Raw genomic sequence first — 115,086 nt, forward strand, 5'->3', positions numbered from 1 at the left:
ATGGTGGGCGATGACGGGCTCGAACCGCCGACCCCCTCCGTGTAAAGGAGATGCTCTACCAACTGAGCTAATCGCCCATCTGTCACTGCTGTTTACTTTTTACTGCGCTTCATCACAACAAGGCCACCGATAAGATGGTGGGCGATGACGGGCTCGAACCGCCGACCCCCTCCGTGTAAAGGAGATGCTCTACCAACTGAGCTAATCGCCCCCGTCGTGATGGAGTCGCATTATAGGGATAGTTCAAAGTGAGTCAACGCTTTTTCCGGAGAAAATAATCGTTCGCCGCAAAAGTAATCAGGATGAAACATTTATCGCCAGCGGCGCTGCTTCTTTATGCATATCTTTGATGAATGAGCGAAAGGCGGGGGCGGAGAGCGTTGAGGAATCGACATGGAGTGGTAGAATGTTGCCCACTTTTTGGTTCTTTCCGAGCAAGCGGCGGCCCGCGTCGGCTGCATTGCGTAATAAGGCTGTGTTTCCCATGAAAATCAAAACCCGTTTTGCCCCCAGCCCGACCGGCTACCTGCATGTCGGCGGCGCCCGTACCGCCCTCTACTCCTGGCTGTTTACCCGCCACCTGGGCGGCGAGTTCGTGCTGCGTATTGAAGACACTGACCTGGAGCGCTCTACCCAGGAGGCGATTGACGCAATCATGGACGGCATGAACTGGCTGAACCTGGATTGGGATGAAGGCCCGTACTTCCAGACCAAGCGCTTCGACCGTTACAACGCGGTGATTGACGAGATGCTGGAGCAGGGCACTGCCTATAAATGTTACTGCTCGAAAGAGCGCCTGGAGGCGTTGCGTGAAACGCAGATGGCCAACGGCGAAAAACCGCGTTATGACGGCCGTTGCCGCGGCAGCCACGACCACCATGCGGCAGATGAGCCTTGCGTGGTGCGTTTTGCCAACCCGCAGGATGGTTCCGTGGTGTTTGATGACAAGATCCGTGGGCCGATTGAGTTCAGCAACCTGGAGCTGGATGACCTGATCATCCGCCGCACCGACGGCTCGCCGACCTACAACTTCTGCGTGGTGGTAGACGACTGGGACATGGAGATCACCCATGTTATCCGCGGTGAAGACCACATCAACAACACCCCGCGCCAGATTAACATCCTGAAAGCGCTGGGCGCGCCGGTACCGGAATACGCCCACGTGTCGATGATCCTGGGCGATGACGGCAAAAAACTCTCTAAACGCCACGGTGCGGTAGGGGTGATGCAATACCGTGATGACGGCTACCTGCCGGAAGCGCTGCTGAACTACCTGGTGCGCCTCGGCTGGTCCCACGGCGATCAGGAGATCTTCTCTATCGAGGAGATGAAATCCCTGTTTACCCTGGAAGCGATCAACAAATCCGCCAGTGCGTTCAACACGGAAAAACTGCAGTGGCTGAACCACCACTACATTAACCATATGCCGCCGGAGTATGTCGCAACCCACCTGCTGTGGCATGTGGAGCAGCTGGGCATCGACACCCGCAACGGCCCGCAGCTGTTTGAGATCGTGACCCTGCTGGGCGAGCGCTGCAAGACGCTGAAAGAGATGGCAGAAGCGTGCCGCTACTTCTATGAGGATTTCAGCGAGTTTGATGCCGACGCCGCGAAGAAACACCTGCGTCCGGTGGCGCGCCAGCCGCTGGAAGCGGTGAAAGCCAAACTCGCCGCGCTGACCGAGTGGACGCCGGCTACGGTGCATGACGCCATTCAGGGCACCGCAGATGAGCTGGGCGTGGGCATGGGCAAAGTCGGGATGCCGCTGCGTGTGGCCGTGACCGGGGCCGGCCAGTCGCCGGGCATGGATGTCACCGTCCATGCGATTGGTCAGCGCCGAGCGCTGGCGCGTATCGACCAGGCTCTGGCCTACATTGCGGAGCGCGAAGCGCAGCAATAAGGCACCCTCAGAAACAGCAAGGCCGGTAAGGAGACTTACCGGCCTTTTTTATGGGCGCGCGTCAGCGGTGGCCTGCGTCAGCACTTATTCTTCCGGCGGCGTGTCGTCAGGAAGATCGTCCAGCCCCAGCTTTTTCATCATCCCGGTGATGCCTTCACGCAGGATAAATTGCGTAATCAAATACTTTTCACGGCGGTTGAGGCGGCTGAAGGTCGCGATCCAGATTTCACGCGGCTGCGCAGAGGAGGTCAGGTAAGTGGCCGGTTCTTCCTGTGCGGAGCGGCTCTGGGCAAGAAAAGAGGCCACACTGGCCAATGCAAACTCATGGGCCCGGCCACCTTGTACGCCGGGGCGACGGCGTTTTTGCCAGTTCTCTTTGGCCGCCCGCTGGTTGATGCTCTGCTCGGTGTAGCCGGTCTTCTGTGCCAGCTCTTTTGGGGTGATCCATTCGTCGTTCATCATACTTCCCTGATGAGGTGAAATTAACGGTTATCGTAAGTAGATCATTTTACATGATTCACTAACGGGATTAGGGGAAGTGAAAAAAGGCGCGATCTGGATCACAAGAAAACTGCCCGCAGGCGCGGGCAGCAGAAAGGCAGGGCAGGTAATGCGGAAGGATTAACGCTGAACTTGTGGGGCTTCAGTACCCGGGCGGTAAGCCAGGAAGTAGATCAGGCCAACAAAGCCCGCGCCGCCCACGGCATTACCCAGGAACACGGCCACAAAGTTCGGCAGGTAATCTGCCCAGGTCAGCGCGCCGGCAAAAATAGCGGCCGGGATGATGAACATGTTTGCTACCACGTGCTGGAAGCCGATAGCCACGAACGCCATCACCGGGAACCACATGCCGATCACTTTGCCGCCCATCTCTTTACTGGCAAACGCCAGCCATACCGCGAGGCAGACCAGCCAGTTACAGCCGATGCCGGAGATAAAGGCGTGCAGGAAGTCTGCGTTGACCTTGGCCTGGGCGATAGAAACCGTTTTCGCCAGGAACGCGCCTTCGGTCATGCCGAGCATGTGGCCGAAGAAGAAGGCCACGGCCAGGCTGCCGAGCAGGTTGGCAATCGTCACCCAGAACCAGTTACGCAGGATAGCCAGCGCGCGGATCTGGCGGGAGAACCAGGCAATCGGCAGCGTCATCATGTTGCCGGTCAGCAGTTCGCCACCGGCAAGCACCGTCAGGATAAGCCCGACCGGGAACACCGCAGCGCCCAGCAGGCCGCCAAAGGAGCCCCATTGCGGCGGCAGCGTACCGATCACGTGCAGGTCCAGCAGGAAGCCGGTTGCAATAAAGGCGCCGGCCATAAAGCCCAGAATAAGCAGATTCAGGATGGAGGCGTGGCTTTTCGCTACACCGGCCTGAACGGCAAGTGAGGCAATTTCTTTTGGTGTGTGCAATGACATGTGTAACCCGGATGTAAAAGTTATGATAAAGGCGGGGGGCAGTCTAGTATGAGAATTATCTCAAAACAAGCCTGATTACTATACGTTCTAACATTATTTTAAACTGCCTCTAACTTCATGATCTTAATATGTTGCAATATGTGCGGTTGCCTTTTGCGCAGGTGCGAAAGGGGGGCGAACCGGCCGCGGTTACGCATCAGGGCATGAGTAAGGGAGAAGAAGGTGCCGTTGCGCGTAAGAAATCACCACCCCGGCAGGGTGTTGCCTGCTTTTTCGACGCTTGAATTAATTATGGTATTTAGCCGTTGACAGGATCTGGTGGGTTTCATATTATGCGCCCCGTCCACACGACAAGTTGTGTTGATACGGGGCTATAGCTCAGCTGGGAGAGCGCTTGCATGGCATGCAAGAGGTCGACGGTTCGATCCCGTCTAGCTCCACCAACTTTCTTCCCAGAAAGGTTGGTACAGGACGTTCACACCCGTCCTCAAAATCCTGTGTGGCCACATCTGTGGGGCTATAGCTCAGCTGGGAGAGCGCTTGCATGGCATGCAAGAGGTCGACGGTTCGATCCCGTCTAGCTCCACCAAAATTAGAAAAACCGGCTCAGGCCGGTTTTTTGCTATCTGCACTATACCAATTCTGACACCGCTTTTCCCATCAAGCGTCGTATTCATCCCCCGCGGATGGATACGCGTCTCTTTGCGCCTCTGTCACCCCGCCGGTTTGCCTTTTTGCAGGCATAAAAAAAGGCGCCGCAGCGCCTTTTAACGTGAATTACCTGCGCCTTAACCCAGCACCAGACCGGCGATAGAAGCGGAAAGCACACTCACCAGAGTAGAGCCGTAAAGCAGCTTCAGGCCGAAGCGGGAGACCACATTGCCCTGATGCTCGTTCAGGCCTTTGATCGCACCGGCCACAATCCCGATTGAGGAGAAGTTGGCAAAGGAGACCAGGAACACCGACAGGATGCCCTCAGAGCGCGGGGAGAGGGTGGCTGCAATCTTCTGCAGATCCATCATTGCCACAAACTCATTGGAAACCATCTTCGTCGCCATGATGCTGCCCACCTGCAACGCTTCGCTGGACGGCACGCCCATCACCCACGCAAACGGGTAGAAGACGTAACCCAGCAGCTCCTGGAAGCTGTGACCGAACAGGGTGCTGAACAGGGCGTTGATGGCAGAGATCAGCGCGATAAAGCCGATCAGCATCGCCGCGACAATAATTGCCACTTTAAAGCCGGCCAGAATATATTCGCCCAGCATCTCAAAGAAGCTCTGGCCTTTATGCAGCTCACCGAGCTGCAGATCCTGCTCGCCTTCTACTTTGTATGGGTTAATCAGCGAAAGCACAATAAAGGTACTGAACATGTTCAGTACCAGTGCCGCCACCACATACTTCGGCTCCAGCATGGTCATGTATGCGCCGACGATCGACATAGAAACCGTGGACATCGCCGTAGCAGCCATGGTGTACATGCGTTTTTCGGACATCTTGCCGAGAATATCTTTATAGGCAATAAAGTTCTCAGACTGGCCGAGGATCAGGGAGCTGACGGCGTTGAACGACTCCAGCTTGCCCATACCGTTGATTTTAGACAGCACGGTACCGATCCAGCGGATCACCACCGGCAACACGCGGATGTGCTGCAGGATACCGATCAGGGCAGAAATGAAGACGATAGGGCAGAGCACTTTCAGGAAGAAGAAGGCGAGGCCTTTATCCCCCATGCCACCGAAGACGAAATCGGTGCCTTGTGCGGCAAAGCCAAGCAATTTATCAAAGAAGTTAGCGAAACCCTGAATGAACCCTAAACCAATTTCTGAATTCAGGAAGAAGTAGGCGAGCAGGACTTCAAGAACGAGTAACTGTGCGATAAAACGTAAGCGGATGTTCTTGCGATCGTGGCTGACTAACATAGCCAGGATAGCGACCACAGCCAACGCTAACGCAAAGTGCAATATTCGGGACATGTGTGCTCCAAATTTGAGGCAGGCGATAATTCGGGGGACATTTTATGTAACGGCGACATTAAAAACGAGACATCCATTGCAAATATAAAAATTCATGGGCATGAAATCAATGAGTTCGCACGTTTCGTTGTGAAATATCAAGATGTTAAGAAATCCATGTGTCAGATGAATATCTATGCTAGTTTTATTAACAGCGGTAATACGCACTGAATTTTGCCGGATTGGCTGATTTTGCAACGGTAAAACCCTCAAAAAGCAGGGGACTCTGTGGCGACATACCTCCTCAGCGAGCTTTCATTTATCACTGCGGCCTATCAGAGAGATAAGCACAAGCAATAGGGATGCGCTTGATAACGATTCTCATTTACTCGATGATACCGGGTAAGCACACCATGATTAAGGGTTATACGTTATGCTGAACAGTCGCGCTGATGCTACCAGCCGCACGTCCAGAAAAATTAAACTTTCCTTAATGGGGCCGGCTTTTATCGCCGCCATCGGCTATATCGATCCGGGCAACTTTGCGACCAATATTCAGGCCGGGGCGTCGTTTGGCTATAAATTGCTCTGGGTGGTGGTGTGGGCCAACCTGATGGCGATGCTGATCCAACTGCTCTCAGCCAAACTCGGCATTGCCACCGGCAAAAACCTGGCTGAGCACATCCGCGACCGTTTCCCGCGCCCGGCCGTATGGGCTTACTGGGTGCAGGCTGAAATCATCGCCATGGCTACCGATCTGGCGGAGTTTATCGGGGCGGCGATCGGCTTCAAGCTGTTGCTGGGGGTATCGCTGTTACAGGGTGCCGTGCTTACCGGCATCGCGACCTTTATTATCCTGGCGATCCAGCGCCGCGGCCAGAAGCCGCTGGAGTGGGTGATCGGCGGGTTGCTGCTGTTTGTGGCGGCGGCTTACATTGTGGAGCTGTTCTTCTCGCAACCAAAAATGGGCGAGCTGGTAAAAGGCATGGCGCTGCCTTCTCTGCCGGGGGCGGATGCGGTCTATCTGGCGGCCGGGGTACTGGGCGCGACCATTATGCCGCACGTCATTTACCTGCACTCTTCGCTGACCCAGCGCTCCGGTTCCAGCACCAAGGCTGACCGTTACTCCTCCACCAAACTGGATGTGGCGATTGCCATGACCATTGCCGGTTTTGTCAATCTGGCGATGATGGCGACCGCTGCCGCGGCGTTCCACTTCAGCGGGCACAGCGGCATCAGTGAACTCGACCAGGCCTACCTGACGCTGGAGCCGCTGCTCGGCCATGCGGCCGCGACCATCTTCGGCCTGAGCCTGGTGGCGGCCGGCCTCTCCTCGACGGTCGTCGGCACGCTGGCAGGGCAGGTGGTCATGCAGGGCTTCGTGCGCTTCTATATTCCTTTATGGGTGCGCCGGGTGGTCACCATGCTTCCTTCCTTTATTGTGATCATGCTCGGGATGGATGCCACCAAAATTCTGGTGATGAGCCAGGTGCTGCTGAGTTTCGGTATTGCGCTGGCGCTGCTGCCGCTGCTCTCCTTTACCGGCAACCGGGAGTTGATGGGTGAGATGACCAACACCCCGCTGATGCAAAACCTGGGGCGGATCATTGTGCTGGTGGTGATTGGCCTGAACGGCTACCTGCTGGTCAGTATGATTATGTAGGGTGTCGCTGAAAAAAGAGAGGCAGGCCAATGGCCTGCCTTTTTTATTGCTGTGTGTTCTTATTATTTACCGGCTGTCAGTGGCGTCCGCCGTGGTGGTTATCACGGCCGCGCTCATAACCACGTTCGTAACCCCGCTCAAACCCGCGCTCATAACCCCGGCGGCGGTCATGCCCATAGGCATGGCCATGCGGTGGGCCATAAAAACGCGGGCCGCCGTGGAAGCGGTGCGGCGGGCGGTGGTGGCGTTCCCACCAGCCGCGGTCACGCCAGCGGCCGCCATCCCAGTAGTTACCGTGACGGTCGCGGTCGCCGATGGACAGCGAAAAGCCCGGCATCCGCAGACTCAGGTTATCCGCCTTGGCAGGCAGTACCGCGGGTAACAAGGTAACGAAAAGTGCGCTCAGCAAAAGTGTTTTTAGTTTAACCATTCTTATTATCCTCCAGACCACCTCGGTGGGTGCCATAGATATACGACCAATTAACGTCAGGCACTATCGGATAACAGGTCGTTTTAAATCATTTACCCGTCTTAACAGTTTACTGACAAAGGGCGTCAAAATGGAGTAATTGTGGAGAAAAAGCAACACCAGAAGGCAGGAGGGGGAGCGCCCGCCGGTCAGGAAACACGGCGGGCAGGGTAAGCGGTTACATCAAAATTTTTTCAATATCATCCAGTTCCTGCTGGGTGAAGCTGCGGTTCTGCAACATGCCGACTGCATCATCAATCTGGCTGGTTTTACTGGCACCAATCAATACCGAGGTCACGCGGTCGCCGCGCAGCACCCAGGCCAGCGCCATCTGCGAGAGTTTCTGCCCACGTTGCTGGGCCAGCGCATTCAGTGCCCGCACCCGTGCCAGTTTCTCTTCTGTGAGCTGTTCCGGGTTAAGGAAACGGCTGCCGCTGGCGGCCCGCGAATCCTCCGGGATGCCGTTGAGGTAGCGGTCGGTCAGCTGGCCGCCGGCCAGCGGCGAAAACGCAATCGATCCCACCCCATGCTCGGCCAGCGTATCCAGCAGCTGGTCTTCAATGCCGCGTTCATACATCGAGTATTTCGGCTGGTGGATCAGGCAGGGCGTGCCGAGCTGTTTCAGGATCTCAAACGCCTGGCGCGCGCGTTCCGCCGGGTAGTTTGACAGGCCGATATAGAGCGCCTTGCCCTGACGGACCAGCAGATCCAGCGCGGCCATGGTCTCTTCCAGCGGCGTATCAGGATCGGGCCGGTGGTGGTAGAAGATGTCCACATACTCCAGCCCCATGCGGCGCAGGCTCTGGTCAAGGCTGGAGACCAGGTACTTTTTCGATCCCCAGTCACCATAAGGCCCCCCCCACATGGTGTAGCCAGCTTTGGAAGAGATGATCAGCTCATCGCGGTAGGGCAGGAAATCCTCTTTCAGGATGCGGCCGAAATTCAGCTCGGCGGAGCCGGGCGGTGGGCCGTAATTATTGGCGAGATCAAAGTGCGTGATGCCGAGGTCAAAGGCGCGGCGCAGCAGCTGGCGGCTATTTTCCAGCAGCGTGGTGTCGCCGAAATTGTGCCACAGGCCGAGGGAGACGGCGGGCAGCTTCAGGCCGCTGCGGCCGCAACGGCGGTACTCCATGCTTTCATAACGTGCCGGGCTGGCGTGGTACACCATAGAAAATTCCCTTATCAGTGAGCGAAAAGTTGCACTGTAGTGTAGACGGTTACACACCCCCCTGCCGTTGGCAGGATCACAACTTCCCGAGCCTTATCAATTCCTCCGGCAATACGCAGACCCGCTTCTGTCACAGTCAGCATTTTTATGGCAGCGGGGCGCGCAGTGTGCAGCGCTGTAACGCCCGCTTGCCAATCCCCACAGCAGAGAAGATTCGCCGCATGCAGTGCGTCAGCAATACTTAATGCTGGATACCTATCAAAAGGCAGGGGGAGTGATGAGCGAAAAGGTTACCGTTGGTGATTATCTTCTGGACCGGCTGGCAGAGGCAGGCATTGAGCACCTGTTTGGCGTGCCGGGCGACTATAACCTGCAATTTCTCGATCATGTGATCGATCACCCGCAAATCGCCTGGGTCGGCTGCGCCAATGAACTGAATGCGGCCTATGCGGCGGACGGTTACGCACGCTGCCGCCGCGCCGGGGCGCTGCTGACCACCTTTGGCGTAGGGGAACTCAGTGCCATCAACGGGACTGCCGGCAGTTACGCCGAGTACGTGCCGGTGATCCATGTGGTCGGTGCGCCGCCGCTCAGCTCACAACAACGCGGCGAATGGCTGCACCACTCCCTGGGCGACGGCGATTTCGGCCACTTTGCCCGCATGGCGCAGGAGGTCACGGTCGCACAGGCGCACCTGACGGTGGAAAACGCCCCGGCGGAGATTGACCGGGTCATCAGCACCGTATTGCATGAGCGCCGCCCCGGCTACCTGCTGCTGCCCAGTGATGTGGCCGCCGCCCCGCTGGCGGCCCGGCCATTGCCGCTGGCACCGCGTCAGGCTGCGTGTTCGCCGCAGGCGGTGGCGGCCTTTGCGGCCGCCGCAGATGCGCTGCTGAGCCGGGCGGGCAGCGTCGCGGTGCTGGCGGATTTCCTCGCCGATCGTTTTGGCGTGGGCGAGGCGCTGAATCAGTGGCTGGCCGGGTGCGGGCTGCCACACAGCACGCTGCTGCTCGGCAAAAGCGTGCTGAATGAGCAGAACCCCGGCTTTATCGGCACCTATGCCGGGGCCGCCAGTGATGAGCAGGTACGCCGTACGCTGGAGGGCGCAGACGTGGTCATTACCATCGGGGTAAAATTTACCGACACCATTACTGCCGGTTTCAGCCACCAGCTGCCGCCGGAAAAGACCCTCGCGCTGCACCCGTTCGACGCGCAAGCCGGCACACAGCGTTTCAGCCAGGTGCCGATGGCCGGGGCGCTGGCCGCCTTGCAGCAGGTGGTGGCAGCGCATCTGCCGCGCTGGCGTTGCGGCCCGGTAACCCCACCCTTGCTGCCGCCTTCTGATTCCGGCAGGCTCGATCAACCGGCCTTCTGGCAGGCGATGCAGGCTTTCCTGCGGCCGGGCGACATCCTGCTGGCGGAGCAGGGCACCGCCTGCTTCGGCGCGGCGGCACTTACCCTGCCGGAAGGGTGCCGCATGCTGGTGCAGCCGCTGTGGGGGTCGATAGGCTATACCCTGCCGGCCGCATTTGGCGCGCAGATTGCGCAACAGGATCGCCGGGTGGTGTTACTGATCGGTGACGGATCGGCGCAGCTGACCATTCAGGAGTTGGGATCGATGATCCGCGATGGGCTTAAGCCGCTGATCTTCATCCTTAATAATCAGGGGTACACCGTCGAGCGGGCGATTCACGGCCCGCGCCAGCGCTATAACGACATCGCCCAATGGTACTGGACGCAGCTGCCTCAGGCGCTGGGCTGCGGTGACGATCAGGTGCTGGCGCTGCGGGCCGCCGATCCGGTGCAACTGCACGCCGCGCTGGATCAGGTCGCCGATGCCGGAAAGCTGGCGCTGGTGGAGGTCATGTTGCCGAAAATGGATCTCCCTGACCTGTTGCAGGCCGTAACGCAGGCAATTGAGCAGCGCAACGCCGGCAAAAGCGCGTCGTCAGCATAACAGGGTATACGGCCCGGCGGTGACGGTGGTTTGCACGCCGCCGGGCCAACAACGGCTGATGATTCCTTACCACGTAGTTACAACATACTTTTAAGGCCAGCTCTCCGGCGGCCACATCAGCATTGCCGGGCTATCCGCACCAGGCGCATATGGCCGGGCAGAAAAGGCCTGTGTTCAGCAGAAGGCTCCCCCGCCGGCAGCAACACATTGGCGGGGGTTAAGACACCGCCGCCGTCTTCTATGGAATGCATTACGCAAAACCGGGGAATGCGGCTCGTCGCCTCCCTCAATCTGCGTTAAGGTCATGGCAGACCACCCGCAGAGGAAATGCTGATGAAAACATTGGGCCTGATTGGCGGCATGAGCTGGGAATCCACCGTGCCTTATTACCGCATGATCAATGAAGAGGTGAAGCAGCAACTGGGGGGCCTGCACTCCGCCCGGTTACTGCTCTACAGCGTGGATTTTGCGCAGGTTGAGCAGCTTCAGAGGCAGGGCGAATGGCAACAGGCGGGGCAGATGCTGGGGGAGGCCGCGGCGGCACTGCGGCGCGCCGGGGCGGAGGTCATCGTGCTCTGTACCAATACCATGCACAAGGTCGCGGCTGACATTGAGCGCATCGGCGGCCTGCCGCTGCTGCATATCGCCGATGCCACCGCCCAGGCGGTGCAGCAGCAGGGCATCCGCCGGGTGGCGCTGCTCGGCACCCGCTTTACCATGGAGCAGGATTTCTACAAAGGGCGGCTGGCAACGCAGTTTGGCCTGGAGGTGATCGTGCCGGACGACGCTGACCGCGACACCGTGCACCGCATCATCTATGACGAACTCTGCCTCGGCATTCTGCGCGAGCCGTCACGCGCCGCCTACCGCCGCATTATCCGCACGCTGGAAGCGCAGGGGGCGGGCGGTATCATCCTTGGCTGTACCGAAATCGCGCTGCTGGTGGGTGCGCAGGATGCGCAGGTACCGATGTTCGACACTGCCGCCCTGCACGCCGTGGCCGCTGCCCGCTTCGCGCTGGCGTAAACGCCGGGGCCTGCTGACGCAGATGCCGGGCCGGAAAAGGATGTCGTAAATTCCTAATTATCGCTGCAATCGCCACAAGCCTGATCCATTGTCACCGAAGCAGTATAGGATAGGCGGTCAACGGGCTGGGGCTGCCCCTGCGTGAGTGGATTACCCGGAAAAAAACCGGGCAGTGAACCGGTGACGTGGTGAGATTTTCACCGGTAAACGAAAGTAGAAACTTATTTATGTGATCAAGATCACTAAAAAGCCGGAGGCTGACCGCCCGGCATTGTTGTTTTGCAGGGGTAAATTTACAGTGTGCGCAGCTAATAACATTCCTTTTCGTGGAGAAGCATCCTCAATGAACAAATATTCCCTGGTGGGCGATGTGGGAGGCACCAATGCCCGCCTTGCGCTATGCGCACTGGACACGGGCGAGATCTCACAGGCCAAGACCTTCTCCGGCCTGGAGTTTGAGAGCCTGGAGGCAGTGGTCCGCCACTATCTGGCGGAACACCCAGAAGCCGTGGTAGAGGATGGCTGCATCGCCATCGCCTGCCCGATTACCGGCGACTGGGTCGCGATGACCAACCACACCTGGGCATTCTCCATTGCTGAGATGAAACAGAACCTGGGGTTCAGCCACCTTGAGATCATCAACGACTTCACCGCGGTGTCGATGGCAATCCCGATGCTGGGCGAGCAGGATGTGTTGCAGTTCGGCGGCAAAAAAGCGCAGCCGGGCAAACCGATCGCCATCTACGGTGCCGGCACCGGGCTGGGCGTGGCCCATCTGGTGCATGCCGGTAACCGCTGGCTGAGCCTGCCGGGCGAAGGCGGCCATGTCGATTTCGCGCCGAACAGCGTTGAAGAGGACATCATCCTCGAGCAGCTGCGCACCGAGCTGGGCCACGTCTCCGCCGAGCGCGTGCTTTCCGGGCCGGGGCTGGTGAACCTCTACCGGGCGATTGTCAAAGCGGATGAGCGCCTGCCGGAGAACCTGCAACCCAAAGACGTCACCGAGCGCGCGCTGGAAGACAGCTGCATCGACTGCCGCCGCGCCCTGTCGCTGTTCTGCGTGATCATGGGCCGGTTCGGCGGCAACCTGGCGCTGAACCTCGGCACCTTTGGCGGCGTCTACATCGCGGGCGGCATTGTGCCGCGCTTCCTGGAGTTCTTTAAGGCGTCCGGCTTCCGCGCGGCGTTTGAAGACAAAGGCCGCTTCAAAGACTACCTGGTGGACATCCCGGTTTATATGATCACCCATGAGCAGCCGGGCCTGCTGGGTGCCGGTGCCCACCTGCGCCAGTCGCTGGGCGTGACCTTATAAGCCCACGCCGCCCATAAAAAAAGCAGAGCCACCGGCTCTGCTTTTTTTTGCCCTGCGTTTCTTGTCTGATCAGGCGTGCTGGCGGGCGGGGAGGGCAGCCGCGCGGGTTGCCGTCTCGCTCTTCGGCGGTTTAATCATCAGCGTAATCAGCAAAGAGAGCACAGACATCACACCAATCACCAGGAAGGTGGTGTGGAAGCCGCCGAAGTGCGCCGCCACAAACGACCCGGCCAGCGCGCCGACGCCGAAGCCCTGATAGATCAGCCCATAGTTTTTGCTGTGGTTACGCAAGCCGAAGAAGTCGCCGACAATCGCCGGGAACACCGTGATATTGCCGCCGAAGCAGAAGGCGATGGCTCCGACGCAGATAAAGAACAGCGCAGAGGTAAGCGGGATAAAGCTCAGCGTTGCCACCGCCAGGGTGGTGATCAGCAGGGTGAAGCTGATCACCCGCATGCGGCCGACCTTGTCCGACAATGCCCCGAGGATAATCCGCCCGGCGGTGTTGAAAATGGCGATGGCGGAAACGGTATTGGCGGCCGTCGCCAGATCCATCCCGGCCAGCTGCACGCCGATGTCTTTCACAATCCCGATCAGGTAGAGACCGCTCATGCAGGCAGTAAAGAAGATAAGGAACAGCAGGTAGGCTTCCTTGGTTTTCAGCATCTCCGCCACGGTGAAATCGGGCTTGCCACTCTCAGCCTGCACCGTACCGGCAGCCGGGACGGCCTTCTCCTTCAGCAGCAGCGAACCGGCCGCGACCAGCGCCATCACAATCAGCCCCCAGTAGAGGAACGCCTGCGACACGCCCGCCTCTGCAATCAGCGCCGCGTTGACATACTTAAACAGCAGGCTGCCGGTGCCGAAGGCGCCGACCGAGATCCCGGCAATCAGCCCTTTGCGCTCCGGGAACCATTTAATCAGGTTGGAAAGGGTGGTGATGTAGGCAGTGCCGTCCGCGAAGCCGACCACAAACCCGGCCAGCAGATAGAACTGGGTCAGGGAGGTGGCGTAGGCGCTGGCGACAAGCCCGCAGCCGAGCAGCAGCCCGGCCAGCAGCGTCAGGCGGCGGATGCCGAGGCGCTCCTGTAACCGCCCGGCGAACAGGGTGGCGATGGCAAGGGAGAAACTGGTGATGGAAAAGGTGGTGGCGACATCGCCCAATGCCCAGTGGAATTTCTCCACCAGCGGCTGGTTAAACAGGCTCCAGGTGTAAATAGTGCCCAGCCCCATCTGCACAATGATGGTGCCCATGACGATCAACCCGCGATTTACCGGTTTACTGCTGGTCATTCCGGCCTCCTGATACAACAAACATGGCCCGCCGGGCCAAAATTAACAGGCCGGAAGCACTCAGGTGAGGGAACCCGGCCCGCCCACTGAAGCCAGTATACGGGCGGGTTTCAAGCCTGAGATCGAATCAGGAATGAGATGCCGCCAGGGCGGAATGAAATGCACTCAGATGCGCATCAGCTGCCGGAACGCCTTGACCTTGCTGCGGCTGACCGGCACCTCAAAAGGTAAATCGCTTAACCGCAGGATGTAAGTGTTGTTAAACCAGGGCACAATTTCGCGGATTTTCGACAGGTTTACGCAGTAGGAGCGGTGGCAGCGGAAAAAGAACTCCTCCGGCAGCCGGTTGAAAAACTCAGTGATGTTCATCGGCATGATGAACTCCTCGCGCCGGGTATAGACCAGCGTCACCTTCTCCTGCGCTGCGGCGTAGTAGATGTCATTGATGTCGGTGACGATGATCCGCTCATCCTTGATCAGGTTGATGCTGTGGCTGTGGCGGGCCGTGACCGGCTGGTCGCCGCCTGCCTGCCGGTCACGGCGGTAGTGCGCCTCCAGCTTTTGCAGCATGGTGACGATGCGCGCCTCATGGTAGGGCTTGAGGATGTAGTCAAACGCCTCGAGCTCGAACGCCTCGGCAGCGTGCTCTTTATAGGCAGTGATAAAAATAATGTAAGGCTTATGGGCGAATTTGCTGATGTTCTGCGCCAGCAGCACGCCATCCAGTGACGGGATATTGATGTCGAGGAAAATCGCGTCAACCTGATGGTGCTGCAGGTATTTCAGCACATCCAGCCCGTCATCAAAGCTGCCCTCCAGCTGAATGCTGCTGTGGGCATTGATCAGGTATTTCAGCTCCTCCTGAGCCAGGAACTCATCCTCAACAATAATCGCTTTCACGGTCTCTCCCCGGTAAAGGTGCCCGGCGTCAGGCGGGGGCGGCGGCTGTTTTACCGCCCTGTTTGGTAATAAAGAAGGCGATCTCGGTGCCCGGCTCCAGCCGGCGGATCTGTAACCCTTCGCCATACAGCAGCGACACGCGGTGGTGCACATTCAACAACCCGATCTTATTGCCCGGCATCTCATTGCGCGCCACGCGGTCGATGGTTTCCTGATTGATGCCGTGGCCGGTGTCCTGCACCGCCACGCGGATGCGATCGCCCTGGTGTTTGACGCTGATCGACACCACCCCTTTGCCGCGGCAGGGCTGAATGCCGTGCACAATCGCGTTCTCCACCAGCGGCTGGATCAGCAGGCTCGGGATCGGCACCGCGATCTCTTCATCCACGTCATACAGCACCGTGAGTTTGCTGCCGAAGCGCGCCTGCTCAATGGCGATGTAGTCCTGCACCTGATGCAGCTCTTTGCGCAGGTCAATCAGCTCGTCGTTCAGCTCCAGGTTGTAGCGCAGGTAGCGCGACAGGTTGATGATCAGCTGGCGGGCGGTGTCCGGATTGATACGGATAGAGGAGGAGATGGCGTTCAGCGCGTTGAACAGGAAGTGCGGGTTAATTTTGCTTTGTAACGCCCGCATCTCCGCTTTGTTGGCCATCTCGCGCAGCTGCTCGGTGCGCGACACCTCCATCTGCGTCGAGATCATCTGCGACAGCCCGACCGCCATCACTTTCAGGGAATAGGTGATCTTGTGGGCGCGGCAGTAGTAGATCTTCAGCGAGCCGGTGACTTCCCCTTTTTCCCACAGCGGGATGATGATCAGCGAGTGGATTTGCGGCGTGCGGTCCATCTCATCGTTGTTCTTGATGGTGATCTTGCCGCGCCGCAGCGTCTCTTTGGTCATCTCGCCGATGATTTCGTGGCCGATGTTGTACTGCTCAGCGCCGGTACCGACATAGGCGAGGATGGTTTTGGTGTCGGTGATCGCCACCGCATCGGCTTTGATGTCGCTGCGGATGATGTCGCAGATGGTGGTCAGCGAGGCGTGGTTGATGTCGCGGAAATAGGGCAGCGTCTTGTTGGCGATGTCCAGCGCCAGCCGCGCCTGGCGGGCGGCGATCACCTCTTTTTCATCCTCTACGCTCTGCACCAGCAACACAATCAGGCCGATGCAGGTCGCGCCGAGGATCATCGGCACGGCGATCTTGGAGACGATCTCCAGCCCCAGCGACAGCGGCTCCGCCCACACCACCACCAGCAGCATGGTCAGGGATTCACACGCCATCCCGGCGGCGATCCCCACCGACCAGCGCTTCTCCTTCAGCACCCGCTGATGGATGACGCCCGACAACACCCCGGCGACCACGCTGGTGATCAGACAGGGAATGGCGGTGATGCCATGCATATCAATGGCGTAGCGGTGTACCCCGGCGATCAGCCCGGTAATAATGCCGACCCACGGCCCGAACAGAATCCCGCCGGACATCACGGCGATCACCCGCACGTTGACCAGCGAGCCTTCGACGTGGATGCCGGAGTAGGTGCTGAACAGCGCAAACAGGGAGAAAATGGCGGTCACCGCGGCCAGCTCGCGCGGGGTGTGCTGCTCTTTCTGCAACAGCTGGCGGAAGGGGCGGGTGCGGGTCAGGAAGAACAGGCAGATCAACATCAGCGCGGCGCGGTCAAACACCGCCAGCAGCATTTCAAAGACTGAATTTTCGTACATCACATGCACAACAGGCATCCTGTGCCGGTTCACGGGCGTCCACTATAAAGAAAAGCCACCGGGGGTGCCAGCACCGGTGGCCTTGCTGTTTACAGGGGCATAACAGAAACGTTACGCGTCGAGGCCCATCTGCGCCCGCCCGGCCGGGGTGAGATCGTCAGCCGTGGCGCGGCCGGTGAAATCGACCTCAAAATCATCAGCGGCGAAATCGGGCGGTGAGCGGCCGTCAAGGAAACTCGCCGCCTGCTGCGGCAGGTAGGCCGCATTTTTCTCACACCAGGGCGCGGCGGCGATGTACATCACGTTGCTGTCAAACTCGCCGTTGTGCTCATTTTCCACCGCGTGGATCACGTCGCAGTGCCAGAACACCGTGTCGCCCGGCTCCAGATCAGGGATCGGGGAGACCGCCTCCAGCAGCAGCGGGTGCCACTTCTCCGAAATGGAGAGCGCACGGCCCGGCGCGGCGTCGCAGAGATCATCCTCCGGCACATCATCCTGCAACGCCCGCAGCAGCACATAGGCCATGGCGTTGGCGATCGGGATCAGGTTCAGCGTCCCGGCGTGGGTGCGCTGCGGTGTCAGGGCCGTCCAGCCCTGGAAGGTACGGAACATCGAGCAGACCGCCGGGGAGGGGAACTCCCGCACCTCCGGCCGCCCCTCGGCGGCAAACGGGTTATAGTCGCGCCAGTTCCCGGCGAACACCTCACGGTAAACGTGGCGGAAGTTCTCATCCAGCCAGCGCTCCAGCGAGCCGCCGTCCACGTGCGGCGACAGCCCCAGCGAGGAGGAGCGCGGCGGGCGGCGGCGGGTGCGGTCAGCGTAGCTCACCACCCGTTCCGGGTCGAAATGCTGTTTACCGTGGCTTTCCGCGTCCCACAACCGGTTAAGGAACACCTGCACCGCTTTCATGCGCGCATCCTGGCGCGCCTCCACCTGCGGCTGTGACCAGTAGATGCCGTAAATCTGCGGCTTGCTGGCGGCCAGCGTGCCGAAGTAGTTATCTTCTGCCGCGTTTTTCAGCCGCTCCACAAAATTATTGGTCTCCAGATAGTCGCCGATCATCCGGTTCCAGCGCTGCGCCTTTTCACGCGGGAAGACCCCGCGGATGGCACAGGCACCGCGCTCACGGATCAGCGCCTTCTGCTGCTCACTGACGCGGCCCTGCAAAATATCTTCCGCATCCAGTTGCGGAACAGGGTTTTCCCCGCGCGCCAGCTCCGCGCGGATCGTCTCCACCTGTTGGCGCATGGCCTGCTCTACTTCCCGGAAAACCTGCGCATAATCAGGCAGATCGCGGCGAAGCTGCTGTTTGACTTTTCGGATGGCGTCGGGAATGTTATCAAGGGTCAGTGCGGCCATAATGCAACTCTCCAGGGTAGGGGGTGTTGTGGTTATGAGGTGACGATGAAGCGCCACTATGTAATACAACTGTTAAGCATTATGTGCTTTGCTGTGACGAAAGAAAAGGGATCACCTTTCAAATGAAGCATCATCTTTTTCATATGAAGAATAAACAACACCCTGAGGAGATGACTATGCACCTGACAACCCCGCGGCTCAGCCTGCACACCATGACGGAAGCGGACTGGCCGCTGTTCCTGCAACTGCAGCAGGACCCGCGTGTGATGGCCTTTGTGGCTGACCCGCGCAGTGAAGAGACCATCCGTGCGCATTTTGAGGCGCGGCTGCCCGCCTGGGACAAAACCAGCCACCACTGGCTTTGCCTGGTGATCCGGGAAAAAACCACCGGCGCGGCGCTGGGCGTCACCGGCTTTCTGCCGGAGTGGGAACCTTTCCGGCAGGCGGAGATGGGCTACATGATGCTGCCGGAGGCGCAGGGGCAGGGCTATGCCAGCGAGGCGCTGGCCGCCGTGTGCGAGTTTGCGTTTGATACCTGCGGCTTCCACCGGCTGAAAGCGCTGGTGGTGGAAGGCAACCGGGCATCACGCCGGGTGCTGGAGAAGTGCGGGTTTGAGTGGGAAGGCACCCTGAAGGACAACTACCAGCTGGCCGGGGAGTGGGAGAGCGACTGGCTGCTGGCGCGCGTTAACCGTCCGGTGTGACCGCTTTTTCCCGCCAAAAAACGGGGCCAATGGCGCAATACATCAAAAAATTTCGATAAAAAATTTTTATAGATAAGTGACGTAAATGTAAGAAATAAGTTGCGATTTGCTCGACAGGCGATTTTTGTTGCGATAGGGTCAATTTCCGGCCGCCATGCGGCCGACGTCGCTCGGACGGTCCGGGCGCTAACGTAAAAGAGGACATCATGGCTGAACCCCGTGCATTACGCCGTTTTACCCGCATTGAACGCCTTCCCCCCTACGTATTCAACATCACGGCCGAGCTGAAAATGGCGGCCCGCCGCCGCGGTGAGGACATCATCGACTTCAGCATGGGCAACCCTGACGGCCCCACGCCGCCGCACATTGTGGAGAAGCTCTGCACCGTGGCCCAGCGTGAGGACACCCACGGCTACTCCACGTCCCGCGGCATCCCACGCCTGCGCCGCGCCATCTCCCGCTGGTACGCCGACCGCTACCAGGTGGAGATTGACCCGGAAAGCGAGGCGATCGTCACCATCGGCTCCAAAGAGGGGCTGGCGCACCTGATGCTGGCCACCCTTGACCACGGCGACACCGTGCTGGTGCCGAACCCCAGCTACCCGATCCATATCTACGGCGCGGTGATTGCCGGGGCGCAGGTGCGTTCCGTGCCGCTGGCCGAGGGCGTCGACTTCTTCGGCGAGCTGGAAAAGGCGATCCGCGAGTCGATCCCGCGGCCGAAGATGATGATCCTGGGCTTCCCCTCCAACCCCACCGCGCAGTGCGTGGAGCTTGATTTCTTTGAGCGGGTGGTCGCGCTGGCGAAGCAGTATGACGTGCTGGTGGTGCATGACCTCGCCTATGCCGACATCGTCTACGACGGCTGGAAAGCGCCGTCCATCATGCAGGTGCCGGGGGCGAAAGAGATCGCTGTGGAGTTTTTCACCCTCTCCAAAAGCTACAACATGGCGGGCTGGCGCATCGGCTTTATGGTCGGCAACCCGGAGCTGGTCAGCGCGCTGGCGCGCATCAAAAGCTACCACGACTACGGCACCTTCACGCCGTTGCAGGTAGCGGCGATCGCGGCGCTGGAAGGGGATCAGCAGTGCGTGCGTGACATCGCCGAACAGTACCGGCAGCGGCGCAATGTGCTGGTGAAGGGGCTGCATGAGGCGGGCTGGATGGTCGAGAACCCGAAAGCCTCGATGTATGTCTGGGCGAAAATCCCCGACGCCTATGCCCACCTGGGGTCACTGGAGTTTGCCAAAAAACTGCTGGCTGACGCGAAAGTCTGCGTCTCGCCCGGTATCGGCTTCGGCGACTACGGCGACACCCATGTGCGCTTTGCGCTGATCGAGAATCAGGACCGCATCCGCCAGGCGGTGCGCGGCATCAAAGGGATGTTCCGGGCCGACGGCCTGCTCAGCACGGCCAAAAGCAGCGACACCGCAAACTGACCGTACAGGCAATGAAAAAGGGCGCATCCGCGCCCTTTTTGTTGGGTGGCATCTGGGGCAGGGCGGCGGTGCTACGCCACCAGCAGGGCAAACACGCCCAGCCAGACCACCACCATCAATGACACACCCATCATTCCATATTTCATTGCGTGATACCTGAAAAGGCCTGCCTTCAGCCGTGCGCCGGGCCACGCCGGGGCGCGCATCCGGCTGCCGGGATTAAAACAGGGAGAAGACGACGACCCAGAACAGAATACAAAATGTAAAAACGCCAAGCCAGGTTATGCGGCGGCTCATCATAGTGGTTGCCTCGCTGAGAGCGGATAACCCCGATATCGGCCCCGGCGGGTAAAACTTTAGCCATCAGCGGGCAAAATTTACTGCCATTCCCTCTTTTCTGGTTAACCTGCCGCTTAAGCCCAGTTTTATATATAGAAAAAATATAATTGTAGTTGTGACTTATAAGATGATTTAATACTTTTAACATTTGAGTTAAGTATTGGCGCCTTGTAATGTAAACAATTGCCGGGTCAGGCAGGGTAGTGCTGTGTTAAAAGTATAATGAATTTTAATTAAAACTAACGCAGCGAGTCGGTATAAAATAGGGGAGTTAGTGGTGAGGCGCTGCCCGGGAGCACCATTTCCTGAGGGTTTATGGCAGAGTCAGTCGCATTTGCTGAAATCATGATGAAATTTTTTAATCCTTGTTCTGCTGATGGCGCACCCGTTGCGGTGCCGGCAGGCAAAATGTCCAGTTTCTGTTTACGCTTATAAGGTTACCGCTCCGGTTTCATTGATTGGCGGTATGTTTTGATAAGTGTTAACACTTCACCATGGAAAGGCATCAATCAGTGAGGCAGTACCGAATGAAGGCAGCATCACCGATAAAATCAATAGCCGGGCAGCAGCCCTGAAAAAATTGATAACGTGTGGTCGCTGATTAGGGTAGCAATGTCAACACTACAGTCACCGGGCAGGTTTACCTGAGGTTATTACCGCGTGGCACTTTTTTATGAGTGAGGTACATGAATAATTTTTACTTCATCTGTCAGCATTGTGGGGGTGAAGATTTTGAGTCTTTGGACCGATCTGAAGTTACCGTTACATCTCCGGTTTATAGGTGTTGTGACTGCGGTCACCGAGTGAATCAAGAGGATATCCATAGGTTTCATTATCTTATCAAAGATGAAAGTATTAGCTGGCTGGCTGAATAGCTGTGCCGATCGGTAAAAAGCCGGGTGTGTTATCCTATGTATTCACTATTCAAGGGCCCCATTTCTTTTCTCCGGTTATTTTCTGCTTTTTTCACGTCATTGTAATCTCCTTTACCTTATTGAGGGTTATCTGAAGGGTCTGCCTTCCCTGTATAGCCCTCAAAACATTCCTCCGCATTCCCGCTTACCGTCACCGTGATATGCATTTCCCTCAGGGCTAATAATAATCCTTAGTTATTTTAAGGATGATTAATGCCTGGGTAAAATTCTTATTTCCAACGCCGCGATTAACGGGGAAATAACAGTGTTTATTACCGGATTGATCGCTGGAATTAAAATAATCAATTAAAAAAAGCGGCAGGTAAACCGGTTGAAAATAACCGGCGTATTAAAAAAAGCGGAATAAAATTTAAATGGAACCGGTTCCTATGGCTGGCTTTCAGGCAAATAGCGTGCAATTAAGCAGGCAAAAGCGAAAAGGAATAGGGATAAGCCGGAGAATCAGGGGGGTAGCAACAGGCCGGCCCCAACAGGAACCGGCCTCTTTTTACCCTTTGCAGAGCAGACCGGTCAGCGGTGACCGGGGTTTGTAAACGTTTTCTACTCTGAAACCGGGTACCGGGGCGCTGCCCGGTACCCCGGCATACATCAGGCGGCCGACGTTTTGAATACTGAAACGGTCTTCGCCAGGTGGTCAGCCTGCTCCTCCAGAGAGACCGCAGCGGCCGCGGCCTGCTCAACCAGCGCGGCGTTTTGCTGGGTGACTTCATCCATCTGCGCCACCGCAATGCTGACATGCTCAATGCCATTGGCTTGTTCATCAGAAGCGGTGGAGATCTCGCCCATGATGTCCGAGACGCGGCGGATCGCGCTGACGATTTCCCCCATGGTGGTCCCGGCGTCTGCTACCAGCGCTGAGCCCTGGGTGACGCGGCTGTTTGAGGCACCGATCAGCTGTTTGATCTCTTTGGCGGCATTGGCGCTGCGTTGCGCCAGTGCCCGCACCTCGCTGGCGACCACGGCAAACCCGCGGCCCTGCTCACCGGCCCGCGCCGCTTCTACCGCCGCGTTCAGCGCCAGGATGTTGGTCTGGAAGGCGATGCTTTCAATGGTGCCGATAATATCCACCACATGCTTCGAGCTTTCCGCAATCGCGGACATGGTGCTCACCACCTGTTCCACCACCTCGCCGCCCCGCATCGCCACCTGGGAGGCATCCGTTGCCAGCGAGCTGGCGTGCTGGGCATTGGCGGTGTTCTGGCGCACTGTGGCCGTGAGCTGCTCCATGCTGGCGGAAGTCTCTTCAAGCGAGGCCGCCTGCTGCTCGGTACGGCTGGAGAGGTCAGTATTCCCGGACGACACCTCCTGGGCAGCGTTATCAATCAGCGATGCCGCTGACTGGATATCCGTGACCACCCGGATCAGTTGCGACTGCATGGTCGCCAGAGCATCCAGCAAGAGGCCGGTTTCATCTTTAGAATCGGTTACCAGCGTTGAGGTGAGGTCGCCTTTGGCGATCGCCTGCGCGGCGGCCACGGCCCGCTGCAACGGGGCGGTGATGGCACGGGCCAGCAGGTAACCCAGCGTAACGGCGATGCCCAGGCCGAACAGCGCCCCCAGCCACAGAGTCAGGGTGGTGTTGGTGCGGGTGGCCTGCACTGCCAGCCGGCGCCCCTCCAGCAGTGACTGCTCCTCACCAGAGACAGCGGCAATCACCGCGCGCATGGCGTCCATTTGCGCTTTACCGGTATTGGCCCGGAACGCGGCGAGAAACGCCTCCGGCGTCATGGCCCCGGTGGCCTGCGCGCGCCGGTTATCCAGCAATGCCTGAGCAAAGGTGGTGGTCCACTGCTGCTCCTGTTGCAGCAACTGGTTCAGGCGGGTCTGCTGGGCCGGGTTATCGGAGGTCAGCGCTTTCGCTTTATTGAGGTGTTCGGTAAAGGCGGCCTGGCCCGTGGTATAGGGCTCCAGCATCGCCTCATCCCCGCTGAGCGCAAAGCCCCGCAGGCCGGTTTCCATATTGACCAGGCTCTCCACCAGCGCCCGGCCTTCGTCGATCACCTGGTAGGTATGCACGTTCCAGTCATTGGCGCTGACAATCCGCGAGAAGTTCAGGTAAAACGAGGCGCAGATGATGATAAGCACCGCGACCACGGCACCAAAGGCGGCGATAAATTTTTGACGGATACTAAAATTCTTAAGCATGAGGCATTAATCCACGCGTTAACGTTTGTTGAGCGGAATGATGTGTAAAAAAGGCAGGAAACAAATCGGCCGCGGGCGGCAATCCTTTAGCGTCAGGAGAGGGTTTCATGGCGCAGTGGCCCTTTTTTCCGCGGAAATAGCGCGAAATGCTAAAGAAGGAGGGCAGGCACGGCCTGTACGCACCGGCAGAGCATAGGCAGGCTCCTGCCGCCAGTGAGGGGAAAAAATGGGGCTACAGGGCGCTCAGCCGCAACAGGGCAGGCAATCGGCAGCTGCAGCGGCGGGGTTGGCGTCACCCAGCTTAAGGTGCGCAATAGGTTATACGTTTTTCGTTGGGGCCAGAAACATGAAGCGGTCGGTGATACAGGAGATGATGCCGATAGAGCGGCGCTTTGCGGGAGGGAGGTGCTGGTGTCCCCTGCAGGAATCGAACCTGCAACTAGCCCTTAGGAGGGGCTCGTTATATCCATTTAACTAAGGGGACAACCGGACGGCGTGCTGCCGTCCGCCGGGCATTATACCCATTTTTGTTCTGAGAATAAGCGCTTTACTGACCGTTTGCCTATTCCGTCGCCAATCGGTGGCGACGGGGGCGGCTCAGCGGTCATCGCGCGCCTGTTTGCGTTCGCCTTCGGCGCGGGCTTTGGCTTCGTTGCTCATGTCATTGCGGATCTGCGCGTGGCTGATCAGCGCGAAGATAAAGGTGCCGCCGATGATGTTGCCCAGCAGTGTCGGGAAGGCGAACGGGTAGAAAAATTCCTGCCACGGGATCACGCCCGCAAACACCAGGTAGAGGATCTCCACCGAGCCGACCACGATGTGCGTCAGGTCGCCGATGCCCACCAGATAGGTCATGATCACAATGACCCACAGCTTGGCCGCCCCGGCCGAGGGGAACATCCAGACCATGGTCGCGATCAGCCAGCCGGAGATAATGCCGTTGGCGAACATCTCGGTCGGGGTGTTTTTCATGATCTCTTCGCTGATGCTGATAAAGGCCTGGCGCACCGGCTCATCAAAAATCGGCATCACTAAGAAGGCGAGGGCGGCACAGGCCGCGCCCAGCACGTTGCCGAGCAGCACCCAGCCCCAGAGCCGGAACAGCAGGCCGATATTTTTCAACGTGAGTTTATGCATCACCGGCAGCACGGCGGTGACGGTGTTCTCGGTGAAAAGCTGCTGGCGCGCCATGATGACGATGATAAACCCCACGGTGTAGCCGAGGTTCTCCAGAAAGAAGCGCGCCGGGGTGTCGGGCAGGTGGGCGTGCAGAATCCCTTTCGCCATCAGCGACGCGCCAATCGACAGCCCGGCGGCAATGGCGGACCAGAGCAGTGCCATGCCGTCACGCTCCAGCTCCTTCTCCCCCTCCATGCGGATCTGCTCATGCACCGCCGCCGCGCGGGAGGGGAGTTTCTCCTCATCCACTTCAATGTCGGTGCCCTGGTCGCTCTCTTTGCTGTCGACTTCGTGTTCGTCGTTGTCCTGTGGACGTTTTTTATCCGTTGGTTGCGTCATTGTTATTTCCCAGTGTGGTGAACCATCAGCCAGAACGGCTAATGAAAAAGCAGGTGAAAACCCGCCACACTAAGCATAGAAGATTTCACACTTTGCGCCGGGGTTGGCACAAACTGTTACGCCATATAAAAAGAAAAGTAACAGAATCTTAACGTTGAGGAAAAACGCACCATTATGCGGGTTAATGGCCGCGAAGCGGAATCAACGATAGGCAAACCCTGCCAAGGCATGCTGCGTGCGGCTTGCGGCTTATGTTATGATTCGCGCCCCCAAAGAAAAAGATGAGTTTCCCGATGCTGGAAGCCTTGCGGCTGAGCTGCGTCCGCGACGAGCGGGTGCTGTTCAGTGACTTAAATTTTAACATTACGCCAGGCGAAATTGTCCAGGTAGAAGGGCAGAATGGCGCGGGCAAAACCTCCCTGCTGCGTATCCTGGCCGGGCTGGCACAGCCGGAGAGCGGTCAAGTGCGCTGGCAAGGCGAGGCGATTGGCCGGGCGCGTGACGCCTTCCACCGCCAGTTACTGTTTCTGGGCCACCAGGCGGGCGTAAAAGCGCTGCTGACGCCGTTTGAGAACCTGGCCTTTTATCAGTCGGTAATGGGTAAACCGGATTACGACGCCATCTGGCAGGCGCTGGCGCAGGTCGGCCTGCTGGGGTATGAAGAGGTGCCGGTGGGGCAGCTCTCTGCCGGGCAGCAGCGGCGTGTGGCGCTGGCCCGCCTCTGGCTGAGCCGCGCCCTGCTCTGGGTGCTGGATGAACCGCTGACGGCGATTGACCAGCAGGGCGTGGAGTTACTGATGGCGCAGTTTGAGCAGCAGGCGGCGCGCGGCGGCATGGTGCTGCTGACCACCCATCAGCCGCTGCCTGCTGCCGGCCGTGCGGTGCGCCGCCTGCGCCTGACCCAGGGGGAGGCGGCCTGATGGTTGTGACCCTGATCCGCCGGGAGTTGAAAACCGCGTTCCGTAACCGGGCTGAGATCCTTAACCCGCTCTGGTTTTTCCTGATCGTGATTACGCTGTTCCCGCTGGGCATCGGCCCTGAGCCGCAGTTGCTGGCGCGCATCGCGCCCGGCGTGGTCTGGGTAGCGGCGCTGCTGGCGTCGCTGCTGTCGCTGGAGCGCCTGTTCCGGGATGACCTGCTGGACGGCTCGCTGGAACAGCTGTTGCTGCTGCCGTCCCCGCTGGCGGTCACGGTGGCGGGCAAAGTGTGCGCCCACTGGCTGGTGACCGGGCTGCCGCTGCTGCTGCTCTCGCCGCTGGTGGCGCTGCTGCTGTCGCTGGACTTCACCACCTGGCGGGCGGTGGCGCTGACGCTGCTGCTCGGCACGCCGACCCTGAGCTTTATCGGCGCGATTGGCGCGGCGCTCACCGTCGGGCTGCGCAAGGGCGGGGTGCTGCTCAGCCTGCTGGTGCTGCCGCTGTCGATCCCGGTGCTGATTTTCGCCAGCGGCGCGATCCAGGCGGCGGCCAACGGCATGGCGATTGACGGCTATCTGGCGATCCTCGGCGCGATGCTGGCGGGCAGCCTGACGCTGGCCCCGTTCGCAGCCGCCGCGGCGCTGCGCATAAGTGTGCACTGACTTACCGTCACAATTTACCCTGCTGCCTGCGGCCCTCAGGGCGCGCGGGCTGAACGTTGCCTGACAAGAGCGGCCCCTGCCGGAGGCCGCCGCCCCGCACCCCGGGCAGGCGTTAACACCGTCATTTTTTACAACGAGCACTGAACAATGTGGAAATGGTTACATCAACTCGGTAAGCCGGACCGGCTTTACCACCTGTGCGGCCGGTTTATCCCCTGGCTGGGGCTGGCGGGCGCGCTTACGCTGGCGCTGGGCTGGGTCTGGGGCTTCGGCTTCGCCCCGGCAGACTACCAGCAGGGCAACAGCTACCGGATTATGTATATCCACGTCCCGGCGGCCATGTGGTCGATGGGCATCTACAGTGCGATGGCGGTGGCCGCGTTTACGGCACTGGTCTGGCAGATGAAGATGGCAAACCTGGTGGTGGCCGCCATGGCCCCGGTGGGTGCGGTCTTTACCTTTATTGCGCTGGTCACCGGGGCCGCCTGGGGCAAGCCGATGTGGGGCACCTGGTGGATCTGGGACGCGCGCCTCACCTCTGAGCTGGTGCTGCTGTTCCTCTACCTCGGTGTGATTGCGCTCTACAACGCCTTTGAGGACCGCCGGCTGGCGGGCCGCGCCGCCGGTATCCTGGTGCTGGTGGGCATCGTCAATATCCCGATCATCCACTACTCGGTACAGTGGTGGAACACCCTGCACCAGGGCTCGACCAATATGCAGCAATCCATCGACCCGAGCATGCGCTACCCGCTGCGCTGGGCGATTGTGGGTTACCTCTTCTTCTTTATGACCCTGACGCTGATGCGTCTGCGCAACCTGATCCTGATGCAGGAGAGCCACCGCCCGTGGGTGCTCACCCTGTTCAGCCGGAGACCCCGCCCATGACCGCTGCTTTCCCCTCCTGGGCCGCTTTTTTTGCCATGGGCGGCTACGCCTTCTATGTCTGGCTGTCGGTGGCGGTGACGCTGCTGTCACTGGCCGGGCTGCTGCTGCACACCGTGCTGCAACGCCGCCGGCTGATCGCTGCCGTCCACCGCCGCGAGGCGCGTGAGGCGCGCATCCGTGCGTCCAAAACCGTTACGCCTGCCGCCGCCGCGTCAGCGCAGGAGAGTTCACTGTGAATCCACGTCGTAAAAGCCGCCTTTACGTGGCGGTGGCCGTGCTGGCCGGGCTGGGCCTGACCGCCGCGCTGGTGCTCTATGCCCTGCGTTCCAACATCGATCTGTTCTACACCCCGAGTGAAATTTTGCAGGGCAAAGGCGAAAACCATGAGAAGCCGGACGTGGGTGATCACCTGCGCATCGGCGGCATGGTGATGCCCGGCTCGGTAAAGCGGGATGAGAAAAGCCTTGAGGTGCACTTTAAGGTCTATGACGCGCGCGGCGCGATTGCGGTGACCTACACCGGCATCCTGCCCGATCTGTTCCGCGAAGGGCAGGGCGTTGTGGCGCAGGGCGTACTGGGGCCGGGCAACGTGGTGGACGCGAAGCAGGTACTGGCCAAGCATGATGAAAAATATGTGCCGCCGGAGGTGGCTGACGCAATGAAAGAGAACCATAACGGCCCGGCGGCGAAGTATGCCGCCAATGAGGGCGGGAAATCATGATCCCGGAAATCGGCAGTTTTCTGCTCTGCCTCGGGCTGGCGGTAGCCCTGCTGCTGAGCATCTACCCGCAGTGGGGCGCGGCGCGCCAGGACAGCCGGATGATGGCAGTGGCGCGGCCGCTGGCCTACGGCATGTTCGCCTGCATCGCCGGGGCGTTCGCCGTGCTGGTGCACGCCTTTGTGGTCAACGATTTTACCGTGGCCTATGTGGCCACCAACTCCAACAGCCAGTTGCCGGTCTACTACCGGGTGGCGGCGACCTGGGGCGCGCATGAAGGCTCTCTGCTGCTGTGGGTGCTGCTGCTGAGCTGCTGGACGCTGGCGGTGGCGCTGCTGAGCCGCCGGATGCCGCAGGACGCGGTGGCGCGGGTGCTGTCGGTGCTGGGGATGATCACCGGCGGTTTCCTGCTGTTCATCATACTGACGTCCAACCCCTTTACCCGCACCCTGCCGGACTTCCCGATTGACGGCAGTGACCTCAACCCGCTGTTGCAGGACATCGGTTTGATCTTCCACCCGCCGCTGCTCTATATGGGCTATGTCGGCTTCTCGGTGGCGTTCGCCTTTGCTATCGCCTCGCTGATGGCCGGGCGGCTCGACACCGCCTGGGCGCGCTGGTCCCGCCCCTGGACCACCGCGGCCTGGGTATTCCTCACCGTCGGCATCGTGCTCGGCTCCGCCTGGGCCTATTACGAGCTGGGCTGGGGCGGCTGGTGGTTCTGGGACCCGGTGGAAAACGCCTCCTTTATGCCGTGGCTGGCGGGCACTGCGCTTATCCACTCGCTGGCGGTGACCGAGAAACGCGGCACCTTCAAAGCCTGGACGGTGCTGCTGGCGATCACCGCCTTTTCGCTCTGCCTGCTCGGCACTTTCCTGGTGCGCTCCGGCGTGCTGGTGTCGGTGCACTCCTTTGCCTCCGACCCGCAGCGCGGCATGTTCATCCTGGCTTATCTGGTGATCGTCATCGGCAGCTCGCTGCTGCTCTATGCGGTGCGCGGCGCGCAGGTGCGCAGCCCAAGCCGCCATGAACTCTTCTCGCGCGAGACCTTCCTGCTCGGCAATAACGTGCTGCTGATCGCAGCGATGCTGGTGGTGCTGCTCGGCACCCTGCTGCCGCTGGTGCATAAACAGCTCGGCCTCGGCAGCATCTCGATTGGTGAGCCGTTCTTCAACACCATGTTCACCTTCCTGATGGCCCCGCTGGCGCTGCTGCTGGGCATCGGGCCGCTGGTGCGCTGGCGGCGGGACGACGCCGGGAAGTTCTGGAAACGGCTGGCCGCCTCACTGGCCGTCACGCTGCTGCTCTCCCTGCTGCTGCCGTGGCTGATGCAGGACCGCATCGCCGGGATGACGGTGCTGGGGCTGATAATGGCGCTCTGGGTCACAATCCTTACCCTGCTGGAGCTGCATGAGCGCGCCACTCACCGCCACAGTTTCTGGCGCGGGCTGACCACCCTGACGCGCAGCCACTGGGGCATGGTGCTCGGCCACCTCGGCGTGGCGGTGACGGTGATCGGCATCGCCTTCAGCCAGAACTACAGCATTGAGCGTGACGTGCGGATGAAAGCGGGCGACAGCGTGGAGATCCACGGCTACCGCTTTGTGTTCCGCGAGGTGCACAGCATCACCGGGCCGAACTACAGCGGCGGCGCGGGCATCATTGATGTGACGGAAAACGGCAAACCGGTGACCGAGCTGCGCGCCGAGAAGCGCTACTACAGCGTGGCGCGCAGCATGATGACCGAAGCGGCGATCGACGGCGGGCTGGTGCGTGACCTTTACGCCGCGCTGGGCGAGGAGCTGGAGGACGGCAGCTGGGCGGTGCGGCTCTACTACAAACCCTTTGTGCGCTGGATCTGGCTCGGCGGCCTGCTGATGGCGGCCGGTGGGGTGCTCTGCATCCTCGACCCGCGCTACCGCATGAGCAAAAAGCAGGCGCGCAAACCTGCTGAGGAGAACGCATGAACCGTAAGCTGCTGTTTATCCCGCTGGTGCTGTTCCTGCTGCTGGCGGCGGCCTTTGTGGTGCAGTTGCAACGCAACGCCCACGGCGACGACCCGACCCGGCTGGAGTCGGCGCTGATTGGCAAACCGGTGCCGGTGTTCCAGCTCGAATCGCTGGCGGAGCCGGGCAAAACCTACAGCCAGTCAGTGCTGCATGACGGCAAACCGCTGCTGCTGAATGTCTGGGCCACCTGGTGCCCGACCTGCCGCGCCGAACACCAGTACCTCAACAGCCTGGCGGCGCAGGGCGTGCGGGTGGTGGGGCTGAACTACAAAGATGACCGCGCCAAAGCGGTCAACTGGCTCAACACCCTCGGTAACCCCTATGCCCTGAGCCTGTATGACGGCGACGGTATGCTGGGGCTGGATCTCGGCGTCTACGGCGCACCGGAAACCTTCCTGATCGACGGGCAGGGGATCATCCGCTACCGCCATGCCGGTGACCTGAACGCTGACGTCTGGCAGCGCGAGGTCGCGCCGCTCTACCGCAAATATGGCGGGGGTGCGTGATGAGAAAACTGATTTGCCTGCTGGCCGGGCTGCTGCTGAGCACCAGCCTCTGGGCGGCGATCGACACCTATTCGTTTAAAAGCACGGAGCAGGAGCAGCAGTACCGCGAGCTGACAGAGCAGCTGCGCTGCCCGAAATGCCAGAACAACAGCATTGCGGACTCCAACTCGATGATCGCCGCGGACATGCGCGCCAAGGTCTACCAGCTGATGTCCCAGGGGCAGACGCGCCAGCAGATCATCGACTATATGGTGGCGCGCTACGGCCACTTCGTGACCTACGAGCCGCCGGTCACCGCCTCTACCCTGATCTTATGGGTCGGCCCGGCGCTGTTTGTGCTGGTGGGCGGGCTGGTGGTGGTGCTGCGCGCGCGCCGCCAGGCGCGGACGGCGGCGCTCTCCCCGCAGGCGCAGGCGCGCCTGGCGCAACTGCTGAATGATTCTGACAGGACACACGATTAATGGCTTTTTGGCTGATTGCATCTTTATTACTGGTGGTGGCCGCGGCGCTGCTGGTGGTGCCCACTTTCCGCCGGGCGGACCGCGTGCCGGGTACCACCCGGGACAGCCTGAACAAGGCGTTTTACCATGAGCGGCTGGCGGAGCTGGCCCAGGACGAACAGCAGGGCATCATTGCCGAGCGGCCGGTGCTGGTGCAGGAGTTGCAGGAGAACCTGCTGAGCGACATCCCCGGCCGGGCAGACGCGCCGGTGCGGCCGGTGGGCCGCTGGGTGCTGATCCCCGGCGTGCTGGTGCTGGTGCTGGTCACGGTGGGGTTCTACCTGAAAACCGGCGGGCTGGTGCAGGTGGCGGCGTGGCAGCAGGCAGTGCGTGACCTGCCTGCCTTGCGCGCCCGTGTGGCGGATGACCGCGCCGCGCCGCTGACGATGGAGGAGGTGGCACGCCTGGGGCTGGGGCTGCGCACCGCCTTGCGGGATGACCCGCAGAATGTGGAAAACTGGCTGATGTTGGGCCGGGTCGGCATGGCGCTCAATAACGCCGCCACTGCCACCCAGGCGTTTGGCCGCGCCTATGCGCTGCAACCGGAGAACCGCGAGGTACAGCTCGCCTATGCCGATGTGCTGACCCGCTCCGCTGACCCGGCCGACCAGCGCCAGGCGGAGACCCTGCTGAAAACGCTGGGCAGCGCCGACCCGGCCGACCTGCGGGTGCTGAACCTGCTGGCGTTCAACGCTTTCCAGCAGGGTAACTACCCGAAAGCGATTGAGGGCTGGGGCCTGATGCTGAAGGTGCTGCCCGCCAATGATCCGCGGGCGGAGATGCTGCGGCGCAGCATTCAGCAAGCGCGCAGCAAAGCGGGTATGGATAATACGCAGCTCGGGGTGGCGGTGACGCTCTCGCCGGAGGCGGCGCGCGGGCTGCCCGCACAGGGCATGGTGCTGATCTCCGTCACCGACGGCAGCAGCCCGGTGCCGGTGGCGGTGAAACGGCTGCCGCTCAGCCGCTTCCCGCTGGCGCTAACTATTGACGATACTAATGCAATGATGCCTGAAAGGTTGCTTTCTTCAATACATCAGGTCAAAGTCAAGGTACGCATTTCGCCGGACGGATCGGCTACCCCCCGCAGCGGGGAGTGGGCCGGTGAGAGCAGCCTCCAGCCATTTTCCGGGCAGAAACACATTAACGTCGAGATTAATCAGCAGGTGCCGTGACGCGCCTGCCGTAAAAATAGGGAGAGAAGAATGAACTACCGCCTGATGGGACTGGCTTTTGCCGGCGTACTGCTGGTGGGGTGCGCCAGTTCACCGGATAAGCAGCAGCAAGGGCGGTCTGATCCGCTTGAGGGCTTCAACCGGGCGATGTTCAGTTTTAACTACGATGTGCTGGACCCGTACATCGTGCGGCCTGCGGCGGTCGCCTGGCGCGACTACGTGCCGATGCCGGCCCGTAACGGCCTGAGTAACTTCACCGGCAACCTGGAAGAGCCGGCCACCATGGTTAACTACTTCCTGGAAGGCAAACCTTACGATGCGATGAAGCACTTTACCCGCTTCTTCCTCAATACCCTGCTGGGGATGGGCGGCCTGATTGATGTGGCCGGCATGGCAAACCCGCAACTGGCGCGCGAAGAGCCGCACCGGTTCGGCAGCACGCTGGGCTACTACGGCGTGGGCTACGGCCCGTATGTGGAGTTGCCGGGTTACGGCAGCTTTACCATCCGTGAGGATGGCGGCGAATGGGTAGACAAACTCTACCCGCCGCTGAGCTACCTGACCTTCTGGATGTCCGCCGGGAAATGGCTGGTGGAGGGGATCGAGACCCGCGCCCAGCTGCTCGACTCCGACGGCCTGCTGCGTAACGCCTCTGACCCGTACGTCATGGTACGTGAGGCCTACTTCCAGCGGCATGACTTCCTGGCGAGCGGCGGCAAACTCACCCCGGTCACCAACCCGAATGCCTCCGCGATTGAGGGCGATCTGGACGACATCGACGCGCAGTAAGCGGGTAAGCAGCCCGGTTTCTGACGAAAAAAAAGCGCCCTGCGGGGCGCTTTTTTATTGGGCAGATGGCATCAGAACAGGTAGTTGAAGTTAACCCCGTAGAGCCACGCTTTGCCTTCGGAATCAAACTCGTAGTTCGGCAGGCTGGCAGAAACAGACTCGCTGATATGCACCTTCTGGCCATGCATATAGGAGACGCCCACGTCCAGCGACGCATCCTCATTGAAGGCGTAGGTGGTACCGGCGCTGAGCCAGAAACGATCCTGATCCGGGATGGAGATGGTGCGGTTCTGGGCCGGGACCGGGCTGTCATCAAAGGCGATACCGGTGCGGAAGGTCCAGTTATCGTCGTAGTAATAGGTGGTACCGAGCGCCAGGCGGTAGGCGTCTTTAAAGCCTTCATGCTTTTCAAACAGCGTCTGGCCGCGGGTGCCGGTAGCTTTCAGCTCCTGGAACTGGCTCCAGCTGGTGTAGGTCAGGCTGTAGTGGATCGCCCATTTCGGCGCAACCCGGTTGTAACCGGAGACTTCCCACATTTCCGGCAGGTTGAGCGTCAGTGCACCGGGGATGGTGCTGCCGCCGGTGCCGCCGAGCTGCGCCGGCAGTTCATTGCGGTAGTCGCCGTCGAAGTCGATGTCGACTTTCGAGCGGTAGGTCAGGCTGTAGCGGTTATTGTCATCCACTTCATACAGCACCCCGGCGTTCCAGCCGTAACCCCATTCGTCACCTTTCAGGTGGGCGATCTGGGTGTCGGCGGCGATCAGGCCGCGGCTTGACAGCACGCCCGCCTCACCGGCGTTACGCTCAATCTTGGCGCGCGCGTAGACGGCATCAAACCCGACACCGACGCTGAAGTGCTGGTTCAGGCGGTAGGCGGTGCTGAGGTTGAAGTTCGCGGTTTTCAGGTCAGTTTTGCCGCCCATCGGGCCGGCGGTGTAGCCGCTGTTGAACTCGGTCGCCAGGCCGTAGTTGGAGGTCACAGACGCGCCTACCGACCACTGGTCATCCAGCGGCAGGATAAAGTGGATATTCGGCACCCACTCCGACGGCGCAATGTTGCTGGCGCTGGTGCTGGCCCCGGTCAGCGGGGAGCGGCCGGTGATGTCGACATCCGGGTCGATATAGATTGCGCCCACGGAGAACGCCGGGCGGTCAAACATGGTCATGGTGGCCGGGTTGCGGCTGCCGGAGGCGGCGCTGTCCGCAATCGCCCCTTCACCGGAAAATGAGCGCCCCAGCCCGGCGGCAGAATATTCATTCAATAAAAACCCCGCGGCAGAGGCCTGCGCGGAGATCAGAGCCATTGCTGCTGCCAGTGCAGTTCTTTTGAACAGGTTTTTCTGGTTCATGACCAAAACCTCATGTTATCTGTTTATTTTTAGCAATGTTACATAGCGTAACAAGGAGCGCGGATTGTAGGGTCCGAGGGGCTGCTGACAAATCAGACCAGTGAGCGAATTATAGGTCTGACCTCTGTTTAGGTTGCAATATTGTTTTCCAAATATTGCGGTTTTGATAACAAAAATTAGACGTTATTAACAAAATCGCGGGGCCGCACTCAGGCTGCGTGCCTTTCCTGCCGGTTTTTTGCCCGTTAGCGGTCATAACCCGCTGAAAAAGCCCTACAAACAGTAAGTGCTAGTGCATCCCCGGCCGCAGGCGTAAAATCTTACCTATCTTGTCATTCCCTTATTAATCCCTTACCAAGGAGCACACCATGTCCGATGCCATCAAAGCATGTCACGCCCAGGAAACCGCCGCCTGCTGCTGTGTCGATGTCGGCACCATTATGGATAACAGCGACTGCACCGCCGCGTACAGCCAGACTTTCGCTGACCGCGCCGCGGCAGAAGCGATGCTGGCGACCCTGACGGAAAAAGCGCGTCAGGTGGAATCTGACCCCTGTGAGATTGAAAGCCGCATCACACCGGAAGGCGAGGGCGTGCGGCTGGACGCCGGTTTTACGTTCGCCTGCCAGGCGGAAACCCTGATCTTCCAGCTCGGCCTGCGCTGATTTGCCTTGGGTTTTACGGTGTTTCACTCCCTCGCCCCGGCGGGGGATTTTTTTGCCCGTTATTACGCCTCCGCCTTGCCCGGCACCGCTTTTTTCTCTGCCGAAAAGGTGGGCAGGCTCCCACTTTCACGCTGTTGCGGTTTGCGGCATGTAAACATTTGGTTAAAAATAACCCCACGCAGGTCTGACCTGTTAACAGCAGACCTTTATCACCTCGGTTTCAGGAGCAGCTATGAGCAAGGGGTTACCGCTGGTTACACGCCACGGCGATCGCATCGCGATTGTGGATGGGTTGCGCACGCCGTTCGCCAAACAGGCCACGGCGTACCACGGCATCCCGGCCGTGGATCTCGGCAAAACGGTGGTCAGCGAACTGCTGGCGCGCAGCGGGCTGGATCCGCAGGTCATTGACCAGCTGGTGTTCGGCCAGGTGGTGCAGATGCCGGAAGCGCCGAACATCGCCCGTGAAATTGTGCTCGGCACCGGCATGGATGTGCAGACCGACGCCTACAGCGTGTCACGCGCCTGCGCCACCAGCTTCCAGGCGGTGGTGAATGTGGCGGAGAGCATCATGGCCGGCACGGTGCGGGCAGGCATCGCCGGGGGGGCAGACTCCTCCTCGGTGCTGCCGATTGGCGTCAGCAAAACGCTGGCGCGCACGCTGGTGGACGCCAACAAAGCGCGCACCCTGTCACAACGCCTGAAACTCTTCAGCCGCCTGCGCCCGCGCGATCTGCTGCCGGTGCCGCCCGCGGTGGCGGAGTACTCCACCGGCCTGCGCATGGGCGACACGGCGGAGCAGATGGCGAAAAGCCACCACATCAGCCGTGAAGATCAGGACGCACTGGCCCACCGCTCGCACCAGCGGGCCGCCGACGCCTGGAAAGCGGGGCACCTCCGGGAGCAGGTGATGGCCGCCCACTTCCCGCCGTACCGCACCCCGCTGGAGCAGGACAACAACATCCGCCAGGACTCCCAGCTGGCGCACTATGCGAAATTACGCCCGGCGTTTGACCGGCGGCACGGCAGCGTGACCGCCGCCAACAGCACGCCGCTCACCGACGGGGCCGCCGCCGTGTTGATGATGAGCGAATCGCGCGCCGCCGAGCTGGGCATGGCCCCGCTGGGCTACCTGCGCAGCTACGCCTTTACCGCCACTGACGTCTGGGAAGATATGCTGCTCGGCCCGGCCTACGCCACGCCGCTGGCGCTGGACCGCGCCGGGTTAACGCTGGAGGAACTGGACCTGATCGATATGCATGAGGCGTTCGCCGCCCAGACGCTGGCTAACCTGAAGCTGTTCGCCAGCCCCGCGTTTGCCCGCGACAAACTCCACCGCGACCGGCCCATCGGCGAGGTTGACCCGGAAAAATTCAACGTGCTGGGCGGCTCCATCGCCTATGGGCACCCGTTCGCCGCCACCGGTGCGCGGATGATCACCCAGATGTTGCACGAGTTGCGCCGCCGCGGCGGCCGTTTTGGCCTCACCACTGCCTGTGCCGCAGGCGGCCTGGGTGCGGCGATGATCCTGGAGGTGGCCTCATGAGCGTCGACAACACGCCGGTTTTAACGCCGGACGCGCCCGCCGCGGCTCCGCCGCCGGTCACCGCATTCCACTTCGCGCTGCGGCCCGACGGGGTCGGGGTGATCACCCTGGATGTGCCGGGCGAGAAGATGAACACCCTGAAGTCTGAATTTGCCGAACAACTGGCGCAGGTGCTGAAACAGGCGCAGGCGCAACCGGGGCTGGTGGGGCTGGTGATTTTCTCCGGCAAGCCGGACTCTTTTATTGCCGGGGCGGACATCAGCATGATCGCCGCCTGCCACAGCGCCGGTGAGGCGAGCCGGCTGGCGAAAAAGGGGCAGATGGCGATGGCGCAGATCGCCGGGTTCCCGGTGCCGGTGGCGGCGGCAATTAACGGCGCCTGCCTCGGCGGCGGGCTGGAGCTGGCGCTGGCGTGCCATTACCGCGTCTGCTCGCTGGAGGAGAAAACCGTGCTCGGCCTGCCGGAGGTGCAGCTTGGGCTGCTGCCCGGCTCCGGCGGCACCCAGCGGCTGCCGAGGCTGGTGGGCGTCGGCCAGGCGCTGGAGATGATCCTCACCGGCCGCCACCTGCGGGCGCGTCAGGCGCTGAAAATCGGGCTGGTGGATGAGGCGGTGCCGCGCGCGATCCTGCTGGAGAGCGCCGCCGCCCTGGTAAAACGCGGCTGGCGCTCATCGCGGCCGCTGCCGTGGCAGGCGCGGCTGATGGGCGGCCCGCTCGGCAAAACCCTGCTGTTCTCGTTGGTGCGCAAGAAAACCCTGGCGAAAACCCACGGCAACTACCCGGCACCGGAGCGGGTGCTGGAGGTGGTGCGCAAAGGGCTGGATGAGGGCAGCAGCAGCGGCTACGCGGCCGAGGCGCGGGCGTTTGGTGAGCTGGCGATGACGCCGGAATCCGCGGCGCTGCGCAGTCTGTTTTTCGCCTCGACGGCGCTGAAAAAAGCGCCCGGCAGTGCGGCAGAACCGGCCAACGTGGCGCGGGTCGGCGTACTGGGCGGCGGGCTGATGGGCGGCGGCATCGCCTGTGTCACCGCCACCCGCGCCGGGCTGCCGGTGCGGCTGAAAGACATCAGCCAGGCGGGGATCGGCCACGCGCTGAGAACCACCTGGGAGACGCTGGGCAAACAGGTGGCGCGCAAGCGGATCACCGCCGCCCGGCGCAGCCGCCAGATGCAACTCATCACCGGCACCACCACGTATCAGGGGTTTGGGCAGGTTGATCTGGTGATCGAGGCGGTGTTTGAGGATCTGGCGCTCAAGCAGCAGATGGTGGCGGAGGTGGAGCAGCACGCCGCGCCGCACACCATTTTCGCCTCCAACACCTCCTCTCTGCCTATCGCGCAGATTGCCGCGCAGGCGCAGCGGCCGCAGCAGGTGATTGGGCTGCACTACTTCAGCCCGGTAGACAAAATGCCGCTGGTGGAGGTGATCCCCCATGCCGGTACCGATGCGCGCACCCTCGCCACCACCGTGCGGCTGGCGCAGCAGCAGGGCAAAACGGCGATTGTGGTGGCGGATCGCGCCGGGTTTTACGTGAACCGCATCCTCGCCCCTTATATAAATGAAGCGGCGCGCTGCCTGCTGGAGGGGGAGCCGATCGACCATATCGATCGGGCGCTGGTGAAATTCGGGTTCCCGGTGGGGCCGATCCGGCTGCTGGATGAGGTCGGGATTGATGTCGGCACCAAAATTATCCCGGTGCTGGTGCGCGAGCTGGGGCCGCGTTTTGCTGCGCCGGAGGCGTTCGATGCAGTGCTGAAAGATGGCCGCAAAGGGCGCAAGAACCGCAGCGGCTTCTACCTTTACCCGGCGCGGGGAAAAGCCGACAAGCCCGACCCGTCGCTCTATGCGCTGTTGGGCGTTACGCCGCGCGCGGCGCTCACGGACGCGCAACTGGCGGAGCGCTGCGTGATGATGATGCTGAATGAGGCGGTGCGCTGCCTGGATGAACAGGTGATCCGCAGCGCGCGCGACGGTGACATCGGCGCGGTGTTCGGCATCGGCTTCCCGCCGTTCCTCGGCGGCCCGTTCCGCTACCTTGACCGGCTCGGCGCGGCGGAGGCGGTCAACCGCCTGCGGGCGCTGGAAGGGCGCTATGGCGAGCGGTTCGCCCCGTGCGGGCGGCTGGTGTCAATGGCGGAGGCGCAACAGCCTTTCTACCCCGCTGAACCCTGACAGCATGCGGGGAAACCGGGTAACACCACGGTTTCCCCGCTTTTTTGCAAAATTTAGTGACGGCGATCACTGACTCTGAGGGTAAGGCGGCCGCAGGCTGTACACGTTATACACAGCGGACTACCGTAAAAAGAGCGGTGCCGGAAGATAAACCGACATTTTACAAAACTTTTCGTGCGGTTACGGCCGTGAATAAGATATTGAATTGCTGGTTAAGTAACCAGTATTCCCAGGGGAAGGCCGGGGTTGCTCTAAAAAACAGCATTTTCTTTGTGAGAACTTTCAGGCAAAATGCCCGGCCGCCATAAGAGAGAGACGGCGCGTTATCGTTATCAGGTTGCCCCGGGGAGACTGGGGAAGTCAGCGATACAGCACGCGACGCGTTTCTGTATGGCGTTATTTTGTCAACAAAAACGGTGCAATATGCAAGTTTTGATTATGCGTCACGGTGAGGCTGCCCTTGAGGCCGCCAGCGATTCAGCCAGACCGCTTACCCAGTGTGGCCGTGATGAGTCCCACCAGATGGCGGTATGGCTGAATGCCAAACCGCTGGAGATTGACCGCGTACTGGTCAGCCCCTATCTGCGGGCCGAACAGACCCTGGCGACCCTGCGCACGGCGCTGGCCCTGCCGGCGGGTGAAGAGGTGCTGCCGGAGCTGACCCCGGGCGGGGATGCGGCGTTAGTGACCAGTTACTTACAGGCGCTGGCGAAAAAGGGCCTCTCCACGGTGCTGGTGGTCTCCCATCTGCCGCTGGTCGGCTACCTGGTGGCGGAGCTCTGCCCCGGTGAATGCCCGCCGATGTTCGCCACCTCTGCTGTCGCCGGCATCACGCTGGACGCCGACACCGGCCGCGGCACCTTCGACTGGCAGCTCAGCCCGGCACAGGTGCTGGCCCGCGCCTGATCTTCCGGCCGGGCGTCCCATGCCCGGCCGCCGTCACGGTTACTCCGCCAGCTCGACCAACACCAGCAGCGCCGCATCACCGCCGAACGCTTTCGGTGCCTGGTGGAAGGCCAGCACATCCGGGTGCTGCGCCAGCCACAGCGGCGTCTGCTGCTTCAGGATATGTTTGCCGTGCCCGTGCATCACGCAGGCGCAGTGAACGTGCTCCCGCCGGCAGGCGGCAATCAGCGCCCCCAGCTCCTGCTTCGCCTCATGCTGCGTCAGCCCGTGCAGGTCGAGGAACAGCTCCGGCGAATAGTCGCCGCGCCGCAGCTTCTTCACTTCAAAATGGTCGGTGCCGGGCCGCACGTAGCGCATCGGGCCGTCGCTCTCCAGCAAAGGCTGGAACACATCCGAGAAGTAGTAGGTCGCGTCGATCTGCTCCTGCATCAGCCGCTTCGGGGCGGGAGCCTTCACTTTCTGGCGCACTTTCGGGTGGACCCGGGTGTCGTTATGCAGTTGCCGGGTGCCCGCCAGGGACTCCCGGAACAGCTGTTGCTCCTCACTGCTGAGCGAAAATCGTTTTTTCATGCGTCGTCATCGCGAAAGGGGAGAGTAAAAAGTTAACCCCAGTTTACCTATTCCGGCATGAAAAGTCCGGCCCGCCGCACGGCGCGCCGCTGACTGTGACTATAGCTGCTGATTTGTCAGCGGCTTCATGGCACACTAGACGGCATTTTGTAAGGCGGCGGCACACGCCCGCCGCAGCGTGGGAGAACACCTTGGACAAGATTTTCGTCGACGAAGCCGTCAGTGAACTGCATACCATTCAGGATATGCTGCGCTGGGCCGTCAGCCGTTTCAATGCGGCTAACCTTTACTACGGCCACGGCACCGACAACGCCTGGGATGAGGCGGTGCAGCTGGTGCTGCCGAGCCTCTACCTGCCGATGGACATCCCGGCGGACATGCACACCGCGCGCCTGACCTCCAGCGAGCGCCAGCGCATCGTGGAGCGGGTGATCCGCCGCGTCAATGAGCGCGTGCCGGTGGCCTACCTCACCAACAAAGCGTGGTTCTGCGGCCTGGAGTTCTACGTCGATGAGCGGGTGCTGGTGCCGCGTTCGCCGATTGGCGAGCTGATCGACAACCGCTTCAGCGGCCTGATCGCCGACAACCCGCGCCATATCCTCGACATGTGCACCGGCAGCGGCTGTATCGCCATCGCCTGCGGTTACGCCTTCCCGGAAGCGGAAGTGGACGCGGTGGACATCTCCGAGGATGTACTGGCCGTGACCGAGCGCAACATCCAGGAGCACGGCGTGGAGAACCAGGTGACGCCGATCCGCTCTGACCTGTTCCGCGCGCTGCCGGCGCTGAAGTACGACCTGATCGTCACCAACCCGCCTTATGTGGATGAAGAGGACATGGCCGACCTGCCGGACGAGTTCCGCTTCGAGCCGGAGCTGGGGCTGGCCGCCGGCAGCGACGGCCTGAAACTGGTGCGCCGCATCCTGGCCTGCGCGCCGGACTACCTGAGCGAGCAGGGCGTGCTGATCTGCGAAGTCGGTAACAGCATGGTGCACCTGATGGATCAGTACCCGGAGATCCCGTTCACCTGGCTGGAGTTTGAGAACGGCGGTGACGGCGTCTTTATGCTGACCCGCCAGCAGCTGCTGGACTGCCACGCGCACTTCGCGATGTACCGCTCGTAACCACGGGCCTGCCGCGCCGGGCACGTTCACCCGGCGCGGCCTCTTTCAAGCATTCAGATAACCAAGACAACGGTAAGGAGCCGTGATGGCAGGGAACAGTATTGGTCAATTTTTCCGCGTCACCACCTTTGGTGAATCCCACGGCGTCGCCCTGGGCTGCATTATCGACGGGGTGCCGCCCGGCATTCCTATCACCGAGGCTGACCTCCAGCACGATCTGGACCGCCGCCGCCCCGGCACCTCCCGCTACACCACCCAGCGCCGCGAGCCGGATCAGGTCAAAATCCTCTCCGGCGTGTTTGAAGGCGTCACCACCGGCACCAGCATCGGCCTGCTGATCGAGAATACTGACCAGCGCTCGCAGGACTACAGCGCGATCAAGGATGTGTTCCGCCCCGGCCACGCCGACTACACCTATGAACAGAAATATGGCCTGCGCGACTACCGCGGCGGCGGCCGCTCCTCGGCCCGTGAAACCGCGATGCGCGTGGCCGCCGGGGCGATTGCCAAAAAATACCTGCAGATGAAGCACGGCGTGCAGGTGCGCGGTTACCTGGCGCAGATGGGCGACATCCGCTGTGAGCTGAAAGAATGGGATCAGGTCGAGCAGAACCCGTTCTTCTGCCCCGACCCGGCGAAGCTGGAAGCGCTGGACGAACTGATGCGCGCGCTGAAAAAAGAGGGCGACTCCATCGGGGCCAAAGTCACGGTGGTGGCGGAGAACGTCCCGGCCGGGCTGGGCGAACCGGTGTTTGACCGCATTGATGCCGATCTGGCCCATGCGCTGATGAGCATCAATGCCGTCAAGGGCGTGGAAATCGGCGACGGCTTTGAGGTGGTGACCAAGCGCGGCAGCGAAAACCGCGACGAAATCACCCCGGACGGCTTCCAGAGCAACCATGCGGGCGGCGTGCTGGGCGGCATCAGCAGCGGCCAGCCGGTGATTGCGCACCTGGCGCTGAAACCGACCTCCAGCATCATGGTGCCGGGCCGTACCATCAACCGGCAGGGTGACGCGGTAGAGATGGTGACCCGCGGCCGCCACGACCCGTGCGTCGGCATCCGCGCGGTGCCGATCGCCGAAGCGATGATGGCGATCGTGCTGATGGACCACCTGCTGCGCCAGCGTGCGCAGTGCGCCGATGTCTCCACCACGATCCCACGTTGGTAAGCCGATGAGCAAACCCCTTCTTGCCGCACTGTTAGGCGGCCTGGCGCTGCTCACGGCACTGCCCGCGGCAGCGCTGACGCCGTGGCAGCAGCTCACCCACCCGGTGGCCGGTGCGCCGCAGTCGATCGGCGGCTATGCCAACGGCTGTATCGTCGGCGCGCGGCCGCTGCCGTTGCAGTCGCCCGATTACCAGGTGATGCGCCCCGACCAGCGCCGCTATTTCGGCCACCCGCACCTGCTCGACTTTATCAACCGGTTGACCCGCCAGGCGCACCAGCGCGGGCTGGGCACGGTGCTGATTGGCGACATGGGCATGGCGGCCGGTGGCCGGTTCAGCAGCGGCCACGCCAGCCACCAGTCGGGGCTGGATGTGGACATCTGGCTGCAACTGCCAACGCAGCGCTGGACGCCGCAACAATTGCTGAAGCCGCAGCCGATCGATCTGGTCACGGCGGACGGCAAACAGGTGGTCAGCCGCCACTGGCAGCCGCAGATTGAGCAGCTGATCAAGATGGCCGCGCAAGATAACCAGGTGGCGCGCATTTTCGTCAATGCGGCGATCAAAAAGCGCCTCTGTGCCGATGCAGGCAGCGACCGCGCCTGGCTGAACAAGGTGCGGCCGTGGTTCGCCCACCGCGCCCATATGCATGTGCGCCTGACCTGCCCGGCAGACAGCCTGGAGTGCGAAGAGCAGGCCCCGCCGCCGCCGGGTGACGGCTGCGGCGCGGAGCTGGAGAGCTGGTTCCTGCCGCCGAAACCGTCCACCGGCAAGCCGGGCAAAGCGCTGCCGCCGCCGTTGCCGCCATCGTGTCAGGCCTTGCTGGATAACCACTTCGGAGAGTGATCATGGAAGGTATTCTTCTCGGGCCGGAGATGCTCGGCATTCTGTTCGCCGTGGCGCTGCTGGCCGGGTTTATCGACTCGATCGCCGGGGGGGGCGGGTTGCTCACCGTCCCTGCGCTGCTGGCGGTGGGCGTGCCGCCCGCGCAGGCGCTGGCGACCAATAAGTTGCAGTCGGTGGGCGGCTCCTTCTCCGCCAGCCTCTACTTTGTGCGCCGCGGCGCGGTAAAACTCAGCGAGCAGAAGCTCACCATCCTGCTGACCTTTATCGGCGCGATGACCGGGGCGATCATGGTGCAGCATATGCGCGCCGACCTGCTGCGGCAGATTTTGCCGCTGCTGGTGGTGGGCATCGGCCTCTACTTCCTGCTGACGCCGCGGCTCGGCGAGGAGGAGCGGGCGCAGCGCCTCACCGGGCTGGCGTTCGGGCTGGCGGCCGGGGGCTGCGTCGGCTTTTATGACGGCTTCTTCGGGCCGGGGGCCGGTTCCTTCTATGCGCTGGCCTACGTGACGCTCTCCGGCTTTACGCTGGCCAAAGCCACCGCCCACGCCAAGGTGCTGAACTTCACCTCCAACGCCGGTGGCCTGCTGCTGTTTATCCTCGGCGGCAAGGTGATCTGGGGCATCGGGCTGGTGATGCTGGTGGGGCAGGTGCTCGGCGCGCGGCTCGGCGCGCACATGGTGCTGACCCGCGGGCAGAAACTGATCCGCCCGATGATTGTGCTGGTGTCGCTGGTGATGAGCGGCAAACTGCTGTATGACAATCACGGCCCGGAAATCCAGCACTGGCTGGCGCTGCACCTGGCGTAACGGCAACGCAGCGATTCAGAAAAAGTGCGGCTTGCCTTTTTCCCCAGGGCCGGTAGGGTTATCGCCTTTCCGGCCCGTTACTTTTTACGACATGAACATGATGAACACGACCCAGGCAGAGACCACACACCACTATCCGCAGCTGATTGAGATCTTCAACGGCTGCTTCAGCGACGACTTCAACACCCGGCTGGTGCGCGGAGAGGGCGAACCGATCTACCTGCCCGCCGATGAGGAGACCCCTTACCACCGCATCGAATTCGCCCACGGCTACTACGCCAGCGCGCTGCATGAGATCTCCCACTGGTGCATCGCCGGGGAGGCACGCCGCCAGCAGGTCGATTTCGGCTACTGGTACTGCCCGGACGGGCGCGACGCCCAGACCCAGTCTGAATTTGAGCAGGTCGAGATCAAGCCGCAGGCGCTGGAGTGGATGTTCTGCGTGGCGGCGGGCTTTCCGTTTAACGTCAGTTGTGACAATCTGAGCGGCGATGTGGAGCCGGATCGCATCGCGTTCCAGCGCAAAGTGCGCGAACGGGTGCTTCACCTGCTGGCAGAGGGCATCCCGGCGCGTCCGGCACGCTTTATTAACGCGTTACATTCGTTTTACAATACGCCAACGCTGACCGCCGAGGATTTTCCCTACCCGGAAGATCTCTGAGCACAGCATTCGCCCCGATTGATGAATGAGGAAGAGTGATGATCGCTGAATTTGAAGCGCGTATTCTGGCGCTGATTGATGACATGGTGGACCGCGCCAGTGACGATGAACTGTTTGCGGGCGGTTACCTGCGCGGTCATCTGACCCTGGCGGTGGCGGAAGCTGAAGAGAACGGCGAACATACGCCGCAGGCGCTGAAGCAGCGTGTGGAGATCAGCCTGAATAAAGCGATTCACGCCGGGGAACTCGCGCCGCGCGATCAGGTGCTGGTGCAGGCGATGTGGGACAACCTCTACCATCAGGCGCAGATCGAATCCTGATTCAGGCTGAAACCGCGCTGACAAAAAGGGCCTCATGACGAGGCCCTTTTTCATGGCGTCAAGGTCAGCCTGCGTCGCTGACTGGGCGGCCCTTGAGGAGCTTCCTGACCCAGAAGCGGTTCGGGTTGAGCGCCGCCAGCACGTCGGTGGGGCAGGGCTGCGGCTCGCCGTGGATCTGGGCCGCCAGAATCTCCGCCACCAGCGGGGCAGTGGTCAGGCCGCGCGCGCCGAGTGCGCCGAGCAGGTAGAAGTTGGCATAGCCCGGCGCATCCGGGATTGCGGCCCCGGCGGCGCGCTGGCGCGGCAGGTCAGCGTAGGCGGCCAGCGTGGCCTCAAAATCCGGGGCCTGGCCCACCAGCGGCAGGTGGTCGCGGGTGGCACAGCGCACGCCGCTGCGGGCGTTTCCGGCGGAGACATCCACCTCCTGCGGCCAGCGGCTGTCCGGCAGGCAGTCGATCAGCCGCTGGCGGTTCTGCTGCTGCTCCTCAATGCGGTAGCCGGTGTCGGTGTCACCGCGCTGGTAGCTGGCGCCGATGCAGTGCTGCCCGCTGGCGTCGGCCGGGGCGAGGTAACCGTCATAGCAGAGCACCTGTTGCAGTTGGCTCAGTGCCGGGGTGGTCGGGATATGGGAGACCTGGCCGCGCACCGGGTAGGCAGGCAGGGCGATAAAGTCCGTCAGGCGGTGGCCGTTCGCCAGCACCAGCGTGGCGTGGTGCGCCGTGGCACCTTCCGCAAACGCCAGTTGCCAGCCGTTCTCTTGCGGTGTCAGGCTTGTTAAGGTGTGGTTAAACGCCAGCGTCACGCCGCGTTCCGCCAGCCAGCCCAGCAGGGCGCGGGTCAGCTGGGCCGGGCAGAGCCAGCCGCCAAGGGGGTAGCGCACGCCGCCGAAGCCGGTCTCCACGCCGCTGTGGCGCGCCATCTCCTCCACGCTCTGCGCCTGCGCCAGTGCCTGCGGCCAGCCCGCTGCCAGCAGGGCGGCGATTTTGCGGCTGCTGCGCTCATCATAGGCGAGCTGGCCGACGCCGCCCCAGTCGCCGTCAAACTGCACGCCCCGCGCCGCCAGCTGCGGGTAGTGGCGGCGGGCAAAGGTAAAGGCGGCAGCGAAGAACTGCTCGAACGCATCCTGATGGCCGTTCAGCAGTGGGTAGACCGCCCCCTGCCGGTTACCGGAGGCCCCCTGCGCCGCCTCGCTCTCTGCGCAATAGAGGGTGACGCGGCTGCCGCGCTGCCACAGCGCCAGCGCCAGCATGGCACTGGCGATGCCGCCGCCGACAATCGCCACGTCAGCGTGGTTATCCGCCGCCGGGCGCGCATACCAGGGCGCGGCGGCGGGCAGGGCGGGCTGCTCGCCCATCACCCCGGCGAGCATCTCCCGCTTCTGGCCGAAGCCTTTGATCTTCTGCACCGCAAACCCGGCCTGCTGCAACCCGCGCCGCACAAAGCCCGCTGCCGTAAAGGTGGCGAAGGTGCCGCCGGGGCGCGCCAGCCGCGCCATCGCCTGGAACAGCGTCTCTGACCACATATCCGGGTTTTTGGCGGGCGCAAAGCCGTCGAGGAACCAGGCATCAACCTGCTTTTCCAGGCTGGCATCCGCCTGCGCAAACCACTGGTTGGCATCCCCGAACCAGAGATCCAGCGTCACCGCGCCGCCCGCCAGCAGCAGCCGGTGGCAGCCGGAGAACGGCAGCGGCCACTGTTCGCGCAGCGCCTGCGCGTACTCTGCCAGCTCCGGCCAGCGTGCATGGGCCGCCGCCAGATCCTCCACCGACAGCGGGAACTTCTCCACGCTGATGAAGTGCAGCTGTTGCAGCACGGCATCCGGGTTCTCCCGGTGGAAGCGGTCAAACGCCTGCCACAGCGTCAGGAAGTTGAGGCCGGTGCCGAAGCCGGTCTCCGCCACGATACAGCGGCGGCGCGGAGACCGGGCAAAGCGGGCCGGGAAGCCGTTGCTCTGCAGGAAAACGTGGCGCGTCTCCTCCAGCCCGTCCTGGTTGGAAAAATAGACGTCATCGAACTGTTGCGAAACAGGTGTACCCTGTTCATTCCAGCTCAGGCTGGCGGGTTGGATTGGGGAGTGGTTCACGCGCGATACTCATGGCTCAAGGGTTGGCGGGGATTTTAGCGGCGCGCTTATCCCGGCGCAAATTTGCATATAATAAGCAGACTGTTGCTGATCGGACTTGTTCGGCGTACAACTGTACGCTAGAGTGCGTGGCAAAATCCCGACTTAAAAGTGGAAGAGGTATTACATGAAACGTGCAGTGATTACTGGCCTGGGGATTGTCTCAAGTATTGGTAATAACAAACAGGAAGTTCTGGCCTCCCTGCAGGAAGGGCGTTCAGGGATCACTTTCTCACAGGAGCTGAAAGATTCCGGTATGCGCAGCCACGTATGGGGCGATGTGAAACTGGATACCACCGGCCTGATTGACCGCAAGATCATGCGCTTCATGAGTGATGCCTCTGTTTACGCTTATCTCTCCATGCAGGAAGCGATCAAGGATTCCGGTCTGACGGATGAGATGGTCTCCAACGAGCGCACCGGCCTGATTGCCGGTTCCGGCGGCGGCTCCCCGCGCAACCAGGTTGCCGGTTCCGACGGCATGCGCGCCAAAGGGCTGCGCGGCGTTGGCCCGTACATGGTGACCAAGGCGATGGCTTCCGGTGTCTCCGCCTGCCTCGCGACCCCGTTCAAAATCCGCGGCGTGAACTACTCCATCAGCTCCGCCTGTGCCACCTCCGCACACTGCATCGGCAACGCGGTTGAGATGATCCAGCTCGGCAAACAGGACGTGGTCTTTGCCGGCGGCGGCGAAGAGCTCTGCTGGGAGATGGCCTGTGAGTTCGACGCCATGGGCGCGCTCTCCACCAGCTACAACGACTGCCCGGAAAAAGCTTCCCGCACCTACGACCAGGCGCGTGACGGTTTCGTGATCGCCGGTGGCGGCGGTATGGTTGTCGTCGAGGAGCTGGAACACGCTCTGGCACGCGGCGCGCACATCTACGCAGAGATCGTCGGCTACGGCGCGACCTCTGACGGCGCAGACATGGTGGCCCCGTCCGGTGAAGGCGCAGTGCGCTGCATGAAGATGGCGATGCAGGGCCTGGATACCCCGGTTGACTACATCAACGTCCACGGCACCTCCACCCCGGTGGGTGACGTGAAAGAGCTGGGCGCGATCCGTGAAGTGTTCGGCAACACCACCCCGGCCCTCTCCGCCACCAAAGCGATGACCGGCCACTCCCTGGGTGCCGCAGGCGTGCAGGAAGCGATCTACAGCCTGCTGATGCTGGAGCACGGGTTCATTGCGCCGAGCATCAACATCGAGCAGCTGGACGAGAAAGCAGAAGGCATGGACATCATCACCCAGCCGACCCAGCGCGCGCTGACCACCGTGATGTCCAACAGCTTCGGCTTCGGCGGCACCAACGCCACGCTGGTGATGCGCAAGTTCGCCCAGTAAGCCCTGGCCGCTGTTGATAAAAACCCGCTCCGGCGGGTTTTTTTACGCCTGCCGGGAGAGATACATCACGTTTTTGTATTCATCGCGTTGATGCTATTCATCGTTATGATACGTTGACCGCAGTAGGATTGTGACTGCAACCGCAGGCAAGACCTGATCGAACGGCTTAGGCCGGGCGGTCGGGTTTTTTTGTTTTCAGGGCATGAGAATGCAGATCGCCAAGATACTCAATAACAATGTGGTGGTGGTGCTGGACGGCCACGGGCAGGAGCAGGTGGTGATGGGGCGCGGCATCGGCTTCCAGAAGCAGGTGGGCGAGGCTATCCGCCGGGAGGCGGTCGAGAAGATTTTCGCCCTGAAGGGCAACGATCTCACGGCCCGGCTCGGCGAGCTGCTCAGCCATATCCCGCTGGAGGTGATGACCACCTGTGACTGCATCATTACCCAGGCGGCGGCCAGACTCGGCACGCTGCATGAGAGCCTCTGTATCTCACTGGCGGACCACTGCTACCACGCCATTGAGCGGCAAAAGCTCGGCACGCCGCTGCGCAACGGCCTGCTGTGGGAGATCGCCCGGCTCTACCCGAAAGAGTTCGCGCTGGGGCGGGAGGCGGTGGCGCTGATCGCCCGGCGGTTAAAGGTGCAGCTGCCGGATGATGAGGCGGGGTTTATCGCCCTGCATCTGGTCAATGCCCAGCTTAACGGCAATATGCCGGAAGTGATGCACGTGACGCGGGTGATGCAGGAGATTCTGCAGATCGTCAAATACCAGCTGGCGCTGGATTATGACGAGGCCTCCCTGAGCTACCACCGCTTTGTGACGCACCTGAAGTTTTTTGCCCAGCGGATGCACGCCCGCACGGGCGTAGAGAGCGATGACCTCTCGCTGCACGATGCCGTCAAAGCGACCTATCCGCAGGCGTACCGCTGCGCGGGCAAAGTCGCGCAGCATATGGCCGGCCAGTACCAGCAGGCGCTGACCAAAGAAGAGCTGATGTTCCTTGCTATCCACATTGAGCGGGTACGCAAGGAGGGGCGGCTGCCGCCCGGCTAAGCGCCGTCAGCACACAGGATTGTTACTGCCGTCAGGCGGGCAAAACCTGAATGTTCCCGGTTGCCGGCAGGCAGCGCGGGGGCATTCAGGTTTTTTTTTGCCCCCGGCGGCCTGTCACCCTAACAGGAGAAGAGGCAATGGATACCCAGCAGACGGCACGCGACATCCTCAACGGGGTGGGCGGCCGGGAAAACATACTCAGCGTGATGCACTGCGCCACCCGGCTGCGCTTCCGGCTGCGCGCGCGTGACAAAGCAGATGCCGACGCGCTGAAACAGCACCCCGGCGTGATCATGGTGGTAGAGAGCGGCGGCCAGTTCCAGGTAGTGATCGGCAACCACGTCGGCGACGTCTGCCGGGCGCTGATGCAGCAGGCCGGGCTGGGCGAGAGCAGCGCGCCGGACGCGGAAGGCAGCGCCGCCCGGCAGAACCTGTTCAGCCGTTTTATTGACGTCGTCTCCGGCATCTTTACGCCGGTGATCGGGCTGATGGCGGCCTCCGGCATCCTGAAAGGGCTGCTGGCACTGGCGCTGGTCTGCGGCGTGCTGGAGGAGAACAGCGGCACCTACCGGATCTTCTTCGCCGCCGGGGACGCGATGTTCACCTTCCTGCCGCTGATTTTAGGCTACACCGCCGGGAAAAAATTCGGCGGCAACCCCTTTGTGACGATGGCCATCGGCGGCGCGCTGATGCACCCGCTGATGCTGGCCGCCTTCCAGGCGGAGAGCAGCGGCACCGGCGCGCCCTTCACCTTCTTCGGCCTGCCGGTGACGCTGATCAACTACAGCGGCTCGGTGATCCCGATCCTGTTTGCGGCCTGGGTCAGCTGCTGGCTGGAGAAAACCCTCGCCCCACGGCTGCACAGCAGCATCCGCAACTTCTTTACGCCGCTGCTCTGCCTGATGATTACCCTCCCGCTGACGTTCCTGCTGATTGGCCCTGCCGCCACCTGGCTCAGCCAGCAATTGGCCAACGGCCTTCAGACGATCTACATCTTCGCGCCGTGGCTGGCCGGGGCGGTGATGGGGGCGTTATGGCAGGTCTGCGTGATCTTCGGCCTGCACTGGGGGCTGGTGCCGCTGATGATGAACAACCTCAGCGTGCTGGGGCATGACACCCTGCTGCCGCTGGTAGTCCCGGCGGTGATGGGGCAGGCGGGGGCGGCGCTCGGCATGTTCCTGCTCAGCCGTGAACCGCGCAAACGGGCGCTGGCCGGTTCCGCCTTTACCGCGGCGCTGTTCGGCATCACCGAACCGGCGGTCTACGGCGTAACCTTACCGGCAAAACGGCCGTTTATCTTCGGCTGCCTGGGCGGGGCGATCGGAAGCGGCATCATGGGCTTCTACCTCACCAACGCTTACTCCTTCGGGTTTGCGAGCATCTTCACCTTTGCGCAGATTATCCCGCCCGGCGGCATCGACCGCACCGTGTGGGCGGGGATTACCGGCTCCCTGCTGGCGCTGCTGTTTGCCGCTGTGATGACCCGGCTGTTCGGGGTCTCTGCGGCTGCAGCCGCCCCGGCCGCCCCAGCCGCAGAGACGCCGCCTGCTGCGCCTGCCTCCGGCGAGACCCTGCTCAGCCCGATGAGCGGCACCCTGGTGGCGCTGGATCAGGTGCCGGACAAAACCTTCGCCAGCGGCCTGCTCGGCAAAGGGGTGGCGATTGTGCCGGAAGAGGGGCGCGTCACCTCACCGGTGGACGGGGAGGTCGCCTCGGTGTTCGCCACCCGCCACGCCATCGGCATCGCCTCCACGGGCGGCAGTGAAATACTTATCCATGTCGGCATCGATACCGTAAAACTCAACGGCGACCATTTTACCGCCCATGTCAAAGCGGGCGACCGGGTCGCGGCCGGTGACCTGCTGCTGACCTTTGACCCGCAGGCGATCAAGGCCGCCGGGTATGACCTCACCACCCCGATGCTGGTCAGCAACAGTGACGACTTTACCGACGTGCTCTGCGTGCCGGGCGCCCGCATCCTGGGCCGGGCGCCGCTGCTGACGGTGATTCATTAATCAATAAGGAGAGAACCATGACACAACCATTTCCGGCCGATTTCCTCTGGGGCGGGGCGATTGCCGCCAACCAGGTCGAGGGTGCCTACCTGACGGACGGCAAAGGGCTGTCCACCTCTGACCTGCAACCGCGCGGCATCTTCGGCGAGATCGTGGAGCGCCGTGAGGGCGACCACGGCATCAAGGATGTGGCGATCGACTTCTACCACCGCTACCCGGAAGACATTGCGCTGTTCGCGGAGATGGGCTTTACCTGCCTGCGTATCTCCATCGCCTGGACGCGCATCTTCCCGCAGGGCGACGAGGCGGAGCCGAATGAGGCGGGGCTGGCGTTCTATGACCGGGTGTTTGATGAGATGGCGAAGTACAACATCACGCCGCTGGTGACGCTCTCCCACTATGAGATGCCCTACGGGCTGGTGAAAAACCACGGCGGCTGGGGCAGCCGCGAGACCATCGGCTGCTTTACCCGCTATGCGCGCACGGTGTTCCGGCGCTACGGCGCGAAGGTCAAACACTGGCTGACCTTCAATGAGATCAACATGTCGCTGCACGCGCCGTTCACCGGCGTCGGCCTGCCGGAGGAGAGCAGCAAAAGCGAGATTTACCAGGCGATCCACCACCAGCTGGTGGCCAGCGCCGCGGCGGTAAAAGCGCTGCATGAGGAAATCCCGGACGGCAAAATCGGCAATATGCTGCTGGGCGGGCTGCTCTACCCGCTCTCCTGCCACCCGGACGACGTGCTGGAGACCCAGCGCCAGAACCGCGACTGGCTGTTCTTCGGCGACGTGCAGGCGCGCGGCTACTACCCGGCCTACATGAACCGCTACTTCCGCGAGAACGGCATCCAGATTGAGATCACCGCCGAAGACCGCGAGACGCTGAAAGAGACTATCGACTTCATCTCCTTCAGCTACTACATGACCGGCTGCGTCACCACCGACGAGTCGCAAAACCAGAAGGCGCGCGGCAACATCCTCAATATGGTGCCGAACCCGCACCTCGCCAGCTCAGACTGGGGCTGGCAGATCGACCCGGTGGGGCTGCGCATCCTGCTCAACTTGCTGTGGGATCGCTACCAGAAGCCGCTGTTTATCGTCGAGAACGGCCTGGGGGCGAAGGATAAGATCGAGGCGGACGGCAGCATCCGGGACGACTACCGCATCCAGTACCTGAATGACCACCTGGTGCAGGTGGGTGAGGCGATTGAGGATGGCGTGGAGGTAATGGGCTACACCTGCTGGGGGCCGATCGATCTGGTCAGCGCCTCGAAGGCGGAGCTGTCGAAGCGCTACGGCTTCATCTACGTGGACCGCGATGACAACGGCGAAGGCACGCTGGAACGCCGCCGCAAAAAAAGCTTCAGCTGGTACCAGGAGGTGATCCGCAGCAACGGCGGGAGCCTGACGCGCTGATCCGCCCCCGCTACCCTCTGCCCCGTAAGCCGGTGTTTGCGGGGCACTTTCCAGAATTGCGCACCGCACTGGCATAATCCCGCACGCCGCGTTACCTTCTCTCTCCCGTTTCCTGAGAGCCGTTCCCTATGGTCAAGACGCTGTTTTACCGCCTGTTCCGCAGCCTGTTCCACGATCGCCTGTTACAGGCGCTGCTGCTGCTGGGGGCCGTGCTCACCGCGCTGCACCCGGCGGCGGTGCGCACCTTCCCGGCTGCCGTGGACTGGCCCACGATCGTCACCCTGCTGGGGTTGCTGCTGCTGACCAAAGGGGTGGAGAGCAGCGGCTTCTTTGACCTGCTGGGGCGGGCGATGATCCGCCGCCTGCACCGCGAGCGGCCGCTGGCGCTGTTTATGGTGGCCGCCGCCGCGCTGCTTTCCACCTTTATGACCAACGACGTGGCGCTGTTTATTGTGGTGCCGCTGACCATCACGCTGAAAAAACTCTCCGCATTGCCGGTAACGCGGCTGATCATTTTCGAGGCGCTGGCGGTGAATGCCGGGTCACTGCTGACGCCGATCGGCAACCCGCAGAACATCCTGCTGTGGAACCGTGCCGGGGTGTCGTTTGCCGCCTTTACCGGCCAGATGCTGCCGCTGATGGCGGTGAGCATGGCGCTGCTGCTGGCGCTGACCTGGTTCAGCTTCCCGGCGCGGCCGATCCGCGATGTGCGGCTGCCGGAGGGCACCGCCTGCCGTAAGCCACTGCTGATCACCTGCGCGCTGCTTTACCTGCTGTTTCTGGTGTCGGTGGAGCTGGGGGCGGCGGGGTATGGCCTGCTGGCAGTGCTGGCCGGGTTGCTGCTGCTGGCGCGGCGGGTGCTGGTGCAGATCGACTGGGGGCTGATTCTGGTGTTTATCGCGATGTTCATCGACATCCGGCTGCTGGCGGATCTGCCGCTGCTGCGGCCGCTGATCGCCCAGATCCCCGGGCTGCCGGAGGGCGGGCTTTACCTGCTCGGCATCGGGTTATCGCAGCTGATCAGCAACGTGCCGGCCACCATCCTGCTGATGAACACGGTGCCCTCCAGCGTGCTGGTGGCCTATGCGGTGAACATCGGCGGCTTCGGGCTGGCGATCGGCTCACTGGCGAACCTGATTGCCCTCAGGATGGCCGGTGACCGGCGCATCTGGCTGCGGTTCCACCTCTACTCACTGCCGTTTCTGCTGGTCAGCGCGCTGGCAGGCTGGGCGCTGCTGGCGCTGACCGCCTGAGGTCAGAACAGTAACCAGAGGATAACCAGCACCACGCAGCAGGCTGCGAACAGCAGCGGCACGCCGCCGGCCCCCTGCAGGGGCCGCGGCAGCAGGGCGATCAGCGGGCTGACCAGCGGCTGCGGGGCCGGGGTGGCCTGCACCATCGACGCCGAGGTCGCGCTGCGGTCAACGCGGCGGCTGAACAGCATCCCCAGCAGGTCGTGCAGCTGCGCGGCGGTGAGCGGGGTGGCGGGCCCGGCGTTGAACTGCGTCTGGGCGTACTCCGTTAACTGCTGTTGCTCCTCGGCGCTGGCCGGGTGCTTCAGCGCCGTATGCAGGCTGTGCAGCGTCGGGCTGGTCTGCTGGCTCAGGGCGTGGCGCGCCTGCAGGTATTGGGTGATCACCTGGAAGTGGCGCGCGGGCATCGGATCCGTGGTGGAGACCCCGGCCAGCCGGAACAGCTCCTGCCACAGTTTGGCCGGTTTCTCGCCGGTGGCGGCGCTGAGGCGCGCCACCTGCTGTTGCAGGCTGCGCTGTTCGGCGGGCAGCACCGGCCGGTCCATCACCGGGGTCTGTTGCGGCGGCGGGATGGTCAGCCCGCCGGACTGGATCAGCGCCAGTACCTGATGCAGCTGCTCATGGCTCAGCTGGCTCAGCACCGTGTGGCCGAAATTCTGCCGGATGAAATCGCTGACCGCCTGCCGGTTATTGCCGAGCGGCAGCAGCTCCGTGAGCTGTTGCAGCAGCTGGCGGGTGGCATGGCTCTCCTGCGCACTGCTCAGGCGGCTTTGCAGGTTCTGCTCCGCCTGCGGGAACTGCCCGGCGCTGATCTCCCCCTCGTTCGGCACGTGCAGGTCGTGGCGCAGCGTGGCCCACAGCTCGGCGGCCTTCATCGGCGTCAGCGCCATGATCTTCACCACCAGTTTCTCCAACGTGGTGCGCTGTGCGGAGGTGAGCGGCTGGTTCTCGCCGGGCGGGGTCGGCCCGGTTTTGGCTGACGGCAGGTGCCGGTCACTGACCGGAGGGGTGCCGGGGCCGCTCAATGGTTGCATAGCGTTGAAGTCCTTAATGTACAGAGGAGAGCCGGATGCCGCGCAGGGGAATCGCCGGGGGCGGCAGTGTGGGCAAATGATACCAACCTGTACCCATCACGGATAGTGATGAATGTCGCTTAAATCATCGGCGGGGGCCGATTGCTCACTCCGTCCCCATTTTCTGCGGCGGCGCTCTCCGCGGTGTGCCCCGGGTGCCGGCTTTGCGCCCGGCATAACGCCATCGCCCGTGCCAGCCGCTCAATGCCGGCGAGGGTGCGCTCCGGCGTGTTGGCGCTGAAATTGAGCCGCAGGGTGAACTCTGCCTGCGGGTTGTCCCGGTAGAAGCAGGCCCCGCGCGCAAAGGTCACCTTCTCCTGCCACGCCAGCGGCATCAGCCGTGACACCGGGATATCCGGCGGCAGTTGCAGCCAGAGGAACAGCCCGCCCGCCGGTAGCTCCATGCGGCACCCTTCCGGCAGGTGGCGCGCCAGCGCCTCTGCCGCCACATCGCGCAGCCGGCGGTAGAGGCGGCAGGCGCGCTGGAGCTGGCGCTGGTAACTGCCCACAGTGACGAAGGCGTCCAGCGAGCGCTGGAGCAGGCTGGAGGTGGTGAAGCTGTCGAGATGTTTGCGCTGCGCCAGCCGCGGGTAGAGCACCGCGTCCGCCACCAGATAGCCGATGCGGATGCTCGGCATCAGCATCTTGGAAAAGGTGCCGATGTAGATCACGCCGCCCCCGGTGGCCAGCGATCGCAGCGAAGGCAGCGCCGCCCCCTCGTAACGCAGGTCACCGACAAAATCGTCCTCCAGCAGCGTCACCCCGGCGGCCGCGGCCAGCGCCACCAGTTGCCGGCGGCGCGGTTCGCTCAGGCAGCGCCCGGTGGGGTTCTGGAAATTGGGGATGGTGTAGATCAGTGCCGGGCGGTGCGCCGCCAGCAGGGCGGGCAGGGCGTCGGTGCAGAGGCCATCGGCATCGCAGGGGATCGGCACGGTGCGGATGCCCTGAAGCGCAAACAGCGTCAGCGCCTCGGCGTAGGTCGGCTCCTCCACCAGGACCGTGTCGCCGGGGCGCAGCAGCGTCTGGCTTACCAGGCTCAGCGCCTGCTGCGAGCCGTTGGTGATCAAAATCTGCTCCGGCCGCGCCGGGATGCCCTGCAACGAAAGGATGCGCGCCAGCGTATCGCGCAGCGGGTAGTAACCGCAGTAGTCACCGTAGTGGAACGCCTCATCCGCATGGCGGCGCAACACCGAATGCATCACCTTGCGGAACGCCTCCTGCGGGAAGATGCGCGGGTTGCCGATCCCGGCGGCAAAATTGATCACCTCCGGCGGCAATGGGGTGTCGGCGTGCCCATCCAGCCGCGATGCGCCGGTGGTAAAAGGGTCAACCGGAAAGGCCCCGTCATCAAAAGGCGTTGGGCGGCCCGCTGTGCGGGCGGGTGGGGCGTAAGGGTGGCGCACATAGGCCCCGCTGCCGCGCCGCGCCTCTAAAAAACCTTTGGCCGCCAGCTCACCGTAGGCGTTCTCCACCGTCAGGCGGCTGATGGCCAGTTCCGCCGCCAGCATCCGGGTGGAGGGGAGCTTGTCCCCCTCTTTGAGGCTGCCGTCGAGAATGGCGCAGCGCAGGGTCTCCTCAATCTGAAGGTAGAGCGGGATCACGCTGTGGCGATCGAGGGGGATGTGCATACGGCTCCTGGGCGGCAGAAAAGGGAAAGTGGCCTGCTTAAGATTAATAGTAAGTGGCTCTGGCCGGAAAGGGGCAGGGGCGTAAAATTCCTCATACTGGCTTTTATTGTTATCTGAGAGGATGTTATGCCGAATTCCACCGCAACCCCGGCCGCGGGCACCGCCCTGCCCGGTGGCCTGCCTGCCCGTGCCGGGCAGGGGTTTTCACTGGCGGTGCTGAGCGCGTTTCTGCTGGCGTTCACCGCCATCATCATCCGCGTGCTCACGGAACAGTACCGGTTGCCTGCGCTGGTGCTGGCCTTCTGGCGGGCGGCGCTGGTGTCGGCGGTGCTGTTCCCGGTGCTGCTCTGTGTGCGGCCGCAATGGCTGCGCCTCAGCTGGGCGCGGCTGCGGTTTTATGCGCTGTTCGGGCTGGTGCTGGCGCTGTTCAATGCGCTCTGGACGTTTTCCATCATGCTGAACGGCGCGTCGGTCGCCACCATCCTCAGCTACTTTTCGGTGGGGTTTACGGTGTTTCTCGGCTGGGTCTGTTTTGGTGAGCGGCTGAGCGCCCGGCAACTGGCAGTGATCGGCGTCAGCCTGGTGGGCTGTGCGCTGGTCAGCCTGGGCGGCGATGAGGCGGCGGCGCACACCGGCCTGGTGGGGTTATTGATTGGCGTGCTGACCGGGGTCGGCTCCACGCTCTATGCACTGTGCGGGCGGCTGGCGAGCCGCCGCGGCTACCCGGAGTGGAACACGATTCTCTATGTGTTCGCCTTTGCGGCACTCTACCAGCTGCTGTTCAACACCGCGGCCGGGCACCTGCCGGTGCCGGACGGCAGCCTGACCGGGAGCCTCTGGTTTTTGTCTCAGGGGCCGGCCGGCATTCAGTGGCACGGCTGGGGGCTGTTGCTGCTGCTGGCAGCGGGGCCGACGCTGCTCGGCTTCGGCCTGTATAACCTCAGCCTGAAAAGCCTGCCGCTGGCGGTGGCTAACCTGATCCTCTCCCTGGAGCTGGTGTTTACCGCCGCCATCGCCTTTGTGTTGCTGGGCGAAACCCTGACGCCGTGGCAGCTGCTGGGCAGCGCCCTGATGCTGGCCGGGATCGGGCTGATGCGCAGCCGCCGCCGGGCAGTGGTCAGGGCGCCGGACGGTTCGCCGGGCGCAGCAGCGGCGTGCGCAGCCGCTGTGCCAGGAACACCCCCAGCAGCGTAACGCCGCCGCCGATCAGGTGGTAACTGTGCAGCTGCTCATGCAGGAACAGCACCGCAATCACCGCCGTAAACAGCGGCGTCAGGTTCATAAAGATTGAGGTGGTGTTCGCGCCCAGCCGCATCACGCCCTGAATCCACAGGAAGGGCGCAACCAGCGAGGCGGGGATGCCGGCAAACAGCACCAGCGGCAGGTTCTGCGCCGTGAGGGTGGCGTCCGGCGTCAGCAGGAAGTTGGGCAACAGCAGCAGCACGCCGAACAGGATCTGCACATAGAGGGATTGCCAGTTCGGCAGCGGGATCGCCCAGCGGCGGGTGAGCACGCCGTAACAGGCGTAGGAGGCGGAGGCGGCAAACATCATCAGCTCGCCGCTGCCGATGCCGTGGGTCAGCAGCTGCTCCGGGTGGCCGGCGCTGACCAGCCACACCAGGCCGCCGAACGAGAGCACGCCGCCGAGCGCCATGCCGCGGGTGGGGGCGATGCCGAGCAGGGCGATGCTGAAGAGGATGGTCAGCAGCGGGATCAGCGAGCTGAGAATGCCCATAAACAGCGCGCTGACGCTATGTGCGGCGTAATAGGCCAGGCTCTGGTAGAGCACCATGCCGAGCAGCCCGAGCACCAGCAGTTTCCCCAGGTGCGGGCGCAGCGCCTGCCGGTTACGCCACAGGCCGGGCAGCACAAAAGGGGTCAGCACCAGCAGCGCCAGCAGCCAGCGGTAAAAGGAGATGGCAGCCGGGGCGATGGCACCGGCCGCCAGTTTGCTGACCACGGCGTTCAGCGACCAGATCAGCACGGCCAGCAGGGGGAGAAGCGCGTTCATAACTCTTGTCTCATGGTAAAAAGGGGGTAGTGTACGTGCCCCGGCCGCGGATGGCGACTCCCCCGGCCACCCCGCCCGCCGCCTCGCCCTGTGCCCGTTTCCCCCGCGCCGCTGCGCAATCGTCTGGGTTTCGCCTGAAATAATGGGATTCTCAGTGATTCAGTGGCAGAATATTTGCCCTTCTTTATCGCTATGCTGCCGGAGTGTGACGTGAAAATCCTGGTTGATGAAAATATGCCGTATGCCCAGACCCTGTTCAGCCGCCTGGGCGAGGTGCAGGCGGTGCCCGGCCGCCCGATCCCGCAGGCGGCGCTGGCGGGGGCTGACGCGCTGATGGTGCGCTCCGTCACCAAAGTGAATGCCGATCTGCTGGCCGGCACCGGGGTGAAATTTGTCGGCACCGCCACCGCCGGCACCGACCATGTGGATGACGCCTGGCTGGCGGCGCAGGGCATCGGCTTTTCTGCCGCGCCGGGCTGCAACGCCATCGCCGTGGTGGAGTATGTCTTCTCCGCGCTGCTGATCCTCGCCCAGCGCGACGGCTGGCAGCTGCGTGATAAAACTGTGGGGATCGTCGGCGTCGGTAACGTCGGCTCCCGGCTGCAGGCGCGGCTTGAGGCGCTGGGCGTGAAAACGCTGCTGTGTGACCCGCCGCGCGCCGCGCGCGGTGATCACGGCCCGTTCTGGCCGCTGGAGAAGCTGGTGGCCGAGGCAGATATCCTCACCTTCCACACCCCGCTGAATAAAGAGGGCCCGTACCGCTCGCGCCACCTGGTGGATGCCGAGGTGCTGGCCGCGCTGCCGGACAACCGCGTGCTGATCAACGCCTGCCGCGGTGCCGTGGTGGACAACGCCGCGCTGCTGGCCGCGCTCCGGGGCGGCAAAGCGCTGCGCACCGTGCTGGATGTCTGGGAGCCGGAGCCGGATCTCTCACTGCCGCTGCTGCAGGCCGTGGACATCGGCACTGCGCACATCGCCGGGTACAGCCTGGAGGGCAAAGCACGCGGCACCACGCAGGTGTTCGAGGCCTACAGCCAGTTCCTCGGCCGGCCGCAACAGGTGCCGCTGGCGACGCTGCTGCCGGTGCCGGATGTCAGCGAGGTGACGCTGAACGGCAATCTGGCGGCGAACCTGGATGAAGGGACCCTGCTGCGCCTGATGCACCTGGTGTATGATGTGCGCCGCGATGACGCCCCGCTGCGGCGGGTGGCCGGGATCCCCGGCGAGTTCGACAAATTGCGGAAGTTTTATCAGGAGCGGCGCGAATGGTCGTCGCTCTGCATACAGTGTGACGACGAGGCCACGGCCGCGTTGCTGACCCGGCTCGGCTTCAGCGCCCGGCTGCGTTAAGCGCGTCACCCCCTCTTTTCATGGGCGGCAGTGACCGCCCTTTGTGTTTGTTTTTCTGGAGAAACCACTATGTCTGACGGCTGGAACATTGCCCTGTTGGGGGCCACAGGCGCGGTAGGCAACGCCTTACTGGAACTGCTGCAGGAACGCCAGTTCCCGGTGGGGGAACTTTTCCCACTGGCCAGCGACCGCAGCGCCGGTGAGTCCCTGCGTTTCAACGGGAAATCGGTGATGGTGCAGGACGCCGCGCAGTTTGACTGGGCGCAGGCGCAACTCGCCTTCTTTGTGGCCGGGACGGAGGCCACCGCACGTTACGCGGAAGAGGCGGCCAACGCCGGCTGCCTGGTGATTGACAGCAGCGGCCTGTTCGCGCTGGAGCCGGATGTGCCGCTGGTGGTGCCGGGCGTCAACCCGCACGTGCTGGGCGATTACCGCAACCGCAATATCGTGGCGCTGGCCGACAGCCTGACCAGCCAGCTGCTGACCGCCATCAAACCACTGACGGAGCAGGCCGGGCTCTCCCGCCTGCACGTCACCAGCCTGATCTCCGCGTCAGCGCACGGCAAGGCGGCGGTGGACGATCTGGCCGGGCAGAGCGCCCGCCTGCTCAACGGCCTGCCGGTGGAGCAGAGCCTGTTCAGCAAACAGCTGGCGTTCAACCTGCTGCCGCTGCTGGCGGATGAGGCGGGCAGCGTGCGTGAGGAGCGCCGCCTGGTGGACCAGGTGCGTAAAGTCCTGCAGGACGAAGGCCTGCCGATCTCGGTGAACTGCATCCAGTCGCCGGTGTTCTATGGCCAGGCGCAGGTGGTCAACCTGGAGGCGCTGCGCCCGATGGCGGCTGACGAGGCGCGTGAGGCGTTCCAGACGGTAGAGGAGATTTCGCTGAGCGATGAGCAGGACTTCCCGACCCAGGTCACGGATGCCTCCGGCAACGACGCGCTGAGCATCGGCTGCGTGCGCAACGACTACGGCATCCCGGAGATTCTGCAATTCTGGTCCGTGGCTGACAACATCCGCTTCGGCGGCGCGCGGATGGCGGTGGAAACCGCCGAGAAGCTGGTGCAGGAGTACATGTACTGATGTCTGACGCCGTGACCCTGCCGCCGGAACCGGCGGCAGGCCAGTTTAAAATCGCGCTGGGAATCGAGTATGACGGCAGCCGCTATTTCGGCTGGCAGCGGCAGCAGGAGGTCGCCAGCGTGCAGGGCTGCCTCGAGCAGGCGCTGAGCAAAGTGGCGGCGCACCCGGTCAGCGTCTTCTGCGCCGGGCGCACTGACGCCGGGGTACACGCCACCGGGCAGGTGGTGCACTTCACCACCGATGCCGTGCGCAAAGAGGCGGCCTGGACGATGGGGGTCAACACCCATCTGCCGCCTGACATCGCCGTGCGCTGGGTGAAAACCGTGGAGGAGGATTTCCACGCGCGTTTCAGCGCCACCGCCCGCCGCTACCGCTATGTGATCTACAACCACCGCTACCGCCCGGCCATTCTCCAGCAGGGAGTGACGCACTACCACCAGCCGCTGGATGAGCAGCGGATGCAGCGCGCGGCGCAGAGCCTGCTGGGCGAGAATGATTTCACCTCATTCCGCGCGGTGCAGTGCCAGTCGCGCACCCCGTGGCGCAATGTAAAACATGTAAATATTACACGCCTGGGTCACTATATTGTGGTAGATATCAAGGCCAATGCGTTCGTTCACCACATGGTACGCAACATTGTCGGCAGCCTGATGGAGATCGGCTGTGGTAACCAGCCGGAAACCTGGATGGCCGATTTGCTGGCGGTGAAGGATCGCACGCAGGCCGCGGCCACGGCCCGGGCAGAGGGGCTTTATCTGGTGGCAGTGGACTACCCGGCACGTTTTGACCTGCCGTCCCCGCCGCTGGGGCCGCTGTTTTTGCCGGACGATCTGCACCCGGCACACTGACAGGCAACACAGGGACCCGGCTCGCCGGGTATACGTTTAAACCTGCGGGGTTGTTACCTGCATCACAGAGATGGGCCCTATGGACTTTATCCATTTCGTTATTGATTTTATTCTGCATATTGATGTTCATCTGGCAGAACTGGTCGCGCAGTATGGCGTGTGGATTTACGGCATTCTCTTCCTGATCCTGTTTTGTGAAACCGGGCTGGTGGTCACCCCCTTCCTGCCGGGGGATTCGCTGCTGTTTGTGGCGGGCGCGCTGGCGGCCCTGCCGTCCAACAGCCTGGATGTGCATGTCATGGCGTTCCTGATGGTCTGCGCGGCGATCCTGGGTGACGCGGTGAACTACACCATCGGCCGCCTGTTTGGTAAGCGGTTGTTCAGTAACCCTGACTCGAAAATTTTCCGGCAGAGTTACCTGACCAAGACCCACCAGTTCTATGACAAGCACGGCGGCAAAACCATTATCCTGGCGCGTTTCGTGCCGATCGTGCGGACTTTTGCGCCGTTTGTGGCCGGGATGGGGCATATGTCCTACCGTCACTTTGCCGCCTACAACGTCGTGGGCGGGCTGCTGTGGGTGCTGCTGTTCACCTATGCCGGTTACCTGTTTGGTGACCTGCCGGTGGTGCAGGAGAACCTGAAGCTCTTGATTGTCGGCATTATCCTTGTTTCAATTCTGCCGGGCGTAATTGAAGTATGGCGTCACCGCCGCGCAGCCGCGCGGGCGCAAAAACAGTAAAACAGGGTGACGCCGTCACATTATTGTTAAGTTTTGACGACATTAACCTAACGGTTCGACCAGTTTTTTATCCACAGTGTCGAACCGTTATGGTTTAATGAGCGGCATTTATGGTCTGTCCGTGCGGACACCCCTGATGTCAGTGCCTTAGTGGCGCGCCCCGGGCGCGCATCTCGGGCATTTTTTTATGGGTCGTTTACGGCGGACAAGAACAGTGGACCGGCAATGGCCGGGTTCAAACAGAAAGGTCATCAATGAGCTGGATTGAACGAATTCTAAATAAGAGCACGATCACCCAAACCCGTAAGGCGAACATTCCTGAAGGGGTCTGGACTAAATGTGACAGCTGCGGCCAGGTTCTCTACCGCGCCGAGCTGGAGCGCAACCTTATGGTGTGCCCTAAGTGCGACCATCACATGCCGATTGCTGCGCGTATGCGCCTGCATACCTTCCTGGATGAAGGCAGCGATGTGGAATTGGGCAGTGAGCTTGAGCCGAAAGATGTGCTGAAGTTTAAGGATTCCAAAAAGTATAAAGACCGCCTGAGCGCGGCCCAGAAAGAGACCAACGAGAAAGACGCGTTGATCGTCATGAAGGGCACGCTGCACGGTATGCCGGTCGTCGTGGCCTCCTTTGAGTTCGCCTTTATGGGCGGGTCAATGGCCTCTGTGGTCGGCGCGCGCTTTGTGCGTGCGGTCGAGCAGGCGCTGGAAGACAACTGCCCGCTGGTCTGCTTCTCCTCCAGCGGCGGCGCGCGTATGCAGGAAGCGCTGATGTCCCTGATGCAGATGGCGAAAACCAGCGCCGCGCTGGCCAAAATGCAGGAGCACGGCCTGCCGTACATCTCGGTACTCACCGACCCGACCATGGGCGGCGTCTCCGCCAGCCTGGCGATGCTGGGTGATCTGAACGTCGCGGAACCGAAAGCGCGCATCGGCTTCGCCGGCCGCCGCGTGATCGAGCAGACCGTGCGTGAGAAGCTGCCGCCGGACTTCCAGACCAGTGAGTTCCTGATCCAGAAAGGCGCGATCGACATGATCATCCGCCGCCCGGAGATGCGCGGCAAGCTGGCCAGCATCCTCTCCAAGCTGACCAACCACCCGGAGCCGAATGTTGTGGTTCACGTGGTTGACAGCGACGATGTCGTCAGCGACAACCAGCAGGACGCCTGACCGGCCCGGTGACAACCGGTAACGGGTGGTTGCTGCGGCAGCCACCCGCCACCTGACAAGGGGCACCACCTGCGCCGACGTCGTGGGTGGTGCATTGTCCACTAACGTTGCGCCACACGCAGCGTAAGCAAGCGAACGGGACACATGCAAACTCAACGCACTCCCCACGCCACGTCGCCCCTGGCCACGTGGCTTCATTATCTCGAACACCTTCACTCTCAGGCGATTGACCTCGGCCTGGACCGCGTCAAACGCGTCGCGGAACGCCTCTCCCTGCTCAGACCCGCCCCCTTTGTGTTTACCGTCGCCGGGACCAACGGCAAAGGCACCACCTGCCGCACGCTGGAAGCGATCCTGCTGGCCGCCGGTTACCGCGTGGGCGTCTACAGTTCACCGCATCTGGTGCGCTACACCGAGCGGGTGCGCATTCAGGGTCAGGAGCTGCCGGAAGCAGCGCACTGCGCCTCCTTTGCCCAGCTTGAGGCCGGGCGCGGCGACATCTCCCTGACCTATTTCGAATACAGCACCCTCTCCGCACTGCACCTGTTCACCCAGGCGGCGCTGGATGTGGTGATCCTGGAAGTGGGGCTGGGCGGGCGGCTGGACGCCACCAACATCGTGGACGCCGACGTCGGGGTGATCACCAGCATCGCCCTCGACCACACTGACTGGCTGGGGCCGGACCGCGAAAGCATCGGCCGCGAGAAAGCGGGGATCTTCCGGCCGGGCCGCCCGGCGGTGGTCGGGGAACCTGCGATGCCGTACACCATCGCCGAAGTGGCCCACGACCGCGGCGCGGCGCTCCATGCGCGCGGCGCTGACTGGCACTTCAGCGTGGGGGCCGCCAACTGGCAGTGGCAGGCGGGCGGCCGGGTGCTGGCTGACCTGCCGCTGCCGCAGGTGCCGCTCGACAACGCCGCCACGGCGCTGGCGGCGCTGCACTACGGCCTGCCTGCGCTGACGGTGGCGGTGCCGGCCCTGACGGTGGATGACCAGGCGATCCGCATCGGGCTGCAACAGGCGATGCTGCCGGGGCGCTTCCAGACGGTGAGTGAGTCCCCGCGGCTGATTCTGGACGTCGCGCACAACCCGCATGCGGCGGCCTATCTGGCGCAGCGGCTGGCCGCTCTGCCGCGCCAACCGGGCAGCCGGGTGCGCGCCGTGGTGGGGATGCTGTCAGACAAAGACATCGCCGGGACGCTGGCCTGCCTGGTGCCGCAGGTAGACGTGTGGTATTGCGCGCCGCTGGAAGGGCCGCGCGGGGCCACCGCAGAGCAACTGGCGGAACACCTGGCCGCCCCGCAGCTGTTTGCGGATGTCGGCACAGCCTGGCAACAGGCGATGCAGGACGCGGACGATCAGGACATTGTGATCGTTTGCGGGTCATTCCATACCGTGGCACATGTCATGGAAGCACGAGAGGCAGGGAACAGCAGTGGCAAGTAAGTTTCAGAACCGCCTGGTCGGCACCGTGATCCTGGTGGCGGTCGGGGTGATTGTGCTGCCGGGCCTGCTCGACGGCAAAAAGAAGCACTATGAGGATGAGTTTGCGGCCATTCCGCTGGTACCGAAAGCAGGTGACAGCCAGGAGAATGACGCCGTGCCGCCGGTGACCCAGTCACTGCCCGCCCAGCCGCCGGAAGGTGCCGGGCAGGCCGTGGGGGCCGCCAGCCAGCCGGCGGCCGGGCCGGGCACTACGGCAGAGGCACCGGAGCAGCGCGCGCCGGTTACCGCGCCGCCGGTGACCACCACCAAACCTGTTCAGCCGGAGAAGGTGGCACCGAAACCCGCCGAGCCGAAGCCGGTGAAACCGGTGGAGAAGCCGAAGGCAGAGCCAAAACCGGAACCGAAACCGGTTGAGAAGCCGCAGCCGAAACCGGAAACCAAGCCGCAGCCCACTGACACCGCTCCGGCCGGGCAGGCCTATATCGTTCAGCTCGGCGCGTTGAAAAACGCCGCCAAAGTGAATGAGATTGTCGCCAGCCTGCGCCTTTCGGGTTACCGCGCCTACACCGTGCCGTCCACGCCGGTGCAGGGGCAGATCACCCGCATCTTTGTCGGGCCGGACGCCTCGAAGCAGAAGCTTCAGTCCGCCCTGCCGGAGATGAACCAAATCAGCGGGCTGAGCGGCCAGGTACGGGCCTACAGCGCCGGGCGCTAGATCCGGCCATGCAGACGGGGTGCCGGAAGGCGCCCCGTTTCTTATTTCAGGGGCGCATGCGGGCAGGGCAGTGCACTATGTTTCTGCCTGCGTTGATGTTTTTTTAAGCTGTGTTAATTATTTGCGATGGGGCCGGATTTCCCCTACGCAAACGTTTTCTTTTTCTGTTAGAATTCGCCGCGAATTGGATGCGGGGCGGATCATCATTGGGATAACCATGGTCTGGATCGATTTCGTCATCATTGCAATTATTGGGTTTTCGGCTCTGGTCAGCCTGATCCGGGGATTTGTCCGCGAAGCGTTGTCACTGGTTACCTGGGGATGCGCGTTTTTTGTGGCCAGTCATTACTATCCCTACCTTGCTATCTACTTCACCCGTTTTCAAGAGGAACTGGTCCGGAACGGAATCGCAATCGGCATCTTATTTATCGCGACGTTGCTCGTAGGTGCCGTTGTTAACTATGTGATTGGCTCGCTGGTGGAGCGTACCGGGCTGTCAGGTACAGACCGGGTACTGGGCGTGTGTTTCGGCGCGCTGCGCGGTGTGTTGATTGTCGCCGCTATCCTGTTTTTTCTGGATACCTTCACCGGCTTTTCACAGAGTGCTGACTGGAAACAGTCTCAGTTGATTCCGCAGTTCAGCTATATCATCAGGTGGTTTTTCAGCTACCTGCAGAGCACGTCGAGTTTCTTGCCGCAGCATCTCTAACTGCGGCAGCGCTGATGAGGAAAAGACAACATGTGCGGTATTGTCGGGATCGCCGGTTTTATGCCGGTCAACCAGTCGATTTATGACGCGTTAACGGTGCTCCAGCACCGTGGGCAGGATGCCGCAGGCATCATCACCATTGATGCCAACAACGGCTTCCGTCTGCGTAAAGCCAACGGCCTGGTGAAGGATGTGTTTGAAGCCCGGCACATGCAACGCCTGCAGGGTAACATGGGCATCGGCCATGTCCGCTACCCGACCGCCGGCAGTTCCAGTGCGTCTGAAGCGCAGCCTTTTTACGTCAACTCGCCGTTTGGTATCACCCTGGCGCACAACGGTAACCTGACCAACGCCCACGAGCTGCGCAGCAAGCTGTTCGAAGGGGCGCGTCGCCATGTGAACACCACCTCCGACTCCGAAATTCTGCTGAATATCTTCGCCAGCGAACTGGACCGTTTCCAGCACTACCCGCTGGAAGCGGAGAACATTTTCGCCGCGATTGCCGCGATGAACCGGCAGATCCGCGGGGCTTACGCCTGCGTGGCGATGATCATCGGCCACGGGCTGGTGGCGTTCCGTGACCCGCACGGCATCCGCCCGCTGGTGATCGGCAAGCGTACCCTGCCGGACGGCCGCAATGAGTATATGGTCGCCTCCGAGAGCGTGGCGCTGGACACGCTGGGCTTCGAGTTCCTGCGCGACGTGGCACCGGGCGAGGCGGTCTATATCACCGCCAAAGGGCAGCTCTTCACCCGCCAGTGCGCGGAGAACCCGTCGTGCCACCCGTGCCTGTTCGAGTATGTCTACTTCGCGCGCCCGGACTCCTTCATCGACAAGATCTCCGTCTACAGCGCCCGCGTGCGCATGGGCGAGAAGCTCGGCAACAAGATTGCCCGCGAATGGGAAGATCTGGACATCGACGTGGTGATCCCGATCCCGGAAACCTCCAACGACATCGCGCTGGAGATCGCCCGTATCCTGAACAAGCCGTACCGCCAGGGCTTTGTGAAGAACCGCTACGTCGGCCGTACCTTCATCATGCCGGGCCAGCAGGCGCGCCGCCAGTCCGTGCGCCGCAAGCTGAACGCCAACCGCGCCGAGTTCCGGGACAAAAACGTGCTGCTGGTGGATGACTCCATCGTGCGCGGCACCACCTCGGAGCAGATCGTGGAGATGGCGCGTGACGCCGGTGCCAAGCGCGTTTACCTCGCCTCGGCTGCCCCGGAGATCCGCTTCCCGAACGTCTACGGCATCGACATGCCGAGCGTCAACGAGCTGATCGCCCACGGCCGTGAGGTGAGTGAGATCACCCAGCTTATCGGCGCGGACGCGCTGATCTTCCAGGATTTGAACGACCTGATCGACGCGGTGCGCGAAGACAACCCGGACATTGAGCAGTTTGAGTGCTCTGTGTTTGACGGTATCTACGTCACCAAAGATGTGGACCAGGGCTATCTGGAGCACCTGGAGGCGCTGCGCAACGACGATGCCAAAGCGCTGCGCGGCCAGCAGGAAGTGGAAAATCTGGAAATGCATAACGAGGGCTGATAATCCGGCCCGCTTTGGTTACCATACCCTGCTGAAAGGGCCAGGCTTGCCTGGCCCTGTTTTTTTTAGGCGGCGGACGGTTGCCCGGCGCGATCACTTCCGAGGTAAGAGCATGAAACGTCTCATCATTGGCATCTCCGGTGCCAGCGGCGCTGTCTATGGCGTGCGCCTGTTGCAGGTTTTGCGTGAGGTCGAGGGGGTGGAAACCCATCTGGTGATGAGCAATGCCGCCCGCCAGACGCTGGCGCTGGAGACCGACTACGCCCTGCGGGACGTGCAGGCGCTGGCCGATGTGGTCCACGATGCGCGTGACATCGCGGCCAGCATCTCCTCCGGCTCGTTCAAAACCGCCGGGATGGTGATTCTGCCGTGCTCCATCAAAACCCTCTCCGGCATTGTGAACAGTTTCACCGACAGCCTGGTGACGCGCGCGGCGGACGTGGTGCTGAAAGAGCGGCGCACGCTGGTGCTCTGTGTGCGGGAGACGCCGCTGCACCTCGGCCACCTGCGCCTGATGACCCAGGCCGCTGAGCTGGGCGCGGTGATTATGCCGCCGGTACCCGCCTTCTATCACCGACCCGAAACTGTGCAGGAGATCGTCGACCAGACGGTAAACCGCGTACTGGATCAGTTTGGCATTGAATTACCTGACGATCTGTTTGAGCGCTGGCAGGGCGCACGTTAAAGATTTGTGACATAGATTGCCCTATAACGGTTCACACTTTTCCTGATGCACCATAATTGACCCAGGCGTGGTCAATCGTGGTGCATACCGCCCGGCAGCCTGCCGGGGCGTGCCGGTTCCCGGCTGTTGCTCTCCCGTAAATTGGACTTATGTCGCGATCTCCGGTGCGTTTCCGGCACTTTTCCGGCATACCGGGCGCGCCTGCATAAACGGCATGGAAACTGCATAAAACCCAAAGAAATGCTGGGTCCGGCATCGGAAAATAATTTGAGGGTAATCTATGAATAAGCTGGTCAAAGTCCTTCCCCTGGTATTGGCGTTCGCGGCAGCACACAGTTTTGCCGCAGTACCGAAAGATATCCGTATCGGCACCGATCCTACCTACGCCCCGTTTGAATCAAAAAATGCCAGCGGCCAGTTGGTGGGGTTTGATATCGATCTGGCCAAAGAGCTGTGCAAACGCATTGAGGCGAAATGCACCTTTGTGGAGAGCGACTTTGATGCGCTGATCCCCTCCCTGAAAGCCAAGAAAATTGATGCCATTATCTCGTCTCTGTCGATCACCGAAAAACGCCAGAAAGAGATCGCTTTCACAGACAAACTCTACGCCGCCAATGCGCGCCTGATTGCGAAAAAAGGCTCGCCGATTCTGCCGACCCTTGAAGCGCTGCGCGGTAAACGCGTGGGCGTGCTGCAGGGCTCCACCCAGGAAGCCTACGCCAATGCGATGTGGCAGCCGAAAGGCATCGACGTGGTGGCCTACCAGAACCAGGACTTAATCTACGCCGACCTCGACTCCGGGCGCATCGATGCCGCCTTCCAGGATGAAGTCGCGGGCAGCGAAGGCTTCCTGAAACAGCCGGTGGGCAGGAATTACGCGTTCGCCGGGGAAGCAGTAAAAGATGACACCTTCTTCGGTGTCGGCACCGGCATGGGGCTGCGCAAAGATGAGACCGAGCTGCGTGAGGCGCTGAACAAGGCGTTTGCAGAGATGCGCAAAGACGGCACCTACGACAAATTCGCCAAAGAGTACTTTGATTTTGACGTCTACGGCGGCTGATGCCCGCTCCGTTCCCGCAGGGGCGTCTGCCCCTGCGTTGCTTCCGTGATACAGAGACACCGCCATGCTTGACGGCTATTCCCAACTGATTTTACAGGGGGCGTGGGTGACGCTGGAACTGGCGCTCTCGTCCGTGCTGCTGGCCGTGGTCATCGGGCTGGCCGGCGCGGGCGGCAAGCTCTCCCACTCCCCGCTGCTGCGCGGCTTTTTCAACGCCTACACCACGCTTATCCGCGGGGTGCCCGATCTGGTGCTGATGCTGCTGATCTTCTACGGGTTGCAGATAGCCCTGAACAGCGTCACTGAGCTGGCCGGGCTGGCGCAGATCGACATCGACCCGCTGACGGCGGGCATTATTACTCTCGGCTTTATCTACGGTGCCTATTTCACCGAGACTTTCCGCGGAGCCTTTATGGCGGTGCCGCGCGGGCAGATTGAGGCGGCCACCGCCTACGGGTTCAGCGGCACGCAGATTTTCCGCCGTATTCTCTTCCCGGCAATGATGCGCTTCGCGCTGCCGGGCATCGGCAATAACTGGCAGGTGATTTTGAAAGCCACCGCGCTGGTGTCGCTGCTGGGGCTGAATGATCTGGTCAAGGCGACCCAGCTGGCGGGCAAAGGCACCTATCAGCCGTTCTTCTTCGCTATGGTGGCCGGGGCGATCTACCTGATTCTCACCACGCTCTCCAATGGCGTGCTCTGGTGGCTGACGCGGCGTTACTCGCTGGGCGTGAAGAGGGCCGAGCTATGATCGAGATTCTGCAACAGTACGGCATGTCGCTGCTCTGGAGCGACGGCTACCGCCTTACCGGGCTGGCCGTGACCCTGTGGCTGCTGATTTCGTCGGTGGTGATGGGTGGCCTGCTGGCGATCCCGATGGCAGTGGGGCGGGTCTCACCGCTGCGCTGGGTCAGCCTGCCCATCTGGTTCTATACCTATGTGTTCCGCGGCACGCCGCTCTATGTGCAGCTGCTGGTGTTCTACTCCGGCATGTACAGCCTGGACATAGTGCGCGGCACCGAGTTTCTCAACACCTTTTTCCGCAGTGGCCTGAACTGCACCATCCTGGCGCTGACGCTGAACACCTGCGCCTATACCACGGAGATTTTCGCCGGGGCGATCCGCGCCGTGCCGCACGGGGAGATTGAGGCGGCCAACGCCTACGGTTTTTCGCGTTTCAAGCTCTACCGCTGCATCATTCTGCCGTCGGCGCTGCGCACCGCGCTGCCCGCCTACAGCAATGAGGTGATCCTGATGCTGCACTCCACGGCGCTGGCGTTTACCGCCACCGTGCCGGACATCTTAAAAATCGCCCGCGACATCAACGCCGCCACCTACCAGCCGTTTTACGCCTTCGGCATTGCGGCGGTGATCTACCTGGCGATCTCGTTTGTGCTGATCGGCCTGTTCCGGCAGGCGGAGCGGCGCTGGCTGGCCCACGTCAGGCCGCAGCGCGCGCACTGACCGATCACTTTTTTACGGAATAGAAAGCATGGCAGACAATAAACTGGCGGTGACCGAACTGCACAAACGCTACGGCGACCATGAGGTGCTGAAAGGGGTGTCGCTCTACGCTGACGCCGGGGATGTGATTACCATCATCGGCTCGTCCGGCTCCGGCAAAAGTACCTTTCTGCGCTGCATCAACTTCCTGGAAAAACCGAGTGAAGGGTCGATCAGCGTCAATAATCAGGACATCCGCATGGTGCGGGACAACGACGGCCAGCTGAAGGTGTTTGACAAGAAACAGCTCCAGCTGCTGCGCACCAAACTCACGATGGTGTTCCAGCACTTTAACCTCTGGAGCCACATGACGGTGCTGGAGAACGTGATGGAAGCGCCGGTTCAGGTGCTGGGCCTGAGCAAAGCCGAGGCGCGTGAGCGGGCGATCCGTTACCTCGACAAAGTCGGTATCGATGAGCGGGCGCGGGCCAAATACCCGGTCAACCTCTCCGGCGGCCAGCAGCAGCGGGTGTCGATTGCGCGTGCGCTGGCGATGGAACCGGAGGTGCTGCTGTTTGATGAGCCGACCTCTGCCCTTGACCCGGAGCTGGTGGGCGAAGTGCTGCGCATTATGCAGAAGCTGGCGGAAGAGGGGAAAACCATGGTGGTGGTGACGCACGAGATGGAGTTTGCGCGCCACGTCTCCAGCCAGGTGATCTTTTTGCATCAGGGGGTGATTGAAGAGCAGGGGCCGCCGGCGGAACTGTTCGGCAACCCGAAAAGCGCGCGCCTGCGGCAGTTCCTGTCGGGCGCGCTGAAGTAACCTGCCGCGGCGGCGGCAGGTCAGGGCTTACTGCCGGGCCGCCAGTTGGCAGAGTGCCAGCGTCATCTCATAGGATTTCACAAAGGCACCGATCGGCAGGAACTCAAAGCGTGAATGGAAGTTATGCGCGCCGGTGAAATAGTTCGGCGTCAGCAGCCCTTTGGCTGACAGCGCCGCGCCGTCGGTGCCGCCGCGCATCGGGATCACTTTCGGCTCCACGCCGATCTCGTTCATGGCGGCGAAGATCAGGTCGATCGCCCGGCGATCCTCACCGATCGCGTTGGCGATGTTGCTGTAGACGTCGCTGATTTTGAACTCCACTTTGGCACGCGGGTAGCGGCGGGCGATGATCTCGGCCACGTCGCCAATCCGCTGTTTGCGGCGCAGGAAGCTGTCGGCGTCAAAGTCACGGATCGCCGCTTTCAGGTGCGCGACGTTGGCGTTGGCGCTCATCTCCTGGAACCAGGTGTAGCCCTCGCGCCCCTCGGTGTGCTCCGGGGTTTCGTTGCGGTCGAAATGGCTGATAAAGTCGTGGGCCATCAAGAGCGGGTTGATCAGCACTCCTTTGGCAGACATCGGGTGCGCCGGGATGCCGGTAAAGCTCAGTTCCACCCCGGCGGCGTTGAAGTTCTCATAGACCACCTCGCCCTGTTCGCAGCAGTCGATGGTGTAGGCAAAATCGACGTCAAAGCGCGCCAGATCCAGCGCTTTCGCACCGCGCAGGCCGATCTCTTCGTCCGGCACAAACGCCACCACGATGTCACCGTGCGGCGTCTCCGGCGTCAGGTTGGCCAGCAGCGTCATCACCACCGTGACCGCGGCTTTGTTGTCCGCGCCCAGCACGCTGGTGCCGTCGCTGAAGATGATCGGCTGGCCTTGATAAGCGGCGATTTCCGGGTGATCGTTGACCCGCAGCCAGATATCTTTTTCAGCATTGAGGCAGAGATCGTCCCCCTCGAAGGTGAGGATTTGCGGATGGATATGCGGTGACAGGCCGACGTCTACCGTGTCGATATGGGTGATAAAGCCGATGCGCGGCGCGCCCGGCTGGTTACCCGGTTTCACGGCGGTGACGGTGGCGTGCTCATCCACCACCACCTGTTGCAGGCCGAGCTGGCGCAGCTCCTCTGCCAGCAGCGCCGCCAGCTCATGCTGGCCGGGGGTGCTCGGCAAGGTGGTGGCGGCCGCATCGCTCTGGGTGGTGATCGCCAGATAGCGGAAAAAACGTTCAGTCAGCTGGTCGGCAAGCGCGTTATGCATGGTGATTCCCCGGGAGTCAGTGTTCATAAGTTTTTCATATATAACAATTTTGTTAAGAAACATCGCAGGAATGGTAATCTGTTTTCGGGCTGCATTCACGTTATTTATCCTTTACCTCAGGCAAGGAAAAAACAATGAAAAAAAACAGAGTAAGCTTACTGATTGCGCTGCTGGCGGCCGGTGTGGCCACCCAGGCCCCGGCGCAGACGCTGGTGTTCTGCTCCGAAGGCGCGCCGGAAAGCTTTAACCCGCAGCTCACCACCTCCGGCACCACGGTGGATGCCACCTCAGTGACGATTTACAACCGCCTGGTGGACTTCAAGGTCGGCGGTACCACGCTGGAGCCGAGCCTCGCCGAGCGGTGGGACATCAGCCCTGACGGCAAAGTGTACACCTTCCATTTGCGTAAAGATGTGAAATTCCAGACCACCAAACATTTCACCCCGACGCGCAATTTCAACGCTGACGATGTGATCTTTTCGTTTATGCGGCAGAAAGACCCGGCCAACCCTTACCATAACGTTTCCGGCGGGGTTTACGCCAACTTTGACAGCATGGCGCTCGGCACGCTGATTACCGCCATCGACAAGCCGGATGAGCACACCGTGCGGTTTACGCTGGCGCACGCGGAAGCGCCGTTCCTGGCGGATCTCGGCATGTATTTCGCCTCAATTCTCTCCAAAGAGTATGCCGACCAGATGCTGAAAGCGGGTACGCCGGAAAAAGTGGATACCCAGCCGGTAGGCACCGGGCCGTTCCAGCTGGTGCAATACCAGAAAGATTCCCGCATCCTCTATAAGGCGTTTGACCACTACTGGGAGGGCAAGCCGAAGCTCGACCGGCTGGTGTTCACCATCACCCCGGATGCGGCGGTGCGCTATGCCAAGCTGGAGAAGAATGAGTGCCAGGTGATGCCGTTCCCCAACCCGGCCGACCTGCCGCGGATGCGGGCCAACCCCGATCTCACGCTGATGGAGAAACCGGGGCTGAACATCGGTTTCCTGGCGTTTAACGTGAAAAAGCCGCCGTTGGACCAGCTCAAGGTGCGCCAGGCGCTGGCGCTGGCGGTGAACAAACCGGCGATCATGGAAGCGGTGTTTAACGGCACCGGCCAGCCGGCGAAAAACCTGCTGCCGCCCGGCGTCTGGAGCGCCAACACCGCGGTGCAGGACTACCCCTACGACCCGGCGCAGGCGAAAAAGCTGCTGGCGGAGGCGGGGCTGGGGCAGGGCTTCGCCATTGACCTGTGGGCGATGCCGGTGCAGCGCCCCTATAACCCCAATGCCCGCCGGATGGCAGAGATGATCCAGGCGGACTGGGCGAAAATCGGCGTGAAAGCGACCATTGTCACCTATGAGTGGGGCGAATACCTGCAACGGGTGAAGCGTGGCGAACACCAGACGGCGCTGATGGGCTGGACCACCGCCAACGCCGACCCGGATAACTTCTTCGGCCCGCTCTACAGCTGCGCCTCAGCCAACGGCGGCTCCAACTCCTCCCAGTGGTGCTACCCGCCGTTCGATAAGCTGATCACCGCGGCGCGCGCCACCAATGACCAGGCCCAGCGCACCGCCATGTACCAGCAGGCACAGGTGATGATGCATGAGCAGGTACCGGCGCTGATGATTGCGCATTCGACCATTTTCGAGCCGGTGCGCAAAGAGGTGGTGAATTACCAGATCGACCCCTTTGGCAAGCACATTTTCCGCTATGTCTCGCTGAAGGAGTAAGGGCTAACGGCGCGCCAGCACGTTACGCAGCGCCTCTTCCAGGTCGGCAAAGCGGAAGTGGAAACCGGCCGCCTCCAGCCGTTTCGGGATGGCGCGCTGGCCGGTGAGCACCAGCACTGACGCCTCGCCCATCAGCAGCCGCACCGCGAAGGCGGGCACGCGCACAAAGGCCGGGCGGTGCAGCACCTCGGCCAGCGTCGCGGCGAATTTGTCATTGTGCACCGGGTAGGGCGCGACCATATTGAAGGCACCGCGCAGCTCAGCGTGCGCCAGCAGATAGAGAATACCGGCCACCATATCATCCAGATGGATCCACGGCAGGTACTGGCGGCCGTGGCCGAACGGCCCGCCCAGCCCGAGCCGGAACGGCGGCACCATCTTCGCCAGCGCGCCGCCGTGGGGGGCCAGCACCATGCCGGTGCGCAGCAGGCAGACGCGCGTCTGCGGGCTTTCTGCCGTCAGCGCCAGTTCTTCCCAGCGCGCGCAGAGCTGGTGGGTGAATTCGTCGTGCGGCACCTCCTCCTCGGTGACCACCGCCTCGCCCTGGTCACCGTAATAGCCGGTGGCAGAGCCGGAGATAAACACCGACGGCGGCACGGCGCTGGCCTTGAACAGCGCCGCCAGCCGGCTGGTCAGTTGCCAGCGGCTGTCGCACAGGCGGCGCTTCTGTTCGCGGCTCCAGCGGCGGTCAGCAATCGGCTCCCCGGCCAGATTGACCACTGCATCGATGCCGTCCAGCGTGCGCTGGTCAGTGAGCGTCGTCCAGCAGGTGATATCGCTCCCCAGAATGGCCCGGGCGCGCGCGGCATTGCGCGTCAGCACCGTGACCTGATGGTGGGCCAGAAGTTGCGCCACCAGATGGCGGCCAATCAGGCCGGTTGCGCCGGTTATCAGCACTCGCATAATCGATTCCCGTTAAGGCAGTGAAGGCTCTTCTTAGCATAGGCGATAGGCGGCCGCCGTCCTGCGACGTGGCCGTTATTTTCACCGGAATCAACAGGGTGGGGCACAATGCGCGGCCCCGCGCCGGGGAGCCGCCGGGCGTCAGTGCGCCAGCTGGTAGGCTTTGAGGGTGGCCGGGCGCGCCTTGATGCGCTCAAACCAGTTGCGCACCGCGGGGAAGTCCGCCAGGTCGATGCGCTGGCGCTCGTGGGAGACGACCCACGGGTAGGTGGCGATGTCGGCAATGCTGTAGTGATCCCCGGCCAGATAGGGCTTCTTCTCCAGCTGGGTATTGAGCACGCCATACAGGCGTTTGGTTTCGGTCTGGTAGCGCTCAATGGCGTAAGGCACCGGCTGCGGCGCAGAGTGGGTGAAGTAGTGGTTCTGGCCCAGCATCGGCCCGAAACCACCCACCTGCCAGAACAGCCACTGCAAGGCCGAGGCACGCTCGCGCAGCTCCTGGCTCAGCAGCTTGCCGGTTTTCTCCGCCAGGTAGAGCAGAATCGCGCCGGACTCAAAAATACTGACCGGTGCACCGCCGTCAATGGGCTGGGTATCCACAATCGCCGGGATTTTGTTATTGGGCGAAATCGCCAGAAACTCGGGGGTAAACTGGTCCCCGGCGCTGATGTCGATGGGGTGAAGGCGGTAGGGCAAGCCGGTTTCTTCAAGGAAAAGCGTGATTTTATGTCCGTTCGGGGTAGCGGCGTAATACAGGTCAATCATAGTGCCTCCTGCGTTAGGTGATCTGTAAGTCATTACACGGGCACGCTGGCCCGTTATCCGAAACAACCTGGCTAGGATAACAGCTAAGAATAGCAGGCAATGCGGGAATAGTCCGATGCTGTAAATGGCCCTTATGGCACAGTCACCGGGGGATTTTGTGGCAGCAAGGGCGGTAACGGGCCACAACCATTGTGTTGCCTTACCGTCACCTTTATCATCCCGCTGCATTGCCCCCTTGCATGGGAATGAGGTGTTGATTTATGGTCATAGACACCTTCCTGCCCCTGCACACGGGGCGCGTTTTTTACCACGGCGCGGAGAGTGCCGGCACGCGATGCTTTTTGCCATAAAACAGCTATTGCTATAACAACAAATTATCGCCGTAACAACCCTAACCGCGCGGAGCCCCGCGCCCAGAAAGAAGGTTTCAGAGGATGGATCAAGGTCAGACTGCGTACACTGAAGAGTGGGTGGACATTGTTGACGAGCATAATGACGTGGTTGCTCAGTCCAGTCGTCAACAGATGCGTGCGCAACGGCTGCGCCACCGCGCCACCTATATTGTGGTTCACGACGGCATGGGTAAAATCCTGGTTCAGCGCCGCACCGACAGCAAGGATTACTATCCCGGCTGGCTGGATGCCACCGCCGGCGGCGTGGTGCAGAGCGGCGAAAATGTGCTGGAATCTGCCCGCCGCGAAGCGGAAGAGGAGCTGGGCATTGCCGGGGTACCGTTTGCCGAGCATGGGCTGTTCTATTTCGAAGAGGAGCATTGCCGGGTCTGGGGGGCGCTGTTCAGCTGCGTTTCCCACGGGCCGTTTGCCCTGCAGGAAGAGGAAGTGGCAGAAGTGAGCTGGATGCTGCCGGAAGAGATCACCGCCCGTTGTGACGAATTCACCCCGGATTCGCTGAAAGCCCTGTCACTCTGGCTGAGCCGCAATAATCAGCAGGATTACGGCAAGCCGCTGGTACGCGAAGAGAAGCCGCAGCCGGCACCCGAGCCGGGGCTGCTGGGCGATGCACTCAAGGGTGACGCCCATGACGGCACCCCCGTTGCCTGACCCCCAGGCATAAAAAAACGCCGGCTGATGCCGGCGTTTTTGTTGGGAGCACGCAGCGCGTTACTCTTTTTCGGCCAGTGCCGCCGTCTGGGCTTCAGCCTGCGCGGACTGGATCGCCGTCAGGGCCACGGTGTAGACGATGTCATCCACCAGCGCGCCGCGTGACAGGTCATTCACCGGCTTGCGCATCCCCTGGAGCATCGGCCCGATCGACACCAGATCCGCTGAACGCTGCACCGCCTTGTAGGTGGTGTTACCGGTGTTCAGATCCGGGAAGATAAACACCGTCGCCTGGCCGGCCACCGGCGAGTTCGGCGCTTTGGAGAGCGCCACGTCCGCCATGATCGCCGCATCATATTGCAGCGGGCCGTCGATGATCAGATCCGGGCGTTTCTCCTGCGCCAGGCGGGTCGCTTCGCGCACTTTTTCCACGTCACTACCTGCACCGGAGGTGCCGGTGGAGTAGGAGATCATCGCCACACGCGGCTCAATGCCGAAGGCGGCAGCGGAGTCCGCAGACTGGATGGCGATCTCAGAGAGCTGTTCAGCGGTCGGGTCCGGGTTGATGGCGCAGTCGCCATACACCAGCACCTGATCCGGCAGCAGCATAAAGAACACTGACGACACCAGCGAGCTGCCCGGCGCGGTTTTGATCAGCTGCAACGGCGGGCGGATGGTGTTGGCAGTGGTGTGCACTGCACCGGAGACCAGGCCATCCACTTCGCCCTGTTCCAGCATCAGCGTGCCAAGCACCACGTTATCTTCGAGCTGCTCGCGCGCCACCACCTCGGTCATGCCTTTGCTTTTACGCAGCTCGACCAGACGCGGCACATAGTTTTCACGCACCTCTTCCGGGTCGACGATGGTCACACCTTTGCCCAGCTCCACGCCCTGAACGGCGGCGACACGCTGGATCTCATCCGGGTTGCCGAGCAGCACACATTCGGCGATGCCGCGTTCGGCGCAGATGGCCGCAGCCTTGACGGTGCGCGGCTCGTCGCCTTCCGGCAGCACGATGCGTTTGCCCGCTTTGCGTGCCAGCTCGGTCAGCTCATAGCGGAAGGCCGGCGGTGACAGGCGGCGCGAGCGCTCAGACGCAGCAGTCAGGGACTCGACCCAGTCGCTGTTGATGTGGCTGGCGACATAGTTTTGCAGCTTCTCTACCCGCTGGTGGTCATCCGCCGGGACTTCCAGGTTGAAGCTCTGCAGGCTCAGCGAGGTCTGCCAGGTGTTGGTGTTGACCATAAACACCGGCAGGCCGGTCTGGAAGGCACGCTCACACAGGCGGTTGATGCGTTCATCAATCTCATAGCCGCCGGTCAGCAGCAGGGCACCGATCTCCACGCCGTTCATCGCCGCCAGGCAGGCGGAGACCAGCACGTCCGGGCGGTCGGCGGAGGTCACCAGCAGGGAGCCGGGGCGGAAGTGCTCCAGCATGTGCGGGATGCTGCGCGCGCAGAAGGTTACGGACTTCACGCGGCGGGTGTTGATGTCCCCTTCATTGATAATGCGGGCGTTCAGGTGCTTGGCCATATCGATGGCGCGGGTGGCGATCAGGTCGAAACTCCACGGGATGCAGCCGAGCACCGGCAGCGGGCTGTTGGCAAACAGCAGTTTCGGGTCGATATTCGCCACGCTGGCTTTGGTGGAGTCATCAAAGATTTCGGAGAGATCCGGGCGGGTGCGGCCCTGTTCATCCACCGGGGCGTTGAGTTTATTGATAATCACGCCGGTGATGTTTTTATTTTTGCTGCCGCCGAAGCTGGAGCGCGCCAGTTCAATGCGCTCTTTCAGCTGCGCCGGGGAGTCGTTGCCCAGCGCCAGCACAAACACAATTTCGGCGTTCAGGGTCTTGGCAATCTCATAGTTCAGCGCGTTGGCAAACTGGTGTTTGCGGGTCGGCACCAGCCCTTCCACCAGCACCACCTCGGCGTCTTTGGTGTTTTCGTGGTAGCGGGCCACGATCTCCTCCATCAGCACATCCTGCTGATTGGAGCTGAGCAGCGCTTCTACATGGCTCATGCGCAGCGGTTCTGCGGCGGTGATGCTGGAGTTGGCGCGGATAATGGTGGTGGTCTGGTCAGGCGCATCGCCCCCGGCCCGTGGCTGGGCGATCGGTTTGAAGATGCTCAGGCTGACGCCCTTCTGTTCCATGGCGCGAATGACACCCAAACTGACGCTGGTCAGGCCGACGCTGGTGCCGGTGGGGATCAACATAATTGTACGGGACACGGCTTACCCTCTTTTTTATGGTGCAAGAGTGGAAACAACACCGCCAGCAAGGGCTGGCGGTGGATAACAATCAGGCGGTGAGGCGGGCGGCGTCCCGGGCGATGACCAGCTCTTCGTTGGTCGGGATCACCAGGGCCGGGCGGGTGCCCTCTTTGTTAATGAAGCCCGCTTTGCCGAACCGGGCGGCCAGGTTGCGCTCATGGTCAATGTCCAGGCCCAGCAGGCCCAGTTTCGCCATGGCAAACTCGCGCACCATCGCGGCGTTTTCACCGATGCCGCCGGTAAAGACCACGGCGTCCAGGCGGCCTTCCATCAGCGCGGCATAGGCACCGATATATTTCGCCAGGCGGTGGCAGAAGACGTCCATGGCGCGCTTGGCGTCCGCTTTTTCGCTGTAGTTGTCTTCCACATAGCGGCAGTCGCTGGTGACTTCCGTCAGCCCCAGCAGGCCGGACTCTTTGGTCAGCATCTTGTTGATTTCGTCGATGCTCATGCCGAGGCGGTCATGCAGGTGGAAAATGATCGCCGGGTCGATGTCACCGCTGCGGGTGCCCATCACCAGCCCTTCCAGCGGGGTCAGGCCCATGGAGGTGTCGATGCACTGGCCGTTGCGCACGGCGGTCACGGAGCCGCCGTTGCCCAGGTGGCAGGTGATGACATTCAATTCAGAAACCGGCTTGTTCAGCATTTTGGCCGCTTCCTGCGTCACATAGAAGTGGCTGGTGCCGTGCGCGCCGTAACGGCGGATGCCGTGCTCTTTATAAAGGTGGTAGGGCAGGGCATAGAGGTAGGACTCTTCCGGCATCGTCTGGTGGAAGGCGGTATCAAACACCGCGACGTTTTTGTCTGCCAGCTGCGGGAAGGCTTTCAGCGCCTCTTCAATGCCGATTAAGTGCGCCGGGTTATGCAGAGGTGCAAATGAGGACGCATCTTTGATACCCTGAAGCACGGCCTCATCAATCACGGCGGACGAGGTGAATTTTTCACCCCCGTGGACGATGCGGTGGCCGATGGCGATAAGCTCGGCGGACAGCTCAGGTTTCTGGGAAAGGATGGTGTTGACGATGAACTTCAGGGCTTCGCTGTGTGCGGCGCCGGCACCCAGTGCCGCTTCTTGTTTGCCGCCGTCCATTTTCCATTTGATGCGTGCTTCAGGCAGGTGGAAACATTCGGCCAAACCAGAGATATGTTCTTCACCGTTTGCTGCATCAATGATGGCAAATTTCAACGAAGAGCTGCCGCAATTAAGAACCAGGACTAGCTTACTCGACATGGAAGTACCTATTTTAGTTCGTGTTGTCCGCCATGGGGCGGAAACAAAACACGTGGTTAATAAATCATCAGCCTGCCATCAAGCGTAGCGCATAATGGCGTTGACAATTATGATTAACATCATGCAGCCGTCGTTTCCCGCCGCAATGAATAAAAATCGCTGATGTTGCTCGAAATGTGTTCTGAAACGTACAACAATTACTCAATCCCGGTGAACCGCTACCGCATAACGCTGCCGGTAAGCAGAGGCGAATTGGCCTCTATTATGCAACCCAGCCGATAGGCTGGGGTAGGATAACGTTCAGGCCAGGGAAAGACAAAATAAATTTGAATGTGCTAAATTTTATTTTGTGCATTGCAAGTTTTTTTTAATCTTTATTAAAGAAGTTGAGGTGCTGTATGACAAGTAAACCTTCCGGTTCTGTCAGCTGGTTTCAGATTTTCCAGCGTGGGCAGCACTATATGAAAACCTGGCCGGCGGATAAGCGCCTGGCCCCGGTGTTCCCTGAAAACCGTGTCTCCCGCGCGACGCGCTTCTCTATTACCTTTATGCCGCCGCTGGCCGTATTTACCCTGACCTGGCAGATCGCCCTCGGCGGCCAGCTGGGGCCGGCGATTGCCACGGCGCTGTTTGCCTGCAGCCTGCCGATGCAGGGGCTGTGGTGGCTCGGCCGCCGTTCTGTTACCCCTCTGCCGCCTACACTGCTGCACTGGTTCCATGAGGTGCGCCAGCGCCTGACGGAGTCGGGCCAGGCGCTGGCCCCGGTGGAAGGGACGCCCACCTACCAGACGCTGGCTGATGTACTCAAGCGCGCCTTTAAACAGCTGGATAAAACCTTCCTGGACGATCTGTAAAGACGCCGGGAACACGCACAGGGACGGAAAACCCCCGCCTGCATCAAACAAACGCCGGCTATTTCGCCGCCGGCGGCCCCGGTGTGCGATGCTGCTGCCATTATGAAGCCACGACCCAGGAGTCCATGATGGAAATGACCAATGCCCAGCGCCTTATCCTCTCCAACCAGTACCAGATGATGGCGATGCTCAACCCGGAGCACGCTGAACGCTACCGCCGTTTGCAGACCATTATTGAGCGCGGTTACGGCCTGCAGATGCGCGAGCTTGACCATGAGTTCGGTGCCCTGCCGGAAGAGGTGTGCCGTACCGTCATCGATATTATGGAGATGCACCACGCGCTCCAGGTCTCCTGGGAGCTGCTGAAAGAGAAAGAGGGCGTGGACCCGCGGCGGCTGGCCTTCCTGGGGTTTGATGCCGCCACCGAGGCGCGTTACCTCGGCTATGTGCGTTTTCTGGTCTATACCGAAGGGCGTTATGTCCAATTTGATGCCGGTACCCACGGCTTCAACGCCCAGACCAAAATGTGGGATAAATATCAGCGTATGCTGGCTGTCTGGCGCGCCTGCCCGCGCCAGTACCATCTGAGTGCGGTGGAGATCGCGCAAATTATCAATGCCTGACCGATAGGGAGAGAGTATGCCTTTGGAGTGCAAAGGGTTTCTGTTTGATCTGGACGGAACATTAGTGGATTCGCTGCCGGCCGTGGAACACGCCTGGACCAACTGGGCCAACCGCCGCGGCGTCGCACCGGACGAGGTGCTGGCGTTTATCCACGGCAAGCAGGCGATCACCTCGCTGCGCCACTTTATGCCGGGTGAAAGTGAAGAGACGATCCAGCAGGAGTTTCTGGCGCTGGAAAAAATAGAAGCCTCCGACACCCAGGGCGTCTGCGCACTGCCCGGTGCGGTGCAGCTGTTAACACAGCTTGATGAGCTGGGCATTCCCTGGGCGATCGTGACCTCCGGCTCCGTGCCGGTCGCCCATGCGCGCCACGCCGCCGCCGGGCTGCCGCCGCCGAAGGTCTTTATCACCGCGGAACAGGTGAAACACGGCAAGCCGGAGCCGGACGCCTACCTGCTGGGCGCGGAGAAGCTGGGGCTGCCGCCGCAGCACTGTGTGGTGGTGGAAGATGCCCCGGCCGGGCTGCACGCGGGCCTGGCCGCCGGTTGCCGGGTCGTTGCGGTGAATGCCCCGGCTGACACGCCGAAGCTGGATCAGGTCGATATTGTCCTGACCACGCTGGAGGCGTTGCAGGTGCAGAAACAGGGTGAGCAGATCACTGTCACTGTTGCCGGCTGAGTCAACCGCTATCTGCCGCAAACATGATGAGGCCCCGCACCCGCGGGGCTTTTTTATGCGATGCTCATGCCCTCTTTTTCTGACCAGGGAGACATTGCGTGACCGGCCAACTTTTCTGGGTAGCCAGTTTGCTGCTGATTGCGGTAGTGCTGTTTGCCACCAACAAATTACGGATGGATGTGGTCGCCTTGTTGGTGATCGTGGCGTTTGTGCTGAGCGGCACCTTGACTGCCAACGAGGCGCTGGCGGGCTTCAGTGACCCCAACGTGATTCTGATTGCCGCGCTGTTTGTGATAGGGCAGGGGCTGGTGCGCACCGGCGTGGCCTACCAGCTCGGCGACTGGCTGGTAAAAATGGCCGGCAGCAGTGAGATCCGCATGATGGTGCTGCTGATGGCCACCGTGGCCGGGCTGGGGGCGTTTATGAGCTCTACCGGCGTGGTGGCGATCTTTATCCCGGTGGCGCTGAGCGTGGCCGCCCGGATGAAATCCAACCCCGCACGGCTGATGATGCCGCTGAGCTTTGCCGGGCTTATCAGCGGCATGATGACGCTGGTGGCGACGCCACCCAATATGGTCATCAACAGCGAACTGTTGCGTGAGGGGATCGGCGGGTTTGGCTTTTTCGACGTCACCCCGGTTGGGATCGTGGTGCTGGTGTTGGGGATCCTTTACATGCTGGTGGCGCGCCGCTGGCTGGAGCGCACCACGCAGGCACCGCAGGAGACCTGGGCGCGCCGCACCTTCCGCGACCTGATCCGCGATTACCGGCTGGCCGGGCGGGCGCGGCGGCTGGCGGTGCGGGAAGGGTCGCCGCTGATTGGCCGGGCGCTGGATGACCTCAACCTCCGGGCAAAATACCACGCCAATATTGTCGGTATTGAACGCTGGCGAAAATTCCGCCGGGTCATGGTCAGCGCCACCGGCACCACCGAATTGCGGGCGCGGGATGTGCTGCTGGTGGACATGGCCGACCCGGGGGTGGATGTCCGCACTTTTTGCAGTGAGCAGCAACTGGAGCCGATGATCCTGCGCGGCGACTATTTTTCTGAGCAGTCACGCGCCGTCGGCATGGCCGAGGTGACCCTGATCCCCGATTCCGAATTACTGGGGAAAAGCCTGCGCGAGGTCGCGTTCCGCAGCCGTTACGGCCTGAATGTGGTGGGGCTGCGGCGGGAGGGCGAAGCGCTGCCGGGCATTCTGGTGGATGAGGCGCTGATGCTGGGGGATGTGCTGCTGGTGATTGGTGACTGGAAGCTGATCCGCCAGTTGCAGCAGCAGACGCGTGATTTCATTGTGCTGAACCTGCCGGCCGAGGTGGATGAGGTCGCCCCGGCGGTCAGCCAGGCACCGCACGCGCTGTTCTGCCTGGCGTTAATGGTGGCGCTGATGGTCACCAATGAGGTGCCGAACGCCATCGCCGCGCTGATCGCCTGCCTGCTGATGGGAAAATTCCGTTGTATCGATATGGAGAGCGCCTACCGGGCTATTCACTGGCCAAGCCTGATATTGATTGTCGGTATGATGCCGTTCGCCATCGCGCTGCAAAAAACCGGCGGTATCGATCTGATTGTGCGTGGGCTGCTGGCCTTTACCGGCGAGGCGGGGCCGCAAATGATGCTGCTCAGCCTGTTTGTGTTGTGCGCGCTGATCGGGCTGTTTATCTCCAACACCGCGACGGCGGTGCTGATGGCACCGGTGGCCATTGCGGCGGCCCGGGAGATGGGCGTGTCACCTTATCCTTTTACCCTGGCTGTGGCGATTGCTGCCTCCGCCGCCTTTATGGCGCCGGTCTCCTCGCCGGTGAACACCCTGGTGATGGCACCGGGCAACTACCGGTTTGGTGACTTCGTGCGCATCGGCGTGCCTTTTACCCTGCTGGTGATGGCAGTGAGCCTATTCCTGATCCCGTGGCTGTTCCCGTTCTGAACCGCGTTACAGGGCGTTATCCAGGCTGATCTCATCCAGCGACAGGCTGAAGCTCGGCACAAAGACCGTCATAAAGTAGTCCATCTCCGGGCTGTGGCGCAGGGCCAGGGTTTTTTCCAGCCGCGCCTTGGCGAGGGTGAACTCATTGTTCCCGGCGGAGAGCTCCTCCAGGCACTTCAGGTAGGCGCAGAGCGCGTCTGCCTGCTTGACCACATGCTTCTCCTCTTCGGTGTAGCACTGTTCATCCAGCAGCGGGCGGAAGTCGTTCTGCAACTCCTCGGGCAGCATCTCCAGCAATTTCTGCTGGGCGATTTTCTCGATCTTTTTATATTCGTGGGCAATCTGCGGGTTGTAGTACTTGACCGGCGTCGGCAGGTCACCGGTGATCACCTCACTGGCATCGTGGTACATCGCCAGCAGGGCGACGCGCTCCGCACTGACGTTGCCGTTGAATTTGCGGTTTTTAATCACCGCCAGCGCGTGCGCCACAAAGGCCACCTGCAGGCTGTGTTCAGAGACGTTTTCCGTGCGCACATTGCGCATCAGCGGCCAGCGGTTGATCAGTTTCAGGCGGGAAAGGTGGGCAAAGAAATGGCTCTGGCTCATGGGGGCTCTCAACAACGGCTAAGGAGAGGCCCATTGTGCGCATTCACCCGGGAAGATGCAAATAAGCGGGGGCCGCACAAGGCGGCCCCCGGGGGCAGGGCAACGCAGAGGCTGCCTGTGTTACTGGCGGTAGTGCTCCAGGAAGCGGCCCAGTTTGTTGACGGCCATTTCCAGGTCATCGACGCGCGGCAGGGTCACAATGCGCACATGGTCAGGGTGCGGCCAGTTGAACGCCGTGCCCTGCACCAGCAGGACTTTCTCCTGCAACAGCAGGTCCAGCACCATTTTCTGGTCATCATGGATGTTAAAACGCTTGGCATCGATGCGCGGGAACATGTAGAGCGCACCGCGCGGCTTCACACAGGAGACGCCGGGTATCTCGTTAATCAGCTCCCAGGCGCGGTTGCGCTGCTCCACCAGGCGGCCGCCCGGCTGGATAAATTCACTGATGCTCTGGTAGCCGCCCAGCGCGGTCTGAATCGCGTGTTGCATCGGCACGTTGGCACAGAGGCGCATCGAGGCCAGCATCTCCAGCCCTTCGATGTAGCCCTTGGCATGTTTCTTCGGCCCGTTCAGCACCATCCAGCCCTGACGGAACCCCGCCACCCGGTAGGTTTTGGAGAGGCCGTTGAAGGTCACGGTCAGCAGATCCGGGGCCAGGGAGGCGATGGAGACGTGCTCGGCGTCATCGTAGAGGATTTTGTCGTAGATCTCGTCGGCGAAGATGATCAGGTTATGCTGGCGCGCCAGCTCCACAATCTCCATCAGCAGCTCTTTGCTGTAGACCGCCCCGGTCGGGTTGTTCGGGTTGATGATCACGATGCCGCGGGTGCGCGGGGTGATCTTGCTGCGGATGTCGTCGAGGTCCGGGAACCAGTCTGCGCTCTCATCACACAGGTAGTGCACCGCTTTGCCGCTGGAGAGTGAGACCGCTGCCGTCCAGAGCGGGTAATCCGGGGCCGGCACCAGCATTTCGTCCCCCAGGTTCAGCAGCGCCTGCATGGACTGCACAATCAGCTCTGACACCCCGTTGCCGATATAGACATCTTCCACGGTGATGTCGCGCATATTGCGCGCCTGGTAGTGCTGCATGATCGCCTTACGCGCGGAGAACAGACCTTTGGAATCACAGTAGCCCTGCGCGGTCGGCAGGTTGCGGATGACATCCACCAGGATTTCGTCAGGCGCGTCAAAACCGAACGGGGCAGGGTTGCCGATGTTCAGTTTCAGGACTTTGTTACCTTCTTCTTCGAGGCGTTTTGCTTCTTTGAGGACCGGACCGCGGATGTCGTAACAGACATTGTCCAGTTTGCTGGATTTTTCGATGGGGGACATAAACAAGTGAGCCTTTTTGCCGGAGTAGCGTGTCCCTACCGTGGAACACTGCAATCTGCACAATGTACTCCGACCGTCAGGCCTTTTGAAGGGTGGTGCTCCGCTTTGGTGCAATTGGTTGCCGGGAGAGGTGCGGCTAATCAAAGCCAAACCTGAAACCCGGTTTTTCCAGAGTATTATTTTGGTAAATGGCGTTCAAATAAAATTAAATAACGCTTATCGCCCTGCGGCGTAAAGATAACGCGCCAACGCCCCCACGGTTTTTACGTGCCCGCAGGGGCGGGGGCATCAGACCGGGCGCTGGTTCAGGTCCTGCCGGGCGCGCTGCCGGCTCTGGTAGCCGATGTCATTATTGCCCCAGAGTTTTTCATACGGCATACCCGCCAGCAGCTCTACCGTGGCGCGTGCCTGCGGTGAAACCTGCTCCGGCACCGGGCCGCCGGCCTCTTTGAGCCGCAGCGTCTCTTCCCGCAGGGTGCGGTGGGTTTGCAGGTTCAGTTTGAAGCGCAGGGAGATTAAGAAGCCGCAGGCCAGCACCAGCACCGTGCCCACGCTGAGGATCAGCAGGATGGTGTTACGCACCTCCGGTACCTGCTCACTCTGGCCGGAGACGAAGCCGCCCAGCTGCATCGCGATACCTACCAGCATAATGGCACCGGCCTGGGACGCTTTGCGCGTCAGCGTCATGATGCCGGCGAAGATCCCTTCGCGGCGCTGGCCGGTGACCACTTCATCCACATCCGCAATGTAGGTGTAGATGTTCCACGGCACATAGTTGATGCCGCCCCGGCCCAGACCCGCCACAGCAGAGATAAACAGCAGCGCGGTCATGCTGTCATGCATGTCGCTATAGTAGAGCACAGCATAGGAGACCGCGCTCAGGCCGAACAGCGTCACCACCACGCGGTAGGAGGGGGCCGGCCCCATGCGGATACAGAGCGGGATCATCGCGATAACCGCCAGGAACTGCAGAATAGCCATGGTGCCCATCAGGTTGGAGGCCACGGTGGCGCTTTGCATCAGCACAAACACCACATAGTAAGTGAACACCGCATTGAAGACATCCTGCGCGATGTAGCCGCCCAGGTACATGCCGAGATGCTGGCGGAAAATCCGGATACGGAAAGTGGAGGAGAGCTCAATCAGCAGGCGGCGCAGGCTCTGCCCCAGTGACAGCTGCTGATTGGCGCGTTCCGCCTGCAACTGCGCTTCCGACATCTCCTCACGCGGGCGCTCCCAGGTGAAGCAGTAGACCAGCGTCAGCACAATGGCGCAAATCACCGAGAAGACCAGGCTGGCATAGAAGAAGGAGATGGCGTTATCTTTCCCGAAGATGCCGAGCAGGATACCGGGCAGGAACGCGGCCAGAATGGCGGAAAGCTGCGCCATGGCGATGCGCGCCCCGGAGAACTTAGTCTTCTGTTTAAAATCGTCGGTCATTTCCGGTACCAGCGTCTCATACGGCACCAGAATCATGGTGTAGACCACATCAAAGAAAAGGTAGGTCAGCAGATAGTACCAGTAGCCCATGTCGCCCACCCACATCAGGCTATAACTGAAGACCATGGGAATACCAAGCAGAATAAAGAACTTACGGCGGCCAAAGCGTTTGCCGAGCCATGTCGCGCCAAAGTTATCGGTCAGAAAGCCCATCAGCGGGCTGACCACCGCGTCCAGCACACGCGCCATCGCGAAGATAAACGTCGCTTCTATGGGTGTCAGGCCGCAAAAAGTGGTGTAAAAATAGAGCAGCCAGGCCGCCGTCAGCGCCGTGGTTCCGGCCCCCAGAAAATCGCCGGATCCATATGAAAGATAATGGTGTAATCCTATTTTCCGCTTGGTATTCATTATTGACACCTCAAAGCCGGCGACAATAACCGGCATGGCAGGGAACATTCAGTGGTCAATAGGCTAAGACGAAGGGCAAGCAGAAACCTTTTTATCGTTGCCAAACACTTTTTCGGGATGGCAAATGACAAAAGGGCCACCGGCGCAGCTTCACAGTTCCGGTGTTATTTATTGCAGCAGGGGTAAAGCAACCGAAAAGGCAGCCTTACCGGATAAAGCGATAAGGCGAAGGTAATGAATTTGTTCTTCGTAAAACAATTGAAAATTATTGTTATAAATTTGAGTGAAGTATCAAGTGAAATCGTGAAATTTTCATTTTAATGTGATGAAATTATCATAAATCCTGTTGCGATTAATCCGATGGCTAATAAAGTTAATGAAGGTGGTTAATCAATGCGGTAGTCAGTTACCACCTGTATTAGCGGCCCAATGATTTTCTCTGTTTTGCCTATTTGAAACAGGGTTTTCATAATTTGACCTATTATGGGCTGTTGCATCTGTATAACAAATTTTCGTAACCTCTTTCCTGCAAAGAGAGCGACAGGTGGCGGAAGGCGGCACAGGATCCAGTCATCTTGTAAAAGGAAGACAGGCTCACGTCAGACGAGGGGAGTTTTTTTCATTCTAATAAATCCGCATTCTTAGGTCGGAGACTTATTTTGAATCTAATGAATCGGAAAATTCTGGCGGATTATAACAATTTTTTGCCCCTGAGAAATGAGTGGGGAAGTGTCTTATCTGGTATTCTGCATTCTGTGAATACTACACACGCAATGCCAGGGTAGTTTGTTATTAGATTCTAAAAAAGTGAAGAAAACACTATGACAAATGCAACTCGTCCGATACTTAATCTGGATCTTGATCTGCTCAGGACCTTTGTCGCTGTTGCTGATTTGAATACTTTTGCCGCAGCTGCCGCTGCGGTTTGCCGTACGCAGTCTGCTGTCAGCCAGCAGATGCAACGTTTGGAGCAGCTGGTGGGGAAGGAACTTTTTGCCCGCCACGGCCGTAATAAACTGCTGACTGAACACGGTATTCAACTACTTGGTTATGCGAGAAAGATTCTGCGGTTCAACGATGAGGCCTGTACCTCGCTGATGTACAGCGATGTGCAGGGCGTAATGACCATCGGTGCGTCCGATGATACGGCAGACACCATTCTGCCCTTCCTGTTAAACCGGGTTACGTCGGTCTACCCTAAACTGGCTATCGATGTACGGGTGAAACGCAGCCCGTTCATGATGGAGATGCTGGAGAAGAACGAGATCGATCTGGCCGTCACAACTGTGGTGGATAACGAGCATCCGCACGTTATTCTGCGGACATCGCCAACCTTGTGGTACTGCGCTGCCGATTATAAGTTCCCGACCGGTGATGCCGTCCCGCTGGTGCTGCTGGATGAACCCAGCCCGTACCGCAGCATGGCGATTAACTTACTTAACCAGGCAGGAATTCCTTGGCGTATCGCCTATGTCGCCTCGACATTGTCTGCAATACGTGCAGCCGTTCGTGCCGGTTTAGGTGTGACGGCGCGGCCCATTGAGATGATGAGCCCGGAGCTGCGGGTGCTGGGGGATGCAGAAGGCTTGCCGAAACTGCCGGATACGCAATACGGTCTGTATAAAAATGCAGAGTGTGAAAGCGAGCTGGCTATGGCGATCTTCAGCGCGGTGGAGAACGGCAATGAGCCTTATGTCGCGACCCAGGCTGCCTCAAGCGCCGATAACGAATACCTGCTTGATGATGAGTGATTTCCTCTGAAGTCCAGAAGATAACCTGTTAAGGAGTAACAGGTTATCTCTGTTTTCTTGCTTTTATTGAAGCCCTTCTTTTCTTCCCTCCTGAGTGGCTCATTTTTCTGTTTCTTATTCCTGCTACCCCTGTCAAAAACCGCATACTCTTTATAAATAACTTGAATGGGTTTCATTCTCATTCACTATGCTCAATTGATTAACATGTTTTTTGAAACGCAGTTTCTTATTTTTTGAAGTCTGTAAATTACTTTCATTTTTTGTCTGTTTTTTTAGCTGTCATGCTGAAAACGTGTCCTGGATCAAAAAAATACCCCTAGTTATTACAAGGAAGACCAGAAACTTTTTGGCAGGGTGCTATAGTTGTTCGCGACCCCTTACTCCTTTTAACATCCTTCTGTTTACGTTCATTTTTTAACTGACACGATTTAGCACCGGCTTGCGCATGGTTTGTTAATAAAATGATACTCATGTAAAATAATATAGAGTTACTTTTGTTAAAGTTGACAAAAGGTTATAGAAAGGGGTAAAAAGCCCACAGTAAAACACTGCCTTATGCGCATTTCGGGCCCTGTTTTGGTGTGGTTATTAATCCTTCCCTTGAATCGATGTGGTGCAGCAGCTGCCGGTTAAAAGAGCAGAACAAACGTCGCCGCTTTTGATGAGTAAGCTAAGAGTATGTCAACAACCACTGAAGTCATCGCTCATAACTGGGCGTTCGCCATCTTCCTTATCGTTGCTATCGGGCTTTGCGGGCTCATGCTTCTCGGTGCCTATTTTCTGGGTGGGAGAGCCCGGGCACGGGGGAAAAATATCCCGTTCGAGTCAGGTATCGACCCGGTAGGATCGGCAAGAATGCGGCTTTCGGCCAAATTCTATCTGGTAGCCATGTTTTTCGTCATTTTCGATGTGGAAGCCCTGTATCTCTATGCATGGTCAACCTCTGTCCGCGAAAGCGGCTGGACGGGGTTCATCGAAGCCACCATTTTCATTGTAGTGTTGCTGGCCGGGCTGGTGTATCTGGTGCGTATTGGCGCGCTGGACTGGGCACCGGTGCGTTCGAAAGGACGTAAGCCGGAGGCAATCACTCACAACACCCAACGTCATCCGCAGTAACAGCGAGGCATTAAGATGGACTATACGCTGACCCGCGTAGAACCAGACGGTGAGAACGACCGTTACCCCCTGCAAAAACAGGAGATTGTTACCGATCCCCTGGAGCAACATGTGCACCGCAGCGTCTATATGGGGAAACTCGAGCACGCATTGCATGACATGGTGAACTGGGGGCGCAAAAACTCTCTTTGGCCGTATAACTTCGGCCTGTCGTGCTGTTATGTGGAAATGGTGTCGTCATTTACCGCGGTGCACGACGTGGCCCGTTTTGGCGCGGAAGTGCTGCGTGCCTCGCCGCGTCAGGCCGATTTCATGGTGGTGGCCGGTACGCCGTTCACCAAAATGGCCCCGGTCATCCAGCGTCTGTATGACCAGATGCTGGAGCCGAAATGGGTCATCTCCATGGGTGCCTGCGCCAACTCCGGCGGCATGTATGACATCTATTCCGTGGTGCAGGGCGTCGACAAATTCCTGCCGGTGGATGTGTATATTCCCGGCTGCCCACCGCGCCCTGAAGCCTACATGCAGGCGCTGATGCTGCTGCAGGAGTCGATCGGCAAAGAGCGCCGCCCGCTGTCGTGGGTGGTGGGTGACCAGGGGGTGTACCGCGCCAACATGCAATCCGAAAGGGAGCGTAAGCATGGTGAACGCATTGCAGTGAAAAACCTGCGTACTCCTGACGAGATTTAACGCGACGGTCAGAGTTGTCCGTTAGGTTGGTAGCTGCACCCTCTTACCCGGCATAAAGGGGACAGAGCAGAAAGAGAATAAGCAGCCGCGAAACCCGGCCCGCCTGACCATTTTGTGTGGTGAAAAAATATGACAGATTTGACGACGCACGACCTCGCCCAGCCGGCATGGCATACCCGCGACCATCAGGATGATCCGGTTGTTGGCGAACTGCGTAACCGTTTTGGGCCGGATGCCTTCACCCTGCAGGCGACCCGTACGGGTATCCCGGTACTGTGGGTCAAGCGTGAGCAGTTGCTGGAAATCATGACCTTCTTACGTAAGCTGCCGAAGCCTTACGTCATGCTGTATGACCTGCATGGCATGGATGAGCGGCTGCGTACCCATCGCCACGGCCTGCCGGCGGCGGATTTCTCGGTGTTCTACCACCTGCTCTCTATTGAGCGTAACACTGACATCATGCTCAAGGTCGCCCTCTCTGAGAACGATCTGCATGTGCCTACCGCGACCAAAATCTTCCCGAATGCCAACTGGTATGAGCGCGAAACTTGGGAGATGTTCGGCATCACCTTTGACGGCCACCCGCACCTGACGCGCATCATGATGCCGCCGACCTGGGAAGGGCACCCGCTGCGCAAAGACTACCCGGCACGCGCCACCGAATTTGACCCGTTCACCCTGACCAAGCAGAAAGAAGCGCTGGAAATGGAAGCGCTGACCTTCAAGCCGGAAGAGTGGGGCATGAAGCGCGGCACCGAAAATGAGGACTTCATGTTCCTCAACCTCGGCCCGAACCACCCCTCCGCGCACGGGGCGTTCCGTATCATCCTGCAACTCGACGGCGAAGAGATCGTCGACTGCGTGCCGGACATCGGTTACCACCACCGCGGCGCAGAGAAGATGGGTGAGCGCCAGTCGTGGCACAGCTACATTCCTTACACTGACCGGGTGGAATACCTCGGCGGCTGCGTCAATGAGATGCCTTATGTGCTGGCGGTTGAGAAACTGGCCGGCATCGTGGTGCCAGATCGCGTCAATGTGATTCGCGTGATGCTCTCGGAACTGTTCCGCATCAACAGCCACCTGCTCTATGTCAGTACCTTCATTCAGGACGTCGGGGCGATGACGCCGGTGTTCTTCGCCTTTACCGACCGCCAGAAAATCTACGATCTGGTGGAAGCGATCACCGGTTTCCGTATGCACCCGGCCTGGTTCCGCATCGGCGGCGTGGCGCACGACCTGCCGCGCGGCTGGGACCGCCTGCTGCGCGAATTCCTGGACTGGATGCCGGCCCGCCTGGACAGCTACGTCAAAGCGGCGCTGAAAAACTCCATCCTCAAAGGCCGCTCCCAGGGCGTCGCCTCTTACAACGCCAAAGAGGCGCTGGAGTGGGGCGTAACCGGGGCCGGCCTGCGTGCCACCGGGATCGACTTCGACGTGCGCAAAGCGCGCCCTTACTCCGGTTATGAACACTTCGAGTTCGAGGTGCCGTTGGGCGACGGCAACAGCGACTGCTACACCCGCGTGATGCTGAAAGTGGAAGAGATCCGCCAGAGCCTGCGCATCCTGGAGCAGTGCCTGAAAAACATGCCGGAAGGGCCGTTCAAGGCGGATCACCCGCTGACCACGCCGCCGCCGAAAGAGCGCACGCTGCAACACATCGAAACCCTGATTACGCACTTCCTGCAAGTGTCGTGGGGGCCGGTCATGCCTGCCAACGAAGCGTCGCAAATGATCGAGGCGACCAAAGGGATCAACAGCTACTACCTGACCAGCGACGGCAGCACCATGAGCTACCGCACCCGCATCAGGACGCCAAGCTTCCCGCACTTGCAGCATATCCCGTCGGTGATCCGTGGCAGCCTGGTATCCGATTTGATCGTGTACCTCGGCAGTATCGATTTTGTAATGTCAGATGTGGACCGCTAACGATGACAGAATTCAACAAAGACTCCCAACCGCTGGCCGTTAACGCCGCCGCCCCTGCCGCCGCAGAGGCGTTTGTGCTCTCCGCCGCCGAGCGTGATGCCATTGAGCATGAGAAGCACCATTACGAAGATGCCCGCGCCGCCTCCATTGAAGCGCTGAAAATTGTGCAGAAACAGCGTGGCTGGGTGCCGGACGGCGCCATCCATGCGATTGCCGAGGTGCTGGGCATCCCGGCCAGTGACGTAGAAGGGGTCGCGACCTTCTACAGCCAGATTTTCCGGCAGCCGGTCGGCCGCCACGTGATTCGCTACTGCGACAGCGTGGTCTGCCACATCACCGGCTATCAGGGCATTCAGGCGGCTATCGAGAAAAAACTGAACATCAAACCGGGGCAAACCACCTTTGACGGGCGCTTTACCCTGCTGCCGACCTGCTGTCTGGGCAACTGTGACAAAGGGCCGACCATGATGATCGACGAAGATACCCACAGCCACCTGAAGCCGGACGATATTGACGGGCTACTGGAGCAGTATCAATGACAACCACGGGCTTTACTCCACGAACCATCGTCCGTACCGCTGAGCAGCACCCGCTGACCTGGCGCCTGCGTGACGACAAACAGCCGGTCTGGCTGGATGAGTACCGCAGCAAGAACGGCTATGTGGGTGCTGAAAAAGCGCTCAAAGGCATGGCGCAGGATGAGGTGGTAAACCTGGTCAAAGACGCCGGCCTGAAAGGCCGCGGCGGGGCAGGGTTCTCCACCGGCCTGAAATGGAGCCTGATGCCGAAAGACGACAGCATGAACATCCGTTACCTGCTGTGTAACGCCGATGAGATGGAGCCGGGCACCTATAAAGACCGCCTGCTGATGGAGCAACTGCCCCATCTGCTGGTGGAAGGGATGCTGATCGGCGCGTATGCGCTGAAAGCCTACCGCGGCTACATCTTCCTGCGCGGCGAATACATCGAAGCGGCAGTGAACCTGCGCCGCGCCATCGCGGAAGCCACCGAAGCGGGGCTGCTGGGCAAAAATATCCTGGGTTCCGGGTTCGATTTCGAGCTGATTGTCCACACCGGGGCCGGGCGTTACATCTGCGGTGAAGAGACGGCGCTGATCAACTCGCTGGAAGGCCGCCGCGCCAACCCACGCTCCAAGCCGCCGTTCCCGGCCTCGGCCGGGGTGTGGGGCAAACCGACCTGTGTCAACAACGTGGAGACGCTGTGCAATGTGCCGGCCATCGTTGAGCACGGGGTGGAGTGGTATCAGGGCATTACCGGCGGTAAGAGCAAAGATGCGGGCACCAAGATGATGGGCTTCTCGGGCCGGGTCAAAAACCCCGGCGTCTGGGAGTTGCCGTTCGGCATCACCGCGCGGGAGATCCTCGAAGATTACGCCGGCGGGATGCGTGACGGGCTGAAATTCAAGGCCTGGCAACCGGGCGGCGCAGGCACCGACTTCCTGACCGCGGACCACCTCGACCTGCCGATGGATTTCGAAAGCATCGGCAAGGCCGGCAGCCGCCTCGGCACCGCGCTGGCGATGGCGGTGGACCACGAGATCAATATGGTATCGCTGGTGCGTAACCTCGAAGAGTTCTTTGCCCGTGAATCCTGCGGCTGGTGCACCCCCTGCCGTGACGGCCTGCCGTGGAGCGTGAAGATCCTGCGGGCGCTGGAACGCGGCGAAGGCCAGCCCGGTGACATCGAAACACTGGAGCAGCTCTGCCGCTTCCTCGGCCCCGGTAAAACCTTCTGCGCCCATGCGCCGGGTGCCGTGGAGCCGCTGCAAAGCGCGATTAAATATTTCCGGGACGAATTTGAGGCGGGCATCGCCAAACAGCATTTCAGCAACGCCCATGCCATCAACGGCATCCAGAGCAACAACCTGCTGAAACAGCGTTTTTGATTGCCGCCGCAGAGGCGGGGAAGTTATCCCGCCCGCGCCCTATAGAATTTTTGATTAACGCCCGTGCCTGCACGGGCCTCGTGGAAGCATGCTGACTATGGCTACGATTCATGTAGACGGCAAAGAATACGAAGTCGACGGAGCGGACAACCTGTTACAGGCCTGCCTCTCCCTCGGTCTTGATATTCCTTATTTTTGCTGGCATCCGGCGCTGGGAAGCGTCGGCGCTTGCCGCCAATGTGCGGTCAAGCAGTACCAAAATGCGGAAGATACCCGTGGCCGCCTGGTGATGTCCTGTATGACACCCGCATCGGACGGCACCTTTATCTCGATTGATGATAAAGAGGCGAAGGATTTCCGTGAGAGCGTCGTTGAATGGCTGATGACCAACCACCCGCATGACTGCCCGGTCTGCGAGGAGGGCGGCAACTGCCACCTGCAGGATATGACGGTAATGACCGGCCACAGTTTCCGCCGTTACCGCTTTACCAAACGCACCCACCAGAACCAGGATCTCGGGCCGTTTATCTCCCATGAGATGAACCGCTGCATCGCCTGTTACCGCTGCGTGCGCTACTACAAAGATTATGCCGACGGCACCGATCTCGGGGTCTATGGCGCGCATGACAACGTCTACTTCGGCCGCCCGGAAGATGGCGTGCTGGAGAGCGAATTCTCCGGCAACCTGGTGGAAGTCTGCCCGACCGGCGTCTTCACCGACAAAACGCACTCTGAGCGCTATAACCGTAAGTGGGACATGCAGTTTGCGCCGAGCATCTGCCAGCAGTGCAGCGTCGGCTGTAACACCAGCCCGGGTGAGCGTTACGGCGAGTTGCGCCGCATCGAAAACCGCTACAACGGCACCGTCAACCAGTACTTCCTGTGTGACCGCGGCCGCTTTGGCTATGGCTACGTGAATCTGAAAGATCGCCCGAAACACCCGCGCCAGCGGCGCGGTGATGACTGGATCGCGCTCAATGCCGAGCAGGCGATGCAGGGCGCGGCAGACATTCTGCGCCAGGCGAAAAAAACCATCGGTATCGGTTCCCCGCGCGCCAGCCTGGAGAGCAACTTTGCCCTGCGTGAGCTGGTGGGTGCTGAGAACTTCTATACCGGCATCTCCGCCCAGGAGCAGTCGCGCCTGAAACTGATGCTCAACATCCTGCAAAACAGCGGTGTGCATACGCCATCGCTGCGCGAGATTGAGAGCTATGACGCGGTGCTGATTCTGGGTGAAGATCTCACCCAGACCGGCGCCCGTATCGCGCTCTCCGTGCGCCAGGCAGTGAAAGGCAAAGCGCGCCAGATGGCCGCCGCCCAGCGCGTGGCTGACTGGCAGATCGCCGCGGTGCTGAACATCGGCCAGCATGCCAAACACCCGCTGTTTATGACCAGCGTCGACAGCACCAAAATGGACGACATCGCCGCCTGGAGCTACCGCGCCCCGGTGGATGAGCAGGCGCGCCTCGGTTTCGCCATCGCCCATGCGCTGGATGACAGCGCCCCGGTGGTCAGCGACCTCGCCGACGGCCTGAAAAACAAGATGGACGTAATTGTGCAGGCGCTGGCCGGCGCGCAGAAACCGCTGATCATTACCGGCACCAGCGCCGGCAGTGACGCGATTATCGCCGCTGCCGCCAACGTCGCCCGCGCGCTGAAAGGCCGCGGCAGCAATGTCGGCATCACCTTTGTCGCCTCCTCGGCCAACAGCATGGGCCTGGCGCTGATGGGCGGCGGGTCTCTCGACGAGGCGCTCGCCACGCTGGCGAACGGCCATGCCGACACCGCCATCGTGATGGAGAACGACCTCTACCGCCATGCGGCTGTGGATCGCGTGGATGCTGCGCTGGCCAACGTCAGCAACCTGATTGTGGCCGACCACCAGCACACGGCGCTGATGGACAAGGCAACCCTGGTATTGCCGGCGGCCAGCTTTGCTGAAAGCGACGGCACGCTGGTCAACCAGGAGGGCCGCGCCCAGCGCTTCTTCCAGGTTTACGACCCGGCCTACTACGACCACAGCGTGGCAATGCTCGAGAGCTGGCGCTGGATGCACTCGCTGCATTCGGTTTATACCAGCCGCCAGGTGGACTGGACGCAACTCGACGATGTGATCGCCGCCTGTGTCACCGCACTGCCGCAGCTCAGCGCCATCCGTGACGCCGCGCCGGACGCCTCCTTCCGCATCCGCGGGCAGAAGCTCTCCCGTTCCCCGCACCGTTACAGCGGCCGTACGGCCATGCGCGCCAACATTAACGTGCATGAGCCGCGCCAGCCGGTGGACCGCGACACCATGTTCGCGTTCTCGATGGAAGGGAACAACAACCCGCTGGCTGACCGCAACCAGGTGCCGTTTGCCTGGGCACCGGGCTGGAACTCCCCGCAGGCCTGGAACAAATTCCAGGACGAAGTAGGCGGCCACCTGCGCCACGGCGATCCGGGCGTGCGCCTGATCGAAGCAGGGGAGGGCACCCTCGACTGGTTCCGTGACGTTCCTGCCGCCGCGCCGGGCGTCGCCAACCAATGGCGGGTTGCGCCTTACTACCACCTGTTCGGCAGTGAAGAGCTGTCACAGCGTGCGCCGGTGATCCAACAGCGTATGCCGCAACCCTATGTCATGGTGAGCCGCGATGACGCCGCCCGCCTCGGCATCAACCCGGGCGCGCTGGTGGAGTTCTCCTGCGCCGGTCAGCGCCTGCGCCTGCCGGTCCGCCTGAGTGAGACGCTCAGCCAGGGGCAGCTTGGCCTGCCGTTAGGCTTACCGGGTATTCCGCCGGTGCTGGTGGGTGCAACGGTTGAAAATCTGCGGGAGGCGGCATTATGAGTTGGTTTACCTCTGAGGTGATCGATGTGCTGATCGCCATCCTGAAGGCGGTGGTGATTCTGCTGGTGGTGGTCTCCTGCGGTGCCTTCATGAGCTTCGGTGAACGCCGGTTGCTCGGCCTGTTCCAGAACCGTTACGGGCCAAACCGTGTCGGCTGGGGCGGGTCGCTCCAGCTGGTCGCCGACATGATCAAGATGTTCTTTAAAGAGGACTGGGTGCCGCCGTTTACCGACCGGGTGATTTTCACCCTGGCACCGATGATCGCTTTCACCTCGCTGCTGCTGGCCTTCGCCATTGTGCCGGTCAGCCCGACCTGGGCGGTCTCCAACCTCAATATCGGTATCCTGTTCTTCCTGATGATGGCCGGCCTGACGGTCTACGCCGTGCTGTTTGCCGGCTGGTCCAGTAACAACAAATACTCGTTGCTGGGGGCGATGCGCGCCTCGGCCCAGACCCTGAGCTACGAAGTGTTCCTCGGCCTGTCGCTGATGGGCGTGGTGGCGCAGGCCGGTTCATTCAATATGACGGACATCGTGAATGACCAGGCGCACGTCTGGAACATTATCCCGCAGTTCTTCGGCTTCGTGACCTTTGCGATCGCCGGTGTGGCGGTGTGTCACCGCCACCCGTTTGACCAGCCGGAAGCGGAGCAGGAGCTGGCCGACGGTTACCACATCGAATATTCCGGCATGAAGTTCGGGCTGTTCTTTGTCGGGGAATACATCGGGATTGTGACGGTCTCCGCCCTGATTGTGACGTTGTTCTTCGGTGGCTGGCAGGGTCCGTTCCTGCCGCCGTTTATCTGGTTCGCGCTGAAAACGGCCTTCTTCATGATGATGTTTATCCTGATCCGTGCGGCCCTGCCGCGTCCGCGTTATGACCAGGTGATGTCATTCGGCTGGAAAGTCTGCCTGCCGCTGACCTTGCTGAACCTGCTGGCGACTGCCGCCGTGATTTTGTACAACGCTCAATAAGGGGTGAATGAACCATGACATTGAAAGAGTTAGTGGTTGGTTTCGGCACCCAGCTACGCAGTATCTGGATGATCGGGCTGCACGCGTTCAGTAAGCGTGAAACCCAGATGTATCCGGAAGAGCCGGTTTACCTGCCGCCGCGCTACCGTGGCCGCATCGTGCTGACGCGCGATCCGGACGGCGAAGAGCGCTGCGTAGCCTGTAACCTCTGTGCGGTTGCCTGCCCGGTGAGCTGTATCTCTCTGCAAAAAGCAGAGACGAAAGATGGCCGCTGGTACCCGGAATTTTTCCGCATCAACTTCTCACGCTGCATCTTCTGCGGCATGTGCGAAGAGGCGTGCCCGACGACGGCCATCCAGCTGACGCCGGATTTTGAGCTGGGCGAGTTCAAGCGCCAGGATCTGGTGTATGAGAAAGACGATCTGCTGATCTCCGGGCCGGGTAAATATCCGGAATATAACTTCTACCGGATGGCCGGTATGGCGATTGACGGCAAAGCGAAAGGCGATGCGGAAAATGAAGCCAAACCGATCGACGTCAAAGGCCTGATGCCTTAAGGAGCCAGCAAGCATGGAATACGCCTTTTATATCGCCGCGTTGGTGGCCGTGGTCGCGACTATCCGCGTCATCTCGCACACCAATCCCGTGCATGCCCTGCTGTACCTGATTGTCTCCCTGCTGGCGATTGCCGCGGTGTTCTTCTCGCTCGGTGCCTATTTCGCCGGTGCGCTGGAGATCATCGTCTATGCCGGGGCGATCATGGTGCTGTTTGTGTTCGTGGTGATGATGCTCAACCTCGGCAACGCGGTACAGGAGCAGGAGCGTGCCTGGCTGAAACCCTCAGCCTGGGTCGGCCCCGGCCTTCTGTCCCTGCTGCTGCTGGTGGTGCTGGTTTACGCCATCCGCACCATCAACGATCAGGGCATCGACGGCCAGATGATTGATGCGAAAGCAGTGGGCATCAGCCTGTTCGGCCCTTATGTGCTGGCGGTTGAGCTGGCCTCAATGCTGCTGCTGGCCGGTCTGGTGGTGGCTTACCACGTGGGCCGCGAGCAGAAGCCCGGCGAAGTGCTGAGCAATGACGCGGTGAAAAGAAAAACGGAGGAAAAAGCATGATCCCTCTACAACATGGCCTGATTCTGGCGGCCATCCTGTTTGTGCTGGGGCTGACCGGGTTGCTGATTCGCCGCAACCTGCTGTTTATGCTGATAAGCCTTGAGGTGATGATCAACGCGGCCGCACTGGCCTTCGTGGTGGCAGGAAGCTATTGGGGGCAGGCCGACGGCCAGGTGATGTATATCCTGGCGATCAGCCTCGCGGCGGCCGAGGCCAGCGTTGGCCTGGCGCTGCTGCTCCAGCTCTATCGCCGTCGCCATACCCTGAATATTGACACTGTCAGTGAGATGCGCGGATGAACTTACTCTACTTAACTGTTCTGCTACCGCTGATCGGCTTTTTGCTGTTGGCATTCTCCCGCGGCCGCTGGTCTGAGAATTTCTCGGCCACGGTGGGCGTCGGCTCTATTGGTCTGGCGGCCCTGGTGACCCTCTACGTGGCGATGGATTTCCTGAGCCAGCGCGCCATCGGGGTTCAGGTGTTTAACCAGAACCTGTGGAACTGGATGCAGGTCGGCGATTTCAACATCGCCGCCACCCTGACACTGGACGGCCTGTCGCTGACCATGCTGTCGGTGGTCACCGGCGTCGGCTTCTTCATCCACATGTTCGCCTCCTGGTACATGCGGGGCGAGGAGGGCTACTCCCGCTTCTTCGCCTACACCAACCTGTTTATCGCCAGCATGGTAGTTCTGGTGCTGGCCGATAACCTGCTGCTGCTCTACCTCGGCTGGGAAGGCGTGGGCCTCTGTTCCTACCTGCTGATCGGGTTCTACTACACCAACCCGGAGAACGGTAAGGCGGCGATGAAGGCGTTTATCGTGACCCGTGTGGGTGACGTGTTCCTGGCCTTTGCGCTGTTTATCCTCTACCGCGAGCTCGGCACGCTGAATATCCGTGAGCTGATGGTGCTGGCCCCGCAGAAACTGGCGGTGGGCGACACGGCGATCACCTGGGCGACGCTGATGCTGCTGGGCGGGGCGGTGGGTAAATCCGCGCAGCTGCCGCTGCAGACCTGGCTGGCGGACGCAATGGCCGGCCCGACACCGGTTTCCGCGCTGATCCACGCCGCGACCATGGTCACCGCGGGGGTCTACCTGATCGCCCGCACCCACGGCCTGTTCCTGATGGCGCCGGAAGTGCTGCACCTGGTGGGGATCATCGGTGCCGTGACGCTGCTGCTGGCCGGCTTTGCCGCGCTGGTGCAGACCGACATCAAACGCGTGCTCGCCTATTCGACCATGAGCCAGATCGGCTACATGTTCCTGGCGCTGGGCGTGCAGGCGTGGGACGCGGCCATCTTCCACCTGATGACCCACGCCTTCTTCAAGGCGCTGCTGTTCCTCTCCTCCGGGTCGGTAATCCTCGCCTGCCACCACGAGCAGAACATCTTCAAGATGGGCGGCCTGCGCAAAACTATCCCGCTGGTCTATGTCTGCTTCCTGGTGGGCGGCGCGGCGCTGGCGGCGCTGCCGCTGGTCACCGCGGGCTTCTACAGTAAAGATGAGATCCTGTTCGGTGCCTTTGCAAACGGCCACATCAACCTGATGCTTGCCGGCCTGGTAGGGGCGTTCCTGACCTCGCTCTATACCTTCCGCATGATCTTTATCGTGTTCCACGGCGAGCCGAAAACCAAGGCGCACGCGGGCAAGGGCATTACCCACCATCTGCCGCTGATTGTGCTGCTGGTGCTCTCGACCTTTGTCGGCGCGCTGATCACACCGCCGCTGGCGGGCGTGCTGCCGGAAAACCACTTCGGTGAAGACGGTAAGATGATGCTGGAGATCACCTCCGGGATCGTGGCGATTGTCGGCATCCTGCTGGCGGCTGCCCTCTATCTGGGCAAGCGTTCTCTGGTGAACAGTGTGGCGAAAAGCGCCCCCGGCCGCTTCTTTACGGTCTGGTGGTTCCATGCCTGGGGCTTTGACTGGCTCTACGACATGCTTTTCGTCAAACCTTATCTGTTCATTGCGAAAGTGCTGCACCGCGATCCGCTGAATTCACTGATGAACCTGCCGGCGCTGATTACCCGCGTGGGCAACCGTGGGCTGGTTCTCACTGAAAATGGCCAGGTGCGCTGGTATATGGCGTCAATGGGTCTGGGTGCAGTGGTCGTACTGGCGCTGTTGTTAGTGGTTTAACGAATAAGAGTTTGTCGAACATTGCAATGCGGGCAGGTGCGCCGGGTTTGGCCGCCTGCCGGACAGCACGTTTCACGTTTATTCAAATAAGGGACACCAAACGCCATGCTACTACCTTGGCTAATTCTTATCCCCTTTATCGGCGGTCTGCTGTGTTGGCAGTGTGAGCGCTTCGGTAGCAAGGTACCGCGCTGGATCGCTCTGATCGCCATGGGGCTGACGCTGGCACTGTCGCTGCAACTCTGGTTGCAGGGGGGTTACTCTTTACTGGTGCCGCAGGGCATCCCGCAATGGCAGTCTGAATTCCGCCTGCCGTGGATCCCGCGTTTCGGCATTGAATTCCATCTGGCACTGGATGGCCTCTCGCTGCTGATGGTGGTGCTGACCGGCCTGCTCGGCGTGCTGGCGGTGCTCTGTTCATGGCGTGAGATTGAGCGCTATCAGGGCTTCTTCCACCTGAACCTGATGTTCATCCTGGGCGGCGTAATCGGCGTGTTCCTCGCCATCGACATGTTCCTGTTCTTCTTCTTCTGGGAAATGATGTTGGTGCCGATGTACTTCCTGATCGCCCTGTGGGGGCACAAGGCCTCAGACGGGAAAACGCGCATCACGGCGGCGACCAAGTTCTTCATCTACACCCAGGCGAGCGGGCTGGTGATGCTGATCGCCATCCTCGGGCTGGTGTTTGTGCACTACAACGCCACCGGCGTCTGGACGTTCAGCTACGAAGCGCTGCTGAACACCCCGATGTCCCATAACGTGGAATACCTGCTGATGCTGGGCTTCTTCATCGCGTTCGCGGTGAAAATGCCGGTGGTGCCGCTGCACGGCTGGCTGCCGGACGCCCACAGCCAGGCCCCGACCGCCGGTTCCGTTGACCTGGCCGGGATTTTGCTGAAAACCGCGGCCTATGGCCTGCTGCGCTTCAGCCTGCCGCTGTTCCCGCACGCCTCGGCGGAGTTCGCGCCGATTGCCATGTGGCTCGGCGTGATCGGGATCTTCTACGGCGCGTGGATGGCCTTTGCCCAGACGGACATCAAACGCCTGATCGCCTATACCAGCGTGTCACACATGGGCTTTGTGCTGATTGCCATCTTCACCGGCAGCCAGCTCGCCTACCAGGGTGCGGTGATCCAGATGATCGCCCACGGCCTCTCGGCGGCCGGCCTGTTCATCATCTGCGGCCAGCTTTATGAGCGCCTGCACACCCGTGACATGCGCCTGATGGGCGGCCTCTGGGGGCGGATCAAGTTCATCCCGGCGTTGTCGATGTTCTTCGCGGTGGCTACCCTCGGGATGCCGGGCACCGGTAACTTTGTCGGCGAATTCATGATCCTGTTCGGCAGCTTCAGTGTGGTACCGGTGATTACCGTGATCTCGACCTTTGGTCTGGTCTTCGCCTCGGTCTACTCGTTGATTATGTTGCAGCGTGCCTATTTCGGTGCGCCGAAATCCGATCAGCCGCTGCCGGGGATGTCGCTGCGTGAGCTGTTCATCATCCTGTTGCTGGTGGTGTTACTGGTGCTGCTGGGGATCTATCCGCAGCCAATCCTGGACACCTCCCATGCGGCGATGAGCAACGTGCAGCACTGGTTCGGGTCTGTGATTCCATCCATTTCAACAACAAGGCCGTAATTCGCCATGACATTTACTCCTCAACACCTGATCGCACTATTGCCACTATTGATCGTCGGATTGACGGTGGTGGTTGTGATGCTGTGCATTGCGTGGCGACGCGACCACTTTTTCAACGCGACTCTCTCGGTTATCGGGCTGAACCTGGCGTTGCTGTCGCTTTACTTTGTCTGGCAAAACGGCGCACTGGATGTGACGCCGCTGCTGCGCGTGGATGGCTACTCGATGCTCTACACCGGGCTGGTGCTGTTGGCCAGCCTGGCGACCTGCACCTTTGCCTACCCGTGGCTGGCGGGCTACCCGGATAACAAAGAAGAGTTCTACCTGCTGGTGCTGATTGCCGCCATGGGCGGCCTGCTGCTCGCCTGCGCCAACCACCTGGCCTCGCTGTTCCTGGGGATTGAGCTGGTGTCGCTGCCGCTGTTCGGCCTGATCGGTTATGCCTACCGGCAGAAACGCTCGCTGGAAGCCAGCATCAAGTACATGCTGCTGTCGGCGGCGGCCTCCTCTTTCCTGCTGTTCGGGATGGCGCTGCTCTACGCAGACTCCGGTGACCTGTCGTTTGTCGGCCTCGGCAAAAGCCTGGGTGACAGCATGTTGAACCAGCCGCTGCTGCTGGCGGGCCTGGGCATGATGATCGTCGGCCTCGGCTTTAAGCTGTCACTGGTGCCGTTCCAGCTCTGGACGCCGGATGTCTATCAGGGCGCGCCCGCCCCGGTCTCAACCTTCCTGGCTACCGCCAGCAAGATTGCGATTTTCGCCGTGGTGATGCGCCTGTTCCTCTACGCGCCGGTCACCAACAGCGAAGCGGTGCGTACCGTGCTGGCGATCATCGCCGTCTGCTCGATTCTGTTCGGTAACATCATGGCCATCAGCCAGAGCAACATTAAGCGTCTGCTCGGCTACTCCTCTATCGCCCATCTGGGTTATCTGCTGGTGGCGCTGATCGCCGTGCAGACGCACCAGCTGGCGATGGAAACCGTGGGCGTCTACCTGGCGGGTTACCTGTTCAGCAGCCTGGGGGCCTTTGGGGTGGTGAGCCTGATGTCCAGCCCTTACACCGGGCCGGACGCGGAATCCCTGTTCTCTTACCGTGGGCTGTTCTGGCATAAGCCGATCCTCTCCACGGTGATGACGGTGATGATGCTGTCACTGGCCGGTATCCCGGTCACCCTGGGCTTCATCGGTAAGTTCTTCGTGATTGCGATGGGTGTCAGCGCGCACCTCTGGTGGCTGACCGGTGCCGTGGTGGTGGGCAGTGCGATTGGCCTCTACTACTACCTGCGTGTGACCGTGAGCCTTTACCTTAACGCGCCGGCCGAGCTGCAACGCGACACCCCGACCAACTGGGCCTTCACCGCCGGTGGGGTGGTAGTGCTGATCTCCGCGATTCTGGTGCTGCTGCTGGGTATCTTCCCGCAACCGCTGATCTCGCTGGTTCAGGCCGCACAGCCGCTGCTGTAAATGACCCGATAAAAACCAAGCCGCCCCCGGGCGGCTTTTTTTATGGCCGCCGTGTGAGGAGGGAATGATCTCCGCCAACATCATGTGCTGCTGCCTGCGTTACCGTCGCGCTGTTATCATTCCTTCCGTCATCATTTTTAAAAGGACGCAATCATGGATCTTCAGGCGGGCCAAAATATCGTTTTACCTCAGACGTCACTCCAGTTAACCCTCTCTTACCCGGCAACGGCGGGGTTTACCGGTGAAGTGGATGCTTCGGCGTTTTTGCTGACTGCGGAAGGAAAAGTCAGGGGCGATGGGGATTTCTACTTCTTTAACCACCCGGCGGCGGCGAACGACAGCCTGGTGTTGCAGGCGTTGCCGCAGGGCAGCCGCCTGACGCTGGATCTGGCAAAAATCGATGCGGAGATCAGCAAGATTGCGATAACGCTGGTGATCGATGGGCCGGAGGCCGTCTCGCATCTCCGGCAGATTACCCTGACTGCCGGCGACATTGCCCGCTTTGAGGTAGCGACCGCCGGGCGGACTGAAAAAGCGCTGATCGTGGCAGAGGTTTACCGCCATGCCGGGAACTGGAAACTCCGGGCGCTGGGGCAGGGCTTTAACGGCGGGCTGGCGCCGCTGGCGGTGCATTATGGTGTGGACGTTGAGCCTGACGCGCCCGCCACCCAGCCGCCGGTGGCAACCGTCAGCCTGGAGAAAAAGTTGCAGGCGCAGGCACCCCGGTTGGTCAGCCTGGCGAAAGAGGCCACCATCAGCCTGAAGAAATACAAACTGGAGAGTGTCCGGGCAAAAGTGGCCTTTGTGCTGGATGCCTCCGGCTCAATGAAAGGGCAGTTCAGAAAAGGAAACGTGCAGGCGGTGCTTGACCGCATCGCGGTGCTGGCAGTGCAGTTTGATGATGATGGCGCGATGGATCTCTGGGGGTTTGCTGAACGGCACCGGAAATACCCGGATGTCACTTTGGCTAACCTTGATGAGTATATCGATGAGATCCAAAACACGGCGAAGCGCTCAGCCTGGGAAAATCTGCCCGGCCTCGGCGGCGTGAATAATGAACCGCCGGTGATGGAAGAGATCATCGACACCTTTAAACGCAGTGACTTACCGGTGTTTGTGGTGTTTATCACCGACGGCGGCATCAGTAAAACCCGGGAGATTAAACAGGCGATCCAGCGTTCAGCCAATTACCCGATCTTCTGGAAGTTCGTCGGGCTGGGCGGCATGAACTATGGCGTGCTGGAAAATCTCGACACCTTCACCGATCGCCGGCTGGACAATACCCACTTTTTTGCCATCGACGATTTTGCTGCGATGAAAGACGAGCGCCTCTATGACCTGCTGCTGACAGAGTTCCGCCAGTGGCATGAGGCGGCAGTCGCTGAACGCATTTTACGTGAGTAAATGTTCACCCATATCATAATTTGAAGTGAGTCACATTTTGTGATGCAAGGTACATTCTATTTAGTGAAAAAGGTGATGAACATCTCACTTATTTCCCGCTGTTCACGTACACTGCGCGCTTTTCTCTGCGGCGGATAATGATGAACGTACTTCTCTCTCTTGCGTTGACCACCGGCGTGCTCTCCGGCCTGTGGGGCTGGGTGGCGGTCAGCCTCGGGCTGTTGGGCTGGGCCGGGTTTTTGGGCTGTACCGCCTATTTTGCCTGCCCGCAGGGCGGGTTGCGCGGGCTGGTGATTGCCGGGCTGACCATGCTCAGCGGCGTCTTCTGGGCGCAGGTGATCATGGACGGCAGCGCACTGCAACCGGAATGGACGCTGCTCGGCTACCTGATGACCGGCGTCGTCTCGTTCCTGATGTGCGTGCAGGCGGCCAACCGCTGGCTCGCCTTTGTGCCGGGCACCTTTATCGGGGCCTGCGCCATGTTTGCCGCCCAGGGCAACTGGCGGGTGGTATTGCCGTCACTGCTGCTTGGGCTGATCTTCGGTTACGCGATGAAAAACAGCGGGCTATGGCTGGCGGCGCGGGCCGGGCGAACCAAAGCCACTGCCCAGCCTGCAGCCAAACCCCGTTAACCCGGGCGAAGGGTTGTGGCAAGCTGCCGGAGCGTAAGAAGGTTCTTAAACTGGTCAGGTGCGGTAAAAACGCCGGGTGTTGCCCTGCAAAATGGTGAAAAAGTGACTATGGTTAATAAACAAGTCCTACAAAACCAAGGAGACGCGCATGGTAGACACTACGGAACCACAACAGCCAAAACAGCCGAAACAGCAAGCCCAGCAGAATTCGCAGCCAAAACAGGCTGAGTTCAAGGAAGACTCCAAAACCTCCCTGGACGACGATCTGAAAATGCTGTCAGAGACTCTGGAAGAGGTGCTTGCCTCCTCAGGTGATAAGTCTGACCAGAAATACATTGAGATCAAACACCGCGCTGAAGAAGCGCTGCATCAGGTGAAAAAGCGCCTGAGCGAAAAGTCAGATGCCTACTACTACAAGGCCAAGCAGGCAGCCTGCACTGCCGACAGCTACGTGCATGACAAACCGTGGCATGCAGTGGGCATGGGCGCAGCCGCCGGGATGATCCTCGGCCTGCTGATGCGCCGCTAAGGCAATACACAGGGCGGCCAGTGACAGGCAGCCCGGACACTGACAGGGTGCACTCAGGTGCGCCCTTTTTTATGCCTGCGGGGCGGCAGGCGACAGGCGGTTTTTTTCTGGTTCAGGCGACGTATAATCCCCTACTTTCTCTTTGGTTATTGAGGTTGCGGTGACGATACTTTCCGGATGTCTCCAACAGATGATGCAGGCGCTTGAACAGACGCTACAGGATGAAACGCTATGCCGCGCCAGCGGGGTCAGGCAGCTTATCCTGACCTTCTACCACCCGGAAAACAGGCACCCGGAAAGCGCGCCGCTGCTGGGCTGGCTGGCGGCACAGCCACACTTTCCGAAATTTTACTGGCAACCGCGGGACGGCACCGAAACGGTGGCGGTATGCGGGCAGGTGGCACAATTCAGCGATGCACAGCAGGCAGGGCAGTTTTTACACCACCATGCCGGGCACGCCGGACGGCTGCGCGTCTGGGGGCTGAACGCCTTTGAGGCCGCGCCCCAGCCCGCCTGCCTGTTTGTGCCGCGCCTCACCCTGCACCAACAGGCCAACACCCTGACGCTGACCCTCAACCTGGCCGACCCCCACGCGCTGCAGGGCGATCTGGTGCGCGCTGCCGCCTTCCTGCAACAGCTGCAGCCTGCCACCCTGTTGCCGCCGCAACCCCTCAGCCTGACCCACGCCAGCCACCAGCCGGATGAAGCGGGGTGGCACGCCCTGTTGCAGCATGCGCTGGCCGGCATTGCCGCGGGGGAAATGGAAAAAGTGGTGCTGGCGCGAAAAACGGTGTTGACCTTCAGCCAGCCGGTGGACGCCTGGCGGATGCTGGCCGCCAGCCGGCAGGTGAACCACCACTGTTACCACTTTCTGATGGCGTTCTCGCCCACGGCCGCCTTCCTCAGCGCCAGCCCGGAGCGGCTGTTCCTGCGCCAGGGCGATCAGCTCACCACCGAAGCGCTGGCCGGCACGGTGGCCAGCAGTGAAGACGACCACCAGGCCGCAGTGCTGGCAGGCTGGCTGATGAAGAGTGAGAAAAACCAGCGCGAAAACTGGCTGGTGGTGGATGACATCTGCCGCCAGCTACAGGGCGCGGCGCACGGACTGGATGTGATGCCGCCGGAGATTGTGCGCCTGCGCAAGGTGCAGCACCTGCGGCGCACTATCCACGGGCAGATCAGGGCAGCGGATGACGCCCTCTGCCTGGCGCGGCTGCAACCCACCGCGGCGGTAGCCGGGCTGCCGCGCCTGCCGGCACGCCGGTTTATCCTCAGCCATGAGCCATTCCCGCGTGGCTGGTATGCCGGGTCGGCGGGCTACCTCTCCCGTGAGCAGTCGGAGTTCGCGGTGTCACTGCGCTCTGCCTGGCTGGAGGAACATCAGGTACACCTCTACGCCGGGGCGGGCATTGTGGCGGGGTCTGACCCGGCACAGGAGTGGCAGGAGATCGAGAACAAAGCCGCCGGGTTACGCACCCTGTTAGAAGACCCCGCCGAATAGCCGCTTTACCCGCGCCAAATCAATAATCCATCCATTGAAAAAAAATATACTTCCCGCGCACGGCCCCGGCTGCCGTGCATCAATGTCTCTCTTCTCCGCACGTTATATAGGCTTCACATGTTAACCAGTGAATTCAATCGCCGCTGGGCGACCCTGCTTATTGAGGCGCTGAGCCGCCACGCGATTCAGCATGTCTGTATTGCGCCCGGCTCGCGCTCCACCCCCCTGACCCTCGCCGCTGCTGCCCACCCCCGGTTGCAGTGCCACACCCATTTTGATGAGCGCGGGCTGGGGCACCTGGCGCTGGGGCTGGCCAAGGGCAGCGGGCAGCCGGTGGCGGTGATCGTCACCTCCGGCACGGCCGCGGCCAACCTCTACCCGGCGCTGATTGAAGCGGGGCTGACCGGCGAACGGCTGGTGATGCTGACGGCGGATCGCCCGCCGGAGCTGCTGGCGTGCGGGGCCAACCAGGCGATCCGGCAAGAGGGGATGTTCGGTGCCCACCCGGCGGCGGTGCTCAACCTGCCGCGCCCGACCCCGGCTATCCCGGCGGCGTGGCTGGTGTCGGCGCTGGATCAGGCGATGGCGGAACTCAAAGGCGGGGCACTGCATATCAACTGCCCGTTTGCCGAGCCGCTCTATGGGGGTGAAGACGGCGCGCATCAGGCGTGGTCGGCGGCGCTGGGTGACTGGTGGGCAGGGCGTGACCCCTGGCTCGCCCTGCCGGGTGAGAGCCCGGCGGCGGCCGAAGCGGACTGGCCGCAGTGGCGTCAGCGGCGCGGCGTGGTGCTGGCCGGGCGGCTTTCGGCAGAGGAGGGTGTGGCGGTGGCGCGCTGGGCGACGGCGCTGAGCTGGCCGCTGCTGGCGGATGTGCAATCCCAGACCGGCCAGCCGCTGCCCTGCGCTGCGCTGTGGCTTAGCGCGCCGGAAGCCCGCGCCACGTTGGCGGAAGCGGAGCTGGTGGTGCAGTTCGGCAGCAGCCTGACCGGCCAACCGCTCCTGCACTGGCAGGCCAACACCCGGCCGCTGCAGTGGTGGCTCATTGAGGCGCAACCGGGGCGGCGCGACCCGGCGCACCATCGCGGCCGCCGTATCGCGGCACCGGTCAGCGCGTGGCTGGCGCAGCATCCGCCGCTGGCGCGCCAGCCCTGGGCACCGGTACTGGCCGCCTGCGCCGCGCAGGCGCAGCAGCGGGTAACGCGCGAAGTCAAAACCTTCGGTGAGGCGATGCTGGCGCACCGTTTACCGGCGCTGTTGCCGGCGCACGGGCAACTCTTCCTCGGCAACAGCCTGATCGTGCGGCTGGTGGATGCGCTGGCGCAACTGCCCGCCGGCTACCCGGTCTTCGGTAACCGCGGGGCCAGCGGCATTGACGGGCTGATCTCCACCGCTGCCGGGGTGCAGCGCGCCACCGGCAAACCGACGCTGCTGCTGCTGGGTGATCTCTCTGCGCTGTATGACCTGAACGCGCTGGCGCTGCTGCGCGCCACGCCCGCGCCGCTGGTGATCCTGCTGGTGAACAACAATGGCGGGCGCATCTTCTCCCTGCTGCCGACGCCCGAGGCGCAGCGCGAGCAGTTTTACTGTATGCCGCAGCAGGTCTCGTTTAAACCGGCGGCCGCGATGTTCGGCCTGCACTATGCCTGCCCGGCCGAATGGCCCGCGCTGGAAGAGGCGGTGCACGCGGCGTGGGCGCGGCCGGGCAGCACGCTGATTGAAGTCTGCACCGTGCCGGATGCCGGGGCGCACCTGTTGCAACAGCTGCAACGGGCGGAAGCCTCATGAGCCTGGCCTGCCGCGTTTATCCGGCATTGACCGGCGACCCGTCCCGCCCGTGGCTGGTGTTTCTGCACGGGTTATTAGGCAGCGGCCGTGAATGGCAACCGGTGCTGGCCCAGTGCCGCGACTGGCCCTGCCTGACGGTGGATCTGCCGGGGCATGGGGAGTCCGCCGCCGTCACGACCTCCGGCTTTGCCGCGCTGGATCACCAGTTGGCCGCCACGCTGCGCCTGCACCAGGTTGAACGTTACTGGCTGATCGGCTACTCGCTGGGCGGCCGCGTGGCGATGTATCACGCCGCCCGGCAGCCCGCCGGGCTGTGCGGGCTGCTGGTGGAGGGCAGCCACCCCGGCCTGCTGCACCCGGCAGAGCGCCGGGCGCGGCTCGATAACGACTGCCGCTGGGCGCAGCGTTTTCTGCAACAGCCGTTGCCGCAGGTGCTGGCGGCGTGGTACCACCAGCCGGTCTTTGCTGACCTGACCAACCCGCAACGTCAGGCGCTCATTGCACTGCGCGGCCACAATCAGCCCGCCGGCATCGCCCAGATGCTGCTGGCGACCTCGCTTGGCCACCAGCCGCCGCTCGATGGCGCGCTGCGCCGGTTGCGCCTTCCCTTTTACACCCTGTGCGGTGAGCAGGATGCCCGCTTCCGGTCACTGGCCGTTGAGCGGCACTTGCCGCTGTCGCTGCTGCCCGGCGGGCACAACGTTCACCACGCGCACCCCGGTGAGTTTGCCCACCGCCTCTTATCCCTGATTCGCTGTTAATGAAGGAATGACCATGATCCCTGTAGATGAAAACGCCCTGTACGCGCCGGTTGAGTGGCAGGATTGCAGCACCGGGTTTGACGATATCCGCTACCACAAAACCCCTGACGGCATCGCGAAAATCACGATCAACCGCCCGCAGGTACGTAACGCCTTCCGGCCGCAGACGGTGAAAGAGATGATGCGGGCGCTGGAGGATGCGCGCCATGACGACCGCATCGGTGCCATTATCCTCACCGGCGAGGGCGATCGCGCCTTCTGTTCCGGCGGTGACCAGAAAGTGCGTGGTGATTACGGCGGCTACCGCGATGAGGCGGGCACCCACCACCTCAACGTGCTCGATTTCCAGCGCCAGATCCGCACCTGCCCAAAGCCGGTGGTGGCGATGGTGGCGGGCTACGCGATTGGCGGCGGCCATGTGCTGCACATGATGTGTGATCTGACGCTAGCGGCGGAGAATGCCGTGTTCGGCCAGACCGGGCCGAAAGTCGGCTCGTTCGACGGCGGTTGGGGCGCGTCCTATATGGCGCGCATCGTTGGCCAGAAAAAGGCGCGCGAAATCTGGTTCCTCTGCCGCCAGTATGGCGCGGCCGAGGCGCTGGCGATGGGGCTGGTGAACCACGTCGTGCCGCTGGCGGCGCTGGAGCGTGAAACCGTGCGCTGGTGCCGGGAGATGCTGCAAAACAGCCCGATGGCGCTGCGCTGCCTGAAGGCGGCGCTGAATGCCGACTGTGACGGCCAGGCCGGGTTACAGGAGCTGGCAGGCAACGCCACCATGCTGTTCTACATGACGGA

General features: G+C 61.3%; 99 protein-coding genes and 5 tRNA genes (1 of these 104 only partly in view). 76 read left to right on the forward strand and 28 right to left on the reverse strand.

Features of this window, described 5'->3' with window-relative positions:
- Position 1: 1 nt before the first annotated feature.
- Positions 2–77 (reverse strand) — tRNA-Val (locus tag CYR32_RS11925).
- 58 nt (positions 78–135) lie between these two features.
- A tRNA-Val gene (locus tag CYR32_RS11930) sits at positions 136–211 on the reverse strand.
- 273 nt (positions 212–484) lie between these two features.
- Between CYR32_RS11930 and gltX the strand changes: the two genes are divergently transcribed.
- The gene (gene gltX / locus CYR32_RS11935) at positions 485–1,900 is read left to right on the forward strand and encodes a glutamate--tRNA ligase (protein ID WP_101824620.1); all 1,416 of its coding nucleotides are present in this window, start codon (positions 485–487) and stop codon (positions 1,898–1,900) included.
- An 84-nt stretch (positions 1,901–1,984) separates the two neighbouring features.
- Here gltX and CYR32_RS11940 read toward each other — a convergent pair whose 3' ends face one another.
- Together CYR32_RS11940 and CYR32_RS11945 are read right to left on the reverse strand one after the other, a co-directional pair.
- Complete coding sequence (locus tag CYR32_RS11940) at positions 1,985–2,359, reverse strand: YfeC-like transcriptional regulator (RefSeq protein WP_165698235.1); 375 nt, start codon at positions 2,357–2,359, stop codon at positions 1,985–1,987.
- A 162-nt stretch (positions 2,360–2,521) separates the two neighbouring features.
- On the reverse strand, positions 2,522–3,310 hold the full coding sequence (locus CYR32_RS11945; RefSeq protein ID WP_101824622.1) for a formate/nitrite transporter family protein: 789 nt from the start codon (positions 3,308–3,310) through the stop codon (positions 2,522–2,524).
- A 367-nt stretch (positions 3,311–3,677) separates the two neighbouring features.
- Here CYR32_RS11945 and CYR32_RS11950 point away from each other — a divergent pair.
- Together CYR32_RS11950 and CYR32_RS11955 are read left to right on the forward strand one after the other, a co-directional pair.
- Positions 3,678–3,753 (forward strand) — tRNA-Ala (locus tag CYR32_RS11950).
- Positions 3,754–3,823: 70 nt separating this feature from the next.
- Positions 3,824–3,899, forward strand: a tRNA-Ala gene (locus CYR32_RS11955).
- Between the two features lie 199 nt (positions 3,900–4,098).
- On the opposite strand, the gene CYR32_RS11960 is transcribed toward CYR32_RS11955, so the two are convergent.
- Positions 4,099–5,286, reverse strand: coding sequence for a NupC/NupG family nucleoside CNT transporter (locus CYR32_RS11960; protein ID WP_101824623.1), 1,188 nt, complete (start codon positions 5,284–5,286; stop codon positions 4,099–4,101).
- Between the two features lie 412 nt (positions 5,287–5,698).
- Between CYR32_RS11960 and CYR32_RS11965 the strand changes: the two genes are divergently transcribed.
- A complete protein-coding gene (locus CYR32_RS11965; protein ID WP_101824624.1) occupies positions 5,699–6,928 on the forward strand; it encodes an Nramp family divalent metal transporter in 1,230 nt (409 codons plus the stop codon).
- A 76-nt stretch (positions 6,929–7,004) separates the two neighbouring features.
- Here the strand turns inward: CYR32_RS11965 and CYR32_RS11970 are convergent, their stop codons facing one another.
- A complete protein-coding gene (locus CYR32_RS11970) occupies positions 7,005–7,358 on the reverse strand; it encodes a DUF2502 domain-containing protein (RefSeq protein ID WP_101824626.1) in 354 nt (117 codons plus the stop codon).
- A 217-nt stretch (positions 7,359–7,575) separates the two neighbouring features.
- Positions 7,576–8,565 (reverse strand): L-glyceraldehyde 3-phosphate reductase, encoded by a 990-nt coding sequence (gene mgrA, locus CYR32_RS11975; RefSeq protein WP_101824628.1) that lies wholly within the window; start codon positions 8,563–8,565, stop codon positions 7,576–7,578.
- A gap of 277 nt (positions 8,566–8,842) precedes the next feature.
- On the opposite strand from mgrA, the gene CYR32_RS11980 reads away from it, so the two are divergent.
- The 3 genes from CYR32_RS11980 to glk all read left to right on the forward strand — a co-directional run bounded on the left by CYR32_RS11980 (position 8,843) and on the right by glk (position 12,860).
- Positions 8,843–10,522: an alpha-keto acid decarboxylase family protein gene (locus CYR32_RS11980; RefSeq protein WP_101824630.1), complete on the forward strand. Its 1,680-nt coding sequence runs from the start codon at positions 8,843–8,845 to the stop codon at positions 10,520–10,522.
- A 333-nt stretch (positions 10,523–10,855) separates the two neighbouring features.
- Positions 10,856–11,548: an aspartate/glutamate racemase family protein gene (locus tag CYR32_RS11985; RefSeq protein ID WP_101824827.1), complete on the forward strand. Its 693-nt coding sequence runs from the start codon at positions 10,856–10,858 to the stop codon at positions 11,546–11,548.
- A gap of 343 nt (positions 11,549–11,891) precedes the next feature.
- Complete coding sequence (glk, locus tag CYR32_RS11990; protein ID WP_101824632.1) at positions 11,892–12,860, forward strand: glucokinase; 969 nt, start codon at positions 11,892–11,894, stop codon at positions 12,858–12,860.
- 69 nt (positions 12,861–12,929) lie between these two features.
- On the opposite strand, the gene CYR32_RS11995 is transcribed toward glk, so the two are convergent.
- The 4 genes from CYR32_RS11995 to CYR32_RS12010 form a co-directional block, all read right to left on the reverse strand.
- On the reverse strand, positions 12,930–14,153 hold the full coding sequence (locus CYR32_RS11995) for an L-lactate MFS transporter (RefSeq protein ID WP_101824634.1): 1,224 nt from the start codon (positions 14,151–14,153) through the stop codon (positions 12,930–12,932).
- A gap of 165 nt (positions 14,154–14,318) precedes the next feature.
- Positions 14,319–15,053, reverse strand: coding sequence for a LytR/AlgR family response regulator transcription factor (locus CYR32_RS12000; RefSeq protein WP_101824636.1), 735 nt, complete (start codon positions 15,051–15,053; stop codon positions 14,319–14,321).
- Between the two features lie 28 nt (positions 15,054–15,081).
- On the reverse strand, positions 15,082–16,773 hold the full coding sequence (locus CYR32_RS12005; RefSeq protein WP_101824638.1) for a sensor histidine kinase: 1,692 nt from the start codon (positions 16,771–16,773) through the stop codon (positions 15,082–15,084).
- Positions 16,774–16,884: 111 nt separating this feature from the next.
- A complete protein-coding gene (locus CYR32_RS12010; protein ID WP_101824640.1) occupies positions 16,885–18,132 on the reverse strand; it encodes a DUF1479 domain-containing protein in 1,248 nt (415 codons plus the stop codon).
- A gap of 176 nt (positions 18,133–18,308) precedes the next feature.
- On the opposite strand from CYR32_RS12010, the gene CYR32_RS12015 reads away from it, so the two are divergent.
- Entirely contained in the window at positions 18,309–18,836 is a 528-nt protein-coding gene (locus tag CYR32_RS12015; RefSeq protein WP_101824642.1) for a GNAT family N-acetyltransferase, read from the forward strand.
- A 206-nt stretch (positions 18,837–19,042) separates the two neighbouring features.
- Positions 19,043–20,275: an alanine transaminase gene (gene alaC, locus CYR32_RS12020; RefSeq protein ID WP_101824644.1), complete on the forward strand. Its 1,233-nt coding sequence runs from the start codon at positions 19,043–19,045 to the stop codon at positions 20,273–20,275.
- Positions 20,276–22,137: 1,862 nt separating this feature from the next.
- Here the strand turns inward: alaC and CYR32_RS12030 are convergent.
- The 3 genes from CYR32_RS12030 to CYR32_RS12040 all read right to left on the reverse strand — a co-directional run bounded on the left by CYR32_RS12030 (position 22,138) and on the right by CYR32_RS12040 (position 25,212).
- The gene (locus CYR32_RS12030) at positions 22,138–23,694 is read right to left on the reverse strand and encodes a methyl-accepting chemotaxis protein (RefSeq protein WP_101824646.1); all 1,557 of its coding nucleotides are present in this window, start codon (positions 23,692–23,694) and stop codon (positions 22,138–22,140) included.
- Between the two features lie 409 nt (positions 23,695–24,103).
- Positions 24,104–24,178, reverse strand: a tRNA-Arg gene (locus CYR32_RS12035).
- Positions 24,179–24,291: 113 nt separating this feature from the next.
- Complete coding sequence (locus CYR32_RS12040; RefSeq protein ID WP_101824648.1) at positions 24,292–25,212, reverse strand: formate/nitrite transporter family protein; 921 nt, start codon at positions 25,210–25,212, stop codon at positions 24,292–24,294.
- A gap of 293 nt (positions 25,213–25,505) precedes the next feature.
- Between CYR32_RS12040 and ccmA the strand changes: the two genes are divergently transcribed.
- The 10 genes from ccmA (at position 25,506) to mlaA (ending at position 33,370) form a co-directional block, all read left to right on the forward strand.
- Positions 25,506–26,132 carry a cytochrome c biogenesis heme-transporting ATPase CcmA gene (ccmA, locus tag CYR32_RS12045; RefSeq protein ID WP_101824831.1) on the forward strand — a complete coding sequence of 209 codons (627 nt, stop codon included), beginning with the start codon at positions 25,506–25,508 and terminating at the stop codon, positions 26,130–26,132.
- Positions 26,132–26,791, forward strand: a complete 660-nt coding sequence (gene ccmB / locus CYR32_RS12050) for a heme exporter protein CcmB (protein ID WP_101824651.1) — start codon at positions 26,132–26,134, stop codon at positions 26,789–26,791. The genes ccmA and ccmB overlap by 1 nt, the downstream gene beginning before the upstream one ends.
- Positions 26,792–26,938: 147 nt before the next feature.
- On the forward strand, positions 26,939–27,676 hold the full coding sequence (locus CYR32_RS12055) for a heme ABC transporter permease (RefSeq protein ID WP_101824653.1): 738 nt from the start codon (positions 26,939–26,941) through the stop codon (positions 27,674–27,676).
- On the forward strand, positions 27,673–27,912 hold the full coding sequence (gene ccmD, locus CYR32_RS12060; protein ID WP_101824655.1) for a heme exporter protein CcmD: 240 nt from the start codon (positions 27,673–27,675) through the stop codon (positions 27,910–27,912). Before CYR32_RS12055 ends, ccmD begins: the two co-directional genes overlap by 4 nt.
- Entirely contained in the window at positions 27,909–28,397 is a 489-nt protein-coding gene (gene ccmE, locus CYR32_RS12065; protein WP_101824657.1) for a cytochrome c maturation protein CcmE, read from the forward strand. Before ccmD ends, ccmE begins: the two co-directional genes overlap by 4 nt.
- A complete protein-coding gene (locus CYR32_RS12070) occupies positions 28,394–30,361 on the forward strand; it encodes a heme lyase CcmF/NrfE family subunit (protein ID WP_101824659.1) in 1,968 nt (655 codons plus the stop codon). Before ccmE ends, CYR32_RS12070 begins: the two co-directional genes overlap by 4 nt.
- Entirely contained in the window at positions 30,358–30,909 is a 552-nt protein-coding gene (locus CYR32_RS12075) for a DsbE family thiol:disulfide interchange protein (RefSeq protein WP_101824661.1), read from the forward strand. Before CYR32_RS12070 ends, CYR32_RS12075 begins: the two co-directional genes overlap by 4 nt.
- Positions 30,909–31,370, forward strand: a complete 462-nt coding sequence (locus tag CYR32_RS12080) for a cytochrome c-type biogenesis protein (protein ID WP_101824663.1) — start codon at positions 30,909–30,911, stop codon at positions 31,368–31,370. Before CYR32_RS12075 ends, CYR32_RS12080 begins: the two co-directional genes overlap by 1 nt.
- On the forward strand, positions 31,370–32,581 hold the full coding sequence (gene ccmI / locus CYR32_RS12085) for a c-type cytochrome biogenesis protein CcmI (RefSeq protein ID WP_101824665.1): 1,212 nt from the start codon (positions 31,370–31,372) through the stop codon (positions 32,579–32,581). The genes CYR32_RS12080 and ccmI overlap by 1 nt, the downstream gene beginning before the upstream one ends.
- Before the next feature lie 30 nt (positions 32,582–32,611).
- Positions 32,612–33,370, forward strand: a complete 759-nt coding sequence (mlaA, locus tag CYR32_RS12090; RefSeq protein WP_101824667.1) for a phospholipid-binding lipoprotein MlaA — start codon at positions 32,612–32,614, stop codon at positions 33,368–33,370.
- Between the two features lie 71 nt (positions 33,371–33,441).
- Here the strand turns inward: mlaA and fadL are convergent, their stop codons facing one another.
- The gene (gene fadL / locus CYR32_RS12095; RefSeq protein WP_101824669.1) at positions 33,442–34,719 is read right to left on the reverse strand and encodes a long-chain fatty acid transporter FadL; all 1,278 of its coding nucleotides are present in this window, start codon (positions 34,717–34,719) and stop codon (positions 33,442–33,444) included.
- A gap of 368 nt (positions 34,720–35,087) precedes the next feature.
- Between fadL and CYR32_RS12100 the strand changes: the two genes are divergently transcribed.
- From CYR32_RS12100 to sixA, 4 genes are all read left to right on the forward strand, one after another.
- Complete coding sequence (locus CYR32_RS12100; protein WP_101824671.1) at positions 35,088–35,384, forward strand: YfcZ/YiiS family protein; 297 nt, start codon at positions 35,088–35,090, stop codon at positions 35,382–35,384.
- A 232-nt stretch (positions 35,385–35,616) separates the two neighbouring features.
- Positions 35,617–36,930: an acetyl-CoA C-acyltransferase FadI gene (gene fadI / locus CYR32_RS12105; protein WP_101824673.1), complete on the forward strand. Its 1,314-nt coding sequence runs from the start codon at positions 35,617–35,619 to the stop codon at positions 36,928–36,930.
- Entirely contained in the window at positions 36,927–39,101 is a 2,175-nt protein-coding gene (gene fadJ, locus CYR32_RS12110; protein WP_101824675.1) for a fatty acid oxidation complex subunit alpha FadJ, read from the forward strand. Before fadI ends, fadJ begins: the two co-directional genes overlap by 4 nt.
- A 423-nt stretch (positions 39,102–39,524) precedes the next feature.
- Positions 39,525–40,007 carry a phosphohistidine phosphatase SixA gene (gene sixA, locus CYR32_RS12115; protein ID WP_101824678.1) on the forward strand — a complete coding sequence of 161 codons (483 nt, stop codon included), beginning with the start codon at positions 39,525–39,527 and terminating at the stop codon, positions 40,005–40,007.
- Between the two features lie 39 nt (positions 40,008–40,046).
- Here sixA and smrB read toward each other — a convergent pair whose 3' ends face one another.
- Positions 40,047–40,577: an endonuclease SmrB gene (gene smrB, locus CYR32_RS12120; RefSeq protein WP_101824680.1), complete on the reverse strand. Its 531-nt coding sequence runs from the start codon at positions 40,575–40,577 to the stop codon at positions 40,047–40,049.
- A gap of 191 nt (positions 40,578–40,768) precedes the next feature.
- Here smrB and prmB point away from each other — a divergent pair, with 191 nt between their 5' ends.
- From prmB to CYR32_RS12150, 6 genes are all read left to right on the forward strand, one after another.
- Positions 40,769–41,701 (forward strand): 50S ribosomal protein L3 N(5)-glutamine methyltransferase, encoded by a 933-nt coding sequence (prmB, locus tag CYR32_RS12125; protein WP_101824682.1) that lies wholly within the window; start codon positions 40,769–40,771, stop codon positions 41,699–41,701.
- 85 nt (positions 41,702–41,786) lie between these two features.
- Positions 41,787–42,872 carry a chorismate synthase gene (gene aroC, locus CYR32_RS12130; protein WP_101824685.1) on the forward strand — a complete coding sequence of 362 codons (1,086 nt, stop codon included), beginning with the start codon at positions 41,787–41,789 and terminating at the stop codon, positions 42,870–42,872.
- A gap of 4 nt (positions 42,873–42,876) precedes the next feature.
- Positions 42,877–43,716 (forward strand): penicillin-insensitive murein endopeptidase, encoded by an 840-nt coding sequence (gene mepA / locus CYR32_RS12135; RefSeq protein WP_101824687.1) that lies wholly within the window; start codon positions 42,877–42,879, stop codon positions 43,714–43,716.
- Positions 43,717–43,718: 2 nt separating this feature from the next.
- Positions 43,719–44,522, forward strand: a complete 804-nt coding sequence (locus tag CYR32_RS12140; RefSeq protein WP_101824689.1) for a sulfite exporter TauE/SafE family protein — start codon at positions 43,719–43,721, stop codon at positions 44,520–44,522.
- A 100-nt stretch (positions 44,523–44,622) separates the two neighbouring features.
- Entirely contained in the window at positions 44,623–45,183 is a 561-nt protein-coding gene (locus tag CYR32_RS12145; protein ID WP_101824691.1) for an elongation factor P hydroxylase, read from the forward strand.
- Between the two features lie 38 nt (positions 45,184–45,221).
- A complete protein-coding gene (locus tag CYR32_RS12150; RefSeq protein ID WP_101824693.1) occupies positions 45,222–45,503 on the forward strand; it encodes a YfcL family protein in 282 nt (93 codons plus the stop codon).
- 64 nt (positions 45,504–45,567) lie between these two features.
- On the opposite strand, the gene mnmC is transcribed toward CYR32_RS12150, so the two are convergent.
- Positions 45,568–47,586, reverse strand: coding sequence for a bifunctional tRNA (5-methylaminomethyl-2-thiouridine)(34)-methyltransferase MnmC2/FAD-dependent 5-carboxymethylaminomethyl-2-thiouridine(34) oxidoreductase MnmC1 (gene mnmC, locus CYR32_RS12155; protein WP_101824694.1), 2,019 nt, complete (start codon positions 47,584–47,586; stop codon positions 45,568–45,570).
- A 166-nt stretch (positions 47,587–47,752) separates the two neighbouring features.
- Between mnmC and fabB the strand changes: the two genes are divergently transcribed.
- From fabB to CYR32_RS12180, 5 genes are all read left to right on the forward strand, one after another.
- Positions 47,753–48,967 (forward strand): beta-ketoacyl-ACP synthase I, encoded by a 1,215-nt coding sequence (gene fabB, locus CYR32_RS12160; RefSeq protein ID WP_101824697.1) that lies wholly within the window; start codon positions 47,753–47,755, stop codon positions 48,965–48,967.
- 208 nt (positions 48,968–49,175) lie between these two features.
- Positions 49,176–50,021: a BglG family transcription antiterminator LicT gene (gene licT / locus CYR32_RS12165; RefSeq protein ID WP_101824699.1), complete on the forward strand. Its 846-nt coding sequence runs from the start codon at positions 49,176–49,178 to the stop codon at positions 50,019–50,021.
- 137 nt (positions 50,022–50,158) lie between these two features.
- Complete coding sequence (gene bglF, locus CYR32_RS12170) at positions 50,159–52,036, forward strand: PTS beta-glucoside transporter subunit IIABC (RefSeq protein WP_101824702.1); 1,878 nt, start codon at positions 50,159–50,161, stop codon at positions 52,034–52,036.
- A gap of 17 nt (positions 52,037–52,053) precedes the next feature.
- Positions 52,054–53,451: a glycoside hydrolase family 1 protein gene (locus CYR32_RS12175; protein WP_101824704.1), complete on the forward strand. Its 1,398-nt coding sequence runs from the start codon at positions 52,054–52,056 to the stop codon at positions 53,449–53,451.
- A 128-nt stretch (positions 53,452–53,579) separates the two neighbouring features.
- Positions 53,580–54,704 (forward strand): SLC13 family permease, encoded by a 1,125-nt coding sequence (locus CYR32_RS12180; RefSeq protein WP_101824706.1) that lies wholly within the window; start codon positions 53,580–53,582, stop codon positions 54,702–54,704.
- 2 nt (positions 54,705–54,706) lie between these two features.
- Here CYR32_RS12180 and flk read toward each other — a convergent pair whose 3' ends face one another.
- Positions 54,707–55,738, reverse strand: a complete 1,032-nt coding sequence (gene flk / locus CYR32_RS12185) for a flagella biosynthesis regulator Flk (protein WP_101824708.1) — start codon at positions 55,736–55,738, stop codon at positions 54,707–54,709.
- Between the two features lie 119 nt (positions 55,739–55,857).
- Positions 55,858–57,405, reverse strand: a complete 1,548-nt coding sequence (gene pdxR / locus CYR32_RS12190; protein WP_101824710.1) for a MocR-like pyridoxine biosynthesis transcription factor PdxR — start codon at positions 57,403–57,405, stop codon at positions 55,858–55,860.
- A 126-nt stretch (positions 57,406–57,531) separates the two neighbouring features.
- On the opposite strand from pdxR, the gene CYR32_RS12195 reads away from it, so the two are divergent.
- On the forward strand, positions 57,532–58,599 hold the full coding sequence (locus tag CYR32_RS12195) for a DMT family transporter (RefSeq protein ID WP_101824712.1): 1,068 nt from the start codon (positions 57,532–57,534) through the stop codon (positions 58,597–58,599).
- On the opposite strand, the gene CYR32_RS12200 is transcribed toward CYR32_RS12195, so the two are convergent.
- Positions 58,523–59,416: a DMT family transporter gene (locus tag CYR32_RS12200; protein ID WP_101824714.1), complete on the reverse strand. Its 894-nt coding sequence runs from the start codon at positions 59,414–59,416 to the stop codon at positions 58,523–58,525. The two genes, CYR32_RS12195 and CYR32_RS12200, sit on opposite strands and share 77 nt — an antisense overlap.
- A 210-nt stretch (positions 59,417–59,626) precedes the next feature.
- Here CYR32_RS12200 and pdxB point away from each other — a divergent pair, with 210 nt between their 5' ends.
- The 14 genes from pdxB to hisP all read left to right on the forward strand — a co-directional run bounded on the left by pdxB (position 59,627) and on the right by hisP (position 73,037).
- Positions 59,627–60,766 (forward strand): 4-phosphoerythronate dehydrogenase PdxB, encoded by a 1,140-nt coding sequence (pdxB, locus tag CYR32_RS12205; RefSeq protein WP_101824833.1) that lies wholly within the window; start codon positions 59,627–59,629, stop codon positions 60,764–60,766.
- Positions 60,767–60,835: 69 nt separating this feature from the next.
- Entirely contained in the window at positions 60,836–61,846 is a 1,011-nt protein-coding gene (locus CYR32_RS12210) for an aspartate-semialdehyde dehydrogenase (RefSeq protein WP_101824716.1), read from the forward strand.
- Positions 61,846–62,694 carry a tRNA pseudouridine(38-40) synthase TruA gene (gene truA / locus CYR32_RS12215; RefSeq protein WP_101824718.1) on the forward strand — a complete coding sequence of 283 codons (849 nt, stop codon included), beginning with the start codon at positions 61,846–61,848 and terminating at the stop codon, positions 62,692–62,694. The genes CYR32_RS12210 and truA overlap by 1 nt, the downstream gene beginning before the upstream one ends.
- 79 nt (positions 62,695–62,773) lie before the next feature.
- Positions 62,774–63,436: a DedA family protein gene (locus CYR32_RS12220; protein WP_101824720.1), complete on the forward strand. Its 663-nt coding sequence runs from the start codon at positions 62,774–62,776 to the stop codon at positions 63,434–63,436.
- Positions 63,437–63,690: 254 nt separating this feature from the next.
- Positions 63,691–64,608: an acetyl-CoA carboxylase, carboxyltransferase subunit beta gene (accD, locus tag CYR32_RS12230; RefSeq protein ID WP_101824724.1), complete on the forward strand. Its 918-nt coding sequence runs from the start codon at positions 63,691–63,693 to the stop codon at positions 64,606–64,608.
- Positions 64,609–64,752: 144 nt separating this feature from the next.
- Entirely contained in the window at positions 64,753–66,054 is a 1,302-nt protein-coding gene (gene folC, locus CYR32_RS12235; RefSeq protein ID WP_101824726.1) for a bifunctional tetrahydrofolate synthase/dihydrofolate synthase, read from the forward strand.
- Positions 66,044–66,769, forward strand: a complete 726-nt coding sequence (gene dedD, locus CYR32_RS12240; RefSeq protein WP_101824728.1) for a cell division protein DedD — start codon at positions 66,044–66,046, stop codon at positions 66,767–66,769. Before folC ends, dedD begins: the two co-directional genes overlap by 11 nt.
- A 217-nt stretch (positions 66,770–66,986) precedes the next feature.
- Positions 66,987–67,478, forward strand: a complete 492-nt coding sequence (gene cvpA / locus CYR32_RS12245) for a colicin V production protein (protein WP_101824730.1) — start codon at positions 66,987–66,989, stop codon at positions 67,476–67,478.
- Between the two features lie 30 nt (positions 67,479–67,508).
- Positions 67,509–69,026, forward strand: coding sequence for an amidophosphoribosyltransferase (gene purF, locus CYR32_RS12250; protein WP_101824732.1), 1,518 nt, complete (start codon positions 67,509–67,511; stop codon positions 69,024–69,026).
- A 112-nt stretch (positions 69,027–69,138) separates the two neighbouring features.
- A complete protein-coding gene (locus CYR32_RS12255; RefSeq protein WP_101824734.1) occupies positions 69,139–69,711 on the forward strand; it encodes a UbiX family flavin prenyltransferase in 573 nt (190 codons plus the stop codon).
- 280 nt (positions 69,712–69,991) lie between these two features.
- Positions 69,992–70,771, forward strand: a complete 780-nt coding sequence (locus CYR32_RS12260) for a lysine/arginine/ornithine ABC transporter substrate-binding protein (RefSeq protein WP_101824737.1) — start codon at positions 69,992–69,994, stop codon at positions 70,769–70,771.
- Between the two features lie 64 nt (positions 70,772–70,835).
- Positions 70,836–71,522, forward strand: coding sequence for a histidine ABC transporter permease HisQ (locus CYR32_RS12265; protein ID WP_101824739.1), 687 nt, complete (start codon positions 70,836–70,838; stop codon positions 71,520–71,522).
- The gene (locus tag CYR32_RS12270) at positions 71,519–72,235 is read left to right on the forward strand and encodes an ABC transporter permease (RefSeq protein WP_101824741.1); all 717 of its coding nucleotides are present in this window, start codon (positions 71,519–71,521) and stop codon (positions 72,233–72,235) included. Before CYR32_RS12265 ends, CYR32_RS12270 begins: the two co-directional genes overlap by 4 nt.
- Positions 72,236–72,263: 28 nt before the next feature.
- Positions 72,264–73,037: a histidine ABC transporter ATP-binding protein HisP gene (hisP, locus tag CYR32_RS12275; RefSeq protein WP_101824742.1), complete on the forward strand. Its 774-nt coding sequence runs from the start codon at positions 72,264–72,266 to the stop codon at positions 73,035–73,037.
- 27 nt (positions 73,038–73,064) lie between these two features.
- Here hisP and pepT read toward each other — a convergent pair whose 3' ends face one another.
- Complete coding sequence (gene pepT / locus CYR32_RS12280) at positions 73,065–74,297, reverse strand: peptidase T (protein ID WP_101824835.1); 1,233 nt, start codon at positions 74,295–74,297, stop codon at positions 73,065–73,067.
- A 134-nt stretch (positions 74,298–74,431) separates the two neighbouring features.
- On the opposite strand from pepT, the gene CYR32_RS12285 reads away from it, so the two are divergent.
- Positions 74,432–76,027, forward strand: coding sequence for an ABC transporter substrate-binding protein (locus CYR32_RS12285; protein ID WP_101824744.1), 1,596 nt, complete (start codon positions 74,432–74,434; stop codon positions 76,025–76,027).
- Between the two features lie 3 nt (positions 76,028–76,030).
- On the opposite strand, the gene CYR32_RS12290 is transcribed toward CYR32_RS12285, so the two are convergent.
- Entirely contained in the window at positions 76,031–76,930 is a 900-nt protein-coding gene (locus tag CYR32_RS12290) for a TIGR01777 family oxidoreductase (RefSeq protein ID WP_101824746.1), read from the reverse strand.
- Positions 76,931–77,071: 141 nt separating this feature from the next.
- On the reverse strand, positions 77,072–77,695 hold the full coding sequence (gene yfcG / locus CYR32_RS12295; RefSeq protein WP_101824748.1) for a GSH-dependent disulfide bond oxidoreductase: 624 nt from the start codon (positions 77,693–77,695) through the stop codon (positions 77,072–77,074).
- A gap of 434 nt (positions 77,696–78,129) precedes the next feature.
- Between yfcG and yfcD the strand changes: the two genes are divergently transcribed.
- Positions 78,130–78,756 (forward strand): NUDIX hydrolase YfcD, encoded by a 627-nt coding sequence (gene yfcD, locus CYR32_RS12300; protein WP_241523814.1) that lies wholly within the window; start codon positions 78,130–78,132, stop codon positions 78,754–78,756.
- Between the two features lie 60 nt (positions 78,757–78,816).
- Here the strand turns inward: yfcD and pta are convergent, their stop codons facing one another.
- Both pta and ackA read right to left on the reverse strand, forming a co-directional pair.
- On the reverse strand, positions 78,817–80,973 hold the full coding sequence (gene pta / locus CYR32_RS12305; protein WP_206602457.1) for a phosphate acetyltransferase: 2,157 nt from the start codon (positions 80,971–80,973) through the stop codon (positions 78,817–78,819).
- A gap of 85 nt (positions 80,974–81,058) precedes the next feature.
- Positions 81,059–82,261 carry an acetate kinase gene (ackA, locus tag CYR32_RS12310; RefSeq protein ID WP_101824752.1) on the reverse strand — a complete coding sequence of 401 codons (1,203 nt, stop codon included), beginning with the start codon at positions 82,259–82,261 and terminating at the stop codon, positions 81,059–81,061.
- Between the two features lie 398 nt (positions 82,262–82,659).
- Here ackA and yfbV point away from each other — a divergent pair, with 398 nt between their 5' ends.
- The 4 genes from yfbV (at position 82,660) to CYR32_RS12330 (ending at position 86,345) form a co-directional block, all read left to right on the forward strand.
- Entirely contained in the window at positions 82,660–83,115 is a 456-nt protein-coding gene (gene yfbV, locus CYR32_RS12315) for a terminus macrodomain insulation protein YfbV (RefSeq protein WP_101824754.1), read from the forward strand.
- A gap of 128 nt (positions 83,116–83,243) precedes the next feature.
- Positions 83,244–83,738, forward strand: coding sequence for a YfbU family protein (locus CYR32_RS12320; RefSeq protein WP_101824756.1), 495 nt, complete (start codon positions 83,244–83,246; stop codon positions 83,736–83,738).
- Between the two features lie 22 nt (positions 83,739–83,760).
- Entirely contained in the window at positions 83,761–84,417 is a 657-nt protein-coding gene (locus tag CYR32_RS12325) for a sugar phosphatase (protein WP_165698237.1), read from the forward strand.
- A 98-nt stretch (positions 84,418–84,515) separates the two neighbouring features.
- Complete coding sequence (locus CYR32_RS12330) at positions 84,516–86,345, forward strand: SLC13 family permease (protein WP_101824761.1); 1,830 nt, start codon at positions 84,516–84,518, stop codon at positions 86,343–86,345.
- A gap of 6 nt (positions 86,346–86,351) precedes the next feature.
- Here the strand turns inward: CYR32_RS12330 and yfbR are convergent, their stop codons facing one another.
- From yfbR to CYR32_RS12345, 3 genes are all read right to left on the reverse strand, one after another.
- Entirely contained in the window at positions 86,352–86,951 is a 600-nt protein-coding gene (yfbR, locus tag CYR32_RS12335; RefSeq protein WP_101824763.1) for a 5'-deoxynucleotidase, read from the reverse strand.
- Between the two features lie 120 nt (positions 86,952–87,071).
- A complete protein-coding gene (locus CYR32_RS12340; protein ID WP_101824765.1) occupies positions 87,072–88,286 on the reverse strand; it encodes a pyridoxal phosphate-dependent aminotransferase in 1,215 nt (404 codons plus the stop codon).
- Between the two features lie 288 nt (positions 88,287–88,574).
- Positions 88,575–90,134 carry an MFS transporter gene (locus CYR32_RS12345; protein WP_101824837.1) on the reverse strand — a complete coding sequence of 520 codons (1,560 nt, stop codon included), beginning with the start codon at positions 90,132–90,134 and terminating at the stop codon, positions 88,575–88,577.
- An 821-nt stretch (positions 90,135–90,955) separates the two neighbouring features.
- Between CYR32_RS12345 and lrhA the strand changes: the two genes are divergently transcribed.
- The 21 genes from lrhA to menB form a co-directional block, all read left to right on the forward strand.
- The gene (gene lrhA / locus CYR32_RS12350; RefSeq protein WP_101824767.1) at positions 90,956–91,885 is read left to right on the forward strand and encodes a transcriptional regulator LrhA; all 930 of its coding nucleotides are present in this window, start codon (positions 90,956–90,958) and stop codon (positions 91,883–91,885) included.
- A 678-nt stretch (positions 91,886–92,563) separates the two neighbouring features.
- Positions 92,564–93,001, forward strand: coding sequence for an NADH-quinone oxidoreductase subunit A (locus CYR32_RS12355; protein ID WP_101824769.1), 438 nt, complete (start codon positions 92,564–92,566; stop codon positions 92,999–93,001).
- A gap of 15 nt (positions 93,002–93,016) precedes the next feature.
- Positions 93,017–93,691 carry a NuoB/complex I 20 kDa subunit family protein gene (locus CYR32_RS12360; protein ID WP_072930543.1) on the forward strand — a complete coding sequence of 225 codons (675 nt, stop codon included), beginning with the start codon at positions 93,017–93,019 and terminating at the stop codon, positions 93,689–93,691.
- A 129-nt stretch (positions 93,692–93,820) separates the two neighbouring features.
- The gene (nuoC, locus tag CYR32_RS12365; protein ID WP_101824771.1) at positions 93,821–95,620 is read left to right on the forward strand and encodes an NADH-quinone oxidoreductase subunit C/D; all 1,800 of its coding nucleotides are present in this window, start codon (positions 93,821–93,823) and stop codon (positions 95,618–95,620) included.
- Positions 95,621–95,622: 2 nt separating this feature from the next.
- Complete coding sequence (gene nuoE, locus CYR32_RS12370) at positions 95,623–96,159, forward strand: NADH-quinone oxidoreductase subunit NuoE (protein WP_101824773.1); 537 nt, start codon at positions 95,623–95,625, stop codon at positions 96,157–96,159.
- Positions 96,156–97,526 (forward strand): NADH-quinone oxidoreductase subunit NuoF, encoded by a 1,371-nt coding sequence (gene nuoF / locus CYR32_RS12375; protein WP_101824775.1) that lies wholly within the window; start codon positions 96,156–96,158, stop codon positions 97,524–97,526. Before nuoE ends, nuoF begins: the two co-directional genes overlap by 4 nt.
- A gap of 97 nt (positions 97,527–97,623) precedes the next feature.
- Positions 97,624–100,350, forward strand: coding sequence for an NADH-quinone oxidoreductase subunit NuoG (gene nuoG, locus CYR32_RS12380; protein ID WP_101824777.1), 2,727 nt, complete (start codon positions 97,624–97,626; stop codon positions 100,348–100,350).
- Positions 100,347–101,324 (forward strand): NADH-quinone oxidoreductase subunit NuoH, encoded by a 978-nt coding sequence (gene nuoH / locus CYR32_RS12385; RefSeq protein ID WP_101824779.1) that lies wholly within the window; start codon positions 100,347–100,349, stop codon positions 101,322–101,324. The genes nuoG and nuoH overlap by 4 nt, the downstream gene beginning before the upstream one ends.
- A 14-nt stretch (positions 101,325–101,338) precedes the next feature.
- Positions 101,339–101,881 (forward strand): NADH-quinone oxidoreductase subunit NuoI, encoded by a 543-nt coding sequence (gene nuoI, locus CYR32_RS12390; RefSeq protein ID WP_101824781.1) that lies wholly within the window; start codon positions 101,339–101,341, stop codon positions 101,879–101,881.
- A 13-nt stretch (positions 101,882–101,894) separates the two neighbouring features.
- A complete protein-coding gene (gene nuoJ / locus CYR32_RS12395) occupies positions 101,895–102,440 on the forward strand; it encodes an NADH-quinone oxidoreductase subunit J (RefSeq protein ID WP_101824783.1) in 546 nt (181 codons plus the stop codon).
- Positions 102,437–102,739: an NADH-quinone oxidoreductase subunit NuoK gene (nuoK, locus tag CYR32_RS12400; protein ID WP_072930525.1), complete on the forward strand. Its 303-nt coding sequence runs from the start codon at positions 102,437–102,439 to the stop codon at positions 102,737–102,739. The genes nuoJ and nuoK overlap by 4 nt, the downstream gene beginning before the upstream one ends.
- Positions 102,736–104,580, forward strand: a complete 1,845-nt coding sequence (nuoL, locus tag CYR32_RS12405) for an NADH-quinone oxidoreductase subunit L (protein ID WP_101824785.1) — start codon at positions 102,736–102,738, stop codon at positions 104,578–104,580. The genes nuoK and nuoL overlap by 4 nt, the downstream gene beginning before the upstream one ends.
- A gap of 105 nt (positions 104,581–104,685) precedes the next feature.
- Positions 104,686–106,215 (forward strand): NADH-quinone oxidoreductase subunit M, encoded by a 1,530-nt coding sequence (gene nuoM, locus CYR32_RS12410; protein ID WP_101824787.1) that lies wholly within the window; start codon positions 104,686–104,688, stop codon positions 106,213–106,215.
- Between the two features lie 6 nt (positions 106,216–106,221).
- Positions 106,222–107,679, forward strand: coding sequence for an NADH-quinone oxidoreductase subunit NuoN (nuoN, locus tag CYR32_RS12415; RefSeq protein ID WP_101824789.1), 1,458 nt, complete (start codon positions 106,222–106,224; stop codon positions 107,677–107,679).
- 153 nt (positions 107,680–107,832) lie between these two features.
- Positions 107,833–109,083: a vWA domain-containing protein gene (locus CYR32_RS12420; protein ID WP_101824791.1), complete on the forward strand. Its 1,251-nt coding sequence runs from the start codon at positions 107,833–107,835 to the stop codon at positions 109,081–109,083.
- Between the two features lie 140 nt (positions 109,084–109,223).
- Positions 109,224–109,715 (forward strand): DUF1097 domain-containing protein, encoded by a 492-nt coding sequence (locus CYR32_RS12425; protein ID WP_101824793.1) that lies wholly within the window; start codon positions 109,224–109,226, stop codon positions 109,713–109,715.
- Between the two features lie 148 nt (positions 109,716–109,863).
- Entirely contained in the window at positions 109,864–110,244 is a 381-nt protein-coding gene (elaB, locus tag CYR32_RS12430) for a stress response protein ElaB (RefSeq protein WP_101824795.1), read from the forward strand.
- A 190-nt stretch (positions 110,245–110,434) separates the two neighbouring features.
- A complete protein-coding gene (menF, locus tag CYR32_RS12435; protein WP_101824798.1) occupies positions 110,435–111,745 on the forward strand; it encodes an isochorismate synthase MenF in 1,311 nt (436 codons plus the stop codon).
- 117 nt (positions 111,746–111,862) lie between these two features.
- On the forward strand, positions 111,863–113,530 hold the full coding sequence (menD, locus tag CYR32_RS12440) for a 2-succinyl-5-enolpyruvyl-6-hydroxy-3-cyclohexene-1-carboxylic-acid synthase (protein ID WP_101824800.1): 1,668 nt from the start codon (positions 111,863–111,865) through the stop codon (positions 113,528–113,530).
- Positions 113,527–114,291, forward strand: coding sequence for a 2-succinyl-6-hydroxy-2,4-cyclohexadiene-1-carboxylate synthase (gene menH / locus CYR32_RS12445; protein WP_101824802.1), 765 nt, complete (start codon positions 113,527–113,529; stop codon positions 114,289–114,291). Before menD ends, menH begins: the two co-directional genes overlap by 4 nt.
- A gap of 13 nt (positions 114,292–114,304) precedes the next feature.
- On the forward strand, positions 114,305–115,086 hold the 5' portion of the coding sequence (menB, locus tag CYR32_RS12450) for a 1,4-dihydroxy-2-naphthoyl-CoA synthase (RefSeq protein WP_101824804.1). 76 nt of this gene lie beyond the right edge of the window; 782 of the gene's 858 nt are visible here — the first part of the coding sequence; it begins with the start codon at positions 114,305–114,307; its stop codon lies off the right edge, out of view.

The sequence above is a fragment of the Chimaeribacter coloradensis genome, from assembly GCF_002858715.1.
GTDB classification, from domain to species: Bacteria; Pseudomonadota; Gammaproteobacteria; order Enterobacterales; family Enterobacteriaceae; genus Chimaeribacter; species Chimaeribacter coloradensis.

Bases quoted from the DNA above. Each gene is read 5' to 3' on its own strand.
- CYR32_RS12340 (WP_101824765.1), bottom strand. From the start codon at position 88,286: ATGTCCCCCATCGAAAAATCCAGCAAACTGGACAATGTCTGTTACGAC.
- CYR32_RS12260 (WP_101824737.1), top strand. From the start codon at position 69,992: ATGAATAAGCTGGTCAAAGTCCTTCCCCTGGTATTGGCGTTCGCGGCA.
- mepA (WP_101824687.1), top strand. From the start codon at position 42,877: ATGAGCAAACCCCTTCTTGCCGCACTGTTAGGCGGCCTGGCGCTGCTC.
- nuoN (WP_101824789.1), top strand. From the start codon at position 106,222: ATGACATTTACTCCTCAACACCTGATCGCACTATTGCCACTATTGATC.
- ackA (WP_101824752.1), bottom strand. From the start codon at position 82,261: ATGTCGAGTAAGCTAGTCCTGGTTCTTAATTGCGGCAGCTCTTCGTTG.
- CYR32_RS12285 (WP_101824744.1), top strand. From the start codon at position 74,432: ATGAAAAAAAACAGAGTAAGCTTACTGATTGCGCTGCTGGCGGCCGGT.
- CYR32_RS12195 (WP_101824712.1), top strand. From the start codon at position 57,532: ATGCCGAATTCCACCGCAACCCCGGCCGCGGGCACCGCCCTGCCCGGT.
- CYR32_RS11995 (WP_101824634.1), bottom strand. From the start codon at position 14,153: ATGACCAGCAGTAAACCGGTAAATCGCGGGTTGATCGTCATGGGCACC.
- CYR32_RS12055 (WP_101824653.1), top strand. From the start codon at position 26,939: ATGTGGAAATGGTTACATCAACTCGGTAAGCCGGACCGGCTTTACCAC.
- CYR32_RS12075 (WP_101824661.1), top strand. From the start codon at position 30,358: ATGAACCGTAAGCTGCTGTTTATCCCGCTGGTGCTGTTCCTGCTGCTG.
- nuoM (WP_101824787.1), top strand. From the start codon at position 104,686: ATGCTACTACCTTGGCTAATTCTTATCCCCTTTATCGGCGGTCTGCTG.
- CYR32_RS12420 (WP_101824791.1), top strand. From the start codon at position 107,833: ATGGATCTTCAGGCGGGCCAAAATATCGTTTTACCTCAGACGTCACTC.
- CYR32_RS12175 (WP_101824704.1), top strand. From the start codon at position 52,054: ATGACACAACCATTTCCGGCCGATTTCCTCTGGGGCGGGGCGATTGCC.
- yfcD (WP_241523814.1), top strand. From the start codon at position 78,130: ATGGATCAAGGTCAGACTGCGTACACTGAAGAGTGGGTGGACATTGTT.
- CYR32_RS12150 (WP_101824693.1), top strand. From the start codon at position 45,222: ATGATCGCTGAATTTGAAGCGCGTATTCTGGCGCTGATTGATGACATG.
- sixA (WP_101824678.1), top strand. From the start codon at position 39,525: ATGCAAGTTTTGATTATGCGTCACGGTGAGGCTGCCCTTGAGGCCGCC.
- fadL (WP_101824669.1), bottom strand. From the start codon at position 34,719: ATGAACCAGAAAAACCTGTTCAAAAGAACTGCACTGGCAGCAGCAATG.
- CYR32_RS11960 (WP_101824623.1), bottom strand. From the start codon at position 5,286: ATGTCCCGAATATTGCACTTTGCGTTAGCGTTGGCTGTGGTCGCTATC.
- smrB (WP_101824680.1), bottom strand. From the start codon at position 40,577: ATGAAAAAACGATTTTCGCTCAGCAGTGAGGAGCAACAGCTGTTCCGG.
- yfcG (WP_101824748.1), bottom strand. From the start codon at position 77,695: ATGATTGACCTGTATTACGCCGCTACCCCGAACGGACATAAAATCACG.
- ccmI (WP_101824665.1), top strand. From the start codon at position 31,370: ATGGCTTTTTGGCTGATTGCATCTTTATTACTGGTGGTGGCCGCGGCG.
- pta (WP_206602457.1), bottom strand. From the start codon at position 80,973: ATGTTGATCCCCACCGGCACCAGCGTCGGCCTGACCAGCGTCAGTTTG.
- pdxR (WP_101824710.1), bottom strand. From the start codon at position 57,405: ATGCACATCCCCCTCGATCGCCACAGCGTGATCCCGCTCTACCTTCAG.
- yfbR (WP_101824763.1), bottom strand. From the start codon at position 86,951: ATGAGCCAGAGCCATTTCTTTGCCCACCTTTCCCGCCTGAAACTGATC.
- CYR32_RS11945 (WP_101824622.1), bottom strand. From the start codon at position 3,310: ATGTCATTGCACACACCAAAAGAAATTGCCTCACTTGCCGTTCAGGCC.
- ccmA (WP_101824831.1), top strand. From the start codon at position 25,506: ATGCTGGAAGCCTTGCGGCTGAGCTGCGTCCGCGACGAGCGGGTGCTG.
- alaC (WP_101824644.1), top strand. From the start codon at position 19,043: ATGGCTGAACCCCGTGCATTACGCCGTTTTACCCGCATTGAACGCCTT.
- fabB (WP_101824697.1), top strand. From the start codon at position 47,753: ATGAAACGTGCAGTGATTACTGGCCTGGGGATTGTCTCAAGTATTGGT.
- CYR32_RS12030 (WP_101824646.1), bottom strand. From the start codon at position 23,694: ATGCTTAAGAATTTTAGTATCCGTCAAAAATTTATCGCCGCCTTTGGT.
- pepT (WP_101824835.1), bottom strand. From the start codon at position 74,297: ATGCATAACGCGCTTGCCGACCAGCTGACTGAACGTTTTTTCCGCTAT.
- mlaA (WP_101824667.1), top strand. From the start codon at position 32,612: ATGAACTACCGCCTGATGGGACTGGCTTTTGCCGGCGTACTGCTGGTG.
- nuoF (WP_101824775.1), top strand. From the start codon at position 96,156: ATGACAACCACGGGCTTTACTCCACGAACCATCGTCCGTACCGCTGAG.
- CYR32_RS12345 (WP_101824837.1), bottom strand. From the start codon at position 90,134: ATGAATACCAAGCGGAAAATAGGATTACACCATTATCTTTCATATGGA.
- ccmB (WP_101824651.1), top strand. From the start codon at position 26,132: ATGGTTGTGACCCTGATCCGCCGGGAGTTGAAAACCGCGTTCCGTAAC.
- CYR32_RS11985 (WP_101824827.1), top strand. From the start codon at position 10,856: ATGAAAACATTGGGCCTGATTGGCGGCATGAGCTGGGAATCCACCGTG.
- nuoG (WP_101824777.1), top strand. From the start codon at position 97,624: ATGGCTACGATTCATGTAGACGGCAAAGAATACGAAGTCGACGGAGCG.
- aroC (WP_101824685.1), top strand. From the start codon at position 41,787: ATGGCAGGGAACAGTATTGGTCAATTTTTCCGCGTCACCACCTTTGGT.
- CYR32_RS12100 (WP_101824671.1), top strand. From the start codon at position 35,088: ATGTCCGATGCCATCAAAGCATGTCACGCCCAGGAAACCGCCGCCTGC.
- menH (WP_101824802.1), top strand. From the start codon at position 113,527: ATGAGCCTGGCCTGCCGCGTTTATCCGGCATTGACCGGCGACCCGTCC.
- lrhA (WP_101824767.1), top strand. From the start codon at position 90,956: ATGACAAATGCAACTCGTCCGATACTTAATCTGGATCTTGATCTGCTC.
- CYR32_RS12070 (WP_101824659.1), top strand. From the start codon at position 28,394: ATGATCCCGGAAATCGGCAGTTTTCTGCTCTGCCTCGGGCTGGCGGTA.
- CYR32_RS12180 (WP_101824706.1), top strand. From the start codon at position 53,580: ATGGTCAAGACGCTGTTTTACCGCCTGTTCCGCAGCCTGTTCCACGAT.
- nuoC (WP_101824771.1), top strand. From the start codon at position 93,821: ATGACAGATTTGACGACGCACGACCTCGCCCAGCCGGCATGGCATACC.
- yfbV (WP_101824754.1), top strand. From the start codon at position 82,660: ATGACAAGTAAACCTTCCGGTTCTGTCAGCTGGTTTCAGATTTTCCAG.
- CYR32_RS12290 (WP_101824746.1), bottom strand. From the start codon at position 76,930: ATGCGAGTGCTGATAACCGGCGCAACCGGCCTGATTGGCCGCCATCTG.
- accD (WP_101824724.1), top strand. From the start codon at position 63,691: ATGAGCTGGATTGAACGAATTCTAAATAAGAGCACGATCACCCAAACC.
- CYR32_RS12220 (WP_101824720.1), top strand. From the start codon at position 62,774: ATGGACTTTATCCATTTCGTTATTGATTTTATTCTGCATATTGATGTT.
- CYR32_RS12355 (WP_101824769.1), top strand. From the start codon at position 92,564: ATGTCAACAACCACTGAAGTCATCGCTCATAACTGGGCGTTCGCCATC.
- CYR32_RS12145 (WP_101824691.1), top strand. From the start codon at position 44,623: ATGAACACGACCCAGGCAGAGACCACACACCACTATCCGCAGCTGATT.
- CYR32_RS12140 (WP_101824689.1), top strand. From the start codon at position 43,719: ATGGAAGGTATTCTTCTCGGGCCGGAGATGCTCGGCATTCTGTTCGCC.
- CYR32_RS12360 (WP_072930543.1), top strand. From the start codon at position 93,017: ATGGACTATACGCTGACCCGCGTAGAACCAGACGGTGAGAACGACCGT.
- nuoJ (WP_101824783.1), top strand. From the start codon at position 101,895: ATGGAATACGCCTTTTATATCGCCGCGTTGGTGGCCGTGGTCGCGACT.
- CYR32_RS12015 (WP_101824642.1), top strand. From the start codon at position 18,309: ATGCACCTGACAACCCCGCGGCTCAGCCTGCACACCATGACGGAAGCG.
- CYR32_RS12320 (WP_101824756.1), top strand. From the start codon at position 83,244: ATGGAAATGACCAATGCCCAGCGCCTTATCCTCTCCAACCAGTACCAG.
- CYR32_RS12270 (WP_101824741.1), top strand. From the start codon at position 71,519: ATGATCGAGATTCTGCAACAGTACGGCATGTCGCTGCTCTGGAGCGAC.
- menF (WP_101824798.1), top strand. From the start codon at position 110,435: ATGATGCAGGCGCTTGAACAGACGCTACAGGATGAAACGCTATGCCGC.
- fadI (WP_101824673.1), top strand. From the start codon at position 35,617: ATGAGCAAGGGGTTACCGCTGGTTACACGCCACGGCGATCGCATCGCG.
- licT (WP_101824699.1), top strand. From the start codon at position 49,176: ATGCAGATCGCCAAGATACTCAATAACAATGTGGTGGTGGTGCTGGAC.
- nuoL (WP_101824785.1), top strand. From the start codon at position 102,736: ATGAACTTACTCTACTTAACTGTTCTGCTACCGCTGATCGGCTTTTTG.
- CYR32_RS12265 (WP_101824739.1), top strand. From the start codon at position 70,836: ATGCTTGACGGCTATTCCCAACTGATTTTACAGGGGGCGTGGGTGACG.
- fadJ (WP_101824675.1), top strand. From the start codon at position 36,927: ATGAGCGTCGACAACACGCCGGTTTTAACGCCGGACGCGCCCGCCGCG.
- CYR32_RS12425 (WP_101824793.1), top strand. From the start codon at position 109,224: ATGAACGTACTTCTCTCTCTTGCGTTGACCACCGGCGTGCTCTCCGGC.
- mgrA (WP_101824628.1), bottom strand. From the start codon at position 8,565: ATGGTGTACCACGCCAGCCCGGCACGTTATGAAAGCATGGAGTACCGC.
- nuoH (WP_101824779.1), top strand. From the start codon at position 100,347: ATGAGTTGGTTTACCTCTGAGGTGATCGATGTGCTGATCGCCATCCTG.
- CYR32_RS11970 (WP_101824626.1), bottom strand. From the start codon at position 7,358: ATGGTTAAACTAAAAACACTTTTGCTGAGCGCACTTTTCGTTACCTTG.
- elaB (WP_101824795.1), top strand. From the start codon at position 109,864: ATGGTAGACACTACGGAACCACAACAGCCAAAACAGCCGAAACAGCAA.
- folC (WP_101824726.1), top strand. From the start codon at position 64,753: ATGCAAACTCAACGCACTCCCCACGCCACGTCGCCCCTGGCCACGTGG.
- ccmD (WP_101824655.1), top strand. From the start codon at position 27,673: ATGACCGCTGCTTTCCCCTCCTGGGCCGCTTTTTTTGCCATGGGCGGC.
- CYR32_RS12040 (WP_101824648.1), bottom strand. From the start codon at position 25,212: ATGACGCAACCAACGGATAAAAAACGTCCACAGGACAACGACGAACAC.
- CYR32_RS12010 (WP_101824640.1), bottom strand. From the start codon at position 18,132: ATGGCCGCACTGACCCTTGATAACATTCCCGACGCCATCCGAAAAGTC.
- cvpA (WP_101824730.1), top strand. From the start codon at position 66,987: ATGGTCTGGATCGATTTCGTCATCATTGCAATTATTGGGTTTTCGGCT.
- flk (WP_101824708.1), bottom strand. From the start codon at position 55,738: ATGCAACCATTGAGCGGCCCCGGCACCCCTCCGGTCAGTGACCGGCAC.
- CYR32_RS11980 (WP_101824630.1), top strand. From the start codon at position 8,843: ATGAGCGAAAAGGTTACCGTTGGTGATTATCTTCTGGACCGGCTGGCA.
- CYR32_RS11940 (WP_165698235.1), bottom strand. From the start codon at position 2,359: ATGAACGACGAATGGATCACCCCAAAAGAGCTGGCACAGAAGACCGGC.
- truA (WP_101824718.1), top strand. From the start codon at position 61,846: ATGTCTGACGCCGTGACCCTGCCGCCGGAACCGGCGGCAGGCCAGTTT.
- glk (WP_101824632.1), top strand. From the start codon at position 11,892: ATGAACAAATATTCCCTGGTGGGCGATGTGGGAGGCACCAATGCCCGC.
- purF (WP_101824732.1), top strand. From the start codon at position 67,509: ATGTGCGGTATTGTCGGGATCGCCGGTTTTATGCCGGTCAACCAGTCG.
- CYR32_RS12210 (WP_101824716.1), top strand. From the start codon at position 60,836: ATGTCTGACGGCTGGAACATTGCCCTGTTGGGGGCCACAGGCGCGGTA.
- hisP (WP_101824742.1), top strand. From the start codon at position 72,264: ATGGCAGACAATAAACTGGCGGTGACCGAACTGCACAAACGCTACGGC.
- gltX (WP_101824620.1), top strand. From the start codon at position 485: ATGAAAATCAAAACCCGTTTTGCCCCCAGCCCGACCGGCTACCTGCAT.
- CYR32_RS11965 (WP_101824624.1), top strand. From the start codon at position 5,699: ATGCTGAACAGTCGCGCTGATGCTACCAGCCGCACGTCCAGAAAAATT.
- nuoE (WP_101824773.1), top strand. From the start codon at position 95,623: ATGACAGAATTCAACAAAGACTCCCAACCGCTGGCCGTTAACGCCGCC.
- nuoI (WP_101824781.1), top strand. From the start codon at position 101,339: ATGACATTGAAAGAGTTAGTGGTTGGTTTCGGCACCCAGCTACGCAGT.
- menD (WP_101824800.1), top strand. From the start codon at position 111,863: ATGTTAACCAGTGAATTCAATCGCCGCTGGGCGACCCTGCTTATTGAG.
- CYR32_RS12200 (WP_101824714.1), bottom strand. From the start codon at position 59,416: ATGAACGCGCTTCTCCCCCTGCTGGCCGTGCTGATCTGGTCGCTGAAC.
- CYR32_RS12080 (WP_101824663.1), top strand. From the start codon at position 30,909: ATGAGAAAACTGATTTGCCTGCTGGCCGGGCTGCTGCTGAGCACCAGC.
- CYR32_RS12255 (WP_101824734.1), top strand. From the start codon at position 69,139: ATGAAACGTCTCATCATTGGCATCTCCGGTGCCAGCGGCGCTGTCTAT.
- nuoK (WP_072930525.1), top strand. From the start codon at position 102,437: ATGATCCCTCTACAACATGGCCTGATTCTGGCGGCCATCCTGTTTGTG.
- bglF (WP_101824702.1), top strand. From the start codon at position 50,159: ATGGATACCCAGCAGACGGCACGCGACATCCTCAACGGGGTGGGCGGC.
- CYR32_RS12005 (WP_101824638.1), bottom strand. From the start codon at position 16,773: ATGTACGAAAATTCAGTCTTTGAAATGCTGCTGGCGGTGTTTGACCGC.